The following is a 106071-nucleotide window of genomic DNA, read 5'->3' as shown; positions in this document are numbered from 1 at the left end:
CGGCGGAACACCGCCGCCGGGGCCGGGCGCGTCGCGTTCAGGACCGGCCGGAGCCCCCGGCCGGGCGGCGGGGGCCCAGCTTCGCGGCGCGGGCCGCGACGCCCCACTGCGTGACCCGCCACAGGGCCTCGACCACGATGTCGCGGCTCATCTTGCTGTCGCCGAACTCGCGCTCGACGAAGGTGATGGGCACCTCGACCACGTGGAAGCCCTCGCCGACGGCCCGGCGCGCCAGGTCCACCTGGAAGCAGTACCCGGCCGAGGCGACCCGCTCCAGGCCCAGCCCCTCCAGCGTCTCCCGGCGGAAGGCGCGGTAGCCGCCGGTGACGTCGCGGATCGGCACGTCCAGCATCAGCCGGGAGTACGTCGAACCGCCGCGCGAGAGCAGCACCCGGTGCCGGGGCCAGTTGACCACCCGGCCGCCGGGCACCCAGCGCGAACCGAGCACCAGGTCGGCCCCCTTGAGGGCGGTGAGCAGCCGGGGCAGTTCCTCGGGCTGGTGGGAGCCGTCGGCGTCCATCTCGACCAGGACGCCGTAGTCGCGCTCCAGGCCCCAGGCGAAGCCCGCCAGGTAGGCGGCGCCCAGCCCTTCCTTGCCCTTGCGGTGCAGGACGTGGACCTGCTCGTCGACCGCGGCCAGCTCGTCGGCGAGCTTGCCGGTGCCGTCGGGGCTGTTGTCGTCCGCCACCAGGACGTGCGCCCGGGGAACCGCCGCGCGTACGCGGGCGACGATCGGGCCGATGTTCTCCGCCTCGTTGTAGGTCGGAATGATCACCAGCACCGTGCCGAGCGGGCCGTAGCGCCGCTCACCGCCGTCACTCACAGATTCCCCTTTTCGCTGCTCCCCGTCCCGTCACTGCGCACCGATTTTAGAACAGCGGGGACGGTGCGACGGAGAATCGGGGCCCGGGGTCCTTCGGGCCGGCCGGGCGCCCGCTGGCTGCGGGCCGCCGTGACCGTTGTCTACTGGACTCCGGGCCCCGATCGGGGCCACCCGCCCCGAGCTCCGGCGGAGCAGGGAGGGACCCCGGTCCGGCGAAACCTTCCCTCGCCCCCGAGGCGCGGGCGCGCTGAGCGGACGGATCCCTCCGGCACGGGCGTCCCGTGGTGGACCGGGCCGAACCTATCCGGGTCCGGGGGCCGCTGCCGAACCGAGGCCGGACGGATCACCCCTGTGGGCGTACGAATGCCTCCCGGCCACCGACGACGGTGGCCAGGCAGACGGGCAGCGCGGCCCCGGGGGTCAGGACCGGCAGGCCGGGCGTGCCCGAGCGCGGGTCGGTGGACCAGCGCGCGACCCGGTCGTCGGGGGCCTGCACCACCAGCTCGTCGGTCCGCCACAGGGCGTAGTCCGCCGGGGCGCCCGGCACCAGCACCCCCGCGTCGTCGCGGCCCAGGGCCCGCCAGCCGCCCCGGGTGTGCGCGGTGAAGGCGGCCCGTACGGAGATCCGGTGCTCCGGGGTCCGGTGGAAGGCGGCCGCGCGCACGGTGCCCCAGGGATCGAGCGGGGTGACCGGGGCGTCGGAGCCGAAGGCCAGCGGGACGCCCGCCTTGAGCATCGCGGCGAAGGGGTTCAGGGTGCGGGCCCGCTCGGCGCCGAGGCGGTCGGCGTACATCCCCTGCGCGCCGCCCCAGGCGGCGTCGAAGGCGGGCTGGACGGAAGCGGTGAGGCCCAGCTCGGCGAAGGCGGCGATGGTCTGCGGGGTCATCATCTCGGCGTGCTCGACGCGGTGCCGGGCGGCGCGCACCCGGTCCAGGCCCAGCTTGTCGGCCGCGGCGCGGACGCCCTCGACGACGGCGGTGAGCGCGGCGTCCCCGATGGCGTGGAAACCGGCCTGGAGGCCCGCCTCGGTGCAGGCGGCCACGTGGGCGCCCACCTCGGCGGCGTCGAGGTAGCCGGTGCCCGTGTGGGCGGCGTCCGCGTAGGGGGCGTGCAGGCAGGCGGTGTGCGAGCCGAGGGCGCCGTCGACGAAGAGGTCGCCGGCGGCGCCGACCGCGCCGAGCTCCCGGGCCAGCGCGAGGTCGCGGTCGGCCCAGTAGCCGAAGACCCGGGGGCCGGGCCGCTCGCGCGCGAGGTTCAGCAGGTCGTGGAAGTCCTCGGCCGAGGAGATGTCGGGGCCGCCGCACTCGTGGACGGATCCGATGCCGAGCGAGGCCGCGTGGTCGAGGGCGGCCCGCTGGGCCTCGGCGCGCTGGGCGGGGGTGACGGCGGCGAGCGCGGCCGCCCGGACGGCGTGGTGGTCCCCGCGGGTCAGCGGCTCGTCGCCGGTGTGCCGCACGGACGGGACGAGGTCGAGCAGGGCGGTGGTGACCACGGCCGAGTGCACGTCGACCCGGCTGAGGTAGAGCGGGCGGCCGCCGGTCGCCTCGTCCAGCTCGGAGCGCCGCGGCGCGCGCCGCTCGGGCCAGCGGGCCGCGTCCCAGCCGTGCCCGAGGAGCACCCGGTCGGCGGGCCGCCGCTCGGCGTACGCCCGTACGAGCGCCAGCGCGTCCGCCAGCGTGTCGGCCCCGGTGAGGTCCAGGCCGGTCAGGGCGAGGCCGGTGGCCGTGACGTGCACGTGGGCGTCGGTGAAGGCGGGGGTGACCAGCGCGCCGTCCAGGTCGACGACCTCGTCGACGCCCTGGGCGAAGGCGTCGGCGGCGCCGTCGGAGCCCACCCAGGCGATGTGGCCGCGCTCGACGACCATCGCGGTGGCGAAGGGGTCGGCGGGGCTGTGCACTTCGCCCCGGCGGAGCAGGACGGTGGGCAGGTCGGATGCGGCGGCGGCGCGGTCGGTCATGGGAACAGTCTCGCCGGTCCGTGCCCGCCGCCCGACCAGGGGTCCGCCGCGGCGGACCCCTGGTCGGGTCACACCCTGGGCGGCCTGGCCTCGTACGGGGTGGACAGCACCACGGTGGTGCGGGTCGAGACGTGGGCCAGGGCGCGGACCCGGCCCAGCAGGTCCTCCAGCTCCAGCGGGGTCGCCACCCGGACCTTCAGGATGTAGTTCTCGTCGCCCGCCACACTGTGACAGGCCTCGATCTCGGGGACCCCGGCCAGTCGGTCCGCGATGTCGTCCGGGGCGCTCGGGTCGAACGGCTTCGCCGAGATGAAGGCGGTCAGGGGCAGCCCGACGGCCTCCGGGTCGACGACGGCCGCGTAGCCGCGGATCACCCCGCGCTGCTCCAACCGGCGTACCCGCTGGTGCACCGCGGACGTGGACAACCCCGTCGCCTTGCCCAGGTCGGTGTAGCTCATCCGCCCGTCCCGCACGAGCAGATCCACGATCTGGCGGTCCAGCTCCTCCATTGCACTCATAGCCGCCCAACCTATTGCCCCGGGGCGCTCCAGGCCCAGTGGTGTCCACGGACAAGTGGCACCTGCGGCGGGCATGTGACCAAGGCCACAGGGGTATGCAGGCGTACGCGGGGTGGTTGTGGTTACTCGTGCCGCGCGACGGGAAGTGCTTGCTGTGGCCGTGGCCGAACGTCTCGCCCGGCCCACCCAAGGGGGAACAACCATGCAGAACACCAAGCGCGCGGGTCGCACCGCACCGGCACCGCACGAACGGGCCGAACCTCTCGACGGCGAGTACGGCGACTTCGACCAGGACGCCGACTACGCGGACTTCGCCGAGGGCGCCCTGGCCTTCGACGTCCACCACGCCGTCTGCCCCGACTGCGGGCAGTCGATCGCGCTGGTCGCGGACGAGGAGTTCCTGCCGGAGCACGGGCTCTGCCTGAGCCCGTGGAACCCCTTCGGCATGACGGTGTGCGCGGGCACGGGCCGGCCCGCCGCCGACGCGCGGACGGGCACCGGGGCCGGCGACCGGGAGCTCGAGCCGGTCGTGGTCCTCACGCTCCCCCAGGGCCTCGACTGGCGGACGCAGCCCTTCTCGCACGTCGGCGGTCCGGGCTCGCGTCCTGTCCAGCACGTCCAGGCGGCCTGACGGGTCAGTCCCGGTTCCAGTAGGTCCCCTGCACCATGGCGGCGATGCTGGCGTGGTGCAGGATCAGGCCGTCCGGGTCCGCCGGGACCTCCACCTCGCCGAAGTGGGCCTGGCGGTAGGCGATCCGCAGCATCACGATGCCGTGCCGCAGGGCCGCGTACAGCGTGTGGAAGTCCATGTCCCGCGGGGTGTGTCCGGTCAGCTCCGCGTAGCGGCGCTCCAGGTCGTCCCGGCGCAGGAAGTCCGGCAGGCCGGGCTGTCCGAAGCCGACGGTGAGGTCCTGGAAGAAGCGGTGGAGGTAGACCGTCCACCCGAGGTCGACCTCGCGGGGGGCGTACGCCGCCATCTCCCAGTCCAGGACGGCGACCGGCCGGAAGCCGTCGTAGACCACGTTGCCGATCCGGGCGTCGCCCCAGTTCAGGACGGCGGGCCCCTCGTCGTCCGGCCAGATCTCCTCCAGCCGGTCGAAGGCCCGCTCCAGCAGCGGCGAGCGGGCCAGGCCGCCCACCACCCACTCGTAGTAGGCGCGTTGGGCGTCGACGTGCCGGCGCAGCGGGCTGCCGGTGCCCTCGGGGAGCAGGAACTCGGCCCGCTCGGCGGGGAACTGGTCGTGCAGCCGGGCGAGCAGGGAGATGCTCGCCTCCTGGAGCCCGGCCCGCTCGGCGTCGCTCGCCGCGTGCAGCCAGTTGCCCTCGTAGGTGTAGGGCATGACGTCGGGCGGCACCCGCCCCTCGGCGCGGGCCATCACGAAGAACGGCGCGCCGAGCGGTCCGGGGTCCGCCTCCAGCCACTGCACGCGCGGCACGGGCAGGTCGGTGTGCTCGGCGACCAGGCTCATCACCCGGTGCTGGCGGGGCATGTCGTAGGTGGGGAAGACCGTGTAGGCCGCCGGGTCGGCGGCCAGGCGCAGCGCGCACTCCTTGACCGGCGTGTCGGGGTGCTCGATGTCGAAGAGCAGGGTCTCGCTGGACATGCCGTTGGAGCCGGGGACGCGGATGTTGGTGACCTCCGCGCCGGGGAGGTCGGCGGCGAGCCAGGCCGCGAGGCGACGGCCGAGCTCCTCGGGTTCGCGGGTGGAGGTGCGGGGACGTGGTGCCGTGGCCATGGCCACCCCTTTCCTGCGGGGTTCGTTCGGGGGTCCGGGGGTCCTGGTGTCCGAGCGCTACGGGGCGACGGATCCGTAGTCGGTGAAGCCGCTCGGGTCGTGGCGGCCGAAGCTGCCGTGCTCGAAGATGCCGAATCCGGTCCGCCCCTCCAGGGTGAAGCGGGCGGAGTGGTCGGTGACGCCGTAGGCGGCCATGGGGTGGGCGGCCGGGTCGGAGAGGTCGTAGACGCGGCGGTCGGTCCAGCCGCGCCCCTGCCAGCTGCCGTGCTGCCAGTCGGTGGCGGGCGGGTAGCCGGCGCCGACGGCGAGCGGTGAGGAGTTCAGGATCTCCACGCCGAGTTCGAGGGGTTTGCGCGCCGGATCGGTGAGGTGGATGACGGCGCTCTCGGGGTGCCGGCTGCCGGACCGGTAGCGGATGTCGGCCTGGGGCCACCCGAGCTGTACGTCGCCCCGCCCGGCGGCGTCGGGGAAGACCTGCACGGCTTCGTTCAGGGCGCGGTGGCCGTCGGCGTCCTCCTGGACGATGACCATCAGGAAGCGGTCCTCGAAGCGGACGGGGACCCAGAGCCAGTGGAAGCCCTCGGTGCGGTGCTCCTCGGCCGCGCGGCCGCCCTCCTCGCCGGGGATCGGCCGCACGCCCCAGCTGCGGTCCCGGGTGCCGGTCCACTCGCCCTCGGCGAGGTGGATCTCCTCGCCCTTGGCCCGGATGGTGCCGGTGACCGAGCCCGCCTGCACGAAGCGGCGGCCCTCCAGCATCAGCCGGTCGCCGCGCCGCTGGACGTGGTGCGGCTCCCAGACCGCGGGGAAGGCGGTGGTCCAGGTGATGTCGTACGAGAGCCCGTCCGGGTCGTCGGGGTCCGCGGCGCAGTGCAGGGTCAGGGTGCGCAGCGGGACGTCCACGGTGATGCGCAGCGGGCCGACGGACAGGTTCATCCGGTCGTCGGTGAGGGCGTCGGAGGCGCGGACGGCGAGGAGTTCGTCACCGAGGCGCAAGGTGGCGTAGGCGTCGATGACCCCGGTGTTGGGGTAGACGCCGAGGCCGAGGATGAGGACGGCGCGTCCCGCGTGGTCGAAGACGTGGAAGATGCAGCGGTCGTAGGCGTTGCGGTCCCCGGTGGCGACGTACTTCATGGACAACGGGGCCTGGTGGACGGGGTATTCGTCAAGGGCGATGGGTCGGTCCGCGGGCATGGCAAACCTCCTGGGCGCGGGTCGGCTCGGCGGATATGACGGTACGTCAGAAACTGCGCCCGGGGCCAGAGTCGTGTCACTCGCTGACAGATCGGGGCCCGCGCGGTGCGCCGCGCCGCCCGGACCAGGGGACGCCTCGAACGGATACCCGCACGACGGCGGCGATTACCCCGTGCGCGCGCGTCGCGTTGGCCGGGCATGAACACGCTGGAGGCTTCCACGGGACGGCGGCGACGACCGGCGCCCCCCGGTTACGAAGAATCGGTTCATCGCCCGGCCGACCCACCCATCTACCGGGCGATGATGGCCCGCTGGGCGGACGACGGACGCACCCTGCCGGGCCGCCGCGACCCGGAGTGGTCCCGGATCGCCGCCGCCCCCGTCTGGCCGGGCGGCCCGCTGTACGGCGGCTAGGTGGCGCCCGACCGGCCACGATCACCGGGCTGACCGGCCGCGATCACCGGGCTGACCTGCGACGATGGACGGATGAGCGAGCGTGAGTGGCAGGCGTTGACCAGGTCCGAGGAGGCCTTCATGGTCAACTCGTACGAGACCGACATCCTGGCCGGTGTCCGGGGAGACCTCGACGAGGCCGATCAGGGCCGACCCGCGAAGGAACTGGCGGGGATCCTGCTCGGTCTCGTCGAGCGCGGTTGGATCGAGGTCCGCCGCGTCGCGCCGTGGACGCCCCCGTCCGGGGGACAGGGCTTCCAGGCCGGGGAGCCGGTGCCCCGCGATCAGCTCCGGGCGGTCCTGGAGGACCCGGCCACCTGGGAGTACCCGGAGGGCGACTGGATCGGCGCCGTGATCCTGGTGGAGACCGAAGCGGGCAAGCGGATCACCCGGCTCTCCCCCGAGGAGCTGCCCTAGGCGCGGCCGCGGCCGCGGCCCCGTGGCCTACCGGGCGCCCAGGACCATCCACTTGCCGGGCTCCGCCAGGGGCTCGAACCCGACCTTGGCGTAGACCCCGTGGGCGTCCGCGGTGGCCAGCATGATGCGGCGCAGCCCGTACGGGGCGAGGTGGTCGCGGACGGCCGTGGCCAGGGCCGTGCCGAGGCCCGCGCCGCGGGCGGCGGGGTCGACGTAGACGTCGCAGAGCCAGGCGAAGGTGGCCCGGTCGGTCAGTACCCGGGCGTAGGCCAGTTGGCGGCCCGAAGTGCGGTCGTAGGCACCGAAGTTGAGGGAGCCCGCGATGGCCAGCTCCTGCTTCTCGCGCGAGCGGCCGAGCGCCCAGTAGGCGTCCCGCGAGAGCCAGTCGTGGATCCGCTCCACGTCGAGGCGCGCCGGATCCGTGGAGATCTCCCAGTCGGGCCCGTCGCCCGCGGCCACCGCGTCGGCCCAGTCGGTCCGGTAGTACGCGAGGCGCTCGTCCTCGGCGCACGGCCGCATCCCGGCCGCGACCATGACCCGCCGCGAGGCCGCGTTGTCGAGGTCGGCGTCGCCCACCACGGCGGCGACGCCCCGGGAGCGCGCCAGGGCGAGCAGGGCGCGCAGCGCCTCCGTGGCGTGGCCGCGGCCCCGGGCGGCGGGGACCAGGCCGTAGCCGACGGTGACCTCGCCGCTCGCGCCCGGCGCTCCGTGGAAGCCGACCCCGCCCACCACGGACCCGCCGTCGCGCAGCCGGATCTCGTACGGGCCGAAGGGCCGGGGGTCCCCGGTGTCCGCGCAGGTCCGCAGGAACCGCCGCAGCACGCCCAGGTCGCCGGCCGACGGGTAGCCCGGCGCCCACGGCGCCGCGTCGGCGCCCTCTCCGGCGAGGATCCGCTCGGCTTCGGCGGGGCTGAGGGGGTGGAGCACGAGGCGCTCCGTCATCACGTCATCCATGACCGATGGCTACCAGAGCGCCCCCGCGGACCGCACCCGGGTTTCCCGCGGGCGCGGCCCCGAGCGGGCTCAGCGGGACTCGGGACCCGCGAGGTGGCGGGCGATGACCATCCGCTGGATCTGGTTGGTGCCCTCGACGATCTGGAGCACCTTGGCCTCGCGCATCAGGCGCTCGACCGGGAAGTCGGCGGTGTAGCCGTACCCGCCGAGGACCTGGACCGCGTCCGTGGTGACGGCCATGGCCGCGTCGGTGCAGAAGAGCTTCGCCATGGCCGCCTGGCGGGAGAAGGGCTTGCCCGCGTCGCGCAGCCGCGCCGCCGCCAGGTACAGCGCGCGGCCCGCCTCGATCTTGGTGGCCATGTCGGCCAGCATGAAGCGCAGGCCCTGGAAGTCGGCGATGGGGTGCCCGAACTGCTTGCGGTCCAGGGCGTACGCCAGGGCCTCGTCCAGCGCCGCCTGGGCGACGCCGATCGCGCAGGCCGCGATGCCGAGGCGGCCCGCGTCCAGCGCGGCCAGCGCGATGCCGAAGCCCTGGCCCTCCTCGCCGATGCGGCGGGCGTCGGGGACCCGTACCCCGTCGAAGTGCAGCTGGGCGGTGGGCGAGCCCTTCATGCCCATCTTCTTCTCGGGGACGGCCGCCGTCAGGCCGGGCGCGTCGCCGGGCACCAGGAAGGCGGTGATCCCCTTGGGCCCGGGCACGCCGGTGCGCGCGAGGACCGTGTAGAAGTCGGCGACCCCGCCGTGGGTGATCCACGCCTTGGTGCCGGTCAGTATCCAGTCCTCGCCGTCGCGGACGGCCTTGGTGGCCAGCGAGGCGGCGTCCGATCCGGCGGCCGGCTCGGAGAGGCAGTAGGCGCCGAGCAGCCCGCCGCCGAGCATCGCGGGCAGGTGCTCGCCCTGCTGCTCCTTGGTGCCGTACCCGGCCAGGCCGTGGCAGGCGAGCGAGTGCACGCTGACGCCGAGGCCGACGGTCAGGCGGGCCGCCGCCAGCTCTTCGAGGACCTGGAGGTAGACCTCGTACGGCTGGTCGCCGCCACCGACCTCGCCCGCGTACGGGAGGCCCAGCAGCCCGGACTCGGAGAGGAGGGTGAACACCTCACGGGGGAACCGGCCGGCGTCCTCCTCCTCGGCGGCCCGGGGACGGATCTCCCGCTGCGCGATCTCGCGCACGAGCGCGATCAGGTCGCGGGACTCCTCGGTGGGCAGCTGACGGTCCACCGGCTGCGGGGCGCGGTCGGTCATGGCGGCGCTCTCCTCCTTCATCGGGCACGGCGGCGGCGCGCGAAAAGGGGTGGAACGCGCCGCCGGGTCTCGGTGCTCTTGCAGCCGATGTTGCCCTCCCGGATCACAGAAGGGCCTGGCCAGCGGCTGTGGCGGCTTGAGTATGCCCGATCAGGCGCGTTCCGTCACGGGTGCGAGGAATCACTCGCTCGGCCCGGACCGACCCGACCGGCCCCTTCGGAGTCCTCCGCGGGCGGCGGGGCCGGGTACTGCGGGAGGAACTCCCCGATCACCATCAGCGTCGTGCGCAACTGCCGTACGAGGAGGGCCCCGAAGGTGGCACGGTCGGGGTGGTCCGGTTCGCCCTCGGTGCCGATCCATTCGAGGGTGGCGCCCTCGACGCCGGAGAGCCAGCCGACGAGGGCCAGCCGGGCCAGCGGGGGAAGGGCGCGGTGGCCGTAGGCGCCCTCGGCGATGGTGGCGACCAGCTCGGCGCGGACCGCGTCGCGGAGGGCGAGGACCTCGGCGTCGGAGCCGACGCCGCCCGTGACGATGGTCCGGTAGGCGGCGTGGTGCTGCTCCGCGTAGTGGAGGTAGCCGTCGATGGTGCGGCGGGCCCGCTCGGGCGCGGGCAGCTCGGTCTCCCCGCCGGCCCGGGCGACGAGTCCGTTGACGGAGTCCTCGACGATGGCGAGGTAGTAGCCGCGCTTGCTCGTGAAGTAGTAGTAGATCAGCCCCTTGGCGACCCCGGCGTGCTTGGCGATGTCGTCCATCGACAGTGCGTCGTACGAGGTGTCGGCGAACAACTTCCGGCCGGTCGCTATGAGTTCGGCCCGCCGAACCTGCGATCGCTCGGTCTTGCCGCGCTGTTGACTATTATTCAAATTCAGCCCTAGCCTCGAACTGCCACAGGATGCCCGCAGTATGGCAGACCTGCGTGGCCCCGCTCCTTCGCACTTCCCCTGCGCACCGGACGACGTACGGGAGGCCCCACCGCCATGAGCACGACCCCCACCAACGCAGCCGCCACGAGCACCCCGGACCGCAACCCGCCCGAGGGCCGGGTCAATTGGAAGAAGACGGCCGTCGCCGCGCTCCCCGCCTTCGTCGCGGTCGGCGCGATGGCGATGGTGATGGCCCAGGGCGCGCTCGCCGCGTCCTTCGCCGTCTCCGGCACCAGCTTCCAGGTCTCCTCCTCCAACCTCAGCAGCAAGGGCCTGTCCTCCTACGTGCAGACGGACCGCTCCGTCGACGGCAAGGGACACCCGGTCGCCCTGCTCGGCATCGGGGAGGCGACGCTCACCGACATCTGCCAGTCCGCCTCGGTCGACACCCCGGTCGGCAAGGTCGTCTTCAAACTGACCGCGGGCGGCCCGGCCGGGAACGTCACCGCGAACAACCTGATCATCGACGGCGAGGACCTGACCGGCGACGCCCGCTTCGGCACCGCCCAGATCGGCCGCGACGCCTCGACCCTGGACCAGGTGCCCGGGGTCAAGGGCGAGGCCGGGAAGTTCGGCCTCCAGGCCGGGGACATCGAGGTCGCGGGCGTGCGCTCGCACGCCTGGTCGGCGACCGGCGGCGACTTCCGGCTCAAGGGGCTCAAGCTGGACGTGGCCCTGGACGGCAAGCAGTGCTTCTAGGCCGCTCCTTCGGGATCCTCGCGGGCCCGCGTCGGACGGCGGCACGGAACACGGGGTGGCTGGAGCGACGGCTGCCCTGGCCCGGGCCCCGGGCCAGGCTGCGGGCCTGGCGCCGGACCCGGCCGTTCTGGGGCGGGCTGCTGCTGGTGCTGGGCGGGACCGAGCTGCTGCTGGTCCCGCTCTCCCCGCTGACCATCCTGGTCAGTCTGGGCCTCGGCGGGATCGCCGCGATCGGGATCGGGCTCGCGCTGATCGCGGCGGGCCTCTTCCTCTGGTTCCTGCCGCAGGCCCGTGCGTACGTCAGCATCCACGCGCTGCTGCTGTCGGTGCTGTCCTTCGTCGCGACCAACCTGGGCGGGTTCCTGCTCGGCATGCTGCTCGGGATCACGGGCAGCGCCCTGGCCTTCGGCTGGACCCCGCTGCCCGATCCGGACGGGGCCGAGGAGGGCCCGTACCGGCGGGCGCCGGAGCGCGGCGGAGGGCGCACCCTGGCCGCCGCGCTGCCGGTGGTGCTCCTCGCCGCGCTGGCGACCGGCGCTCCCCCGGCGCGGGCCGCGGCCGGAGCCGGTCCGCCGACGGCCCCGCGCACTCCCCCGACGGTCACCACCTCGCTCTTCGCCCCGCAGGGGTTCACCCTCGCCGGGGTCACCCAGGTGCCCACGGTCGACGGGCCGCTCAAGGTGCTGGTGCTGAAGATGCGGGCGGCCAAGCTCTTCGACTACCGGCTGCGGACCCGCGACGGGCGCGAGGAGTACGGGCTCGCCGCCAGGACCCTCGACCTGAGCGGCGACGTGACCCTGTACCTCACCAAGTTCAGCGGCTGCATCGAAGGGCTGCTGTGCGTCACCTTCACGCCCGACGGGCTGCCCGCGCCGCCGATCATCCCGCCCTTCGTCTTCATGACCGACGTCCGCGCCGAACAGGCGCTGGTCACCTCCGACCTGATCGTCACCGACGGGCTCCGGCTGGAGGCCACGTGATCCCCGTCCAGGCCGCGCCGCTGTGGGCCTACGGGATCGGCGCGACCTTCGCGGTCGCCGCCGGGCGCCAGCTCCAGTGGTGGGAGCGCTCGGTGCGGGGCGAGGGCGTCCGCACGCGCAGCCGCGCGGCCCAGCCCTACCTCGCGCTCACGGTGCTGTACGCGGCGCTGCTGCTCGCGCCGAGCGGGGCGTACCTGCTGTGGCAGGACCCGGCCTGGGCGACGATGCAGGTGGCGCGCGACCACCGAGGGGTGTGGGCCGGCTTCGCGCTCTTCCAGACCGGCTCGATGGTGGTCGGGGCGCTGCTCGGCTTCCTGGCGGCGCGACTGTTCGTGCTGGTGGGGGCGGGGTACTGGGGGTACCTACAGGCCGTCGCCGGGTACTTCCTGACCTTCTTCACCCTGGTCCACGGGTGGGACGGGAGGGGCTACCGGCGCCTGCTGAGCCCCGACGCGCGCAGCTACGCCGAGTGGTCCGCGGGCGGCGGGGGCGCCCGGGCGTTCGCCAACCACTGCCTGCACTTCGTCACCTCCGGGACCTTCCTGGCCCTGCTGGTGCTGGGCGCGGCGGTGCTCGGGGTGATGCTGCTGGTCGAGATCGGCTGGCTGGCGGAGGGGTGGCGGCTACCGGGGGCGGCGGCGGACCTCAAGGTGTCGCGGCCGCTGGCCGTGGTGATCGCGGGGGCCGGGGTGTACGTGCTGCCGCTCGCCGGGGCGCTGGGTGCAAGCGTCCTCGTACGGCTGCTGGGCTGGATCCTCGGGGCCGGACTCTTCGCGGCGCTGGCCGGGGCGGTGCTGCTGCCCCGGTGGTCGCCGGTGCGCCGGCTCTACGACCTGGTGGGGGTTCCGCACCGGCACTGGCGGGTGGAGCCGGACCCGGAGGGCGAGCCGGGCCGGGGGGACGCGGTCAGAGCCAGCCGATCTGGGTGACGAGCATCGCGACGACGACCACCAGGGTCCAGCCGAGCACGTGCTCCAGCCAGGCGGAATCGTCCTTGGGGCCACCGGTGCGGACGAGGTCGCGGGCACGGGCGGTCAGAGCGGCGGTGTGTGCGGTCATGCCGTCCAATGTGACAGCGTTCGGCGCCCCCGCGGTAGAGACGATGGTCACTGGTGGCGCTCGTCACGCGGCCGGGCCCCGGCCGCCCGTGCGGTCGGGACCCGGGTCCGCGGGGCCTTCGAGCGACGTCAGCCGGAGCGCGTCGGGCGCTCCCGTCCGGCCATGCTCGCCATCGCGAGGGCCAGCACCAGGGCGATGCCGCCCGCGATGCAGTTGCTCACGACGGTCCGGGTGGTGTTGACCGAGCCGGAGACCACCCAGGGGGCGACGATCGTCCAGGCGGCGATGACGACGGCCGTCCAGGCCATCGCGTGGGTGCGTTCGTAGGCGGAGCCGAGGCCGCCCATGCACAGGCAGTAGGCCAGGCCCGCGATCAGGTTCGTGATCGCCAGCGCGGACAGTCCGCTGAACCCCGCGATCCAGGGCGAGGCGGCGATGTACAGGCCCGTGACCAGGGCCAGTGCTTCCACGGCCTGCGCGCGCGGGGTGGTGGTGACCCGCTCGAAGCGGGTGCGCATCTCGGCGAGGTCGGGGTGGAGTTCGATGTTCGGGTGGGTGGTCATGGCGGGCCGCCTCCTACGGGAGCCTTTATGTACCCTTTAACCCAGTATGTGCCCTCTTGTGGGCATCGGAAACGCACCGCGTTTCAGAGCACCCCGACCGTCCGCAGCGCGCGCAGTTGGACCGCGTTCGGGGCGCACGGCGCGTAGAGGTAGCAGATCCCGCCGCTGCCGGAGACGACCTTGCCGGAGGCGTGGTAGCGCTTGGTCCGCAGCCAGACGTTCTCCCACTCGCGGCGCGCGTAGACCCGGCGGACGGCCGCGTTCGAGGGCGAGTTGGGGTCGTTGGCGACGACGTCCCCGGCGGCGGTGAAGCCGACCACCGTCATCAGGTGGCCCGCCGTGCCGTAGCCCGCGCCGGTGATCTCCCCCGCCCGGAAGGACTGGGAGGTGATGACCGGGACGCCCGCCGCGACCAGCGTCTCCACGTCGGTGAGCGAGCCGAGCCGGGTCACCACGCCCGCGAGCCCCGGATAGGTGGCGGCGTACGCGGCGTTGAACGGCCAGTTGCCGCAGCCCTTGTAGGCGGCGTCGTAGGTGGCTCGGGCCGCGTGGCAGACCTGCGGGTCGGGGTACTCCTTCTTGACCCAGGCCAGGGCCGCGGCACTGGGCCTGCGACCCCAGTACTCGATGATCATCTGCGAGGAGGTGGGGCTGCACCAGGCCTCGCCGCCGTTGTCGTACTCGGGGTACTGGCCCGCGTGGACCTCCTGCGAGTAGCGCGGGACGGCCAGCTCGGCGGCCGCGCCGGGCACCGAGGCGGGGACCGTGAAGCGGTCGGGGACGTCGGAGGCCATCGCCCCCGCCAGCCAGACCACCGGACCGGTCGCGGCGCCGGGGCGGCGGTACAGGGTCAGCCGCAGCTCCCACGCGCCGATCCGCAGACGGCCCGCGCTCACTGAGGGGTCCAGGGCGAGCGTGTCGGTCCAGACGGTGGAGGTGCCGTCGCTCTGCCCGTCCACCGAGGTGCGCCGGACGTCGCCGTCGCCCGAGGCCCAGCGGCCCATCACGTACCAGGGGGCGACGACCCCGTTGGTGTAGGTGGCGCGCAGTTCGACCTGGATCCAGGTCCCGGCGGGGGTACGGGCGTTCCAGGAGGCGATGGCCTCGGTGGCGGGCACGGCGGGACGGTGCACCGGGGAGGTCCAGGTCGCGTACTCCCAGGTGCTCTTCTTCCCGGTGTGCGGATCGGCGTACTCGGTGCGCCCGACGGGGACGGCGATCCCCAGCCCGGGGCGCGCACCGGCGCTCGCGACGGTCCCCCGGTGGGTCCCGGCCTGCCAGTGGCCGTAGGAGTACCAGAACCGGTTGTCCACCTCCTTGCCCGTGCTCGGGGCTCCGCCGCCGCCCTTGGGCGCGGGCGCGGCCGCGGACGGGGTGGCGGGGACGGTGGCGGCCGTGGCGGCGGCGAGGGCCGCCGCGAGGACGGCCCGGCGCGGGGTGGATGCGGTCATGGGCGGAACCCCCAGTGGTGCGGTCCGGCAGGCGTGCCGTGCGGGTCGGGCGGTACGGGTCGGATCGGGCGGGTCGGCGCGGGGGCCGGGCGCGCGTGCGCGCCCGGCGGTCCCCGCCCGGCCAGCCTCCCAGCTCGCGGGCGGCCCGGGCCAGGGCGACGGGGCCGTGTCGCGCGCCGCCGTAGGCTGTCGGAGTGGAACAGCAGATCCCGCCCCTCCCTCCCGACCCGCACGCGTCCCTCGCCCCGCTGGCCGGGGCGCTCGTCACCCTGGCGCCCTCACTTGGCCCCGTACGGGTGATCGGCATCGACGGGCACGCCGGATCCGGCAAGAGCACCTTCGCCGGGCGCCTGGCCGAAGCCCTCGGCGGCGCCCCCGTCCTGCACCTCGACGACGTGGCCACGCACGAGGAGCTGTTCGCCTGGACGGAGCGGCTGCGCGCCCAGGTGCTCGATCCGCTGGCGGCCGGGCGGGCGGCGCACTGGGCGCCCTACGACTGGGTGGCGCGCCGGTTCGGGCCCGAGCGGGTCCTGGCACCGGCTCCGGTGCTGCTGGTCGAGGGCGTCGGCGCGGGCCGCCGGGCGCTGCGGCCGTTCCTGGCGCGCCTGATGTGGATGGAAATGCCCCGGGAGCAGTCCTGGGGGCGCGGGCGGAACCGGGACGGGCGCGAACTGTCGCTCTTCTGGGACGGATGGGAGCGCGCGGAGCGCGCGCACTTCGCGGACGACCCTTCGCGCCCCTTCGCGCACACGTTGGTGCGACAGAGCGGTACGGGATACGAGTGGTCTTCCGGGGCGGATGCGAACGCCCTGCGAGCCGATTTCGTCACCGGGAGTGACGAACCGGCCGGGTCCTGACCCGAGCCCCGCCGAGCCCGCGATCACCGCGCCGGGGCGCCGTCCAGGACCGCTTGACCGGGTGCCCGCCGCGGCATTACGTTCTGAATGAGCGGTTTTCAGGACCGCCAAGGACGCGAAGCCCCCGGTTGTTCCCCCGTGACCGGGGGCTTCGTTCTGCCCTCCGACGGCTCCCGGACGGACCTTTCGACCGCCGATCCCCTCGCAAACCTTCACTCTCCGTGCGCACTTGCGTCCGGGACGCCCCACCGACACGTGTCCACCGCGCCCTACGTATGGCCCGGGAGCGCAGGTACGATGCCACCCTGATTTCATCGGCGCAGGGACAACTCGCGTACACCGCACGGGGGTTGCCGCGCACCACGGGGGCAGGCTTGTGGGGGATGTGATGGACTTCGGCATGCCGGGCAGCGCCTACGCCCCGGCCGAACTCGCCTGGCTGCGCGGAGTGGACGCCTGCACGATGGGCGCCTATCCGCAGGCCGAGGAGGAGTTCCGGTCGGCCGTGCTGCTCGACCCCTCGATGGCCGACGCCTGGCTCGGCCTGCACGCGCTACGGGTCGACACCACCAACGCCCTGCTGCGCATGCACGCGCACCGGGACCGCTTCGGGGAGCAGCGCGCACGGCACCGGCGCACGCTCAACTCCTGGTACTGGCTCGGCTGGTGGGTGCAGCCCGTGCTGGAGAGCAAGCGCGACCTGCTGCTCGCCCACGCCTCGCACTGGCTGGACGGCCGCCACGTGCCCGAGCTGGACCGGGCCCTGGCCGCGCTGCCGCCGGTGGACACCGATCCGCAGGTGCGCTTCCTGCACGCCTGCCGGTCCTATCTGGTCAAGGACTGGGACCAGTTGGTGCGGCACACCGAGCCGCTCGTGGACGATCCGCTGCTCGGCATCGAGGCGGGCCTCTTCGGCGGGATGGCCCGGGTCCGACTGGAGATGTACGGGCAGGCGGAGCCGATGCTGTCGGCCGCGCTGATGCGCTGCCGCAGCGAGCAGCCGCAGCGCAAGGAGCTGCGGTACTGGCTGGCCCGGGCGCACGAGGGCACGGGGCGCAGCGCGGCGGCGCTGCCGCTGTACCGGGCGGTGCACCGGGTGGACCCGGCCTTCATGGACACCGCGGCCCGGCTGACGGCGATCTCCGAGAACGACGGCCTCGACGCACTGGGCGGGGCGGAGGGCTACGGACTGGGCGCGGCGGGCGGGGACTTCGCGGCCGTGGCGCTGGGCGGCGGGCTCGGGCAGGACGTCTCGGCGGACGGGCAGGCCGAGGCGGACCAGTTGCTTCCGACCGAGCCGCCGGAGACCCGCTTCGGCCCCGGATCCGGCGCGCCGGGCGCTCCGGTGGGGCCGGGGCCCGATGCCACCGGGCGCGCGGACGGCGTACGGCACCGGGCGGGCGTGCCGCCGCAGTCCGGTCCGACGGAGCTGCCGGCCGGGCCCGCCGATCCGGCGCTGCTCGCCGAGGCGCTCGCGGAGTTGGAGCGGATGGTGGGGCTGGAGCCGGTCAAGCGGCAGGTGAAGGCGCTCTCGGCGCAGCTGCACATGGCCCGGCTGCGGGCCGGTCAGGGCTTGCCGGTGCAGCCGCCGAAACGGCACTTCGTCTTCTCCGGCCCTTCCGGTACCGGCAAGACGACCGTGGCCCGGATCCTGGGCCGGGTGTTCTACGCGCTCGGGCTGCTCGGCGGTGACCACCTGGTGGAGGCCCAGCGGGCTGACCTGGTGGGCGAGTTCCTCGGGCAGACGGCGGTGAAGGCCAACGAGCTGATCGATTCGGCGATCGGCGGGGTCCTCTTCGTGGACGAGGCGTACAGCCTGTCCAACTCGGGCTACAGCAAGGGCGACGCGTACGGCGACGAGGCGCTCCAGGTGCTGCTCAAGCGGGCCGAGGACAACCGGGACCACCTGGTGGTGATCCTGGCGGGCTATCCGGCGGGCATGGACCGGCTGCTCGCGACCAATCCGGGGCTGTCCTCGCGGTTCACCACCCGGGTGGACTTCCCGAGCTACCGTCCGCTGGAGCTGACCGCGATCGGCGGGGTGCTGGCGGACGCGAACGGGGACCGCTGGGACGAGGAGGCGGTCGAGGAGCTGCGCAGCATCAGCGGGCACGTGGTGGACCAGGGCTGGATCGACGAGCTGGGCAACGGCCGCTTCCTGCGCACGCTGTACGAGAAGAGCTGCGCCTACCGGGACCTCAGGCTCGCCGGTTACGCCCTGACCCCGTCCAGGGAGGACCTGTGCACCCTGCGCCTGGCGGACCTGATGCAGGCGTACGGCGAGGTCCTGTCGGGCCGCGGCCCGCAGGACCGCGGCCGCCCGGACCCGCCGCCCCCGATGTAGCGGGGCGGCGGGCCGGGGCCGGCTAGCGGGTCAGCACCTGTTCGGGGCGCCGGGCCGGCGGGGCGGCCGTGCGGTGCGCGGGATCGCGCACCTCGCCGACCAGCTTCTCCAGTACGTCCTCCAGCGCGACCAGACCGAGCACGCGCCCGGCGGGGTCCGCGACCTGCGCCAGGTGGGTGGCGTCCCGCCGCATGACGCTGAGCGCGTCGTCCAGCGGGAGGGTGGAGCACAGGGTGGTCATCCGCCGCCAGACGCGCTGGGGGACGGCGCCTTCCCGGTGTTCCAGGTCGAGCACGTCCTTGACGTGGACGTAGCCCATGAAGGTGCCGGTGTCGGAGCGGACCGGGAAGCGCGAGTAGCCGGTGCGCACGGTCAGCTGCTCGATCTCGCGCGGGGTCACCGAGGGGGTGACCGTGACCAGCCGGTCGCGGGCGAGGAGCACGTCGGTGACCGGGAGGCTGCCCAGCTCCAGGGCGTCCTCCAGGCGCTCCTGCTCGGCCGGTGCGAGGAGCCCGGCCTGCCGGGAGTCCTCGACGAGCCGCCCGAGCTGGGCCCGGGTGTAGACGGCCTCGACCTCGTCCTTGGGCTCCACCTTGAACAGGCGCAGCACCAGGGTCGCGCAGGCGCCCAGCGCCGTGGTGACCGGCCCGCAGACCCGGGCGAAGGCCACCAGTCCGGGGCTGAACCACAGGGCGGTCCGCTCCGGGGCGGCCATGGCGAGGTTCTTGGGGACCATCTCGCCGATGACCAGGTGCAGGAAGACCACCGCGGCCAGCGCGAAGGCGTACCCGAGGGGGTGGACCAGGCCGTGCGGCACCCGCACGGCCTCGAAGAGCGGCTCCAGGAGGCGGGCCACGGTGGGTTCGGCGACGGCTCCCAGGGTGAGGGAGCAGACGGTGATGCCGAACTGGGCCGCGGCCATCATCCGGGGCAGGTTCTCCAGCCCGTGCAGCACCTGGCGGGCCCGCTTGGAGGAGGCCGCCAGGGGCTCGATCTGGCTGCGGCGGACGGAGACGAGCGCGAACTCGGCGCCGACGAAGAAGCCGTTGGCCAGGACGAGGAGCAGGGCGAAGAGCAGTTGGAGGGCGTTCACCGCAGGACCGCCATCTCGCGCCGGCCGCCGGCGGCGGAGTCGTCGTCACCGGCGGGAGCGCCGGGGCCGGGGTCTGCGCCGGTCGCGCTGTCGACCGTACGGACCAGGCGGACCCGTTCGGCGCGGTAGCGGCCGACCTGGCGGACGGAGAGCTTCCAGCCGGGGAGCTCGGCCCGGTCCCCGGGGGCGGGGATGCGGCCGAGCAGGTCGGCGACGAGGCCGGCGACGGTCTCGTAGGGCCCTTCGGGGACTTCGAGGCCTATGCGGCGCAGGGTGTGCACCCGGCAGCTGCCGTCGGCCTCCCAGGAGGGGCGGCCGTCCTCGGCCGCCACGGCGGCCAGCTCGGGGCCGTCGTCCTCGGCGAGGTCGTGCTCGTCGCGGACCTCGCCGACGAGTTCCTCCACGATGTCCTCCAGGGTGACGACCCCGGCGGTGCCGCCGTATTCGTCGACGACCACGGCCATCGGCTGTTCGCTGCGCAGCCGTTCCAGCAGCGGCTGCACCGGCAGGGAGCCGGGCACCAGCAGCGGGGCGACGCAGATCCGGCCCACGGTGGTGCGGGCGCGCTCGGACTCGGGCACGGCGAGGGCGTCCTTGAGGTGGACCACCCCGGTGACCTCGTCGATGCGCTCGCGGTAGACCGGGAAGCGGGACAGGCCCGTGGCCCGGGTCAGGTTGAGCACGTCGGCCGCGGTGGCGGTGTGCTGGAGGGCACTGACCTTCACGCGGGGGGTCATGACGTGCTGGGCGGTCAGTTCGCCGAGCGAGAGGGTCCGCACGAAGAGGTCGGCGGTGTCCTGTTCCAGGGCTCCGGCCTGGGCCGAATGGCGGACCAGGGAGACCAGTTCGCCCGGGGTGCGGGCGGAGGCCATCTCGTCGGTCGGCTCCACGCCCAGGGCCCGCACCAGTCGGTTGGCGACGGCGTTGAGGCCGGCGATGACCGGTCGGAAGGCCCGGGAGAAGACGTCCTGGGGGCCGGCCACGATGCGGGCCACCTGGAGCGGCCGGGAGACCGCCCAGTTCTTCGGGACCAGCTCGCCGACGACCATCTGGACGGCGGAGGCGAGCAGCATGCCGGTCACGACGGCGATTGCGGTGACGGCCCCGGCGGGCAGTCCGGTCGCGGTGAGCGGCCCGGTGAGCAGCCCGGCGAGGGCGGGCTCGGCGAGCATGCCGACCACGAGGGAGGTGAGGGTGATGCCGAGCTGGGTTCCGGAGAGTTGGAACGACAGCTCCCGCAGGGCCTTGACGACCGTACGGGCGCGTTTGTCACCTTCGGCGGCGGCGCGTTCGGCCTCGGGTCTCTCCACCGTGACGAGGCCGAATTCGGCCGCCACGAAGAAACCGTTGGCGAGGATCAGGGCGAAGGCCGCCACGAGCAGGAGTAGCGGGATGGTCATGCCGCCGCCTCCGGGGGGAGGGCGGCGCGGGTACTACCGGACGATCCGTCCATTGCTGGAGGGAGTCACTCCTCAAGTCGCAGGTACCCACGGGCCGCGTTGTCCCGGGGCCGGTGGGAGGGCGCGTGCGTGCGCCCCGCCACCAGGGTAGTCATTGAGAACGAGGCCGCAATGGCACTCAGCGCTCGCGCGGGCCGCTTCCGTGGTTCTCGGCCAGCGCGCGCAGCGCCCTCGCGTCGCCGATCGCCTGCTCCTTGGCCACGCCGGGCTGGATCCCGAGGGCGGGCAGGCTGGTGCCGTCGTTGAGGTCGAGGAACACCCACGGGTCGCCCGGCCGGAGGTTGACGCGCAGGATCTGCGCCCATTCCAGCCGTCGGGTGGTCGTGAGGTTGACGACGGTGACGCCGCCCTCGTCCGCGACCACCTTGGGGCGGCTGAGCAGCAGCAGGACGGAGGCGAACAGGGCGGCCGTGAAGACGAAGCTGAGCCGCTCGCCGCCGCCGAGGTCCTTCAGGAGCAGCCCGATCGCCGAGATGGTGACGAACATGACGAGCCCGACGCCCAGCAGCACCACCCGGGTGCGGGTCGGCCGGAAGGTGACCGGCAGGGTGGGCAGTACGGGCTGGGCGGCGGACTCGCTCATGGGGTGCTCGGTTCTACGAAAGGACGTACGGAGGGGCTCATCGGGTGACGGCGCCCGCCCCGCGGGGGGAGCGGGCGCACGGGATCAGAGCCGGCAGGCGTGGATCGAGGTGGTGAGGATCGCGCGCGCGCCCAGCTCGTACAGGTCGTCCATGATCCGCTGGGCCTCCTTGGCCGGAACCATGGCGCGGACGGCGACCCAGCCCTCGTTGTGCAGCGGGGAGACCGTCGGCGACTCCAGGCCCGGGGTGAGGGCCACCGCGCGCTCCAGGTGCTCGGCGCGGCAGTCGTAGTCCATCATCACGTAGCTGCGGGCCACCAGGACGCCCTGGAGGCGGCGCAGGAACTGCTGGGCCCGCGGGTCCTGCGGGTCGCTGGAGTTGCCGCGGATGACGACCGCTTCCGAGGTGAGGATCGGCTCGCCGATGACCTCCAGGCCCGCGTTGCGCAGGCTGGTGCCGGTCTCGACGACGTCCGCGATGATCTGGGCGACGCCGAGCTGGATGGCGGTCTCGACCGCGCCGTCGAGGTGCACGACGGAGGCGTCGATGCCCTGTTCGGCGAGGTGCTTGGCGACGATGCCCTCGTAGGAGGTGGCGATCGTCATCCCGGTGAAGTCCTGCGGGCCCTTCGCCGTGCCGGGGATGGTGGCGTAGCGGAAGGTGGACCGGCCGAAGTTCAGCGGCAGGATCTCCTCGGCACTGGCTCCGGAGTCGAGCAGCAGGTCACGGCCGGTGATGCCGATGTCGAGCTTGCCGGACGACACGTAGATCGCGATGTCCTTGGGGCGGAGGTAGAAGAACTCCACCTCGTTCTCGGGGTCGACGACCACGAGCTCCTTGGACTCCTTGCGCATCCGGTAGCCGGCCTCATGGAGCATCGCCGACGCCGGTCCGGAGAGAGAACCCTTGTTGGGGACGGCGATGCGCAGCATGGGGCTTCCTTTGGTGCGTAGGTGCGAAAGGGGTGTGCGTGCGGTGCGTGCTCGGGGTCCGTCGGCCCGGCGGCTCAGAGGTGCGCGTAGACGTCGTCGAGGGAGATCCCGCGCGCGACCATCATCACCTGGACGTGGTACAGCAGCTGGGAGATCTCCTCGGCGGCGGCTTCCTTGCCCTCGTACTCGGCGGCCATCCAGACTTCGGCGGCCTCCTCGACGACCTTCTTGCCGATGGCATGGACTCCCTTGCCGACCAGTTCGGCGGTCCGGGAGGTGCTGGGGTCGCCGTTGGCGGCCTTGAGCTGGAGCTCGGTGAAGAGCTGCTCGAAGGTCTTGGGGGTTTCGTTCGCCATGATGGTCCTCAGAATAAAGGGTCCGCCCCTGTCGACTAGCGCCAGGGTTCGCTGACGGTGCGCAGGGTCATGGCGGTGGCGACGGCGGCGGTGACCGCTTCGTGCCCCTTGTCCTCATTCGACCCTTCGAGTCCGGCGCGGTCCAGCGCCTGCTCGTCGTTGTCGCAGGTCAGTACGCCGAAGCCGACGGGGACTCCGGTGTCGAGCGATACCTGCACCAGGCCCTGGGTGACGCCCTGGCACACGTAGTCGAAGTGCGGGGTGCCGCCGCGGATGACCACTCCGAGGGCGACGATGGCATCGTAGCCGCGACCGGCCAGTACCTTCGCCACCACCGGCAGCTCGAAGCTGCCCGGGACGCGCAGCAGGGTGGGCTCGTCGATGCCCAGCTCGTGCAGGGCGCGCAGGGCGCCGTCGACGAGGCCGTCCATGACCTTCTCGTGCCACTGGGCCGCGATCACGGCCACCCGCAGGTCTCCGCAGTTCTTCACACTCAGTTCGGGTGCGCCCTTGCCGCTCACAGCTCTCCTCGGTGCGTCGTGCTCTTCGTTTGCGTGGATGTCTTGTGTCAGGTTGTCGCGGGTGTTACTGGTTGCCGCAGGCCGAGACGGCCGCCGCGCCGTCCAGCCAGGGCAGGTCGTGCCCCATCCGGTCCCGCTTGGTGCGCAGGTACCGCAGGTTGTGCTCGCCGGTCTCGGTCGGCATGGCCTCCCGGCTGGCGACCTCGATGCCGTGCCGGACCAGGGCCGCCGCCTTCTGCGGGTTGTTGGTCATCAGGCGGGTGCTGCGGACCCCGAGGTCGGCGAGGATCTGCGCGCCGGCCCCGTAGTCGCGGGCGTCGGCGGGCAGGCCCAGCTCCAGGTTGGCGTCGAGGGTGTCGCGGCCGCGCTCCTGGAGCTCGTAGGCGCGCAGCTTGGCCAGCAGGCCGATGCCGCGGCCCTCGTGTCCGCGCAGGTAGACGACGACCCCGCGGCCCTCGGCCGCGATGCGCTGCATGGAGGCCTGCAGCTGGGGGCCGCAGTCGCAGCGCTGGGACTGGAAGATGTCGCCGGTCAGGCACTCGGAGTGCATCCGGGCCAGGACGTCGCGGCCGTCGCCGATGTCGCCGTGGACCAGGGCGATGTGCTCGACCCCGTCGGCGATGGAGCGGTAGCCGTAGGCGGTGAAGGAACCGAAGGCGGTCGGCAGGCTGACCTCGGCCCCGCGGCGCACGGTCGGCTCGGCGGAGCGCCGGTAGGCGACCAGGTCCTCGATGGAGATGATCGTCAGGCCGTGCTTGCGGGCGAAGGGGATCAGCTCGGGCAGCCGGAGCATGACCCCGTCCTCACCGGCGATCTCGACGATCGCGCCGGCCGGGCGCAGGCCCGCGAGTCGGGCGAGGTCGACGGCGGCCTCGGTGTGGCCGTTGCGGACCAGGACGCCGCCGGGCTTGGCGCGCAGCGGGAAGACGTGGCCCGGCCGGACGAAGTCGCCCGCGGTGCTGGTGCCGTTGGCCAGCAGCCGCAGCGTGGTGGCGCGGTCGGCGGCGGAGATGCCGGTGGTGACGCCGTGCACGGCACTGGCGTCGACGGAGACCGTGAAGGCGGTCTGCATCGACTCGGTGTTGTGCGTGACCATCTGCGGCAGTTCGAGGCGGTCCAGCTCGGGACCCTCCATCGGGGCGCAGATCAGGCCGCGGCACTCGCTCATCATGAAGGCGATGATCTCGGGGGTGGCCATCTCGGCGGCGATGACGAGGTCGCCCTCGTTCTCGCGGTTCTCGTCGTCCACCACGACGACCGGGCGACCCGCCGCGATGTCGCGGATGGCCTGTTCGACGGGGTCGAGCCGGAAGGACTCGATGTCGTTCTCGGTGGGCACGGGCGTGAGGTTCATGCCGTTGCTCCTTCCAGGGCCGGGGCGTCGGTGGTGGTGCGCGAGCGCTGGTACCAGTCGTGCGCGCCCCACAGGACGAGGGCGAAGTAGACGACGTAGACGAGGCCCGAGAAGACCAGACCGCTCTGGAATGCGAGCGGAACGCCGACGAGGTCGACGAGCAACCAGGCGAACCAGAACTCGACCAGACCGCGGGCCTGGGCGACCATCGCCACGATCGTGCCGACGAAGATGTAGGCGTCGGCCCACGGGCTCCAGGAGAGCGAGGGGACCAGGGTGAAGAGCCCGCCGACCGCGAGGGTGCCGAGGACGGCGCCCGCCAGGAGCAGCCCGCGCTCGGTCCAGGTGGCCGTGCGCACGGCGATGGAGCCGTCCTGGGCCTGCTGCTTGCCGCGCTGCCAGGCGCGCCAGCCCCACAGGGCCACGGCGATGACCAGGAGCTGCTTGCCGACGCCGCCCGCGAGGTGGGCGGTGGCGTAGGCGCCGACCAGGATGAGGCCGGACAGCAGCTGGGCGGGCCAGGTCCATATGGAGCGGCGCCAGCCGAGGGCGAGGGCCGCCAGGCCCATCAGGTTGCCGATCATGTCGGACCAGATGACCTTCTGGTCGAAGACCACGAAGGCCTCGGTGTTGAGCCAGGACAGCGCGCTCATCGGTCCGTCTCCTTCGGGTCGGCGGCGGGTGCCACGGTGGTCAGCGGGTCGACGCCGGCGGCCAGGAGGCGCTCGACGTACTTCGCGAGGACGTCGACCTCCAGGTTGACCGGGTCGCCGGGCTCCTTGATGCCGAGCGTGGTCAGGTTCAGCGTGGTGGGGATGAGGCTGATGGTGAAGTGGTCGGCCGCGGCGTCGACCACGGTGAGGCTGACGCCGTCGACCGTGATGGAGCCCTTCTCGACGACGTACCGGGCGAGCCGCTCGGGCAGCGAGACCTTGACGATCTCCCAGTGCTCGGAGGGGGTGCGGGAGACGATCCGGCCGGTGCCGTCCACGTGGCCCTGGACCAGGTGTCCGCCGAGGCGTCCACCGAGGGCCATCGGGCGCTCCAGGTTGACCCGTGAGCCCTTGGTCAGGGCGCCCAGGCTGGAGCGGTTGAGGGTCTCCTGCATGACGTCCGCGGTGAACTCGCCGTCCCCCGTCTCCACGACCGTCAGACAGACGCCGTTGACGGCGATCGAGTCGCCGTGCTTGGCACCTTCGGTGACGACGGGACCGCGCAGGCGGAAGCGGGAGGCCTCCGCGAGCTGCTCGACGGCGGTGACCTCGCCCAGTTCTTCGACGATTCCGGTGAACACTCAGTGCTCCTTGAGGACGGTGGGGGCGGCGGGGACGGCGGCGGCGACCGCGGGAACGGCCGTGACGCGCAGATCGGGACCGAGGCGGAGCACCTCGGTGATCTCCAGGCGCAGGGCCTGGGTGAGGGTGGTGATCCCGGCGTCGGCGAGGGCGTTGGGGCCCGCGCCGAGGAGGACCGGGGCGAGGTAGCCGACGATCTTGTCGACGGCTCCCGCGGCGACGAAGGCGCCGGCCAGGGTCGGCCCGCCCTCGACGAGGACGGAGCGGACCCCGCGGGCGAACAGCTCGGCGAGGAGCGCGTCCACGCTGAGGCCGTGCCCGTCGCGGGGCAGCCGGGCCACCTCGACGCCCGTCAGGTGGCGGGTGTCGGCGTCCTCGGCGACGGCCACCAGGGTCGGGGCGGCGTCGTCGAGGATCCGGGCGCCGGGCCGGACGGTGGCCAGGGTGTCGAGGACCACGCGCAGGGGCTGGCGGGCGCCCTCGACGCCGCGGACCGCGAGGTGCGGGTCGTCGGCGCGCAGGGTGCCGGAGCCGACGACGACCGCGTCGGCCTCGGCGCGCAGCCGGTGGACGTCGGCGCGGGACTCGGGGCCGCTGATCCAGCGGCTGGTGCCGTCGGCGGCGGCGACCCGGCCGTCCAGGGTGGCGGCGTACTTCCACAGGACGTAGGGGCGGCCCAGGCGTACGGAGGTCAGCCAGGGCTCGTTGCCGGCCTCGGCCTCGGCCCGCAGCAGCCCTTCCCGGACCTCGATCCCGGCGTCGCGCAGGGTGGCCGCGCCACCGCTGGCCTGCGGGTTCGGGTCGGGGACGGCGTAGAGCACGCGGGTGATCCCGGCCTCGACGAGGGCCCGGGCGCAGGGGCCCGTACGGCCGGTGTGGTTACAGGGTTCGAGGGTGACGTAGGCGGTGGCGCCGCGGGCGGCGTCCCCCGCGGCGCGCAGGGCGTGCACCTCGGCGTGCGGGCCGCCGGCCCGCTCGTGCCAGCCCTCGCCGACGATCCGGCCCGAGGCGTCGGCGATGACGCAGCCGACGGCCGGGTTGGGACTGGTGGAGCCGAGGCCGCGGGCGGCCAGCTCGATGGCCCGCCGCATGGCGCGTGCGTCGTTCGCGTCGGCGTGTGTCGCCACCGGGTCCTCCTGCCTCATCGGGCACGGACTCCGGGGCCTGTCGGGATACGACAGATGAAGCGGGTAGCACACGCGGGGACGCCGAGGTCGACGACACGGTCCGTCCGAGACGTATCCCCTGGGGGTTACGCCGACGAACCGCCGACGGCGGCGTACCGGTGACTGGCCCGCCGCGCACTGCCTCCCATCCGGACTTTAACCGTCGGTCCAGGAATTTCACCTGGTCAACCGGCCGCTGGATGCGGACGGGTCGCGGACTATAACCGCCGGTTCGGAATTACACCGACCCCGGAGTGCGCTGCTACTGGTACTAGGGCCAGTGTGCCACGGGTGATCGCAGGCCATGCACGCAAGTACTTGTGGCCTGGCTCACACGTTCGGCGCAACTTTCCGAGGGTTCGGCTTTGGTCCAGACCTATTGACGGGTTGGTCTAGTCCTCTTAACGTTCCCTTCATCTTCCCCGGGAGCCAGCCCGCCGATGTGCGCACGTCACGGGCCAACCAGCGCCACCTTTACGCACGTTGTGTCCTGTCACCTCCCCTCCCCAGGAGGCACAATGCTGTCCCCCACGCGCACCAGATCCATGCTGCTGGCATCCGGTGCCGCCATCGCGGGCCTGCTCATCGGCGGCCTCTCGGCGGGCGTCTCGCACGCCGCCGACAACGAGAGCTGTCGACCGGACGGGCTCTACAAGACTCCGGGCGTCGACGTCCCCTACTGCTCGGTCTACGACGCCGAGGGCCGCGAGAAGATGGGCGCCGATCACCAGCGACGGGTGATCGGCTACTTCACCGGCTGGCGCACCGGCAAGGACGGCACCCCCGCCTACCTGGCCAACAACATCCCGTGGGACAAGGTCACCCACCTCAACTACGCCTTCGGACACGTCGGTTCCGACAACAAGCTCTCGGTCGGCGCGGACGGCCCGAACAACGCCGCCACCGGGATGACCTGGCCGGGCGTGGCGGGCGCGGAGATGGACCCCTCGCTCCCCTACAAGGGCCACTTCAACCAGCTGACCAAGTTCAAGAAGCAGTACCCGAACGTCAAGACGCTGATCTCGGTCGGCGGCTGGGCGGAGACGGGCGGCTACTTCGGCGACGACGGCAACCGGGTGAACTCCGGCGGCTTCTACTCCATGGCCACCAACGCCGACGGCTCGGTCAACCAGGCCGGCATCGACACCTTCGCGAACTCCTCCGTGGACTTCATCCGCAAGTACGGGTTCAACGGCGTCGACATCGACTACGAGTACCCGACCACCATGAAGGACGCGGGCAACCCGCTCGACTGGCAGCTCTCCAACGCCCGCCGCGCGGGCCTGGTCAAGGGCTACGCCGCGCTCATGAAGTCGCTGCGCGAGAAGCTCGACCGCGCGGGCGCCGCCGACGGCAAGCACTACCTGCTCTCCGTCGCCGCCCCCTCCTCCGGCTACCTGCTGCGGGGCATGGAGACGTTCCAGATGCAGAAGTACCTGGACTACGTCAACATCATGTCCTACGACCTGCACGGCGCCTGGAACGAGTACGTCGGCCCCAACGCCTCGCTCTTCGACGACGGCAAGGACGCCGAGCTGGCCTCCGCGGGCGTCTACTCGACCTCCCAGTACGGCGGCATCGGGTACCTGAACTCCGACTGGGCCTACCACTACTTCCGCGGCTCCATGCCGGCCGGCCGGATCAACATGGGCCTGCCCTACTACACCCGCGGCTTCAAGAACGTCCAGGGCGGCACGGACGGCCTGTGGGGCAAGGCCCCGGCCACCAACTGCCCGGCGGGCGCGGGGCTGACCAAGTGCGGTGACGGCGCGGTCGGCATCGACAACCTGTGGCACGACCTGGACTCCAACGGGGTCGAGGCCCCGGCCGGCTCCAACCCGATGTGGCACGCCAAGAACCTGGAGAAGGGCGTCGTCGGCGACTACGTCACCAAGTACGGCTTCCCGGCGAACACCACGCTGACCGGCACCTACGTCCGCAAGTACGACTCGACCCTGGTCGCGCCGTGGCTGTGGAACGCGCAGAAGAAGGTGTTCCTCTCCACCGAGGACGAGCAGTCGGTGAACGCCAAGGCCGACTACGTGGTCAACAAGGGCATCGGCGGCACGATGGTCTGGGAGCTGGCGGGCGACTACTCCTACAACGCCGCCAAGGGCCAGTACGAGATGGGCAACACGCTCACCACGGCGATGTACGACAAGTTCAAGGCGGCCGCCCCGTACGGCGCCAAGCGCGCCACCATCACGATGCCGACCGAGGCGATCAAGGTGGACACCGAGTTCGGCCAGTTCCCGCTCGGCGACTCGAACTACCCGATCAGCCCCAAGCTGAAGATCACCAACAACACCACGGCCGCCCTGCCCGGCGGCACGGAGTTCCAGTTCGACTACTCCTCCTCCGCCCCGAGCAACGCCAAGGACCAGTCCGGCTGGGGCACCACGGTGATCCGCAGCGACCACTCGGGCACCAACGTGGGCGGCCTCAAGGGCGACTACAACCGGGTCTCCCTGAAGCTGCCGTCCTGGCAGACGCTGGCCCCGGGGGCCTCGGTGGAGCTGGACTTCGTCTACTACCTGCCGACCTCCACCCCGTCCAACTGGACCGTGACCTTCGGCGGCAAGACCTACGGCCTCGCCGGTGACCTGGCGCGCGGCACCACCGTGGTCGAGCCGGGGGGCCCGACCACGCCGCCGACGACTCCCCCGACGACGCCGCCCACCACGCCGCCGACCACTCCCCCGACCACCCCTCCGACGACGCCCCCGACCACGCCGCCCCCGGGCGGGACCTGCACCAACCCGGCGTACGTCGCCGGTCAGGTGACCACGGGCGGGACGGTCGTCTCGTACAAGGGCCACAATTGGAAGGCCCAGTGGTGGACGCAGAACGAAGAGCCCGGCACCACCGGTGACTGGGGCGTCTGGAAGGACCAGGGGGCCTGCTGACCCCGCGGTCCGAATGACCCGATGAGCACGTGAGGACCCGGTGGCCCGGCGGCCACCGGGTCCTCGCGCGTGCGCACCCCACCCGCCCGCGCTCCGGCTCGTAGGCTGATGCGATGATCACGCAGGTCGCCACCCCCGCAGGGGGGTTCGAGGAACACCGGCCCCGGATGTTCGCCGTCGCCTACCGCATGCTGGGCTCCGCCCACGAGGCCGAGGACCTCGTCCAGGACGCCTACCTCCGGTGGAGCTCCGCCGACCGGGACGCCATCGAGCACCCCGGTGCCTGGCTCGTGAAGGTGGTCACGCACCTCTGCCTCAACCGGCTCACCTCCGCGCGCGCCCGGCGCGAGGAGTACGTCGGCCCCTGGTTGCCCGAGCCGGTGCTCACCGGGGACGGGACGCTCGGCCCGCTGGAGTCGGCGGAGCAGCGCGAGGGCGTGTCGATGGCCCTGCTGATCCTGCTGGAGCAGCTCACCGCGGTGGAGCGCGCGGTCTACGTCCTGCGCGAGGCGTTCGCGTACGGCCACCGGGAGATCGCCGGGCTGCTCGACCTCTCGGAGGCCAACTGCCGCCAGATCTACCGGCGCGCGGCGCAGCGCGTGGCGGCGCGGCGCCCGCGCCCGCGGCCGGATCCGCAGCGGTGGCAGGGGCTGGTGGAGACCTTCATGGCGGCGGCGCGGGACGGGGACCTGGCCCGGCTGGAGGGCCTGCTGGCCGCGGACGTGGCGTACGTGTCCGACGGCGGCGGGGTGGTCAACGCGGCGCGCCGGCCGGTACTGGGCCGGAGCCAGGTGGCCCGGTTCCTGCTCGGCGCGCTGGAGAAGTACGTGGCGGGCGCCCCGGTCTCCTTCGCGGAGGTCAACGGGGAGCCGGCGCTGCTCTTCGGCGAGCGGGCGGTTCTGCTGGTGGAGTTCGAGGACGGCCTGGTCAGGGGCCTGCGGACGGTGGTCAACCCGGAGAAGCTCGGATTCCTCCGCCGTCAGCTGTCACATTCCTGAGGGCTGTCCGGTCCTAGCCGGTGAACGCACTCCATTCGGCAGGCAAGGACGGACACCATGAGCACGATTCTCGTCACCGGGGGCACCGGGAGCCTGGGCTCGCTCGTAGCCGGGCGGCTGCGCGCGGCGGGCCACGAGGTCCGCGTCCTGAGCCGCCGCTCGCCCGAGCATCCGGTCGACCTGCTGACGGGCGCCGGGCTCGACGCGGCCGTGGAGGGCGCCGACACCGTGGTCCACTGCGCCAGCGACCCGCGGGGCGGCGACGAGCGGGCCGCGGCCCACCTGATCGCGGCGGCCCGGCGGGCCGGGGTGGGACACCTGGCCTACATCTCGATCGTGGGCGTGGACGTGGTCCCGCTGCGGTACTACAGGGCGAAGCTCGCGGTCGAGGAGATGCTGACGCGCTCGGTCCCGGGGGTCACGATCCTGCGCACCACCCAGTTCCACGACCTGGTGGCCCGGGCACTGGGCACGATGGCGAAGCTGCCCGTGATGCCGCTCCCGGCCGGGGTCAGCGGCCAGCCGATCGCGGTCGAGGAGGTCGCGGACCGGCTGGTGGAGCTGGCCGTGGCCGGGCCCGCCGGGCGGGTCCCCGACATGGGCGGCCCCCAGGTGCTCACCTTCGAGGAAGCGGCCCGCGCCTACCTCGCCGCCACCGGCGGGCGCCGCCGCCTCCTGCTGCCGGTCCCGCTCGCGGGAAGGGCGTACGCGGGGTTCAAGCGCGGCGGCCACCTGGCCCCGGAGCACGCGGTGGGCAAGGGGACCTTCGCCGAGTTCCTGGCGGCGCGCGCGGCCGGGTGACCGGGGCGGCGGCCGGCGTCCGGGCCGCCCGGGCCCGCCGTCACGGGGCGCCGAACAGGGCGTCCTGGGCGCTGTCCCGGGCGGCCAGCCGGGCGCCCTGGAGCACCGCCGGATCGCCGAGGGTGGTGGCGCGGACCTCCGTGGCCACCGGGGTCAGCCGGGCCAGCCGGTCCGCGACCCTGGCCGCCAGGGCGGCTCCGCCCGCCCGGCCCAGCTCGCCCCCCAGGACCACGCAGCCGGGGTCCAGCACCGCCGTCACCGCGGCCGCGCCCAGGGCGAGCCGCTCGGCGAAGGCGTCGAGGAAGCCCTCCCCCGCGGCCCCGGCGGCCGCTTCCTCCACCGGCCCCGCGTAGCCGTGCGCGGCGGCGAGCGCGGTCACCGCCCCGCGTCCGACCAGCCCGTGGAATCCGCCGCCGCAGTCCGTCGCGGCGGGCAGCCCCACCGTGCCCGGCACCGGCAGGAAGCCGATCTCGCCCGCGCCGCCGGAGGCCCCGCGGCGCAGCCGCCCGTCCAGCACCACGGCCGCGCCCACCCCGGCGCCCAGCCACAGCAGCACGAAGGACTCCACGTCGCGGGCCGCGCCCAGGCGCTGCTCGGCCAGCGCGGCGAGGTTGGTCTCGTTCTCCACGACGACCACGGCGGACAGCCGCCGCTGGAGGGCGGCCACCAGGTCCCGGTGCCAGGAGGGCAGGCCGCGCAGGGTGCGCAGCTCGCCGCTGGCCGGGACCACCAGTCCGGGCGCGCCGACCACCACGGTGTGCAGCGGCGCCGCGCCCGCCTCCCGGGCGAGTTCCTCCAGCCGGGTCACCGCCTCCTCGACGGCGTCGGCGGGCAGCCGCGCCTGGGCCACCGGCCGACCGAGCAGGTCGGTGATCACCGCGGTCGCGCCGTCGGTGCGCACGTCCAGTGCGGCGAGGTGGGCGAGGCGGGCGACGATCCCGTAGAGCCGGGCGTTGGGTCCGCGCCGCTGTTCGCCCGATTCGCCGACGACCTCGATCAGCCCGGCGCCGGTGAGGCGCTCGACGAGGTCGGCGACGGAGGGGCGGGAGAGCCCGGTCAGCTTCTTGAGCTGGGTCGCGGTGAGCGGCCCCTCCTCCTGCAGGAGCCGGAGCGCCAGCCGGTCGTTCATCGCCCGGGCCGTGCTCGGAGAGGCGGGTGAGGGAGCGGCGGCCGGGGGAGCTGCGGATGCGGGTGCGGAAGTCACCCGGCCATCCTAGGAGGAACCGGGGACTTATTTATCAGGCAGGGTTCCTGATAGTTTGGCGCCCATGACCGGGGAAACAGAGCTGACACCGCGCCGCCTGCGCCGCGCACGCATCGCCATAGCCACCGTCTTCTGCGCCCACGGCGCGGTCACCGGCAGCTTCGCCACCCGGATCCCCTGGATCCAGGAACACGCCCAGCTCAGCGCGGGCACCCTCGGCATGGCGCTCGCCTTCCCCGCGGTCGGCGCGGCGATCGCGATGCCGCTGGCCGGGCGGATCAACCACCGCTTCGGCGCGCGCAACGCGCTGCGCGGGCTGATCGCGATGTGGACGCTCTCCCTCGTCCTGCCGAGCCTCGCCCCCGACCTGCTCTCCCTCTGCCTGCTGCTCCTCGTCTACGGCGCGAGCGCGGGCATGTCGGACGTGGCGATGAACGCGCTCGGCGTCGAGACCGAGAACCGGCTGGGCCGCTCGATCATGTCCTCGCTGCACGGCATGTGGAGCGTGGGCGCCCTCATCGGCTCGGCCGCCGGTACGGTCGCCGCGCACGCGGGGGCCGACGCCCGGGTGCACCACCTGTTCGCGGCGCTCGCCCTGACCGCCGTCGCCCTGGTCGCGGTGCGCGGCGTGCTCGACATCCGGGGCGGCCAGGAGGAGGAGGCGCCGCCGCGCTTCGCGCTGCCGCCGAAGTCGGCGCTGGTCATCGGGGCGATCGGCTTCTGCGCGGTCTTCGCGGAGGGCGCGAGCATGGACTGGTCGGCGGTCTACTTCCGGGACGTGCTGCACACCGATGCCGGTCTCGCCGCCGCCTCCACCACGATGTTCGCGCTCACCATGGCGGCGGCCCGGCTCGCGGGCGACAAGGTGGTGGACCGCTTCGGCCCGGTGCGCACCGTACGGGCGGGCGGCCTGCTGGCCACGGCGGGCGGCCTGCTCGTGGTCCTCGTCCGGCATCCCGCGGGTGCGCTCGCGGGCTTCGGCCTGATCGGGCTCGGCATCGCGGTGGTGGTCCCGCTGGCCTTCGCGGCCGCCGCCCGCAGCGGCCCGGCCCCGGCCCAGGCCCTCGCCGGGGTGGCGACGATCACCTACACGTCGGGGCTGGTCGCCCCCTCCGCGATCGGCGCGGTCGCCGACGCGACCTCGCTGGTGGTGTCCTTCGGGTTGGTCACGCTGCTGGCGCTGGCGCTGGTCGCGGGGGCGACCGTACTGCGCCCGAAGATCGGCGGCGGACCGGCGGCGGCGGCGCCCGGCGCGGACCCCGCGCAGGACCGGGCGACGGCCCCCCAGTAGGCAATCGGGACGAACCTGCCGCTATCCAGCCGTAATATGACCTCGGCCGTCCTTCGGCCCGGTCATCGATCCCCCACCACGCGGCACAGTCGGCATACTCGGCACGTTCGACCCACCGGTCGGCACCCACCCGGTCGGCGCCTGCGGCTGCCGCATCGCGAAACGGAGTTTCACCATGGGCCTCGGCGTGCGCTGGACCCTGCACGGCGACGGCCGGACACCCGCGCCCGGCGCGGTCGTCCGGCCGGACGAGCGGCTCACGTGGCCGCGCACCGCGGGGCTCGGCGCCCAGCACGTGGTCGCCATGTTCGGCGCGAGTTTCGTCGCGCCGGTGCTCATGGGCCTGGATCCGAACCTGGCGATCATGATGTCCGGCATCGCGACGGTGATCTTCCTGCTCGCGACCCGCGGCCGGATCCCGTCCTACCTGGGCTGCTCCCTCTCCTTCGTCGGCGTCGCCGCCGCGATCCGGGCGGGCGGCGGGTCCAGCGCGACCGTCACCGGCGCCGTGCTCGTCGTCGGCGCGGCCCTCTTCCTCGCCGGACTGGCGGTGCGGCACTTCGGCGCGCGGATCATCCACGCGGCGATGCCGCCGGTGGTCACGGGCGCGGTCGTGATGCTGATCGGCTTCAACCTCGCGCCGGTCACCGCCTCGACCTACTGGCCCCAGGACCAGTGGACGGCCCTGCTGGTGATGGCCTTCACCGGGCTCGCCGTGGTGTGCCTGCGCGGGTTCTGGTCCCGGATCGCGATCTTCCTCGGGCTGCTCTTCGGCTACGGGATCTCGGCCCTCTTCGACCTGGTCTTCGGCAAGATCCACTCGACGGTGGGCGGCGGCCCGGCCGTGGACCACTGGCGCCTGGACCTGTCGGGCGTGGCCAAGGCCGACTGGATCGGGCTGCCCTCCTTCCACGCCCCGCAGTTCGAATGGTCCGCGATCCTGATCGCGCTGCCCGTGGTCATCGCGCTGATCGCGGAGAACGCCGGGCACATCAAGGCCGTCGGCGAGATGACCGGCGACCGGCTCGACGACCAGCTCGGCACCGCGATCGCCGCCGACGGCGCCGCGTCGATGCTCTCCACCGCGGTCGGCGGTCCGCCCAACACCACGTACTCCGAGAACATCGGCGTCATGGCCGCCACCCGGGTCTACTCCACCGCCGCCTACTGGGCGGCCGCCGGCTTCGCGCTGCTCTTCGGTCTGTGCCCCAAGTTCGGCGCGGTCGTCGCGGCCATCCCCGGCGGGGTGCTCGGCGGGATCACGGTCATCCTCTACGGCATGATCGGCCTGCTCGGCGCCCAGATCTGGATCAACGGCCGGGTGGACCTGCGCAATCCGCTGAACCTGGTGCCGGCCGCGGCGGGCATCATCATCGGCGTCGGCGGGGTCAGCCTGAAGATCAGCGACAACTTCCAGCTCGGCGGCATCGCGCTCGGCACCCTCGTGGTCATCACCGGCTACCACGTGCTGCGCTACTTCGCCCCGGCGCACATGAAGGAGCACGAGCCGCTCCTCGACTCGGGCACCTCGACCTACGACGCCACGGGCGCCACGGACGGCCCGGACGACGCGGGCACCTCCACCGGGCGGTCCTGACCCTCCCGGTACGGGCAGGTTCGCCCGAACCGGCGAAGTACCGGGCCAAGTCTCCCGGGATCCGGCGCCAGCTGCGAACCTGCCTGCATGGAAGCGGTGCTCGCGCGGATGCGCGCCCTGGACGAGCGACTGCCCGAACACGACGGCGTGGCCGTCTTCAACCGGGTGTACCTGACGGTGACCGAGACCCTGCACCGCCGCATCGAGCACGGGGGCTTCCCCGGCCCGCGCCGGGCGGCGGTGCTGGGCGTGCGGTTCGCCGAGCGGTACCTGATGGCCGTCGACGCGGCCGCCGAGGGGGACCGTACGCCCGCCTGCTGGCGGCCGCTCTTCCAGTACCGGCGCCACCCGGGCGTGCGGCCCCTGCAACACGCCCTCGCCGGGATCAACGCGCACATCGGGCACGACCTGGCCCTCGCGGTGGTCACCACCTGCCGCACCCTGGACTGCGAACCGGCCGCGCTGGAAGCCGACTTCGACCGGGTCGGCGACACGCTGGTCGCCCTGGAGGAACGCATCCGGGAGGACCTGATGCCGGGGCCCGACCTGCTCCAGATCGCCGATCCGCTCACGCACCTGGTCGGCTCGTGGAGCCTGCAGCGCGCCCGGGACGGCGCCTGGGCCTCGGCCCGGCTGCTGTGGACGCTGCGCCGCTCCCCCGACCTGGCCGAGGAGTTCGAGGAGTCCCTGGACGCGGGCGTCGGCCTGGTCGGCCGCTGCCTGCTGACGCCGGTCCGGCAGAAGACCGGCTCCGCCTGGGCGGTGGGGTAGCGCCCGCGGACCCCGACCCCGGCATGGGAACGGGCCGCCGCCGCGCTCGTGGCGCGGGGGCGGCCCGTGGTTCGGGAGGGGCGCCGGGACGGTCAGTCCTCGGGCAGCTCCACCGGGGCGATGGCGTCGTAGAGGTCGCCGGGGCCCGGGTTGGTGGCGTCGGTCGCGCCGCCGAGGTGGTGCATGACGCCCCACACCGCGTTCAGCGCGGTCTGCACGGCGCCCTCGGCCCAGCCCGCCGTCCAGGAGATGTCGTCGCCCGCGAGGAAGATGCCGCGCTTGTCCTCGGGGAGGCGGTCCTGCATGAAGTGGGTGAACAGGCGCCGCTGGTAGCGGTAGTGGCCCGGCAGGTTCGCCTTGAAGGCGCCCATGAAGTAGGGCTCGTTCTCCCAGGAGACGGTGACCGGGTTGCCGATGATGTGGCGGCGGATGTCGACCTTGGGGTAGATCTCGCCGAGGGACTTCAGCATGACCTCCATCCGCTCGTTCGCGGACAGCGGCAGCCACTTCAGGCTGTCGTCGCACCAGGTGTAGGAGAGGCAGATGACGGCCGGCTTGTCCGGGCCGTTGTCCAGCAGGTAGGTGCCGCGCGTCATCCGGTCGGTCAGCGTCATCGACATGACGTCGCGGCCGGTCGGCTTCCCCTCGTCGTCGACGGCCTTGTCCAGCCAGAACGGCCGGTCCACCGGGACGAAGAGCTTGGACGACTCCATGTAGTGGGTGCGCTCGATCGCCGTCCAGTGGTCGATCGGGAAGAGCGTGTCGTCGCACTCGATCTTGGACAGCAGCATCCAGGACTGCGCCGTGAAGATCGCGGCGCGGTAGGTGCGGATGTCGCCGGAGGCGTCGGTGACCGTGATGTGGTTGCCGGCCGTGCGGTGCAGGCGGGTGACCGCCGGCCGCGGGGCGCCCTCGTGCAGGGTGGCCAGCGAGGTGCCCTGGGCCCAGTGGAGGATCTTCTCGGGGGCACGGTCCCACATGCGCAGCGGCAGCTGCTGCGAGCCGCCGACGATGCCCCGGTGGTGGTCGTCCGCCTCGGTGTAGACGACGCGGAGGATCTCCAGGATGGAGTTCGGGAAGTCGGTGTCCCAGCCGCCGGTGCCGAAGCCGACCTGGCCGAAGATCTCGCGCTTGCGGAAGGACTGGAAGGCCTCGGACTTGCAGAGGAACCCGTAGAAGGTCTCGTCGTCGAGCTTCGCGACGAGCTTCGCCCAGATCTCGCGGATGCGCGGGACGTCCCGCTCGCGCATCGCGGTGTTCATGTCGGAGAAGTCCGCGCCCTCGTCGAGGCACGCGTTCCACGCGGCGGCCACGTCGCGGTAGACCTGCGGCAGGTCGGCGATGGTCTCGGCGTAGTGCGTCTCGCCCTTGAGGTCGACGACCGTGGAGGGGGTGGCCTCGGCGAGCGGGTTCGGGAAGGACTCCGTCACCAGGCCGACGAGGTCGATGTAGTGCTGGAGCGCGGTGGAGGACGGCGGGAAGCGCATCGCGCCCATCTCCGCGGTCAGCCCCTCCGTGCCGGCGCCCTCGAAGCCCACGGTGCGCAGCCGACCGCCGATCTGGTCGGCCTCGTAGACGACGGGCTTGAGGCCCATCTTCATCAGCTCGTACGCGGAGATGATCCCGGACAGCCCGCCGCCGATCACGGCGACCTCGGTGCCGTGCTCGGTCGCCGGTATCTGACCCAGGCCCGCCGGGTGGGCGAGGAAGTCGTCGTAGGCGTACGGGAAGTCCGGACCGAACATGGTGATCGGCGGCTGTCCGTCGCTGTGCGGAACGGCGGTGGTGGGGACCGTGGACGTCATGGGGGCACGTCTCCTTGCGGCAGGGCTGGGAAAGGGGTCAGATCAGGGAGGCGTAGAGCCCGGGGCGGCGGTCGCGCAGGTAGGGGTTGTTGGCGCGCGACGCCTGGAGCAGCTCGGGGTCGACCTCGCCGAACACCAGCTCCTCGCCGCGACCGGCGCGGGTGCGGGTGGTGCCGTCGGGGCCGGCCAGTGAGCTGAGCCCGACGAACTCGAACTCGCCCTCGGGGCCCGTGCGGTTGACGTACGCGATGTACATCTGGTTCTCGAAGGCCCGGACCGGTACCAGCTGCTCGGCGACGAACTGGAACGGGTGCATCTGCGCCGTCGGCACGAGGAGCAGGTCGGTGCCGGCCAGCGCGTGGGAGCGGACGTTCTCGGGGAACTCGACGTCGTAGCAGATCATGATGCCGACGCGGAGGCCGTTCAGGTCCGCCTGGACGACGGGGGCGTCGCCGGGGGTGAAGGCGTCCTGCTCGAAGCAGCCGAAGAGGTGGGTCTTGCGGTAGTTCGCCAGGCGCGCGCCGTCGGGGCCGACCAGCTGGGCGGAGTTGAAGACGGCCGCGCCGTCCCGCTCGGGGTAGGCGTACAGCACGGCCACCCCGTGGCGGCGGGCGATCTCGCCGACGGCGACGGCGGACGGGCCGTCGCTGGTCTCGGCGAGCTCGGCGATCTCCTGGACCTCCAGGGCGTAGCCGGTCAGGAACATCTCCGAGGTGACCAGGAGACCCGCCCCGCTGCCGGCCGCGTGCGCGGCGGCCTCGTCGAGGGCCTTCAGGTTCGCGGCGACGTCGCCGGGCCGTCCGGAACTCTGGAGGAGAGCGGTGCGCAGGGCAGGCATGGACGACCTCTGGGGCAGGAGGGGTGGGTTCCTATAGACGGTACGGATGCTGCCGACGGTCGACAAGGCGTGTCTGTTGCGTCCAGCCGAGCGATTCGTTGCGTCTTTCAGGGCCGTAACGGCGATTCGTTGCGTCACCCTTCGGGTCTACGCAGCTTTCCCCGGCGCCCGCACCGGGCCCGCCCGGCCGTGCTCCCGGCCCTGCCCCGGGCCCGCGCGGGAAGCGTTACGCCGGGGCGCCCGAGGTGAAGCGGCGCAGCAGCGGGGAGAGGACCAGGACGGACTTCGTCCGCTCCACGAACGGCTCGCCGGCGATCCGCTCCAGCACCCGCTCGAAGTGGCGCATGTCCGAGGCGAAGACCTGGACCAGCGCGTCCGCGTCGCCCGTCACGGTCGACGCGGACACCACCTCGGGATACCGCTCCAGGCCCCGCCGGATGTCGTCCGGCGAGGTGTTGTGGCGGCAGTAGATCTCGATGAAGCCCTCGGTCTCCCAGCCCATCGCGGCCGGGTCGACGCGGACGGTGAAGCCGGTGATGGCCCCTTCGGCGCGCAACCGGTCCACGCGGCGCTTGACCGCCGGGGCGGAGAGGCCGACCTCGGAGCCGATGTCCGCGTAGGAGCGGCGGGCGTCCTCGGCGAGGGCGTGCACGATGCGTTCGTCGAGATCGTTCAGTCGCACTGCGGGTGGATCACTTCTCTGCGGTAGCCAGTCGGGAGCGGCGGATGCCGTAGAGGAAGTACACCACGAGGCCGACGGCCATCCAGACACCGAAGGCGACCCACGTGGCGGACGGCAGGCTGTACATCATGTAGCCGCAGGCCAGGAAGCCGAGGATGGGCGTGATCGGGAAGAGCGCGACCTTGAAGGTGCGGGGCAGGTCGGGCTTGGTGCGGCGCAGGATCACGACGGCGACGTTGACCAGGGCGAAGGCGAAGAGCGTGCCGATGCTGGTGGCGTTCGCCAGCTCACCCAGGGGGATGAACGCGGCGAGGGCGCCGCAGAAGAGGGAGACGATCAGCACGTTGGCGCGGGGGGCGCCGGTCTTGGCGTCGACCTTGGCGAAGACCTTGGGGACGAGGCCGTCGCGGGACATCGCGAAGAGGATGCGGGTCTGGCCGTACAGGACGGCGAAGACGACGGAGGCGATGGCGACGACGGCGCCCGCGGCGAGGACGACGCCCCAGAAGCTGTGGCCGGTGACGTCGGTCATGATCTTCGCGAGAGCGGCCTCGGTGTTGCCGAAGTCCTGCCACGGCATGGCGCCGACGGCGACGAAGGCGACCAGGATGTAGAGGACGGTCACGATGCCCAGCGAGAGCATGATCGCGCGCGGCAGGTCCCGCTTGGGGTTCTTGGCCTCCTCGCCCGCGGTGGAGGCGGCGTCGAAGCCGATGTAGGAGAAGAAGAGCGTGGAGGCGGCGGCGCTGATGCCGGTGACGCCGAGCGGTGCGAGCGGGGCGTAGTTGCCGGACTTGATGCCCATGACGCCGATGCCGATGAAGAGGAACAGCGTGACGATCTTGACCACGACCATGATCGTGTTGATCCGGGCGCTCTCCTTGGCACCGCGCATCAGGAAGACCATGGCGAGCAGGACGACGACCAGCGACGGCAGGTTGATCCAGCCCCCCTCGCCCATCGGGGCGGCGGAGAACTTCTCGGGGATGGTGACGCCTATCGTCCCGTCGAGCAGTTCGTTGAGGTACTGCCCCCAGCCGACGGCGACGGCCGAGACGGACACCGCGTACTCCAGGACCAGGCACCAGCCGCAGATCCAGGCGATGAACTCGCCCATGGTCGCGTAGGAGTACGAGTACGAGGAGCCGGAGACCGGGACCGATCCGGCCAGCTCCGCGTAGGAGAGGGCGGAGAAGAGCGCGGTCAGGCCCGCGATGACGAAGGAGATCGTGACGGCGGGTCCGGCCTTGGGGGCGGCCTCGCCGAGGACGACGAAGATGCCCGTGCCCAGGGTGGCGCCGATGCTGATCATGGTCAGCTGCCACATGGTGAGCGAGCGGCGCAGCGTGCCGCCCTCGCCCTGACCGCCCTCGGCGACCAGCTGGTCGACCGGCTTGCGGCGCAGCAACGGGTGGACGGGCCTGCGGGGCGGGGACGTGAGCGGTGGCGCCTGGCCGTGATCGAGCACGAGGGGGACTCCTTTGTCACTGCGGGTGGGGTGTTCAGGCGTTCGACCGCAGCGGTCCGGAGCAGGAACAGGCAGGGCGGAAGCTCGCCTGGGCATGGGGGGACCGCCGAGCAGGCGGTCCGCGCCACTCCACGTACAGCGAGTGAGCCTACGAGCTGAGTGATACCGCCCGTAATGCACCATCCTTGCACATTGCCGCACGATCATTGCGCGGATCTGGCCGGAATGGTCCTTTGTTGCGCGCAGATGATCGATCAGTGCGCGGGCCCCTTTCGACCCCTTTCATTGACACCTCGTCAGATTTCGCGCAGCGTGCCGACATGGACCTGGACCCGCACGACCGGAACTGGCTGGACCCCGCCCCCTTCCTGCGCGGAGTGGCCTGGCTGGAAAAGGGCCGGGCCGTGCGCGCGGATCCCGCCGACACGGCGCGGCTGCCGTGGGACACCGGCGAACGGGCCACCCTGCCGATCGGAGTGCGCCTGGAGTTCACCGCCGGGCCCGCGGCGCGCGCGGTGGAGATCCGCTACCGGGCCACCGTGCCCGGACCCACCGACGCGCTGCGCGACCTCGCGCACGGCTTCGCCCTGTGGGACCGGACCGGGCGGCTGGCCGAGGTCTTCACCGAACCGGCCGCGGAGGCCGTCGTGCGCATAGGGCTGCCGCCCGGCGGCGGCCCCTTCACCCTCCACCCGCCCGAGGCCCAGGCCCCGCTGGTGCTGGGCCTGCGCGGGGTCGGCGGGCCGCTCGCCCCGGCGCCCCGGACGCCGCGCTGGGTGGTGCACGGGGACTCCATCACCGAGGGCTGGTGGTCCACCCGCCCCGCCCACGGCTGGACCGCCGTGGCCGGCCGGGCGCTGGGCTGGGACGCGGTCAACCTCGGCTACGCGGGGGCCGCCCGCGGCGAGCTCGCCACCGCCGAGCAGCTCGCCGCCCTGCCCGCCGACGCCCTGACCCTGGCCTTCGGCACGAACTGCTGGTCGCGGGTGCCCTTCTCCGTCCCCCTCATGTACGAGACCACGCGCGCCTTCGTCGAGCTGATCCGCCAGGGGCACCCGCGGACCCCGCTGCTGGTCCTCTCCCCCGTGCTGCGCCCCGACGCCGAACGCACCCCGAACCGGCTCGGCGCCACCCTGGGCGCGCTGCGCGACGCGATGGAGCGCGCCGTGCGGGAGCGGGTCGCGGCCGGGGACGCGCGGCTCGTGCTGCTCCCGGGGCGCGATCTGCTGGGCCCCGGCCACCTGGCCGACGGGCTGCACCCCGACGACGAGGGACACCGGGTGCTGGGGCTGGCCGTGGCCGCGGCCCTGCGCCGGGCCGGGTTCGCCGACGCCGCCGGCCGACCCGGCGCCGGGGTCCCGCGGGGCCGGGGCGGTGACGCACACCCCGTTCCACCCCTCGGGGGCCCTCTCTAGACTGCCCCCATGCTGCGCGTACTGGCCGTCGACGACGAGAAGCCGCTCCTGGAGGAGCTGCTCTACCTGCTGCGCTCCGACCCGCGCGTGGGCGCGGCGGTCGGGGCGTCCGACGCCACCGAGGCCCTGCGCCGCATCACCCTCGCCGTGGAGTCGGGCCCGGACGGGGCCGACGGGCTCGACGTGGTCTTCCTGGACATCCACATGGCGGGGCTGACCGGGCTGGACATCGCCCGGCTGCTCGCCGGGTTCAGCTCGCCGCCGCTGATCGTCTTCGTCACCGCGCACGAGGGCTTCGCCGTCCAGGCCTTCGACCTCAAGGCGGTGGACTACGTCCTCAAGCCGGTCCGGCCGGAGCGGCTGGCCGAGGCCGTGCGCCGGGTCTGCGCGCTGCTGGGGCACGACCGGGAACCGGCCGCGGCGCTCCCCGCCCCGAGCGGCCCCCGGCGCCCCGCACCGCCCGGCGCCGCGGCCGCCCCGGCGGCGGTCGCGGCGCCGGCCACCGGTGCGGAGCGGGCCGCCGAGCAGATCGCGGTCGAGCTGGGCGGGGTGACCCGGTTCGTGGCGATAGCGGACATCGCGTACGTCGAGGCCCAGGGGGACTACGCCCGGCTGCACACCGGCGAGGGCAGCCATCTGGTGCGGATCCCGCTGTCCACGCTGGAGGAGCGCTGGGCCGCGCGGGGCTTCGTACGGATACACCGGCGCCACCTGGTGGCGCTCGACCGGATCGACGAACTGCGTCTGGACGCGGGCACCACCAGCGTCCGGGTCGGCGCCGCGGAGCTCCAGGTGAGCCGTCGTCACGCCCGGGAGCTGCGCGACCTCCTGATGCGCAAGGCCACCGGCTGACCCCCGCGGGCCCCCGCCCGCGCGACCGCCCGGCGCTGCGCGGGCGCCGTTCGTCGCGCGGCACGGCGCGTACGGCGATCCGGCGGGGCCGTCGGCCGCAGGAGGCGCCCCGCCGGCCCCGCGGCCGGTCCGCCCGCCCCTATCGTGGATCTTCCGGGCGGGAGGAGCGAGATGTCCGAGATCCAGGCGCTGCTCGACGCCCTGCAGGGACTGCCGCGCACCCGGCCGACCGGTCCGGCCGAGGCCGAGGCCCTGCTGGCCCGGCTGCGCAGCGCCGCCGCGCGCTGGGCCGACGTCCTCTACGAAGCCGACGAGAGCTGCCGCCAGCACCTGCCGCCGCGCGCGGAAGCGGCCCTGACCCTGGCCTTCCGGCGGGCCGAGGAGTCCTACGTGGAGCTGGAGATCGCCCGCCGCGACTGCGCCGAGCACCGCGACTGCGAGCACCCGCACGCGCACGACCGGATGCGCTGACCCGGTCCGCGCCGCGCCCCGCCGCGGCGGTGGATCCGGCCTGTCGCCCGCGGCGGGGACGCGCCTAGAATCCGGTGACCGCAAACCGCCCCCCTTCCCCTCCGAGGCCGCACGGTGAACCAGACGTACGCGCTGAGCGCGGTCGCCGTCGTCGTCCTGGCCACGGTGCTGCTCGGCGGGCTCGGGCTGCGGATATCGCGCACCACCTCCGACTTCTACGTCGCCTCGCGCACCGTCGGCCCCCGGCTCAACGCGGCGGCCATCAGCGGGGAGTACCTCTCCGCCGCGTCCTTCCTCGGGATCGCCGGGCTGGTGCTGCTCCAGGGGCCGGAGATGCTCTGGTACCCGGTCGGGTACACGGCCGGGTACCTGGTGCTGCTGGTGCTCGTGGCCGCGCCGCTGCGCCGCTCGGGGGCGTACACGCTGCCCGACTTCGCCGAGGCGCGGCTGGAGTCGCGGGCGGTGCGCCGGATCGCGGTGGTCTTCGTCCTCGGCGTCGGCTGGCTGTACCTGCTGCCCCAGCTCCAGGGCGCGGGCCTGACCCTGCAGATCCTGACCGGCGCCCCGCGCTGGGCGGGCGGGCTCGTGGTGGCCGTCGTGGTCACGGTGGCCGTGGGCGCGGGCGGGATGCGCAGCATCACCTTCGTGCAGGCCTTCCAGTACTGGCTCAAGCTCACCGCGCTGCTGGTCCCGGCCTTCTTCCTGATCGCCGCCTGGGTCGGGGACGGCGCCCCGCGCGCGACCTTCGACGCCCCGGCGGTGCTCCGGGAGCACGCCTCGGTCACCCTGGGCCAGGAGGTGCGCATGACCCTGGACGCGCCGCTCGTCCTGAGCGTCACCGGCCGGATCGACGGCCGGACGTACACCGGGGACACCACCGCGCTGGGCGTCGGCGAGCACACCGTGGCGGCCCGCACCCGGCTGGACTTCGCGTCGGGCAGCACGCTGCCCGCGGCCCGCGCGGGCGACCGGCCGGCCGCCGCGTCCTGGTCCCAGCCGCTCTCGGGCAAGCGGGAGGAGTACCGGCTCTACGCGACGTACGGCCTCATCCTCGCCACCTTCCTCGGCACCATGGGGCTGCCGCACGTCGCGGTGCGCTTCTACACCAGCCCCGACGGGCGGGCCGCGCGGCGCACCACCCTGGTCGTGCTCGGGCTGGTCGGCACCTTCTACCTGCTGCCGCCGGTCTACGGGGCGCTGGGCCGGATCTACGCTCCCGAGCTCGCCTTCACCGGTGACACCGACGCGGCGGTCCTGGTGCTGCCCGCGCGGCTGGTCGGCGGGTTGCTCGGCGAGCTGCTGGGCGCGCTGCTCGCCGCGGGCGCCTTCGCCGCGTTCCTGTCCACCGCGTCCGGGCTGACGATGGCGGTGGCGGGGGTGCTGCACCAGGACGTGCTGCCGGCGCGGGGGCGCGGGGGCCCTGCGGCGCCGGGCGGCTTCCGCGGGGCCGCGGCCTTCCGGCTGTCGGTGCTGGTGGCGATGGCGGTGCCGCTGATCGGCGGGGTGCTGGCCTCGCACGTGCCGGTGGCGGACGCCGTGGGGCTCGCCTTCGCGGTGTCGGCCTCCTCCTTCTGCCCGCTGCTGGTGCTGGGGATCTGGTGGCCCCGGCTGACCCCGCCCGGTGCGGTGACCGGGCTGGTGGTCGGGGGCGGGGCCGCGCTCGGCGCGGTACTGGCGACCCGGGCGGGGCTGGCTCCCGCGGGCTGGCCGACCACCCTGCTGGCCTGGCCGGCCGCCTGGTCGGTGCCGCTCGGCTTCCTGACGATGGTGCTGGTGTCGTTGGCCACCCCGGGCCGGATACCGAAGGGGACGGCGGCCACCCTGGCCCGGCTGCACCTGCCCGAACAGCTGGTGCGCCGGGCCGAGGGCCGGCGCCCCGGCCCCGGGGACGCCCGGTGACGGGCGCGGCGCTCCTGGCGCCGACGGCGGCGGCCTGCGCGGTCCTGGCCGTGGGGTACGCGCTGGGCCGACTGCACGCGCGCCGGGCCGATCGCGGCGCTTCGGGTCTGGGCACTCCGGTGGAGCGGGCCACCTTCCACACCCTGCACACCGCCTCGCTGGCCGCTCCCCCGCTGCGCGCCGGGCTCACCGAGGACACCGCCCGCAAGGCGGCCCGGCGGCTGCGCTCGCTGCTCGGCACCGAGGCCCTGTGCCTGACCGACCGGGAGAAGGTGCTGGCCTGGGACGGTCCGGGGGCCGGTCACCACGGGCGGCGGGCGATGGAGCGGGCGGCGCAGCTGTGGGAGTCGGGGCGCGGCAGCAGCGGGTACACGGACTGCCGCGAGCCGGGCTGCGTCCTGAAGTGGGAGGTCGTCGCCCCCCTCACCGGGGAGGACGGGGTGCTGGGGGCGCTGGTGGCGTACGGGGCGCAGGAGTCGGCGGTGCTGGTGCGGGCCGCCACCGAGGTGGCCCGTTGGGTCTCCGTACAGCTGGAGCTCTCCGAACTGGACCGTTCGCGCACCCGGTTGATGGAGGCCGAGATCCGGGCGCTGCGCGCGCAGATCTCGCCGCACTTCATCTTCAACTCGCTGGCGGCGATCGCCTCCTTCGTCCGCACCGATCCGGAGCGGGCGCGCGAACTGCTCTTGGAGTTCGCCGACTTCACGCGCTACTCCTTCAGGCGCCACGGGGACTTCACCACGCTGGCGGACGAGTTGCGCTCCATCGAACAGTATCTGGCGCTGGCCGGGGCCCGGTTCGGGGACCGGTTGAAGGTGACCCTGCGGGTGGCACCCGAAGTCCTGCCGGTGGCGCTGCCGTTCCTGTGCCTGCAACCACTGGTCGAGAACGCGGTCAAGCACGGGCTGGAGGACTCCTCCGGGGAGTGCCGGATCACCATCACGGCCCGGGACGCGGGCCCGGAGGCGGTGCTGACCATCGAGGACAACGGGGTGGGGATGGACCCGGCGCTGCTGCGTCGGATCCTGGCCGGGGAGGCGACCGGCTGCGGGACGGGCATCGGGCTGCCGAACGTCGACCAGCGGATGCGGCAGGTGTTCGGGGACGACTACGGGCTGGTCTTCGAGACGGCCGTCGGCGAGGGCATGAAGATCACCGTGCGGATCCCCAAGTACCGGGCCGGGGTGCACAGCTCGGAGCGCTGAGACCCGGGCGGGAACGACCGCGACCCCCGGCCCGTCCTGGAACGGACGGGCCGGGGGCCGCGAGGCGGTGCGGGGGGGGGGGACTAGCTCCAGCTGGCGTGCAGCGGCTTGCCCTCGGCGTAACCGGCGGCGGACTGGATGCCCACGACGGCCTTCTCCTCGAACTCGGCGAGCGAGCCGGCACCGGCGTAGGTGCAGGAGGAGCGGACGCCCGCGATGATCGAGTCGATCAGGTCCTCGACGCCCGGGCGGGCCGGGTCGAGGAACATGCGGGAGGTGGAGATGCCCTCTTCGAAGAGCGCCTTGCGGGCGCGGTCGTAGGCGGACTCCTCGGAGGTGCGGTTGCGCACGGCGCGCGCGGAGGCCATGCCGAAGGACTCCTTGTACAGCCGGCCGTCGGCCGCCTGCTGGAGGTCGCCCGGGGACTCGTACGTACCGGCGAACCAGGAGCCGATCATCACGTTGGACGCACCGGCGGCCAGTGCCATGGCCACGTCGCGCGGGTGACGGACGCCGCCGTCGGCCCAGACGTGCTTGCCGTGCTTCTTCGCCTCGGCGGCGCACTCCATGACCGCGGAGAACTGCGGACGGCCCACGCCGGTCATCATGCGGGTGGTGCACATGGCGCCGGGGCCCACACCGACCTTGATGATGTCCGCGCCGGCCTCGATGAGGTCCTTGACGCCCTCGGCGGCGACGATGTTGCCCGCGACGATCGGGACCTGCGGGTCGAGCGCGCGCACGGTCTTGATCGCGTTGATCATCGACTCCTGGTGGCCGTGGGCCGTGTCGATGACGATGGTGTCGACGCCCGCGTCCAGCAGCTGCTTGGCCTTGACGGCGAAGTCGCCGTTGATGCCGACGGCGGCCGCGATGCGCAGCTTCCCGTCGGCGTCGGTGGCGGGGGTGTAGAGGGTGGCGCGCAGCGCGCCCTTGCGGGTCAGGATGCCGACGAGGCGGCCGTCCTTGTCCACGGCGGGGGCCAGCTTGCGGTGACCGGCGTCGAGCTGGTTGAAGGCCTCGCGGGGGTCGATGTCGGCGTCGATGAGCAGCAGCTCCTTCGACATGACCTCGGAGAGCTGGGTGAAGCGGTCCACACCGGACAGGTCGTGCTCGGTGACGACGCCGATCGGGCGGTTGTCGGCGTCGACGACGACGCCGGCGCCGTGCGCCCGCTTGGGGAGCAGGGACAGCGCGTCGGCGACGGTCTGCGTGGGGGCCAGCGTGATCGGGGTGTCGAGCACGTGGTGGCGGGTCTTCACCCACGAGATGACGTCGGTGACGACCTCGATCGGGATGTCCTGCGGGATGACGACGATGCCGCCGCGGCGGGCGACGGTCTCGGCCATCCGGCGGCCCGCGATCGCGGTCATGTTGGCGACCACGAGGGGAATGGTGGTGCCGGTCCCGTCGGGCGAGGAGAGGTCGACGGCCTGACGGGAGCCCACCGAGGAACGGCTGGGCACCATGAACACATCGTCGTACGTCAGGTCGTACGGCGGCTTCAGGTCATTGAGGAAACGCACGTGCTGAACATCCCAGTCGATCGGAGGGGCCGCCTGCCCTGACAGGGCAGCCGAGGAAACGCACGTACTTCATTCTCCCATGTCCTGGCGTTGGTGCAGCCCGGGGCGATCGTCCAGGACGTGGTGGGCCGATTGGTTCTTTCCTACGGGACCTTAGTCCCGGCAGGGGGGTACGGAAAGGACCCACGCGCGGAGCGCGGGGCCACGCGGTGGCCACCGGTCAGCGGATGAACTCGCGGCGGGTCGCCTGGCCGGGTATCAGGGGCCGGGGCGGCAGTACGGCGGGGGCGCCGCGGTGCTGACCGGGGGGCCTGGCCGGTCCGGGGTACGGATCGGAGGCGGCCCGGCCGCGCGCGCCCAGCAGGGTCGCGGCGTGGGCGACGCTGGCGAGGGTGGCGTGGTGGTGCCAGCCCCGGAAGGAACGGCCCTCGAAGTCCCGGATGCCGACGGGCTCGCAGATCCCGGCGAAGTCGAGGGAGACCCGGTCGGTGAGCTTGGCCAGCAGGAAGAGCTGGGCGAGCGGCCGGTCGCCGATGTTGGTGATCCAGAATTCCGAGGGCAGCAGGGCGGCCTCGGTCCAGGCCCCGACCAGCAGCAGCGGGGTGGGCGCCGGTGCGGCCCGGTCCTCCAGGGGCGTGCCGAGGACGGCCGCCGCGGTCAGCAGGGTGACCGCGCCCTCGCCGCGGCCGTGCCGGGTCCACTCGACGACCCGGCGCTGCGAGCGCAGCGAGTCGATCAGCTCGCGGGCGGGCGCGGTGTGCGGTCCGGGCTTGTGGCGGCCGGCGCCCCCGAAGGAGACCGGCAGCGATCCGTCGACCTTCAGAACGAAGGGGATGTCCTGGAGGGAGAAGGATTCGATGGTGTGCGCGATGTCGGTGTTGGCCACCTCCATCACCACCGGCCTGCGCTGCAACTGCCAACTGGCGGCCATCCGTTGGACGGCGAGCACGGCGTCCTGCGCGGGGGTGAGCGAGCGGGCCGTGTCCGGGATGCCGGCACGGCGGCGGTGCAGGAGTTCGCTGGTCCAGGGCCCGGGGAGGGTGAGGGTCCACTCGACGGGGAAGCTGGCCTCGCTGGAGGCGAGCCAGATGCCGCCCGCCTGCTGGCAGTTGGCGGTGCGACCGAGCTGGGGGACGAACTGGCGGCCCACTCCGACCGAGCGGTCGCCGGCCTTCTCGATGACCATGGGCTGCACCACCCAGGCCAGCGGGCGCTGGGCGGTGCGTTCGAGGTGCTGGGCGAGGGAGCGGCGTACCGGCGTCCAGTCCCAGGGTGACTTGCTGATGAACTGCTGGAGGCTCTGCTCCACGGAACTCGCGCCGGTTCCGGCGATATTCCGTATGGTCTTCTTTCCGCTGGTCCGCACGAGGCCGTTCAGATATACGCGGGCCCAGTTTCGCTGGTCCCGCCGGGGTAAGGACTCGAAGAACAGCGAGATCAGAACGTCGATCAATTCGGAGACATCCTTGGCGGATTCCTCCGGCAGGACTACGCGAGCCATCCGGGCCTCCCCCGCGACCAGCTAGATCCAATACCCTACTTGACCGGCACAACCGCCCGTAGGGCGCTGCGGCTACTTCATGAGGTCGCTGGTGCTTTCGAGCCGCTCTTCTTCTATCACGAGGGGGATGGGGATCTGGTTCGCCGCGTAGTAGAGCGCGATCAGGAAGTGGGCGACGAGAGTGAGGGGTGCGGAGAAGAAGGACAGGACCACGGTGCAGGGGTAGGCGATGGCTCCCAGCCCGAAGCGCATCCGGGTGGCGCGGGCGCCCTCCCGGTCCACGTGTTCGTGGAAGAGGTGGCCCACGCGCGTGACGTACCACCAGAAGCCGAGATAGGCGAGGGCGTAGACGACCGTCCACGCGCTGTAGAGGATGGCGGCCGCGTTGGCCGAATCCCCGTCGTCCAGGTGCTCCGCGAGCACGGAGGTGGTCCACGGGATCACCGAAACCACCATCAGCACCAGGAGATTGAGGAACAGGAGCGGCCTGTCCACCTTCTTGAGGTGAATGAAGATGGTGTGGTGGTTGACCCACATGACGCCGATGATGAGGAAACTCACCACGTATGCCGCGTAATGCGGCCACTGTTCCCACAAACCGTGCCAGAGGGCGGATCCGGTTTCCTCCGGAACCTTGATCTCCAGCACGAGAATCGTGATGACAATGGCGAACACGCCGTCACTGAACGCCTCGACGCGCCCGGTTTCCGATTCCATGACCTCCCCTTTGCCCCACTGCTCCGCGTGCCGGGGAGGGCGCTGCCCCCGCCCTCCCCGCACACGCTACCCAGATATCGGGAGTCAGCCGCCGAAGCCGGCGGTCTGGCGCCAGATCCGGCCATCGCGGACGACGAGCGTCCCGAACGCGTGCTCCGGTTCGCCGTTGAGGTTCATGATCGCCCGGTAGAAGATCGTGTCCTCCGTCTCCACGTACTCCTGGAGCTCGACCAGCGTGGGCTTCACCGAGAGGTAGCCGGTGAAGGTCTCCCGTACCGCGTCGATCCCCACCGAGGCTCCTTCGAATCGAAGGAGCACGGCGTCGTCGGTGTAGTTCCTCATCACCGCCTCGATGTCCAGCGCGGCCAGCGCGTCCATCTGCCGGACGAAGACCGGGTGCAGTGTGGCGATGTCGTAGGTGGCCATGTCGACTCCCTTTCAACTGGGGTGGGTGGTGCGCGGCGCGCGGTCAGGGTTCGTCGGAAGCGGACGGCGGGGGCGGGGCCGGGGCCAGCGGGAGGCGGACCACCATCCGCGTCTCACCCGGCCGGGACCGCGCCGTGATGGAGCCGCGGTGGCGCTGGGTGACGATGCGGTAGCTCAGGTGCAGCCCGAGCCCGGTGCCCTTGCCGACGTCCTTGGTGGTGTAGAAGGGCTCGAAGATCCGCGGCAGGGAGCTCTCGGGAATGCCGCGGCCCGTGTCGCGGACCTCCACCACCATGCACCCGCCCTCGGCGCGGGCACGCAGCGTGAGCACTCCGGAGCCCTCCATGGCCTCGGCCGCGTTGTCGACCAGATTCGTCCACACCTGGTTCAACTCGCTGGGATAGCCCGTCAGTTCGGGCAGATCGGGGTCGTAGGCGCGCACGATGCTGATCCCGGGGAGCTTGGACCTGAGCACGACCAGCGTGTTCTCCAGTCCGTCGGTCACCGCGAAGCGCTGCTCGGGCGCGCGGTCGAGATTGGCGTAATCACGGGTGGCCGATACCAGGTGGGAGATCCGTGGTCCGGCGGCGCGCAGCTCGGCCGCCAGCGCGCGGACCTCCAGCAGGGCCGCCAGGTGGTCGAGGGCCGCGGGCAGCGCCGGTTCGCCGATCCCCTCCAACCGTTCCAGCAGCCAGCCCAGCTCCAGCCCGAGGTCGGAGAGTCCGGCGCCGAGCGAGCCCGGCCGCTCCACCCCCGCCTCCTCGGCCCAGTCGCCGATCGCCTCCTCCGCGTCCGCCTGGGCCAGCGGGTCGGTGGTGGCCGGTGGCGGGAGCTTGTCCAGCTCGTCCGCGATCCGGTCCAGGACGGCCCGCTCGGCGCCGGTGGCGGCCGCTCCCCAGGACTGCGCGGTCCGGGTGAGCCCGTCCAGGGCGGGGGCCAGCTCCTGGGCGGCGCGGGCCACGGCCGCCGCCGGGTTGTTCAACTCGTGGGCCAGGCCCGCCGCGAGCGTGCCCAGTGCCTCCACGGTGGCCCGCTTGCGGGCCTGGATCTCGGAGGACTTGATCCGCCAGGCCAACACGGGCAGCAGGACCGCGGCCACCCCGTGGCAGCGGGTCAGCATGTCGAAGAAGACCGGCCGGGGGTAGGTGACGACGGTGGTGGCGGGGCCGCTGGCCGCCGCGGTGGCCACGTACGCCCCCTCGGTGAGCAGCGGCAGTTCGCCGGTGAACCGGTGGGCGGCGGCGGGCTTGCCGTCGTGTTCCTCGGCCGCGCCGCCCTCCTCCTCGGTGAAGTGCCGGGTGAGCACCTCCTCCCGGCCGTCGACGACCTTCGTGACGACCAGGCCGCCGGAGAGCAGCACGTGGAAGCCGGTGGCGTCCTCGCCGTCGCGGAAGAGCACCTCGCCGTCGGCGAGCGCGCGGGGCTCGGACACCGAGACCAGCCAGTCGAGTTGGTCCTGGGTGAGCGCGGCGAAGATCTCCAGTGCGCCCAGCGCCGTGCGCAGCTCGGACGGGTTCACGGCGTGCCCCCCTCGGCCCGGGTGCGGGCGGCCAGTCGCAGGGTCACCCACAGGGCCACCGCGCAGACGGCGGCGACGGCGGCCATGAAGCCGACCGAGGTGCGGTGCAGCCCGTGGATGTTGGTGAGGAACCCGGCGAGGACGGCCGGGACGCTCATGGCGAGGTAGGCGAACACGTAGACCGCGGCGGTCAGTTCACCCCGGTGCGCCGGCTCCGCGAGGGCGCTCAGGGCCCGGAAGGAGCCGAGGAAGGCGGCGCCCCAGCCGGCCCCGAGGACCGCGGTGCCGATCAGGAACACGGCGGCCGAGCGCACTCCCAGCGCGAGCAGGACCAGTGCCAGTCCGGCGAGCAGCGCGCACAGGCCGAGCACGGCGGTGCGCAGGGCCTCGGTCCGGCCGAGGAAGAGCTGGGCGGTGGTGGCGGCGCCCGCGAGGAGGGCCACGGTGGCGCCGCCGACGAGGTAGTTGGTGCTCTGGAGGAGCGAGAGCGCCAGGTGCGGTCCGAGCGAGAGGTAGAAGCCGCCGACCGACCAGACGGCGACGATGGTCAGGACGAGGACGGCGAAGCGGCGGCGGACCGGGGCGGGTACGCCGATCCGGTGCGGGCTCAGGGAGAAGCCGCGGCCCGGCCGGGCGGCGCCGGGGGCGCTCTCCCGCATCCGCACCACCCCGATCAGGGTGAGCGCGAAGGCGCCGATGAGCAGCAGGTAGCTGAGCGCGGTGGGCGCGGGCCCGTACTGCACGAGGAGTCCGGCCCCGAGCCCGCCCAGCCCGATCCCGACCGTCGGTCCGGCGCTGTTGACCTGGGCCCCGAGGGCGGGCCGGGAGCGCGGGGCCAGTTCGAGGAGTCCGGCGCCCATGGCCCCGGTGGCCAGTCCGACGGCGAGTCCCTGCACGGCGCGGGCGGCGAGCAGCCAGCCCGGTCCCCGCGCCCCCGCGAAGAGGGCCATGGAGACGATCGCGAGGACGAGTCCCGCGCCGAGCACGGGACGGCGCCCGAGCGTGTCGGAGAGGGAGCCGAAGAGCAGCAGGCCGCCGAGCACGGTGACGGCGTACAGGGCGAAGACCACCGTGATCATCGCGGCGGAGAGGTCCCACTTGTGCTGGTAGAGCACGTAGAGGGCGGAGGGCACGGAGGAGGAGAGCATCAGGAGCACGAGGACCGCGCCGATCACCCAGAAGCCGGAGCCTCTGGAGGGCGCGGCCGCCCCACCGGCAGGGTGCACCGTCACTCCCGTCGTCGTCTTGGGCAGGTGGGCCACTGCTCTCACTCCCCCGTGGTGCGTCGCTGCGCGGCCGCGCTCAGCCGAGTGCGGTCCATGCGGCCAGGGCCCTGGTCAGGGCCCGGGCCGTCAGTACTCCCGCGAGGTGGCCGAGGTACTCGGCCGAGGTGCCGCGCCCGGGGACGAACAGCTCCCGCGGCTGGGCCCGGAAGGCCGCCAGCACCTCCTGCGTCGGGTACGCCTCGCGGCCCCGCAGGAGCTCCTCGACCCCGTGCAGCCGCACCGCCCGGGCGGTGGCCCCGGTGACCGCGATCCGCGGCCCGTGGCGGGTGATCCGTACGGCGACCGCGCAGACCGGGTAGCGGGTGGCCCGGTCGGCGGTCTTCTCGAAGGCACCGGCCGCTCCCGCGGCGGGCACCAGCAGCGCGGTGATCAGCGTGTCGGGTGGCGGTCCGGTGGCCGTGAACTCCTCGGCGGTGCGGGTGGACCGGCCGCCGGGCGCGGCGAGCTCGACCAGCGCGTCGGCGGCGAGGGCGGCCACCGGGAGGTCGGTGGCCCGGCCGGGCGCGGCGAGGTTGCCGCCGACCGTGCCGAGGTTGCGGACCTGCGGGTCCCCGTTGGCGCGGGCGGCGGCGGCCAGCTCGGGGGCCTCGCTCAGCACGAGCGGGTCGGCGGCCAGTTCGGCGAGGGTGGTGAGGGCGCCGATCCGCAGCCCCGCGGGGGTGCGGACGGCGCCGCGCAGCCCTTCGAGCCGGGTGACGTCGACGAGCAGGCGGACCGGCCCGCCGCCGGGGACGGCCTCCCCGGTGCGCAGTCCCGGGAGCAGGCTCTGGCCACCGGCCAGGACGCGCGCTCCCGGGGTGCCCGCGAGGAGGGCCAGGGCCTCCTCGACGCCGTCGGGCCGGACGTAGTCGAACGCGGTGGGGATCACTGCTCCGCTCCTTCTCCGCGCAGGCGGCGCCAGACCTTCTCCGGGGTGAGGGGCATGTCGATGTGCCGGACGCCGAGGTCCGCGAGGGCGTCGACGACCGCGTTGACCACGGCGGCGGCGGGCGGCACGGTGGCGATCTCCCCGGCCCCCTTGGCTCCCAGCGGGTTGTGGGGGCTTGGGGTGCAGGTCTTGTCGAGGGCGAAGAAGGGGACGTCGGCGGCGCGGGGCAGGGCGTAGTCGCGCAGGTCCGCGGTGACCAGGACGCCCTGGTCGTCGTATTCGGCGGCTTCCATCAGGGCCTGGCCGAGGCCGTGCACGATGCTGCCCTCGATCTGGCCGAGGACCACCTTCGGGTTGCCGATGTTGCCTGCGTCGTCGACGGCGGTGTAGGCCACCACCTCGACCTCGCCGGTGAGTTCGTCCACCTCGACGACGGCGACGTGGCTGCCGAAGGGGTAGTTGAAGTCCGGCGGGTCGAAGTGGGTGGTCTCGTCGAGGGCGGGTTCGATGTCGGCGGGCAGTCCCCAGCCGTACCACAGGCCCATGGCGAGCTCGGCGAAGGTCTTCGCGTTCTCCTCGTTGCCCGTTTCGAAGACCTTGCCGTTCGCGTAGGCGGCCCGCTCCTCCGGGATGCCCAGGAAGACGGCTCCGGCGCGGACCAGCTTCCGCTTGATCTTGCGGGCGGTGAGGGCGACGGCGGGGGCGGCCATGCTGTAGGAGCGGCTGCCGTACGTGCCCTGGCCGTAGGGGGCCTTGAGGGTGTCGCCCTCGTAGACGTTGACGGTGTCCACGTCGATGCCCAACTCGTCCGCGGCGACCTGGGCGAAGACCGTGCCGTGGCTCTGGCCGGTGGAGGCGGAGCCGACGGTGACGCTGACCTCGCCGGTCGGGTGGACCCGGATGTTGGCGCTCTCCCAGGTCCCGCCGAGCATGCCCTCCTGGGACATCCGGGTGGAGGGGCCGACCCCGCAGATCGCGACGTAGGTGGCGAGGCCGACGCCGAGGCGCTTGCCGCGGGTGCGGGCCTCGGCCCTGCGGGCGGGCACGTCGGCGTATCCGGAGAGCTCCAGGGCCCGATCGAAGTTCTCCCGGTAGTTCCCCGAGTCGTAGGTCCAGCCGAGGCCGTTGTCGTAGGGGAAGCGGTCGGCGGGGACGAGGTTGCGGCGCCGGACGGCGGCCGGGTCCATGCCGATCTCCCCCGCGTACCGGTCCACGAGGCGTTCCATCAGGAAGGCGGCCTCGGCCCGGCCGCTGCCGCGCTGGGCGCCCAGCGGGACGGTGTTGGTGAAGGCGGCGTACACCTCGCAGAACGCGGCGTCGATGGCGTACATGCCGGTGATCGAGCGCCCCATCAGCGCGGTGGCCACCCCGGGTCCGATGGTGGAGGGGTAGGCGCCGAGGTTGGCGTAGCTGGTGCAGCGCACGGCCGTGATCCGGCCGTCGCGGGTCCCGGCCAGGGTGACGTGCTGGCGGTGGTCGCGGCCCTGGACCGTGGAGTTCATCAGGCCGGTGCGGGTGTCGACCCACTTCACGGGGCGGCCGAGGGCCTTGGCGAGGACGAGGACGAGGGCCATGTCGGGGTAGAGGTACCCCTTGGTGCCGAAGCTGCCGCCGACGGTCGGGGCGATCACCCGGAGCTTGTTGAAGGGGATGCCGAGGACCAGCGCGGAGAGCAGGAAGCGGTGGTTGTGCGGGCCCTGGGTGGAGGAGTAGAGGGTGTACTCGCCGGTGGCCCGGTCGTAGGCGCCGATCGCGCCGCGCGGCTCGATGGGGCTGTTGATGGTGCGCTGGTTGACCAGGTCCAGCTCCACGGTGACCTCGGCGTCGGCGATGGCCGCGTCCGTACGCTCCTGGTCCCCGCAGGTCCAGTACGCGTTGAGGTTGCCGGGGACGGCTTCGTGGAGCTGCGGCGCGTCGTCGGCGAGGGCGGCGTCGGCCCGGGTGACCACGGGCAGCGGCTCGTACTCCACGCTGATGGCGGCGAGCGCGGCCACGGCCTGGCGCTCGGTCTCGGCGACGACCACGGCGATCGGGTCGCCGACGTGGCGCACGGCGTCGCCGGTGAGCACCGGGCGGGCGCCCGGAAGTCCGTACGGGTGGGGCGGGAAGTGGCTCTCGACCCCGCCGGGTATCCAGATGCAGGGCAGCGGCATCAGCTCCGTGAAGTCGGCCGCCGTGGCCACCTTCAGGACGCCGGGCATCTGCCGCGCGGCCTTGGTGTCGATCCCGAGGATCTTCGCGTGCGCCACCTCGCTGCCGAGGATCGCCATGTGGGCGGTCCCGGGCAGGTCGATGTCGGCGACGTACACGGCCTCGCCGCGCAGCAGGCGCGGGTCCTCGCGGCTGTCGATCGGCTGCCCGAGCAGCCCCGGTGCGTGGAGTCCGGTCTCCCCCGTCACGGTGGTCATGGTCTTCACCCCTCCTGTCTCGACGTCGCGCAGGCGCGCTGCACGCCCCGGACGACGCTGTGGTAGCCGGTGCAGCGGCAGAGGTTCCCGGTGAGCCATTCGCGGATCTCGGGCTCGGTGGGGGCGGGGCCGCCCGCGGTGGTGTCGACGAGTTCGCCGAGCGCCATGACCATGCCGGGGGTGCAGAAGCCGCACTGGGTGCCGTGCTCCTGGCGCAGGGCTTCCTGGAGTCCGTTCAGCTCGCCGTCGGGCCCGGCGACGCCCTCGATGGTGGAGACCTCGCGGCCGGTCGCGGCGACGGTGAGGACGAGACAGCTCTTGGCGGACTTCCCGTCGAGCCGGACCACGCAGGAGCCGCACTGGCCGGTGTCGCAGCCGACCTTGGTTCCGGTGAGGCCGAGCCCGTCGCGGAGCCGTTCGACGAGCAGTTCGTTCGGCTCGGCGGCGAACCGCTCTTCGACCCCGTTCACTTTCAGTGTGATATCCATGCGAGGGCCTGCGCTTCCGTGAACGGATGATTGAAGAGGGGCCCGTCGGGCTGCTGGAGAATTCCTCCGGAATGCGGCGGACCGGTGTCGACGGGGGCGAATCCGAGATCGGCGACGATTCCCGCGACGATTTCCTTGGCCTTCGCGTCGTCGCCCGCCGTGTAATGCGCCGGACGCTCCGCGTCCGTCGCGCGCGGGGCGCTTCCGGCGACGGCCAGGGTCTCGAAGTGCATGGACTTCAGGGATTCGACGATGCGGGGCACCATGGGTGCCCCTTCAGTCCATGCCGATCCAGACCGACTTGGTCTGGGTGTAGCTCTCCAGGGATTCGGGGCCGCACTCGCGGCCGAAGCCGGAGGCCTTGTAGCCGCCGTACGGCACCGAGGGGTCGTACTGGTTGTAGCAATTGACCCAGACCGTCCCGGCCTTGATCTGCGAGGCGACCCGGTGGGCCCGGCGCAGGTCCTTCGTGTGCACCCCGGCGGCGAGGCCGTACGCGCTGTCGTTGGCGATGCGCACGGCGTCCTCCTCCGTGTCGAAGGGGATGATCGACAGGACCGGCCCGAAGATCTCCTCCTGGGCGATCCGCATGCCGTTGTCCACCCCGGTGAAGACGGTCGGCAGGAAGTACAGGCCCTCCGCCGAGGCCCCTTCCGGGGTCCAGCCGGTGCCGCCGACCCGCAGGACGGCGCCCTCCTTCTGGCCGATCTCGACGTAGGAACCGACCTTGTCGAACTGCCCCTGGTGGGCCAGCGGCCCGAACAGGGTGGCCGGGTCGCGCGGGTCCCCGGGCCTGAGCGCCGCGGCCCGGCGCACCAGGCGCTCGACCATCTCGTCGTGGACGGGCCGCTGGAGCAGCAGCCGCGAACCGGCGGTGCAGATCTCGCCCTTGTTGTAGTAGATGCCGAAGAAGGCGAGCTCCTCGGCGGCGTCGAGGTCGGCGTCGGCGAAGACGATGTTGGCGGACTTGCCGCCGAGTTCCATCGTGACCTTCTTCAGGGTGTCGGCCGCCCTGCGGATGATGGACTGGCCGACGACGGTGGAGCCGGTGAAGGCGATCTTGTCGATGCCCGGATGCCCGGTCAGCGTCTCGCCCAGCTCCACCCCGGGCCCGGTGATCACGTTGAGCACCCCGTCCGGGATCTCGGCCTCCTGGAACAGCTCGGCGATCTTCAGCGCGGTGAGCGGGGTGGCGGGAGAGGGCTTGTGCACGACCACGTTGCCCGCCGCGAGGGCCGGTGCGATCTTCGTCATCGACAGCAGCAACGGGAAGTTGAAGGGGGTGATGGCGCAGACCACCCCGACCGGCTCCCGCAGCGTGTAGGCGAGCTGGCCGCCCGCCGGGGCCCGCGAGGAGCCCTCCACCCGGGTCACGGCCCCGGCGTAGTAGTGCATGAGCTGGGCGGCCATGGGCGCGTCCACGGTGCTGGAGAAGGCGAACGGCTTGCCCATGTCCACGGTCTCCAGCAGCGCGATCTCCTCCAGGTCCCGCTCGATCAGCTCGCCGACCCGGTTCAGCCTGAGCGCGCGCTCCTGTGCGGAGAGTCTGCTCCAGGGGCCCTCCTCGTACGCCGTGCGGGCGGCGGCCACGGCCGCGTCCGCGTCGGCGGCGGCGGCCTGGGCCACCGGCACGATCTCCTGGCCGTCCACGGGGCTGACGTCCGGTTCGGTCCGGCCGTCCCGGGCCTCGACCCAGGTGCCGCCGATGAACAGCTTCCCGGGGTTGGCGAGGGGTTGGCCCTTGAGCAGACGCTTCGTCATGGCTGCCTTCCGGTATCGGGTGCGGGCGGGTGCGCTACCCCTGGTCGAGCTGACGCAGGAACGTCTCGGCAAGGGCCTTGGAGGAGTAGGGGTTCTGTCCCGTCGTGAGCCTGCGGTCCACGACCACGTGCGAGTCCCAGATCGCCTCGGCCTTCTCGTAGCGGGCGCCGAGCCGGGTGAGTTCGACCTCGAGGATCAGCGGGAGCCGGCCCGCCATGTTGGTGACCATCTCCTCGCCGTGCGAGAAGGCCGTCATCCGGTAGCCCTCGAAGGGCCACCGGCCCTCGCCGTCGCGCAGCGCGAGCAGCGCGGTGTGGCCGTGGCAGACCGTCGCGAGCGGCTTGTCCTGGGCGATGGCCCACCGCAGGACCTGCGCGAGCTCGTCGGACTTGGGGAGGTCCCCGATGGCGCCGTGACCACCGCTGACGTAGATCCCGTCGTAGTCGGCGACGTCCTTCTCGCCCAGGGTCTCCAGGGCGATCGGCCGCTTCAGCTGCGGGGTCTCCTCGATGGCCCGCAGGTAGGCGGCGGCGTTGGCCGCGTCGTCGTCCTCGGAGCCCTGCGGCCGGACCCACCGCAGGAAGGCGGCGTCGACGCTGGTCTGGTCGACGGTGGGGGCCCGCCCGCCGATCGTCGCCACGTCCACGCTGTGGCCCGCGGCCCTGAAGAGCCGATAGGGAACCACGAATTCCTCGGCCCAGAATCCCGAGGGGTGCTGTTCACCGTCCAGGAGGTGGAGCGTGGCCTTGGCCGTCATGACGACGAGAATCTTCATGACTGTTCTCCTTGTTTCCGATTCGCTGCCGATTCAACACGCCCCCCGCAAGGGGCGTAAGGGGGATGCCCTCAGGCACGCGATACTTCGTCACGTGCGTCGAGCACCGCGATGATGGTGTGGAATTCACCGACCATGGGGTGGTCGGGATGGGCTTCGGCGAATATGCGTTCGCCGTACAGCGCGGCCAATTCCGGTGCGTACGGCAGGATTCCGGCCAGGGGCGCGCCGTAGACCTGCTCCGCGCAGCGCCGGAAGCGGACCGGGTCCACGCCCTGCGGGGCCATGCTCATCACCAGGGCCCGCCGGCAGGAGAGCCGACCGGCCAGGGCGATGCTCTCCTCGACCCCCGAGAGGTCGATCCGGTCGGCGCGCGCGAGGATCAGCAGGACGTCGGCGCTCGCCATGGCGGTGACCGACTCGTTGCCGAGTCCGGCGTGGGTGTCGAGCAGCAGCACGTCCAGGGCCAGTGAGGAGCCCAGCCGGTCGAAGCCCTCCGGGAGCAGCCCGACGTCGTAGCCCGTGGTCATGATCTCCCGCAGGGCCGCGCTGCCGGTCCTTGCGGGTACGACGTACAGCCCGGGCACGCCGGTCCGCCGGGCCGCGGCCTCGATCTCGCACCGGCCGAGCAGGTAGTCGGTCAGCGACGGGCCGGGGCCGAGCCGGAAGAGCAGGTCGAGGACGGGCGACTGGATGTCGGTGTCGACCACCCCGACCCGGCGTCCGGCGCCCGCGAGCAGGAGGGCCAGGTTGGCCAGCACGGTGGACTTCCCGGTGCCGCCGCGGTGCGAGTGCACCACGACGGTCAGGGTCATCAGGCCACCGCCCGCTCGGCCGGTCCGGCGTCCCCGCCACCGGTTCCGTGCGGCCCCCGCGCCGCAGGTGGCCGGTGCAGGGCCAGCATGGTGACGTCGTCGTGCTGCTCCGCGCTGCCGGTGTGTTCCCGTACCGCGGTGTCCATCCGGTCGAGCAGGTCCCGGCCGCGCAGCGGCGTGCGGGAGAGCAGGTCGAGCATGCGCGCGTCGCCGAGGAAGGTGCCGTCCGGGCACCGGGCCTCGGGCACCCCGTCGGTGAAGATGAAGAGGGTGTCCCCGGGGTCGAGTTGGGCGTACCCGAGGGTGTAGACGCAGTCGGGGAGCACCCCGACCGCGGGTCCGGTGACCTCCAGGGGCCTGGGCGTGGAGCCGTTCGCGCTGAGCAACAGGGGCGGGTTGTGGCCGCCGTTGATGTAGACGAGGCTGCCGGTGTGCGGGTCCAGGACGCCGAAGAAGAGGGTGGCGAAGTAGCCCTGCCGCAGGTGGTTGCGGGTGAGGTAGCCGTTGGTCGCGGTGACCGCGTTGAGCAGCGGGGTGGCGCCGACGACCGGGATGCGCCGGCTGCTTCCGGCGCGCCCGGCGGCGACCAGGTTCTGCAGGCCGCTGTTCTCGGCGGTGTGCCGCAGCAGCGAGCGGATCAGGGCCATGAAGAGGGCCGAGCCGACGCCCTTGTCGCAGACGTCGGCGACGACCACGGCGAGGCGGCGGCGGTGGGAGATCTCGAAGACGTCGTAGAAGTCGCCCGCGACCTGCCGGGCGGGCCGGAAGCGGACGTCGATCTCCCAACCGTCGGGCACGGGCAGGGACTCGGGCAGGAAACCGGCCTGGATCTCCCGGCCGATCTCCAACTCCTTCTCGTAGCTCATGAGTTCGGCGCGGGCATCGGCTTCGCGCAGGGTGCGCCCGAGCTCGGCGCGCTCGGAGCAGGTGTGCAGCCGGGCCGCCACCAGGGCGGGCAGGAAGGGCGGGACGAGGTAGTCGTGGCCGATGCGCACGTGTTCCTCCAGGGAGGCGAACCCGCCCACGGTCCAGACGACCACGATCGGGGCTCCGGCCCAGCGGCGCAGCCTGCGCACGACCGTGCGCACGGACTCGCCCGCCACCTCGGCGGGGGCGAGCAGCACGTCGGCGACGGGCAGCGTCCCCAGCGGTCCGGTGAGCAGCTCCGACAGGGTGCGGGCGACCACGGCCGCGTCCATCGCCGCCAGGGCGGCGAGCAGTTCCGGGGGCGGCGGCGGGTGCGCCTCCAGGACGATCACGGTCGTGGACGGCATGGGCCGGTCCCCTCTGCCTGCATGGGTGTCATCGCCGCGGCCGCGGGCCCGCGAGGACGGTCAGCGTGCTGATGTTGCGGCCCTCCCTGCGTACGTAGCCGAACTCGTCCACGCTGGTGAGCGCGAGGTGGATGCCCAGGCCCCCGATCCGCCGCCGCTCGGGCGGCAGCTCGGTGGGGGGCGGCAGGCGGCCGGCGACCGGGTCGAAGGCCGGCGCGCCGTCCTCCAGGGCGATGCTCGCCCGCCCGGCCCCGGCGCGGCCCAGGACGGTGATCCGTCCTTCCTCGCCCCGGTACCCGTGCGTCACGATGTTCGTCGCCAGTTCGTCCACCGCGAGCCGCAGCCGGTAGGCGGCCCCCCGGTCGAGCCCGGCCGCCACCGCCACCGCCCGGACGAACCGGGCGATGGCGGCCAGCGAAGCGAGGGTGGCCGGGACGTGCAGCTCGGCGGTGGCCGGTTCGGTCAGGCGGGTCCCGCGGTGCGGGCTAGCGCCCATGGGTGCCCTCACTCATCGGAGAGGACGATGCTGCGGTCCAGACCGGCCGTCCGGATGGTCCGGGAGACCGGCTCGATCGCGCCGACGACCCGGATGGTGACGTGGCCGGCGACCTTCTGCTGGGCGAAGACCAGGGAGCGCAGCCCGGCGCTGGCCATGTAGCCGACTCCGGCCATCCGGATCTCGACGGTGCTCGTGCCGTGCCCGGCGGCCTTCTCGATGGTCTGGTGGAAGTCGGGCGCGGTGTCGGCGTCCAGTTCGCCCGCCAGCTCGATCACGGTGGTGTCGCCCTCGATGCTCAAGGACACGGAAAGCGGCATGTCAGGTCTCCTTCGGCCGTGCGGTCAGGACGTCTCGGGATCCGGTGCGCGGCCGACGAGGACGACGACCGAGCGCGGACCGATCAGGTACTTGCCGGCGTTCTCCAGGACGGCCTCGCCGCCCGGGGAGCGGATGTCGTGCGGGGCGGGGGCGCCGGTGTCGGCGAAGAGGTGCCAGCTGCGGTGCCCGGGCAGGGCGGGCAGCTCCAGGTCGTGCGCCTCCCAGTGCGCGTTCATGGCGACGTACACGACGTCGTCGTCGGCGGGTCCGCACCGGGCGACCGCCAGCAGGCGGCTCTCGGGCGACCAGTCGGGCTGCCAGGCCCGCTCCCCGTGCCAGCTGATGTCCGGCAGGCCGACGTGGTCGCGGACGAGGCCGGTGGGGTGTTCGGTGGAGCGCAGTTCGCGGTGGTGCATGCGCAGGGCGATCATCCGGCGGGCGAAGCGCAGCAGTTCGGCGTTGTCCTCGACCTGGTTCCAGTCGAACCAGGAGAGTTCGTTGTCCTGGCAGTAGGTGTTGTTGTTGCCCTGCTGGGTGCGGCCGACCTCGTCGCCCGCCAGCAGCATGGGGATGCCCTGGCTGGTGAAGAGGATGGCGAGGGCGTTCTTCATCTGGCGCAGCCGCAGCCGGTTGACCTCGACGTCGTCGGTGGGTCCCTCGGCACCGCAGTTCCAGCTCTGGTTGTCGTTGGCCCCGTCGTTGTTGTACTCGCCGTTGGCCCCGTTGTGCTTCTCGTTGTAGGAGACCAGGTCGGCCAGGGTGAAGCCGTCGTGCGCGGTGAGGAAGTTGACGGAGGCGGCGGTGCCGCGGCCGGTGTACAGGTCGGGCGAACCGGCGATCCGGGTGGCGAGTTCCCCGGTGAGGCCGGGGTCGCCCTTGAGGAAGCCGCGGACGGTGTCGCGGTACTTGCCGTTCCACTCCGCCCAGCGGCCGTAGGCCGGGAAGTTGCCGACCTCGTAGAGGCCGCCCGCGTCCCAGGCCTCGGCGATCAGCTTGGTGTGCCGCAGCACCGGGTCGTACGCGAGCATCTCCAGCAGCGGCGGGTTGGGCAGCGGGGTGCCGTCCAGGTCCCGGCCGAGGATGGCGGCGAGGTCGAAGCGGAAGCCGTCGACGTGGTAGTCGGCGACCCAGTGGCGCAGGCAGTCGAGCACGTAGTTGCGCACGACCGGGTGGTTGCAGTTGACCGTGTTGCCCGTGCCGCTGAAGTTGAAGTAGTAGCCCTCGGGCGTGAGCATGTAGTAGGTGGCGTTGTCGAGGCCCTTGAAGGAGATGGTCGGGCCGAACTCGTTGCCCTCGGCGGTGTGGTTGAAGACGACGTCGAGGATGACCTCGATGCCCGCCGCGTGCAGGTCCTTGATCAGGGTGCGGAACTCGTCGCCCTGCATGCCGTAGCGTCCGGTCGCCGCGTACCCGGCCTTCGGGGCGAAGAAGGAGACGGTGTTGTAGCCCCAGTAGTCGAGGAGGTGCTCGCCGGTCTCCGGGTTGGAGCGCGGGTTGTCGCTCTCGTCGAACTCGAACACGGGCAGCAGCTCTATGCAGTTGACCCCGAGTTCCCTGAGGTACGGGATCTTCTCGCGCAGGCCCGCGAAGGTGCCGGGGGCCGTCACGCCCGAGGAGGGGTGCCGGGTGAATCCGCGCACGTGGGTCTCGTAGACGACGAGGTCGGTGGCGGGGATCCGCAGCGGGGTGTCGTCGCCCCAGTCGAAGTCCTGGAGGCAGACGCGCGAGCGGTACTGGTAGCCCCGGTCCCGGTCCGGTTCCACGCCCCACACGTCGCGGCCGCTGATCAGCCGGGCGTAGGGGTCGGAGAGGATCTGCCGGGCGTCGAAGCGGTGTCCGGTGACGGGGTCGAAGGGGCCGTCGGCCCGGTAGCCGTATTCGATGTTCTCGTGGTCGAGGCCGAACACGGTCATGGAGAAGACGCTGCCGGTGCGGAACTCCTGGGGGAAGTCCAGCTCGGCCATCGGCTCGGGCGCTCCGCGCTTGAAGAGGACCAGGGCCATCGAGGTGGCCTGGTCGGAGAAGACGGAGAAGTTGACCCCGCCGGGGACCACGTTGGCCCCGAAGGGGAAGGGCTTGCCCGCGCGGACGCCGTACCCGCCCACCTCGTGGGTGGGGTAGGCGTCGACGCGCAGGACCTGTTCGGAGCCGCTCCCGCTCATCGCACGGCCGGTTTCGCGGCGGCCGCGGCGGCTTCGCCGGTCTCGAAGAAGTCGAGGAAGCCGGTGGCCGACATGACGAACCGGACTTCCTCGCTCACCCCGTACAGGGTGACGGCGACCCCGGCGTGCTGGGCCTCGCGGTAGACGACGAGCAGGGTCCGCAGGCCCGCGCTGGAGACGTAGCCGACGGCGGTGAGGTCGATGCGCAGCGGACGGCCCTCGCGGACCAGCGGCAGCAGCGACTGGAGCAGGGACCCGGAGGTCTCGCTGTTGATCTCGCCGGTGGCGACGAGCACGGTGCCCGTCTTGTTCCGGCGTTCCTTCACGCTGAGTGTCATGGTCTTCCCCTCGTGTTGGGGCGCCCCCCGTTGAGCGCTATTGCTGTACCGGCCGCAGCCGGACCTTGACCTTCACCCGCCCCTGGACGTCGGGCAGCCGCACGGTCAGGCCGTCCGCGTCGAAGTCCGTCCACGGCTTCTCGTCGATCTCGACGGACGCGACCTGGACCGAGCCGGCGGGGAGCAGGTCGGGCGAGACGCGCAGCACGCGGTCGGGCAGGCCCGCCGGATCGGGCTGGAAGTGGAAGTCCATCTCCCGGCCGTTGATCAGCAGGTTGTTGTAGACGGCGGAGAGGTAGCAGAGCTCCGCCGAGTGGTACATGGACATCGAGTGGCTGCCCTTGAGCCGCTCGGTGCCGAGCAGGTACGGCGTGCCGCTGGCCAGCACGTTGAAGTAGACCGCTCCCTCGTCGTGGTCGAGGAAGAAGGTGTTGTAGAAGGCCTCGGCCTGGCGGCCCTCGCGCAGGAAGTCCTCGTCGCCGAGGGTGCCGTGCAGGATGAGGTAGGCCAGGACGGCCTGTTCCTGCTGCCACCACGCCTTCCGGTCGTGCCAGGCGAAACGATACGTCTGGGCGTCGCCGACCTTCCGGCGCTCCACGACGTCGTACCAGCCGCCGCGCTGGAGGTCGCTCCCGACCTCCGGCATGATCTCGCCGATCCGGCGGGCCAGCTCCGCGTAGGCGGGCTTCGCCTTCAGGGAGTTCATCCGCATCAGGTTCCAGGCGATCTTGAGGTTGTGGCCGACGACCGCGCGGTCCTGCTGCCAGCTGTGCGTGGTGTCGTGGGACCAGTCGCGGTGGAAGCGTTCCTGGACGAAGGGGCTGTTCTCGTAGTCCGGGAAGCGGTCCGCGATGGTGTCGAAGGTGTACTCCAGGAAGTCGGCGTACTTCTGCTCGCCGGTCGCCAGGTACAGGTTGATCAGGTAGGCGGGCGCGTGGTCCCCGACGGAGTTCCAGTTCTTGCGCTCGCGGTTCTCGCCCAGCGACTCGTGGTCGGCGCTGAAGAGGATCGGGTCGATGTGCGAGTAGTAGCCGCCGAGTTCGCCGTCGTGGAAGAACTTGTCGAACAGCCGGATGGTGGCGTCCGCGTCGCTCTTGATCCGGACGTCGCCGGTGATCCGGTAGGTCTGGATCGGCCCGGCGAGCGCGTAGATCTGCTCGTACATCGGGATCGCGTCGTAGTCGTCGGAGAACTCCGAGGTGAAGAGCTTGCGCTCGCTGTCCCCGTCGACGCTGATGCCGTGGTACCAGAAGACCACGTCCTCCTCGCCGTCCACGACCCGCATGTGCTTGCGCAGGTACTCGGTGCCGCGCTCGGCGACCTCCAGGTACTCGTCCTTGCCGGTCAGGAGGTAGGCCGAGGCCATGCCGTAGACCAGGCGGGAGATGGTGTCCGTCTCCTGGACGTGGCTGGCCGTCTTGTCGCCGCCGAGCCGGATCTCCGTGCGGTACTGCGCGAAGTCGACCGGGCCGTCGCCGAACTGGGCGCGCCGGTAGAAGGAGGCCAGCGATTCGATCTGCTTGACCCACCAGCTCGGCTCCTCGAAGCGGAAGTCCTCGGCGCCGCGGCCGAGGAACACCAGCCGCTTCGCCTCGAACCGGCCGCCGCCCTCCGGGTAGTGCACGCCGTAGAGGTAGAGGAAGCGGCCCGGCGAGAGCATCTCGTCGATGTGCCCGGAGGCGTCCACGTACGGCTCGTCGAGATTGCGGACCAACTCGGCGCCGGGGTCACCGGCGAGCGAGGCCTCGAAGGCGCGGCCGTCGGCGGTCCGCAGGCGCAGGGTGCGGGCGGTGGAGTCGAAGCGGTCGACGTAGCCCGCGATGGTGTCGGAGAAGGAGAAGCTCACGGCGTCCGCCATGTCATGCACCGTCCTTGTCGGGAGAGCGGTCGGTCACTGCACGGTCTTCGTCCTCGTATCCCTGGCTGACCTCGACGATCACGCCGTCGGGGTCGCGCAGCCACACCGTGCGCCAGCCGTGGATGAAGTCGTCGAAGTCCAGCGGCCCCAGGGTCACTTCGGCCGCGTCCCCCAGCTCCGCCAGGAAGGCGTCGACGCTGTCGGTCTGGAAGGCCAGGTGGCGCATCCGCCCCGGGGCCCGGGGGCCGTCCTCGTGCGCCGGGCGGGCCGGTCCGTCGGCGGAGCCGAAGAGCTCCAGGTACGCGTCCCCCTTGCGCAGGAACACGATCCGGGCGTCCCCCAGCTCCACCACGCGGGCCCGGGCGAAGCCGAAGTACCGGGTGTAGAACTCCTCGGTGGTCTTCTGGTCGGCGCAGTTCAGGCCCACGTGCGAGAAGCGCAGGCTCGCGTCCATCAGGGGGCACCTCCCGACGGTGGCCGGGGCACGGTCCCCCGCCCCCGCGTCGCGGCGATCTGCTCGATGATCCGGCGGGCGAAGAGGTGGTGGTGGGCGCCGGTGCGGCCGGTGACCAGGTCGCCGTCGACGACCACGTCCTCGTCGACGTACTGCGCGCCCATGTTGCGGACGTCGCCGATCAGGTTGTTGTGGCAGACCACCTTGCGGCCGCGGACCTTCTCTGGGATCGAGGAGGCCAGCCACATGCCGTGGCAGATGATCCCCTTGAGGACCGCGGGCTCCTCGAAGGCCCGGCGCAACAGCTCGGTCGCGGGGGCCAGCCGGTCGACGTCCTCGGTGTAGCGCAGCCGGTCGGCCACCATGCCCGAGGGCACGATCAGGGCGGCGTAGCGGCGCAGCCCCTCGTCGTCGAGCCCTTCGAGGCTCCGGTCGGCGGTGAAGGGCGCCCGGTACTCGTGGCCGGTGAAGGTGATCGAGTCGTTGCCCCACAGCCGGGTCAGGAAGTCGACCTCGGCGCCCTCCTCGGCGAAGCGGCGGCCGTAGTAGAAGATCTCCGGCTCGTAGAAGTCGCTCTCGATCAGGACCGCGATCCGGGTCCCGGACAGCGCTCCCTCGCGCAGCACGGCGTCAGACACGGGAGGCTCCCTTCAGGAAGTCCGCCGCGCGCTCGGCGATCATCGCGATGGCGGTGTGGCAGTTGCCCGAGGGCACGGCGGGCATGACGCTCGCGTCGACGACGCGCAGGCCCCGTACGCCGTGCACCCGCAGCTCGGGGTCGACCACGGAGAGGTCGTCGACGCCCATCCGGCAGGAGCCGGCCTGGTGGTGGTAGCTCTCCGCCTTCTGCCGCACGAAGCGGCGCAGGTCCTCGTCGGTGACGGCGCCCGGACCCGGCTGGAGTTCCTGCTTGTACCAGGGCGAGAAGGCGGAGGTCGCGAAGATCTCGCGGGCCACGCGGACGCCCTGCACCATCCGCTCCAGGTCCCAACGGTCGCCCAGGTAGTTCGGGTTGATCAGCGGGTGGGCCGACGGATCGGCGCTGGCCAGCCGGATCCAACCGCGCGAGACGGGCCGGACCACCCCGGGCAGGATCGACACGGTGTGCGGATGGTCCTGGCCGACGATCACGTCGAACGGGACGTGGACGAAGGCGATCTGGAGGTCCGGCGCGGGCAGGCCCGGCCGGGAGGACAGGAAGAGCGCGCTCTCGGAGAGGTTCTGCGCGGGCGCGGGCAGTTCCTGGGTGACCTCGGCCATCAGCCCCGTCAGGACGTGGTTGTGGAAGTTCTCGCCGACCCCCGGCAGCGCCGCGGTGACGGCGATGCCGTGCGGGCGCAGCCGGTCCGGATGCCCGATCCCGGAGAGCAGCAGCAGCTTCGGGGACTCGATCGCCCCGGCCGCCACGATCACCTCGCGCCGCGCCCGGACGGTGTGCGTGCCGGGCGCGGCGGCGCTCAGGTGGACGTCGCGCACCTCGCGGCCCGGGAAGTCCCGCGCCGGGGCGCTCTGGACGTACTCGGCTCCGGTGCAGGTGTCCCCGTCGAAGAGCAGCCGGGTGGTCTGGGCGCCGGTGCGCAGGGTGAGGTTGGAGCGGGTGAGTGCGGGCTCCAGGTAGGCGGCGAGCACGCCCTGGCGGCGGCCGTCGGCGACGTCGATGTGGTGCCAGCCGGTGCCGAAGAGACCGCGCCGGGGCCCGTCGGTGTTGAAGTCCTCGATCTCCGGATGGCCGAGCTCCACGGCCGCGTCGATGAAGGCGCGGGAGACGGGGTTGGGGTCGTGCCGCCCCGCGTGGGTGACGCGCTGCGGGCCGCTGGTGCCGGTGGTGGCGGCGGTGCGGTCCTCCTGCGCCTCCAGCAGCGAGAAGTAGGGCAGGACGTCCTCGTGGGCCCAGCCCGCGGCGCCCTGGTAGGCCCAGTTGTCGAAGTCCGAGGCGTGGCCCCGGACGTGCATCATGATGTAGAGGTTGCTGCTGCCGCCGGGCGCCTTGCCGCGCGGTTCGTAGGTGCGGCGGCCGTCCAGCCCGGGCTGCGGGACGCTGGTGTAGCCCCAGTCGACGGGCCCGCCCAGCAGCTTGTACCAGGACGACGGGTCGTCCACCTCGGGCGGGATCCGCGCTCCGCCCGCCTCCAGGACGAGGACGCTGACGTCCGGGTCCTCGGTGAGCCGGTTGGCCAGGACGCCGCCCGCGGTGCCCGCTCCCACGACGACGTAGTCGTACGCTTCCTCGTTGCCGGTCCCGGCGCGGGATCCGGCGCGCGCTCTGCTGTCCACGAGTGGCCCTCCTCAGCCCTGGCCCAGCACCTGGAAGGGGACGGTGTCGTGGTGGTTCGCCATGTAGGCGATCCTTCCGTCCACGATCCGGAAGAAGTTCATGACCTCGGCCTCGATGGCCTCGCCCGCGGCGCTGACGGCGCTGAGGTGGGAGACGGCCGCGGCCTTCTCCCCGTCCGCGTCGAGGACGAAGTGCACGGGCTCGTTGCGGAAGCTGCGGTACATCGCGCCCATGCCCTTCATCATCGAGCGCAGCGTGTCCAGGCCCTCGACGTGTCCGGCGAGCTGTTCGTCCATCACCTGGTCGTCGGCGAAGAGGTCGCACCAGCGGTCCCAGTCACCGGCGTTGGCGTACTCGTAGTACTTCGTCAGGATCTGACGTGCGTCCATCGCGCTCATCCCCCTATCGGTCCCTACGGGTTCCGTCCGGCGCGAAGGGCGCCCAGAACTGGCTGAACGCGGTCGCCGAGTCGCCGAAGAGGCCGTCGCGGCCCTCCACGATCCGGCCGCCGCGCCAGCGCATGAAGTGGAGGACCGGGTAGTCCATCCGCTCGTACGGGGACGCGCCGGCGGGGTCGGCGCCCGCCCGCCGGGCGACGTTGCGGCACAGGTCGGCGCTGCAGTCCTCGCCGACGAGCACGGCCTCGATGTCCATCCGGAAGGTGCCGTCGGTGAGCTTGTGGGTCTGGCCCATCAGCTCCAGGAAGGCGTCCAGGCTCTCGTACCAACCGGCCAGCGGGTGGTTGCCCGGGACCAGCCAGCGCAGGTCCTCGGCGTAGTACTCCAGGATCCGGGCGCGGTCTCCCGAGCCGAGCGCCCGGTAGGCCGACTCGACCCGCTCCCGTGTCACTTCGGTCATCGCTCGTGTCCTTCCTCGGGCCCGGTACCGGGCCTCAGAGCGCGCCCGAACCGGGCATCGGGGCCAGCTCGTCGACGGTGTAGGTCTTGATGCGCGGGCCGCCGGGAGCGGCGACGAGCGTCCAGGTCTGGTCGGCATCGAAGCCGAGCCACTGGCTGCGGGCGCCCGGCGGGTCCCAGATCTTGGCCTGCCAGTTGACGAGGACGCGCACCACCGCGCGTTCGCCCTCGATGACGGGCTCCACCTTGGTGACGGTGTGCACCTCGTCGAAGAAGCGGTGGGTGACGGCCGCGTACCAGCGGCCGAAGCCCTCGTGGCCCAGGAAGGTGTCCTCCGGGACCTTGAACTCCAGGTCCGCGGTGATGAGGGCGAGCACCCGGTCCAGCGGAAGGTGCTGGTCCAGGGCCAGGTACCACCGGTCGGTGAACGCGCGGATCGCGTCCTCGGTCAGCCGCTCGACGGACATGCCTGTCTCCTCCTTGTCGGTGCGGGCGGGAACGTACGTGCCCGGACGGCGGGCACGGACGGCGTGCGTGCTCAGATCTGGACGTCGACGAGGAAGGGACCCGGGTGCGCCAGCATCCGCTCGACGGCCGCGGCCGCCTCGTCCGGCTTCTCCACCCGCGTCCCGCCCGCTCCCAGCGCCCGGGCCAGGGCGGCGAAGTCGATCTCGGGGCGGGAGAGGTCGAAGGAGTCGGGGAAACCGTGCTCGGGGATGGCCCGCTCGCGCCAGTACCGGGCGATGTTGTCGTCCAGCAGCCGGTACTTGCGGTTGTTGCACACGACGAACTTCGCCTCGATGCCGTGCCGGGCCGCGGTCCACAGCGCCTGGTAGGTGTACATCGACCCGCCGTCGCCCGCGAAGCCGACCACGGTCCGCTCGGGCCGGGCGAGCTTGGCGCCGACCGCCCCCGGGAAGCCGACCCCGAGGGAGCCGCCCCGGGTGAGGTGGTAGTCCCCCGGCCGTTCGGCGGGCAGGTAGTGGGTGACCAGCGGGGAGGTGGTCAGCGCCTCGTCGAAGACGATCAGGTCGCCCCCGGTCCGCTCGGCCAGGGCGCGCAGGAAGACGGCCATCGGCGTACCGTCCCCGGGCCCGGCGTCGCGGGCCGCCCGGGTCCGCTCCCGGACGCGGACGTCCAGCCGGGCGGCCGCGGCCGCCCGCCGCTGCGGGGTGAGCAGGCGCTCCAGGGCGCCGACCAGCGCGCGCAGCGCCCGTTTCGGGTCGGCCGCGAGGCCGAGGTCCACGGGGTGGTTCTTGGCGATCTCGTAGGCGTCGAGGTCGATGTGGACGACCTTGGCGCCCGCCCGGAAGGGGCTCTCCAGCTCCGGGAAGACCTCCGGGAAGACGTAGGTGCCGACGATCAGCACCCCGTCCGCCCCGGCGATCAGCTCCTTGCTGTGCGGGCCGAACATGTGCCCGCTCTGCCCGCGCCGCAGCGGGTGCGAGGCCGCGATGTTGACCTCCGAGGAGTCGACCTCGTACACGTCGGCGCCCAACAGCTCGGCGACGGCGACGAGTTCGGCCTGGGCCCCGGAGAGGGCGACGCCGTCGCCGATGAGCACGACGGGCCGTTCGGCCGCCGCGAGGAGCTCGGCCGCCCGGCCCACCGACGCGGGCGAGGGCGCCACGTCGGTGAGCGGGACGGTGGCGGGCAGGACGGGCTCGGTGTTCGGCTCGTCCAGCACATCCATCGGCAGCGCCACGAAGACCGGGCCGCGCGGCGGGGTCATGGCGATCTTCACGGCCCGCCGGACCGTGCGCAGCACCGAGCGCGGATCGGTCACCCGGGTGGCGTACTTGGTGACCGGCCGGGCCATGGCGACCAGGTCGGCGGCCATCTGCGCGTCCATCGCGTCGTAGCGGACCCCGGCGTCACCGGCGACCACGACGAGCGGGGTGTGACCGCGCAGGGACTGGTAGAGCATGCCGATCCCGTTGCCCAGACCCACGCCGGAGTGCAGCTGGAGCAACGCCGGACCGCCGGTGGCGCGGGCGTATCCGTCGGCGATGCCCGCGGCCACCGTCTCCTGGAGGGCGAGGACGTAGCGGAAGTCCGCCGCCGCGTCGGCCGCGTCGAGGAATCCCTGTTCCACGGTCCCGGGATTTCCGAACATCACCGTCAGGCCGTCGGCCTTGAACTGCTCGATCAGCCTTTCCCGTCCGGGAGTGGCTTCCATGAATTCCCCCTCGATTCACACGGGTTGCCGAAGGAACCGCCCGACTACCATCCGTACCGGGTGAGGCCGTCCTCCAGGACTTCCACGATCTTCTGCCCCGTGAGATAGGAATCGGGGGTGGAACGGCCGGTCACGAAGGGATGGTCGACGATCACCGAGAGCGGTTTGCCGAAGTTCCCGTGGTACGCCCCGCGCGGGCCCGTGGCATCGCGCAGGATGTATTCCAGCGGGTACGGCGGCGGGCCCATGTTGAAATCGGTACCGAGGAAACCGGTGCCGTCCTTGTAGTCGTATTCCTTGCAGTGCCCGGTGACGTGCTTGCCCCAGATGATGCTGCGGCGGTCGCCCCAGTCCCGGGCGAAGGCCAGGCAGGCCACGCCGTAGCACTCGGCGGCCACGACCTTGCCGGCCTTGTGGAAGGCCAGGATCAGGGCGTGGACGCGCTCGTTGTTGGCGAGGTCGGCGATGGGTCCGCTGCCGCCCACGACGAGCACGGCGTCGTAGCCGTCGATGTCGGCCTGGAGTCTGTCCAGGTCGCGGTGGTACTGCTCGAGCTTGCGGAGGTAGCCCTCGTCGCTCGTGTACGGGCGCTCCGGCGCCCACGCCTCGATGTCGAGCGGGGAGTCCAGCCGGCTCGACTGCTCGAACTCGCGCCCCAGCCGGGCGTTCTCCTCGGTGGTGACCGAGCGCCCCAGCGGGGGGTCGACGTAGTGCGCGTCGAGGCTCGGCGGAAGTGCGTGCGCGCGCTTTCCGGTCGGGGTGGCGAATACGACGTCGTAGCCCCGCTCGTCGAACTTCGAAACGGGCCCTATCAGTTCTTCGGCCCAGTAACCGTGTTCGGAGACAATGACCAGAATCTTTCTGCTCACGGATTCCTCCAGGCGCCGCCTGTTGTCGTTGGCGTTCCCCACACTGCTTCCGCCGCGAGCCCGCGTCAAAGCGCCCGTGTGCGACTACCTGAGGTAGCGGCCCAGGTCATGCGGGCACCTCACGAAGTCGTCCGGTGAGTTCATGAAGTACCCGCCGGACTTCATGACATCGGCCGAATCCATGAACCACTTCCCGAGGCCCGCCCTATCGTCGTTCGAGGCCGGATCAAGGTCGAGAAGGAGGACGGGGCCGATGGACGGTAGTTGCGCACACATCGATCAGATACGTCCGGTGAAGCCCTCCGCGGAGGGCTGCGAGGAGTGCCTCGCCCTGGGCGAGGGCTGGGTGCACCTGCGGATGTGCCTCGGCTGCGGCCACGTGGGGTGCTGCGACTCCTCGAAGCACCGGCACGCCACCCGCCACTTCCGGGCCTCCGGCCACCCGATCGCCGCCTCGCACGAGCCCGGCGAGTACTGGGCCTGGTGCTACGCCGACCGGCTCGTGCTGGACCCGGCGTGAGCGCGGCCCCCGGGACCCCCGCGCCCGCCTCCGGAGCCGAGCCCACCGCCTCCGCGCCCGCCCCCGGAGCCGAGCCCACCGCCCCCGGAGCCGCGTCCACCGGCTCCGGTCCCACCTCCACCGCCGCCGCGGCCGCGGCGAGCGCCGCCCGGGCGGAGAGCCGCAAGCCCGTCATCCTCGCCGTGGACGACGACCCCCAGGTGCTGCGGGCGGTCCGCCGGGACCTGCGCAGCGCCTACGGGGACCGCTACCGGGTGCTGGGCGCCTCCTCCGCCGCGGACGCCCTGAAGATCCTCGACTCCCTGGACGAACGCGGCCACGACCCGGCGCTCTTCCTGGTGGACCAGCGGATGCCGGACGTCACGGGCGTCGAGTTCCTCCTCGAAGCGGTCTCCCGCTTCCCCGACGCGCGCCGCGTGCTGCTGACCGCCTACGCCGAGACGGACGCGGCGATCACCGCGATCAACCGGGTCCGCCTGGACTACTACCTCCTCAAGCCGTGGGACCCGCCGCACGAGCGGCTCTTCCCGGTCCTGGACGACCTGCTGTCGGACTGGCTGGCCACCTACCGCCCCGCCTACGACGGGATCATCGTCGCCGGTCATCTGGTGGCCCCGGGCACCCACGCGGTGCGGGACTTCTTCACCCGCAACGGCCAGCCGTTCCGCTTCCTCAACGTCGAGCGCGACCCCGAGGCGCTGACCCTGCTCGCCGCCCAGCCGGGGGCCGCCCTGCCCCTCGTCCGCTTCCCGGACGGCGCGGTCCTCTCGGCGCCGACGGACACCGAACTGGCCGTCCGCCTGGGCCTGGCCACCACCGCCTCGCGTCCGCACTACGAGTGCGTGATCGTGGGCGCGGGCCCGGCGGGCCTGGCCGCCGGGGTGTACTCCGCCTCCGAGGGCCTGACCACGCTGATGCTGGACTCCCGGGCGCCGGGCGGCCAGGCGGGCACCTCCAGCCTGATCGAGAACTACCTCGGCTTCCCCTCGGGCCTCTCCGGCGGGGACCTGACCCGCCGGGCCACCATCCAGGCCGCCCGGTTCGGCGCCGAGATCCTGCACCCGGTCGAGGTGGTCTCGCTGACCCGGGACGATCCGGCGAAGATCCTGACCCTCGCGGACGGTACGGAGATCAGCGCGGAGACGGTCCTGCTGGCGACCGGGGTCGCCTACAACCGGCTCCAGGCGCCGGGCGCGGACCGCTTCGAGGGCGCGGGCCTCTACTACGGCGCGGCCACGACGGAGAGTTCGGCCTGCATCTCGCAGCACGTCTTCATCGTGGGCGGGGCGAACTCGGCCGGTCAGGCGGCGGTCCACTTCGCCAAGTACGCGGCCCGGGTGACGGTGCTGGTCCGGGCCGCCTCGCTCGACGAGAGCATGTCCCGGTACCTGATCGAGGAGATCGAGCGGACCCCCAACATCGAGGTCCGGGTCCGCACCACGGTGGTCTCGCTCGACGGGGACGAGCACCTGGAGCGGATCGCCCTGCACGACGCGGACACCGGGACGGACACCGAGGTGCCGGCCCGCTTCATGTTCACCTTCATCGGCGCCCGCCCGCACACCGACTGGCTGGCCGGGGTGGTCGAGCGGGACGAGCACGGCTTCGTCCTGACCGGCTCGGACCTGATCTCCAACGGGGGCGAACTGCCCGCCGAGTGGAGCCTGCAACGGGCGCCGTACCCGCTGGAGACCAGCGTTCCCGGGGTCTTCGCGGCGGGCGACGTCCGGGCCCGCTCGGTCAAGCGGGTCGCCTCGGGGGTGGGCGAGGGCGCGATGGCGGTGTCCCTGATCCACCGCTACCGCTCGATGGGCTGAGAGCGAAATCCGGGGGGCGCGCGGTCCGGGCCCTTGCGATCACCCGCCCACCGGATGCAACGTTGATTACATGATTACAGCCGAACAGCGCGAGCAGCTCCGGACCTGGTTCGCCGAGCGCCTGCCCATCGACGTCTACGAAGAGCTGGTCGAGGTGGTGGTCGACCGCGAGGAGATCACCGTCGTCGGCCGCGCCCCGGCCACGGAATCGGTGCGGGAGTTCCGCGAGCGCACCCGCGAGCAGCGCATCGAGGTGGCCCGCGAGGCCGAGGAGCTCTACCGGCGCAAGGTGGCCTGGGGCGTGGAGGCGGAGGGCGAGCGGACCCTCTTCACCCACCTCGCCGTGCCCGTGATGACCCGCCTGCGCCAGTCCGAGCGCGCCGTGCTCGACACCCTGGTCGCGGGCGGGGTGGCCCGCAGCCGGGCCGACGCGCTCTCCTGGTGCGTCCGGCTCGTCGGGAAGAACACCGACGCCTGGCTCACCGATCTCCGGGGCTCCCTGGAAAAGGTCCAGCAGGTCCGCGCGCAGGGCCCCGACCAGGAGGATGCGGCCGAGCCCGACTCGGCCGACTCCAGGAAGTCCGGGGACGAATGACCGAATCCGCGGCCGGGCACCGATGATCGCGGAAGGGTAGCCGCGAACACCCGAACCCAGGGAGAGGCACGCACACCATGACCACGACCGTCGAATACATCCGCTACCGGATCGCATCGGCCGACCAGCCTGCCTTCGAGGACGCGTACCGGCGGGCGGCCGAGGCCCTGGCCGCCTCGCCCGAGTGCATCGACTACGAACTGGCGCACTGCGAGGAGGAGCCCGAGCGCTACGTCCTGCGGATCCGCTGGACCTCGATCGACGCCCACCTGAACGGCTTCCGCAAGGGCGAGCACTTCCCGGCGTTCTTCACCGCGATCCGCCCCTACGTGACCGCCATCGAGGAGATGCAGCACTACCTCGTCACCGATGTCGTGGGCACGGGAAAGGCTTCCTGAAGGTCATGAGCACGCCGACGATCTACGAGTGGATGGGCGGGGCCGAGGCCATGAACCGCCTCACCGACGTCTTCTACTCGTACGCCCTGCGGGACGAGGTCCTCGCGCCGGTCTTCGCGGGCATGGACGCCGAACACCCCCGGCACGTCGCGGCCTGGCTGTCCGAGGTCTTCGGCGGTCCGGCCGAGTACTCCGCCCACCACGGCGGCCACCGGCACATGGCCACCAAGCACCTCGGCCGCGCGATCACCGAGGAGCAGCGCCGCCGCTGGGTGGACCTGCTCCTCGACACGGCCGACGAGGTCGGCCTGCCGACGGACCCCGAGTTCCGGGCGGTGTTCGTCTACTACATCGAGTGGGGCACCCGGATGGCGCTGATCTACTCGGGGCCCAACCCGCCCCCGGTGGACGCGGCCGCGATCCCGATCTGGTCCTGGGGCCAGACCCCGCCCTGGGTACCGAAGGCGGCGCGGGACGACTGAGCCGCGGCCGCCGGTCGGGCCGGGCCGGACCCGCCCGACCGGCGTCAGCCGCGGCACGGCGGCGGCCCCGGCTTCGGCCGGGGCTTCTCGCCCGGCTCCGCCAGCAGCACGCTCAGCACGCCCTCGGTGGAGCCCCGCCAGAAGTCCACGGCCTGCTCTAGGACGTCCTGGAAGGTCTCCCAGTCCCCCGGCCGGGCCGCCGCGTAGTCGCGCCAGGAGGTGACGGCCAGCAACCGCCCCGACGCGGCCGGCAGCCAGGACAGGTCGATCAGGCAGTCGGCCAGCGCGTCCCAGTTCCCGCCGAAGTGCTCCGGCAGCCGCAGCGCCCGCTCGCACCGCCCCATCAGGTCGGCCTTGCTGCGCACGCCGTCCAGGTCGAGCCGCACGACCATCCAACCGGCCTGTTCGGCTGCCGCCAGGGCGGGGGCGAGCGCCTGCGGGTCCAGGGTCATCGGAGAACCGCCTTGAAGGTGTCGTAGTGGTCGTCCGTGTAGAAGAACTCGCTGCCCTGACCGGTGATGATCCGGCGCGCACCGCGGTCCCGCGAGCCCGGCGTCTTCACCGTGAACTCGTGGTAGTAGCCGCGCTTCTGCTGCGGCAGCCGCTTCTCGAAGTTCCCGAAGACGGTGTCGTCCTGGCGGTACGGGTACGGTCCGCCCTTGTCGATGAGGGCGAGCGTGTCCCGCGCCTGCGGGGGCAGCTCGGCCGCCCGGACGGTCTTCATCCCCTTCGCCCACCCCGGGGCGGCGCTCGCCCGCGGGCTCGGGGAGCCGCTGGAGGCGGAGCCGGTCGACGCGGCGGCGCCCGGGGGCGCGGGGTCCTTCTTCCCGGCGCAGCCCGCCGCACCCACCAGGGCCACGCAGAGGAACACAGCCCCGAGCAGACGCAGCAGCTGGCGGGGCACGGTCCGGAAGATCATGCGCTGATGGTGTCAAATATCCGTTTCGCCCGCGAATCGCGCGCGGCAGGTGGCCGACGCGGGCGTCCGGCGCGGGCCCCCGGAGCAGGCCCGTGACGACCGCCGGGCGGGTCCCCCTACGCCAGGTCGTCCGGGTCGGCGCGCTCCAGCGCGGGGCGCAGCCCCGGCTGGGACTCGGTCAGCAGGAAGTCCGCCACCGCCGTGTCCGTCACCAGGCTGGTGACCAGCCCCGAGCGCAGCACCGCCCCGATCGCCGAGGCCTTGCGCAGGCCGCCCGCGATCGCCACGACCTCCGGGATCCGGCGCAGCCGGTCCGCCTCTACCGTGATGCAGCGCTCGCCGAGGTCGCGGCCGACCCGGCGGCCCTCGGAATCGAAGAGGTGCGCGGACATCTCGGCGGCGACGCCGAGCGAGGCGTAGTGCGCCCGCTCCTCGTCGGTCAGCATGTCGTGCACGGTCGAGATCCCCGGCTCCCAGGAGCCGATGGACACGGCCGCGACGGTCACCTTGTCGAAGTACTCGAAGGCCCGTGCGATCCCGGTCTGCCCCCGCAGCGCGGCGGCCGTCGCCGGATCGGGCAGCAGCATCGGCGCGTAGATCGGGTGCGCGTCCCCGCCCGAGACCTGGGCGGCGCGGCGCACGGCCTCCACGGACCCGCGCTCGGCCGTCCCGGCGTCGTACACGCCGGTGAGCTGCACCACGGTGCACGGCGGCAGCCGGTGCAGGGAGGCGGCCATGTGGATGGTGGACCGGCCCCACGCCAGGCCCAGCACGTCGCCCTCGTTGACCAGCTCGCCGAGCAGGTCCGCCGCCACCGCGCCCAGGTTCTCCGGGTCGGGGGCGTCCTCGGTCGCATCGGCCGGGGATTCCACGACGACCGCGTGCCGCAGGCCGTACCGGGCGCGCAGCGCGTCGGAGCGCTCCGCGTCCAGTTCCGCCGGCACCCGGATCTCGATGCGCACGAGGTCGCGTTCGAGGGCGGTCTCCAGTACCCGGGCCACCTTGAAGCGGCTCACGCCGAACTCCTCGGCGATCTGGATCTTGGACTTGCCCTCCAGATAGAAGCGACGGGCCATCGCCGCCGCCTGTACCAGCTCCGCGGGTCCCATCCGCAGGGCTGACCGTCCCGCCGACATTGCAGACACCGCGTTCTCCTCACTGCTGTTCACATTCTCGACTCGCCGTTCATCCTGTCAGATCCGAAGGCCGTTGATCAGCCTGGACAGCCAGCGTTCACCGAGCTGTTCACCAAGCCTCGGCTCAGTGGCCGCAAGCCCAGGGGGCCGCGGAGATCGCCAGGTCCGCCTGCTCGCGCAGGGTGCGGACCGCGGCGGCCGGGTCGACCGCTCCGTAGACCGCGCTGCCCGCCACGAAGACGTCGGCGCCGGCCTCGGCGCAGCGCTCGATGGTCGAGGCCGAGACACCGCCGTCCACCTGCAGCCACAGCTCCAGGCCGTGCTTGGCGATCAGCTCCCGGGTGCGGCGGATCTTGGGCAGCATGATGTCGAGGAACGGCTGTCCGCCGAAGCCCGGCTCGACCGTCATGATCAGCAGCATGTCCAGCTCGGGGAGCAGGTCCTCGTACGGCTCGATCGGCGTCGCGGGCTTGAGCGCCATGGAGGCGCGCGCGCCCTTCGCGCGGATCTCCCGGGCCAGCCGGACGGGCGCCGCGGCCGCCTCGGCGTGGAAGGTGACCGATCCCGCACCCGCCTCGACGTACTGCGGGGCCCAGCGGTCCGGGTCCTCGATCATGAGGTGCAGGTCCAGCGGGATGTCCGTGGCGCGGCTGAGGGACTCCACGATCGGGACGCCGAGGGTGAGGTTCGGGACGAAGTGGTTGTCCATGACGTCGACGTGCAGCCAGTCGGCGCCCTCGACGGCCTTCGCCTCTTCGGCGAGGCGGGAGAAGTCCGCGGACAGGATGCTGGGATTGATCTGAACGGCCATGCCCCCAAGCCTGCCATGCCCGCCGCCGCTTCCCGACCTTCCGGGGGTGGGTAAATTGATCACATGTACGAACGCGTGGGCGCCGAGGAGCAGGCACGTCGGGAGGCGCTCGCCCTGCGGGTGCGGGGCGAGCTGGCCGCGGCCGCCCTCCCCGTGCTCCCGCCCGGACTGGACCCCGTACTGGCCGGCGGCGCGGAGGTGGAGGCCGACCACGGAGCCGACCCGTCCGGCGGCGTCTACATCGGCTGGTCCGCCGGCCCGCGCATGCAGCTCAGCACGAGCCGTGCCTTCCGCCTGCGCCTGCTGGACGATCCCCTGCTGCGCCACTCCGGCGAGATCGCGGCCGCGATGATGCGCGCGATGGCCGCCATCCTCACCTCGGCCGGCTGGACCGTCGAGGAGGCGCGCGGCGAGTACCGCTCCCACCAGCTGCGGGTGATCTCCGGACCCGCCTCGGTCGCACCCCTGTGGGGCCTGCGGGACGACGAGGTGGCCATGCCCGGCTGGTAGCCGGCCGGCGCGCGCCACTTCCGGCCACCGTGGCGATTTGGCCGTTTCCCGACTGCCCCGCGGGCGACCGCGGGCGCTTAATGGTGCTCCGCGCTGCGCGGTCCGGAGCGAGCACCACGGGGGGAATCGGATGGACTCCACAGGAAACGTCGGGGCGCCACCGCCCCCTTCGTCCCCGCCACCCACCCCGCCCCCGTTCGTACCGCCCCGGGCCGGGTCGTCGTCCGACCGCGGGCACGGCAGGCTCGTGCTGTCGGTCAGCGGCCGCATGCTGTGGGTGGGCTCGGCGGCCGTCCCGCTGCGCAACATCACCCTCGTCGACGCCTTCAAGTACCGGCCCTCGCGATGGGCTTCCTTCGTCGACTCGCTCAAGTGGGTGGTCGGCCTCGCCGTGCTCTTCTTCGTGCTCGTCTACGTGGGCGGGGGCGAGCCGATCAACGACCGGAACAGCGACACCCTGGTCCCCCTGGCCGGTCTCGTGCTGCTCGTCCTCGTCCTGGCGGCCCTGTTCAAAATGGCCAAGCCCGTGCTGGCCGTCGAGACCGCCGGCGGCACGATCATCATGGTGACCCTGCCGACCGTGGACGAGCTGAGGCACGTGGCCGGACAGATCGTGTACGCGATCGACCACCCGGAAGCCGAGTTCAGTACGGTCGTCAACCACTTCGCGCCCGTCGTCAACATGAACGGCGGCAGGGGGAACACGGGGATCCGCACATGAGCGAGTCGTCGAACTACTACGGGCCCGTGGTCAACATGAACGACGGCCACGACAACATCGGCATCAACCACAACTACGCCGGCGCCCAGGACACCGAGCTGCGCGCCGCCGTCGAGGAGCTCACCCGCCTCCTCGGCGACCTGCGCCGGCACCTCACCCCGGAGCAGGACCGCACGGTCGGCCAGGCCCTGCCCGAGCTCGTCGCCGACCGCGGCGCCCTGCGCGAGCGCGGCCTCACCCTCGCCCGCCTCGCCCAGATCGCGGCCGCCGTGGGCGCGGTGGGCCAGCCCGCCGCGGAGGCGGTGGGACGGCTGCTGGCGCTGCTGGGCTGAGCAGCGGGGCCCGCGCCGTGCGGCGCGGGCCCCGCTCGGTCAGGCGGTGCGCCGCAGCAGCGCCAGGTACATCGCGTCCGTGCCGTGCAGGTGCGGCCACAGCTGGACGTCCGGGCCCTCGCCGAGGGCCGGGACGCCCTCCATGTAGGGCCGCGCGTCGATCAGTTCGGCCGAGACCGGCTCGTGGCCCGCGCCGCGGCCCTTGAGCACGTCCTCCACCACGACCCGCGTCTCCGCCAGGTGCGGCGAGCAGGTCGCGTAACCGACCACGCCGCCCACCCGCACCGCGGACAGCGCCTCGCGCAGCAGCGCGCGCTGGAGCGGGGCGAAGCCCTCCAGGTCCTCCGGGCGGCGCCGCCAGCGGGCCTCCGGGCGGCGGCGCAGGGCGCCGAGGCCCGTGCACGGCACGTCCATCAGGACCCGGTCGAAGGAGCCCGGCAGCCACGGCGGACGGGTGCCGTCGGCCGTGATCACCTGGTACGGGCCGGGATTGCCGGCCAGCGACTTCTCCACCAGCCGGGCCCGGTGCGGCTGCTTCTCGGAGGCCAGCAGGAAGGCGCCGCGCCGCGCGGCGAGCGCGGCGAGCAGCGCGGCCTTGCCGCCCGGTCCGGCGCAGCCGTCCAGCCAGCGGGCGTCACGGCCCTCGACGGGCACGTTCGCCAGCGCCATCGCCACCAGCTGGCTGCCCTCGTCCTGGACGCCCGCGCGCCCCTCGCGGACCGCCTCCAGCGCACCCGGCTCGCCGCCCTCGGCCATCCGGACGGCGTACGGCGACCAGCGGCCCGGCAGCGCCGAGTCCTCGCCCACCGCCTCCAGCAGCTCCTGCGGCGTGGACCGGCCGGGCCGGGCGACGAGGGTGACCTCGGGGCGCTCGTTGTCGGCCTCGAGGAGGTCCTCGATACCGGCCCGCCCGCCGCCCAGGGAGTCCCACAGCGCGGAGACGACCCAGCGCGGGTGCGAGTGGACGATCGCGAGGTGGTCCTCGGCGTCCACGTCGTACGGCGGGGCGACCTGCTCCAGCCAACCGTCCAGGTCCTTCGCGGCGATCTTGCGCAGGACGGCGTTGACGAACTTGGCCCGGCCGTCGCCCAGCACCACGCGGGCCAGCTCCACGCTCGCCGAGACGGCGGCGTGCGAGGGGATCCGGGTACCGAGCAGCTGGTGCGCGCCGAGCGCGAGCACGTCCAGCACCGGCGGGTCGACCTCGCGCAGCGGCCGGTCGGTGCAGGCGCCGATGATGGCGTCGTACGTGCCCTGGCGGCGCAGCGTCCCGTAGACCAGCTCGGTCGCGAGGGCGGCGTCCCGCGCGTCGAAGCTCTCGTCCTTGCGGGCCTTGCGCAGCAGCGGGGGCAGGACGAGGTTCGCGTACGCGGCCCGCTCGTCCACCGCCCGCAGCGCCTCGAAGGCGAGGATCCGGACGGGGTCCTTCTTGGGCCGGCGGTACGGGTTGGCCTGCTTGCCGCCGCCGGCGGCGGGACGGCGGGACTGGTCGCTCACGTGAAAGGTGCTCCGGAAGTACGAGAAGAAAGGGAGGTGAGGGTGGGACGGAGGCCGCAGGGCCTCCCGATCAGCCTACGTCGACCCCGCCCAAGCGCTCGCCGGGAGCGATCCGGACCCCGCGCGCCCAGTCGGCCGCCTTCATCGGCTTCTTGCCCTGCGGCTGCACCCAGAGCAGTTCCACGGCGTGCGAACCAGTACCGACGTAGAGGTTGTTCTTGGCCGGCGCGAGCTCGCCGGGCGTCAGGTCCGTGCGGTCGGTGACCAGGGCCATCGAGATCAGCTTGAGCCGCTCCCCGCGGAAGACGGTCCACGCGCCCGGCGCGGGCGTGCAGCCGCGCACCACCCGGTCGGCGCGCAGCGCCGGGGCGCTCCAGTCCACCCGGGCGTCCTCGACCGAGATCTTCGGCGCGAGCGAGATCCCGTCGAGGTGCTGGTCGACGGCGCGCAGGGTGCCGTCCTCGATGCCATCCATGGTGGCGGCCAGCAGACCGGCACCGGCGAAGGCCAGCCGGGTCAGCAGGTCGCCGCTGGTGTCGGTGGGGCGGATCTCCTCGGTGAGGATGCCGTAGACCGGGCCGGAGTCCAGCCCTTCCTCGATCTGGAAGGTGGACGCGCCGGTGACCTCGTCCCCGGCCATGATCGAGTGCTGGACGGGCGCCGCGCCGCGCCAGGCCGGCAGCAGCGAGAAGTGCAGGTTGACCCACCCGTGCCGGGGGATCTCGATGGCGCTCTTGGGGATCAGGGCGCCGTAGGCGACGACCGGACAGCAGTCCGGGTCGATCTCCCGGAGCCGGGCCTGGAACTCCTCGTCGCGCGGCCTGGCCGGCTTGAGCACCTCGATCCCGGCCTCCGCGGCGCGCTCGGCCACCGGGCTCGCGACCAGCCGCCGACCGCGGCCCGCGGGCGCGTCGGGTCGGGTGACGACGGCGGCGACCTCATGGCGCCCGGAGGCGAGCAGGGCGTCCAGGGCGGGTACGGCGACCTCGGGGGTGCCTGCGAAGACGAGCTTCACCGGTGTCTACCTCGCTATCTCGGCTGTCAGCAGCGCACCAGTCTATGGGGCGCCCGACCAACCCCCCACCGGTGGCCACCCGTCCCCCGGCGCCACCCACACGGGGGGCGTACGCACACGCGCGCGCCTCTCGCATATGCCGACACGCCCCCACAGCGTGACCAACGCGCCACATGACGCGTTGGTCAAGAGAGATTGACCCGAAGCGGGCCGCGTGTGAACGGTGTGTGCGGCCCGATCCGCTCCTCAGCACCGGTACGAGAGGCTTCTTCATGGCCGACCACGCCAGCCACGACGCCCAAGCGCGGGCCAGCCTGCACCTCCTGGTGCGGGACATCGAGCGGGTCCGCCGGCAGGTGGACGCGCTGCGTACGCTCACCGCCCAGCTGGGCAACGTGTACCGCCCGCGCCGCTCCGGCCCCTCCACGGGCTTCGTCGTCTACGGGCGCGCGCCCGCCCCCACCGTCCGCCTGGCCCAGGAACTGCGGGACAGCGTCGAGACGCTGGTCACCGCCGCGGTGGACTTCGACCGCTCGCTCGGCTTCTCGTGGGACGCGGTCGGCTCCGCCCTCGGGGTCACCAAGCAGGCCGTGCACCGGCGGTACGGGGCCCGGCGCGCGCAGGCCTCCGAGGCGGCCGAGCCGCTGGCCGAGGGATCGACCACGCGGACCCTGGGCATCCCGCCGATGTCCCCGCTGCCGACGATCCCGGCCGCCCGATCGGTACCGCCCCAGCCCCAGCGCGAGGATTCCCCGGCGGCCTCCCTGCGCCCCCCGGCCTTCCCCGGCCCCCGCAACGGCTGACACCCCCCACCAAGCCCTCAACCGCCGGCCCTTGCCCCGCCCACCCCCCAGGCGGCCATCTCCACCCCCGCCCGCGCCCAGGCGCCACATCCAGCCCGCCAGCGCTGGCGGCGCCTGACACCGAGGGCCGCCGAAACCAGCCCCGCCGGCGCTTGAGGCGCCCCACACCCAAGGCCGCCACATCCAGCCCGGCGGCGCTGGCGGCGCCTGACACCGAGGCCGCCACACCCAGCCCCGCCGGCGCTTGAGGCACCCCACACCCGAGGCCGCCACATCCAGCGGCGCCTGACACCGCGGGCCGCCGAATCCAGCCCCGCCGGCGTTTGAGGCGCCCCCGGAGGGCCCACCGAGCCGCAGGCGCACACCCCGCGGCGGGCACCCGGGCGGCCCCGGCACAGCCACACCGCACACCCGGAGGGGCACCCACCAGGCCGGGCCGGGCGAGGGGGCACAGGACCACCCCCCTCACCCCCGGCCGGCCGCCAGGCCCCGTCACCCGATGTCCGGCGGATCGATCCGCACCCGAATCGCATCCGCCACCGACACCCCCCGCGCCGTCCGAGCCGCCTGCGCCCCCTTGAGCGCCGCGGCCAGGGCGGCCCCACTACCCGGCGGCACCCGCACCAGCGCCCGCTCACCGGGCGACGGCTCCCCCCGCCGCCCGTGCACCGGCACCGGCCCCAGCACCTCCGCATCGGCCGGCAACCCCGCGTCCGCCAAGAACGCGTCCAGCACCTCCCGCCGCCCCGCCACCGCGGCCATCCGGGAGACCGGCGGAAAGCCCAGCTGCGCCCGCTCGGCCAGCTCCCGCACCGCGTGCCCCACCGGGTCCCACCGCACGAGCGCCTGCACCGGCCGCAGCGTCGGCTCGGCGACCACGACCACCTGCCCGTCCCCCCGGACCAGCGAGGCGGCCGCGATCCAGCGCCGCAGCGCCTCCTCCCCGGCCCGCAGGTCGGGCCGCGACAGCATGGCCCAGCCGTCCAGCAGCAGCCCCGCCGCGTACCCGGCCCCCTCGGCCACCGGCTCCGCACCCGGCGTGCACACGATCAGCGCGGGCCGGTCGGGCACCGAGTCCAGCACGTGGTCCCGCCCGGAGGTCCGCACCGGGACCGCGGGGAACGCCCGGCCCAGCTCCTCCGCGGTCCGCCGGGCGCCGACCACCTGGGCCCGCAGCCGGACGGCCCCGCACTCCTCGCAGTGCCAGGAGGACTCCCCGCGCCCGCACCACCCGCAGTGCAGCTCCCGCTCGTCGGGCGCCTCCAGCGGCCCCGCGCACGCCCGGCAGCGGGCGGGGGTCCGGCACCGCTCGCACGCGAGCCGGGGCACGTACCCGCGCCGCGGGACCTGGACGAGCACCGGTCCGCTCCTGAGTCCCTCCCGCACGGTCTCCCACGCCAGGCTCGGCAGTCGGGCGGCCCGCGCCGCCTCGTCCCGGGCCAGCAGTTCGTCGCCCACGGTCCGGATCCGGGGCGCGCACTCCCGTACCCGCTCCCGGTCGGCGGCCAGCGGCCGGGCCCAGCCGGACTCGACCAGCTGGGCGGCCTCCACGGTGCAGCTGGTGCTGCCGACGAGGAAGCCGCAGCCGTCGGTGACCGCGCGGAGTTCGAGCACCTCCCGCACGTGCGGGAAGGGGGCGTGGTCGTCGGCGTGGCTGGAGTCGCCGTCGTCCCAGACCGCCACCAGGCCGAGGTCCCGGACGGGCGCGAACATCGCGGCCCGGGTGCCGATCACGGCCTTCACCGAGCCCCGGTGGACGGCGAGCCACTGCCGGTAGCGCTTCTCGGGGCCGGATTCGGCGGTCAGCAGGGCGTGGCGCCCCGCCCCCAGCAGTGCGGTCAGGGCCGCGTCCACCCGCGCCGCGGTGCGCCCGTCGGGCAGGACGGCCAGCGCGCCGCGGCCGGAGGCGAGGGTGGCGGCCATGGCCCGGGCCAGTTCGTCGGCCCAGCCGGGTCCGGGCAGCGCGGTCCACACCGCGCGCGGGTCGGCGCCGCCCGCCAGGGCCCGCAGGAAGCCGGGGCCCGCCGGGTAGCGCTCCCAGCCGCCGGGCTCGGGCGCGGGCGGCGCGGGCAGCGGCTCGGGCGAGGGCTTGGCCTCGGCGCGCGCGTTGCGGGGCGGGAGGGCGAGCTGGAGGACGTCGGCCAGGCTGCCCGCGTACCGGTCGGCGACGGCCCGCGCGAGGGCGAGCATGCGCGGGCCGAGGACCGCCTCGGGCGAGACCACCTGGGCGAGGGCCGCGAGCGGGCCGTTGTAGTCGGTGTCGGCGCGCCGCTCGACGACGAAGCCGTCGATCAGGCCGCCGCCCTCGCGGCGGCCGCCGTGCACCTGGTGGGAACCGGCGCCGAAGCGGACCCGGACCCGCACCCCGGGCTGCGCGGCCGCCGAGAGGTCCTCGGGGACGGCGTAGTCCCAGAGCTGGTCGAGGTGGAGCACGCCCTTGTTCACGAGGATCCGCGCGACGGGCAGGTCATGCGCCAGCGAGGCACCGCGCCAGGTGCGCGGCTTGGCCTTGGGCGCCTTGGCCTTCGCCTCGGCGACCATCTCCCGCATCAGCGCGAGCTGCTCCGGCGCTCCACCGGTGTCCGGTTCGTTCTGGCTGCTCACACCGGAATTCTCACCCATGCCACCGACAGCGCGGGCCACGACGGCGCGCGGACCGGGAACGGGACGCGGCCGCGACGGCGTACGGCCCCGGACCGTGGGGTCCGGGGCCGTACGCGGTGGAGCGGGTGGGGACTTACAGACCGGCGGCGGCGCGCAGGGCGTCGACGCGGTCGGTGCGCTCCCAGGTGAAGTCCGGCAGCTCACGGCCGAAGTGGCCGTAGGCGGCGGTCTGCGCGTAGATCGGGCGCAGCAGGTCGAGGTCGCGGATGATCGCGGCCGGGCGCAGGTCGAAGACCTGGGCGATGGCGTCCTCGATCTTCTGCACCTCGACCTTGGCGGTGCCGAAGGTCTCGACGAAGAGGCCGACGGGCTCGGCCTTGCCGATCGCGTAGGCGACCTGGACCTCGCAGCGCGAGGCCAGACCGGCGGCGACGACGTTCTTCGCGACCCAGCGCATCGCGTAGGCGGCGCTGCGGTCGACCTTGGACGGGTCCTTGCCGGAGAAGGCGCCGCCACCGTGACGGGCCATGCCGCCGTAGGTGTCGATGATGATCTTGCGGCCGGTGAGGCCGGCGTCGCCCATCGGGCCGCCGATCTCGAAGCGCCCGGTCGGGTTGACCAGCAGGCGGTAGCCCTCGGTGTCCAGCTTGATGCCGTCCTCGACGAGCTGCTTGAGGACGTACTCGACGACGAACTCGCGGATGTCGGGCGCGAGCAGCGAGTCGAGGTCGATGTCCGAGGCGTGCTGCGAGGACACGACGACGGTGTCGAGGCGGACGGCCTTGTCGCCGTCGTACTCGATGGTGACCTGGGTCTTGCCGTCGGGACGCAGGTACGGGATGGTCCCGTTCTTGCGGACCTCGGACAGGCGCCGCGAGAGCTTGTGCGCGATGTGGATCGGCAGCGGCATCAGCTCGGGGGTCTCGTCGCAGGCGTAGCCGAACATCAGGCCCTGGTCGCCCGCGCCCTGCTTGTCCAGCTCGTCCTCGTCGCCCTCGACCCGGCTCTCGTACGCGGTGTCGACGCCCTGCGCGATGTCCGGGGACTGCGCGCCGATGGACACCGAGACGCCGCAGGAGGCGCCGTCGAAGCCCTTCTTCGAGGAGTCGTAGCCGATCTCGAGGATCTTCTCGCGGACGAGCTGGGCGATCGGCGCGTAGGCCTTCGTCGTCACCTCGCCCGCGATGTGCACGAGGCCGGTGGTGATCAGGGTCTCCACCGCGACGCGCGAGGTGGGGTCTTCCCTGAGCAGGGCGTCGAGGATGGTGTCGCTGATCTGGTCAGCGATCTTGTCGGGGTGGCCCTCGGTAACGGATTCCGAGGTGAAGAGGCGGCGGGACACATCGCTCCCTGGGGTTGCAGCGGCTGCTGGCTGAATCAATTGGCGGAACACTACCGGGAGCTGCGCCTGGCCGTGTTCCTGGTGCAGTTTATCGGTCGCCACCGTTTGCCGGACCACCCGTCTCGCCCTGTGGGAGGCGCGTGACCTGCGGCACTCCATCTTGGCCCATCGGGTGGCCGGAGAAAAGGTCCGTTTTTCAGGCGCGTCGGAGGACGGCCGGGGGCGCGAGCCGGGGCGTCACCTGGTCCCAGATGGCATCGGCCAGGAATTCCTTCGGACCATGGGCCACAGCAAGCTCAGACCCATCAGAGCCAAGGATCACAGCCTCGTTCTCCTCGGAACCGAAGGTCTTCGCCTCGCCGACCTCGTTGACGACGAGGAGGTCGCAGCCCTTGCGGAGCAGCTTCGCGCGCCCGTTCGCGAGGACGTCGTCGGTCTCCGCGGCGAACCCGACGACGACCTGACCTGGCACGGAACGCGCGGAAGATAGTTCCGCGAGTACGTCAGGATTGCGCACAAGGGCGACCGGCGCGGGCTCCTGACCGTCCTGCTTCTTGATCTTCCCCTCGGCGTAGGAGGCGGGCCGGAAATCGGCCACCGCGGCGGCCATCACCACGGCGTCGGCGTCGGCGGCCGCCTCGAGGACGGCCTCCCGCAGCTGCAGCGCGGTCCCCACCCGTACGACGTCCACCCCGGCCGGATCGGCCAGCGCGGCGTTGGCGGCGACGAGGGTCACCCGGGCCCCGCGCGCGACGGCCGTCCGGGCGAGGGCGTAGCCCTGCTTGCCGGAGGAGCGGTTGCCGAGGAAACGGACCGGGTCCAGCGGTTCGCGCGTGCCGCCCGCACTGATCACCACGTGTCGGCCGGCCAGATCGGGCCCGTCGGCGCGGCCCCGGCCGCGCAGGACGTGCCGACACACCTCGAAGATCTCCTCGGGGTCGGGCAGCCGCCCCTTGCCGGTGTCCTTGCCGGTGAGCCGACCGACGGCGGGCTCGATCACCACGGCGCCCCGGCGGCGCAGCGTGGCCACGTTCTCCTGGGTGGCGGGGTGCTCCCACATCTCGGTGTGCATGGCGGGCGCGAAGACCACCGGACAGCGGGCGGTGAGCAAGGTGTTGGTGAGGAGGTCGTCGGCGAGGCCGTGGGCGGCCTTGGCCAGCATGTCGGCGGTGGCGGGGGCGACCACGACGAGGTCGGCGCCCTGGCCGATCCGTACGTGGGGCACCTCGTGCACGCTCTCCCAGACCCGGGTGGAGGCGGGGTTCCCGGAGAGGGCGGCCCAGGTGGCTTCGCCCACGAAGTTCAGCGAGGCCTCGGTCGGCACCACGCGGACGTCGTGCCCCGACTCGGTCAGTCGGCGCAGCAACTCGCACGTCTTGTAGGCGGCGATCCCGCCGCTGACCCCGAGAACCACCTTCGGCTTGTCCACTGCGCGCTCCTTCAACTGACGCTGCCTGACGCACGTCGCATCCCACACATGACACACCACAGGCCCGGCAGTCGGTCTACCGGGCCTGTGGTGGCAAAAATGATGTCGCGTGCCGCTTAGGTGGCCGGGGCCTCGATGGCCTCGGAGGTCAGCAGACCCGCGTTGATCTCGCGCAGCGCGATCGAAAGGGGCTTCTCGTGGACGTGGGTGTCCACCAGGGGGCCGACGTACTCCAGCAGGCCCTCACCGAGCTGCGAGTAGTACGCGTTGATCTGACGGGCACGCTTGGCCGCGTAGATCACGAGGCTGTACTTCGAGTCGGTGGCCTCGAGCAGCTCGTCGATCGGCGGGTTGATGATGCCCTCGGGCGCAGACATGGAAGAGGACACGCTCTACCTTCCGAAGATGGGTAATGATCGAACTACGATCAAACAACTGCCACCAAGGCTAGCAGCTCGCGCGCCACGTCCTCGACGGAGGTATTGACAAGCGTGGTGTCGAACTCGGACTCCGCCGCGAGTTCGATCTTCGCCGCGGCCAGTCGGCGCTCGATGACCTCGGCCGATTCGGTGCCGCGGCCGGTGAGGCGGCGGACCAGCTCCTCCCAGCTGGGCGGAGCGAGGAAGACCAGCTGGGCCTCGGCCATCGACTCGCGGACGAGTCGGGCGCCCTGCAGGTCGATCTCCAACAGGACCGGCTCGCCGTTGTCCAGGCGCTCCAGCACCGCGCCGCGCGGTGTGCCGTAGCGGTTGCCCGCGAACTCGGCCCACTCCAGCAGCTCGCCGTTGGCGATCAGCTTGTCGAACTCGTCGTCGGTGACGAAGAAGTAGTGGACTCCGTGACGCTCACCGGGCCGCGGCTTGCGGGTGGTGGCCGAGACCGAGAGCCATACCTCGGGGTGGACCTTGCGCATATGCGCGACGACCGTGCTCTTGCCGACCCCTGAGGGGCCGGAGAGCACGGTCAGCCGCGGACGTACCTCTGCTGCCATAGAGCGATTATCCAGGCTCTCAGGACTGCCTGAGAACACCGGGAGAACTTCGGGCGACGCGTCAGGCGCCGCTACCGCCGAACTCGCGCTCCAGGGAAGCGATCTGGTTGGAACCGAGACCTCGGACACGCCGGGACTCGGAAATGCCGAGGCGCTCCATGAGCTGCTTGGCGCGGACCTTGCCCACGCCCGGCAGAGACTCCAGGAGAGCGGACACCTTCATCTTGCCGATGACATCGTTCTCCTGTCCCTGCTTGATGACTTCGTGCAGGGATGCACCGGAGTGCTTGAGTCGATTCTTCACCTCGGCCCGCTCCCGGCGAGCCGCGGCGGCCTTTTCGAGCGCGGCTGCGCGCTGTTCAGGGGTAAGGGGCGGAAGAGCCACGCCTACGTCACCTCGGATGTCGAACTGTCGGATACGGACCGGTGGGGAACACAAGGCACCTCACCAGGCGAGCCCCACGAACAACGGTCCAGCAGGTCCGCCGTTCGTTCACTCTGGTCGGAGACTAGCGGCCAAGGCCGCTCTAGTCAGCGAGAACGGACGAAAAGTCCTGGTCAGCCTCCACTGAACCGTACATCACGGACAAAGCACCCCGGTTTTGTCCGGTGGAGGCCGTACGAATTAGTCATGTGGTCCGATGAGCCAGCCCCACGGCGGACCTGAACGACCCGATCCCGCGGGCCGCGAGGGCCGTGCGCAGCTCCCCGATGATCCGCAGCGGTGCGGAGGGGTCGTTGAACAGGGCGGTGCCGACCGCGACCCCCGAAGCACCCGCCAGGACGAACTCCAGGGCGTCGCGGCCGTCGGTGATCCCGCCCATGCCGAGGATCGGCACCTCGCGCACCCGACCGGCCCGCATGGCCGCGTACACCTGGAAGACGCAGCGGACCGCCACGGGCCGGATCGCCGGGCCGGACAGGCCGCCGGTGGCCGCGGCCAGGGCGGGGCGCATCGTGTCGACGTCGACGGCCATGCCGAGCACGGTGTTGATCATCGAGAGCCCGTCCGCACCGGCGTCGACGCACGCGGCGGCGACGTCCGTGATCCGCGTCACGTCGGGGGTGAGCTTGGCGTACACCGACAGCGCCGGGTCGGCCGCGGCCCGGACCGCCGCGACCACCTCGTGGGAGGCCCGCGGGTCGCAGCCGAAGACCAGGCCGCGGCTCGCGACGTTGGGGCAGGAGATGTTCACCTCGATCCCGACCACCCCGGGCCGCCCGGTCAGGCGCGCGGCGACCTCGGCGAACTCCTGCGCGTGCTCCCCCGCGATCGATACGACCACCCGCGCGCCGCGCTCGGCGAGCCAGGGCAGTTCGTCCTCGACGAAGCGGTCGATGCCGCAGCCCTGGAGGCCGATGGAATTCAGCATCCCGCTGGGGGTCTCGGCCATGCGGGGCGTGGGGCGGCCGGAGCGGACCTGGGGCATCACGGTCTTGGTGGTGAGCGTGCCCAGCTCGCCGAGGGGGACGAAGCGGTGCAGCTCACGGCCGTACCCGGCGCATCCCGAGGCGGTGGTGACCGGGTTGGGCAGGGTGCGGTGGGCACCCAGCGGTGCCGACATGTCGACATCCTCGGGCCTCATCGGGCGCTCACCCCGAGCGGCCGCGCGGTCATGGCCGCGGCGCCTTCGAGGTCGGGCGGGAGCGTGCCCGCCCGGTCCCAGCGGACCGTGGTCCCGTCGAAGACCGGGCCGTCGGTGCAGGAGCGCAGGAAGCGGGTGACGCCGTCGGCGCCGGTGACCGGCAGGACGCAGGACATGCAGATGCCGATCCCGCAGGCCATGGCCTCCTCGACGGCGGTGTGGCTGCGGGCCCCGGCGGCGACGGCGACCTCGGTGACGGCGCGCAGCATGCCCATGGGGCCGCAGGAGTGCACCTCGGTGGCGCCGATCCCGGCGATCGCCTCCGCCAGCGGGTCGGTGACCCGGCCGCGACGACCGGCCGAGCCGTCGTCGGTGACGACGTACACGTGCTCGCCGAGGTTACGGGCCCGCTCCACGCCGAACAGTCGGTCCGCGGTGGCCGCGCCGAGCACGAAGGAGACCCGGCCGCCGCGGCCGATGATCGTCTCGGCCAGGGAGAACAGCGGGGCGCTGCCGTAGCCTCCGGCGACCAGGACGGCGCTGACCGGGCCCGCGGGGAGCGGGAAGGGCGTGCCGAGGGGGGCGATGAGGTCCACCGTGTCCCCGGGGCGGTGCCGGGCGAGGGCGCGGGTGCCCTTGCCGCGCTCGGCGAAGACGAACTCGACGGTGCCGGTGGCCGGGTCGGCGCGGTGCACGGAGAAGGCCCGTCGCAGCAGCATGGCGCCGTCGCGGCCGCCGATGGCGAGGGCGCCGAAGTGGCCGGGGCGTACGTCGGCCGCGGCGGCGGCGGGGGCGTGGAGGGTCAGCCGGTGGTAGGCGCCGACGGGCTCGATCCGCCGGACGGTGGCGACGGTCTGGACAGGTGGCACGCGGCGGCGCTCCGTTCGCAAGGGGGACGACTCACTCCCCCCGCCCCTCCATGATCGCCGCCCACCCCCTCCAACCCCCCGGCCCAAAGCCCCGACCCCACCCTCCAATGGACCCGTCTCCCCACCGGGGCGCCCCAATCACCGACGAGGCCGAAGCGGCCGCCCCGACCGCGGCTGATCCACCCTCCGGGGGCGCCTCAAACGCGGCGAGGCTGAAATGGCCGGGCCCGACCAAGCCCTCCGGCACGGCTGAGACGGCCGGGCCAATTCCAGCCCCGCCGGCGATTGAGGCGCCGCCGGAGGCACCCCGGCCACCACCGGACCGGCACCCACCCCAAGCCGACCGCAGCCCGTACGCCCTCCTGGGGCGCCTCAAACGCCGGCGAGGCTGGGGTGGCCGGGCCACATCAGGCACCGCCGGCGGGGCTGGAAGGGCTCGTCAGGCGGTCGCGGCCGTGCGGATCTCTTCGGCGAAGGTGAGGGCGGAGGCCCGCAGGGCCGCCGCGTCGGGACCGTGCCGCAGCACCCCGCGCGAAACGTTCGGCACGACGTTGCGCACCGCCGCCCCGAAGACCCCCGGCAGATCGGCCGCGGTGGCCCCCTGCGCCCCGATCCCCGGCGCCAGCAGCGGCCCGTTGATGTCCAGGTCGAAGGAGGACAGGTCGCCGAGCGTGGCCCCCACCACCGCACCGAAGGAGCCCATCGGCTCCGCGCCCGCATTCTCCGCGGCCAGGTGCGCCAGCATCGTCGCCCCGATCGTCCGACCGTCCTCGCGCACCGCCCGCTGGACCTCCGCCCCCTCCGGGTTGGAGGTCAGGGCCAGCACGAAGAGCCCCGCACCGGACGCCCGCGCCAGCTCCACGGCCGGCCGCAGCGAGCCGTAGCCGAGGTACGGGGAGACGGTCAGCGCGTCGGAGAAGAGCGGCGAGGCCGGGTCGAGGAAGGTCTGCGCGTACGCGGCCATCGTCGAGCCGATGTCCCCGCGCTTGGCGTCCATGACCACCAGCGTGCCGGCGGCCCGCGCGTCCGCGACGGTCCGCTCCAGCACCGCGATGCCCTTGGAGCCGAAGCGCTCGAAGAAGGCGGCCTGCGGCTTGAAGACGGCCACCTGGTCGGCCAGCGCCTCGACGACGGTCCGCGAGAACCGCTCCAGGCCCGCGATGTCGTCGTTCAGGCCCCAGGAGGCCAGCAGCTCCGCGTGCGGGTCGATGCCGACGCACAGCGGGCCGCGGGAGTCCATCGCCTCGCGCAGGCGGGTGCCGAAGGGGGTCACGGTCACGGTCACTTGGCGGCCTTTCGGGTTTCGGCTCGGTTCTCGGCTCGGGTCTCGGCGCCGACGGCCTCGGCGAGGGTCGCGTACGGGCTGTTGGCCAGCCGCGCGGCGAGGCCCTTGTGGATGGCGCGGGCGTAGAACGGGCCCTCGTAGATGAAGGCGCTGTAGCCCTGGACCAGGGTGGCGCCGGCCAGGATCCGCTGCCAGGCGTCCTCGGCGTTCTCGATGCCCCCGACGCCCACCAGGACGATCCGGTCGCCCACGCGGGCGTACAGGCGGCGCAGGACCTCCAGGGAGCGCGCCTTCACCGGGGCGCCGGACAGCCCGCCGGTCTCCTTGACCAGCTCGGGCGCCGACTTCAGGCCGAGGCCCTCGCGGGCGATCGTGGTGTTCGTCGCGATGATGCCGTCCAGGCCCAGCTCCAGGGCCAGGTCGGCGACCGCGTCGACGTCCTCGTCGGCGAGGTCGGGGGCGATCTTGACGAGCAGCGGGACCCGGCGGTCGGTCACCGTGCGGTCGGCGGCCTCGCGCACGGCGCTCAGCAGCGGCCGCAGCGACTCCGTCGCCTGCAGGTTGCGCAGGCCCGGGGTGTTCGGCGAGGAGACGTTGACGACGAGGTAGTCGGCGTGCCGGGCGAGCCGCTCGGTGGAGGCGACGTAGTCCGCGACGGCCTCCTCCTCGGGCACGACCTTCGTCTTGCCGATGTTGACGCCGACGACGGTCCTGAAGACCGGGCGGCGGGTCGCGAGGCGTTCGGCGACGGCGGCCGAGCCCTCGTTGTTGAAGCCCATGCGGTTGATCAGCGCGCGGTCGGCGACCAGCCGGAACAGCCGCTTCTTGGGGTTGCCGGGCTGCGGTTCGGCGGTGACCGTGCCGATCTCGATGTGGTCGAAGCCGAGCATCGACATGCCGTCGATGGCCACGGCGTTCTTGTCGAAACCGGCGGCGAGGCCGAAGGGGCCGTGCATCCGCAGGCCGAGGGCCTCGGTGCGCAGCTCCGTGAAGCGGGGGGCGAGGGCGGCCGCGGCGAAGGTGCGCAGGACCGGGGTGCGGGCGGCGAGGCGGATCCACCGGAAGGCCATGTAGTGGGCCTGCTCGGGGTCCATCCGCTTGAAGACCAGGTTGAAGAAGAGTTTGTACACGGGGTGAGGATCCTTCTGCGCTCATGAAGAGGGGGACACCCGGCGCGCGTGCGGCGCGTCCGGTGTCCCCCTCCCCTGTCCGGGCGTGTAGGTGCTGCTAGTCGCGGGCCGCGGTCAGGTGCTCCGCGTGCTCCTGGAGCGAGCGGACGCCCACCTCGCCGTGGCCCAGCGCCTCGATGCCCTGGACGGCGGCGGCGAGCGCCTGGACCGTGGTCAGGCACGGGACGCTGCGCGCCACGGCGGCCGTGCGGATCTCGTAGCCGTCGAGGCGGCCGCCGGTGCCGTACGGGGTGTTGACGATCAGGTCGACGTCGCCGTCGTGGATGAGCTGGACGATCGTCTTCTCGCCGTTCGGGCCCTCGCCCTCGCTGAGCTTGCGCACCACGGTGGCGTTGATGCCGTTGCGGCGCAGCACCTCGGCGGTGCCGGAGGTGGCCAGCAGCTCGAAGCCGTGGGCGACCAGCTCGCGGGCCGGGAAGATCATCGAGCGCTTGTCGCGGTTGGCGACGGAGATGAAGGCGCGGCCCTTGGTGGGCAGCGGGCCGTAGGCACCGGCCTGCGACTTGGCGTACGCCGTGCCGAAGACGGAGTCGATGCCCATGACCTCACCGGTCGAGCGCATCTCCGGGCCCAGGACCGTGTCGACGCCGCGACCGTGGATGTCGCGGAAGCGCGACCACGGCATGACGGCTTCCTTCACCGAGATCGGCGCGTCGAGCGGCAGGGTGCCGCCGTCGCCGGTCTTCGGCAGCAGGCCCTCGGCGCGCAGCTCGGCGATGGTGGTGCCGAGGGAGATGCGCGCGGCGGCCTTGGCCAGCGGCACCGCGGTCGCCTTCGAAGTGAAGGGGACGGTGCGCGAGGCGCGCGGGTTGGCCTCCAGGACGTAGAGGATGTCACCCGCCATCGCGAACTGGATGTTGATCAGACCGCGTACGCCGACGCCCTTGGCGATGGCCTCGGTGGAGGCGCGCAGCCGCTTGATGTCGTAGCCGCCGAGGGTGATCGGGGGCAGGGCGCAGGCGGAGTCGCCGGAGTGGATCCCGGCTTCCTCGATGTGCTCCATGACGCCGCCGAGGTAGAGCTCGGTGCCGTCGTAGAGGGCGTCGACGTCGATCTCGATGGCGTCGTCCAGGAAGCGGTCGACCAGGACCGGCCGGGTGGGGCTGATCTCGGTGGACTCGGCGATGTACGACTCCAGGCGGGTCTCGTCGTAGACGATCTCCATGCCGCGGCCGCCGAGCACGTACGAGGGGCGTACGAGGACGGGGTAGCCGATCTCGTCGGCGATGGCCTTGGCGCCCTTGAAGGTGGTCGCGGTGCCGTGCTTGGGGGCGGGCAGCCCGGCCTCGGCCAGGACCTGGCCGAAGGCGCCGCGGTCCTCGGCGGCGTGGATCGCCTCGGGCGAGGTGCCGACGACGGGGACGCCGTTGTCCTTGAGCGCCTGGGCGAGGCCGAGGGGGGTCTGGCCGCCGAGCTGGACGATGACGCCGGCGATCGGGCCCGCGAGGGACTCGGCGTGCACGATCTCCAGCACGTCCTCGAGCGTCAGCGGCTCGAAGTACAGGCGGTCGGAGGTGTCGTAGTCCGTCGAGACGGTCTCGGGGTTGCAGTTGACCATCACGGTCTCGTAGCCGGCGTCGCTGAGCGCGAAGGAGGCGTGGACGCAGGAGTAGTCGAACTCGATGCCCTGGCCGATGCGGTTCGGGCCGGAGCCCAGGATGATCACCGCGGGCTTCTCGCGGGGGGCGACCTCGGACTCCTCGTCGTAGGACGAGTAGAAGTACGGGGTCTTCGCGGCGAACTCGGCGGCGCAGGTGTCGACCGTCTTGTAGACCGGGCGCACGCCGAGCGCGTGCCGGACCTCGCGGACGACGTCCTCGCGCAGGCCGCGGATCTCGGCGATCTGGGCGTCGGAGAAGCCGTGCCGCTTGGCCTCGGCGAGCAGCTCGGGGTGGAGCTTCTCGGCGGCGGCCAGCTCGTCGGCGATCTCCTTGATGAGGAACATCTGGTCGACGAACCAGGGGTCGATCTTCGTGAACTCGAAGACCTCCTCCTGGGTGGCGCCGGCGCGGATGGCCTGCATGACGGTGTTGATGCGGCCGTCGGTCGGGCGGACCGCGGTGCGCAGCAGCTCGTCCTTGTCGCCGGGCTCGCCCACGAAGGTGAACTGCGAGCCCTTCTTCTCCAGGGAGCGCAGGGCCTTCTGGAGGGCCTCGGTGAAGTTGCGGCCGATCGCCATGGCCTCGCCCACCGACTTCATGGTGGTGGTGAGGGTGGAGTCGGCGTGCGGGAACTTCTCGAAGGCGAAGCGCGGGGCCTTGACGACGACGTAGTCGAGGGACGGCTCGAAGGAGGCCGGGGTCTTCTCGGTGATGTCGTTGGGGACCTCGTCGAGCGTGTAGCCGATGGCCAGCTTGGCCGCGATCTTGGCGATCGGGAAGCCGGTGGCCTTCGACGCGAGCGCCGAGGAGCGCGAGACGCGCGGGTTCATCTCGATGACGATGACCCGGCCGTCGGTGGGGTCGATCGCGAACTGGATGTTGCAGCCACCGGTGTCGACGCCGACCTCGCGGATGATCGCGATGCCGATGTCGCGCAGCCGCTGGTACTCGCGGTCGGTCAGCGTCATCGCCGGGGCGACGGTGATCGAGTCACCGGTGTGGACGCCCATCGGGTCGAAGTTCTCGATGGAGCAGACGACGACGACGTTGTCCTTGGTGTCGCGCATCAGCTCCAGCTCGTACTCCTTCCAGCCGAGGATGGACTCCTCCAGGAGCACCTCGGTGGTCGGGGAGAGCATCAGGCCCTGGCCGGCGATGCGGCGCAGCTCGTCCTCGTCGTGGGCGAAGCCGGAGCCGGCGCCGCCCATGGTGAAGGAGGGGCGCACGACGACGGGGTAGCCGCCGAGGGTGTCGACGCCCGCGATGACGTCGTCCATCGTGTGGCAGATGACCGAGCGGGCGGACTCGCCGTAGCCGATCTTGGCCTTGACGGCTTCGACGACGCCCTTGAAGAGGTCGCGGTCCTCGCCCTTGTTGATGGCCTCGACGTTGGCGCCGATCAGCTCGACGCCGTACTTCTCCAGCACTCCCTGCTCGTGCATGGAGATGGCGGTGTTGAGCGCGGTCTGGCCGCCGAGGGTCGGCAGGAGCGCGTCGGGGCGCTCCTTGGCGATGATCTTCTCGACGAACTCGGGGGTGATCGGCTCGACGTAGGTGGCGTCGGCGATCTCCGGGTCGGTCATGATCGTCGCCGGGTTGGAGTTCACCAGGATGACGCGCAGACCCTCGGCCTTGAGGATGCGGCAGGCCTGGGTGCCGGAGTAGTCGAACTCGGCTGCCTGGCCGATGACGATCGGGCCGGAGCCGATGACCAGGACGGACTGGATATCGGTGCGCTTAGGCACGCTCGGCCTCCATCAGGGATACGAAACGGTCGAAGAGGTAGGCGGCGTCGTGCGGGCCGGCTGCCGCCTCGGGGTGGTACTGGACGCTGAAGGCCGGCTGGTCGAGCAGTTGGAGGCCCTCGACGACCTGGTCGTTCAGGCAGACGTGGGAGACCTCGGCGCGGCCGTAGGCCGTGTCCGAGACCTTGTCGAGGGGCGCGTCGACGGCGAAGCCGTGGTTGTGCGCGGTGATCTCGACCTTGCCGGTGGTGCGGTCCTGGACGGGCTGGTTGATGCCGCGGTGGCCGTACTTCAGCTTGTAGGTGCCGAAGCCGAGCGCGCGGCCCAGGATCTGGTTGCCGAAGCAGATGCCGAAGAGCGGGGTCCTGCGCGCGAGGACGCCCTGCATGACGGCGACGGGGCCGTCGGCGGTGGCCGGGTCGCCCGGGCCGTTGGAGAAGAAGACGCCGTCGGGGTTGACGGCGTAGACGTCCTCGACCGTGGCGGTGGCGGGCAGCACGTGCACCTCGATGCCGCGCTCGGCCATCCGGTGCGGGGTCATGCCCTTGATGCCGAGGTCCACGGCGGCGACGGTGAACTTCTTCTCGCCGATCGCGGGGACGACGTAGGTCTCCTTGGTGGCGACCTCGGCGGAGAGGTTCGCGCCCTTCATCTGCGGGGCTTCGAGGACGCGGGCCAGCAGGGCCGCGTCGTCGGCGCCGGCGAGGGCCTCGCCCGAGAAGATGCCGACGCGCATGGCGCCGCGCTCGCGCAGGTGGCGGGTGAGCGCGCGGGTGTCGATGCCGCAGATGCCGACGACGCCCTGCTTGACCAGCTCCTCGTCCAGCGAGCGCTGCGAGCGCCAGTTGGAGGGGACGCGGGCGGGGTCGCGCACGACGTATCCGGCGACCCAGATGCGGGCGGACTCGGGGTCCTCGTCGTTGACGCCGGTGTTGCCCACGTGCGGGGCGGTCATCACGACGACCTGGCGGTGGTACGACGGGTCGGTCAGCGTCTCCTGGTAGCCGGTCATGCCGGTGGAGAACACGGCTTCGCCGAAGGTCTCCCCCACGGCCCCGTAGGCGCGCCCGCGGAAGATGCGGCCGTCCTCCAGGACGAGTACGGCGGGAGCTTTGGCTGCTCCCCTGGTGGAGGTCGTCATCGTTCGGCGCCTTCCGTCGGGATGGATGAGTTCTGGTTCACAAGTGTGGTGATGGCTTCGACCCAGGCGGCGTGTTCGGCCGCCCGGTCGGAGCGGAATCCGGAGTCGATCAGCTTGTCGCCGTGCGCCCAGGTGACGACGAGCAGACCGCCCTCGGTCAGTACCTTGCCCGCGATTCCCTTGTCGAGGCGGGCGCCGCGCAGTCGCGCGGCCGGTACGAAGAAGTCGGTGGCACCCGGACGGACCACGTCGAGGCCCGTGTCGGTGAGCGTGAGCTCGACCCGGCTGCGGACCCCGAGGCCGTGGGCGACGATCCGGTCGAGCCACTGCCCGGCGGTCGTGGAGCCGTGGTACCGGCCGGTCAGGGCCAGCCGGTGCGCGGGGAGGCCGCTCGGTGCCGTGGGCAGCGCCGGCAGATCGTTCTGCAGAGCGCCGCGCCACTTCCAGCCCTGCCGCATCAGCCAGTACACGAACGCGATGAAGACGAGCAGACCGAGGACCCACGCGAGGCGCGCGTCCCAGTCCGTCACCTCCGCCGACTGTCGTTCGGCGGCCTCGGCGGCCAGTTGGATCACTGCAGGTGTCACGCCAGTTTCCCGTCCACGACCGTTGCCCGGCCCCGCAGGAAGGTGTGAGTGACGCGTCCCGGAAGCTCACGGCCCTGGTAAGGCGTGTTGCGGCTGCGGGAAGCGAAGTGTGCGGGGTCCACGACACCACGGTACGAGGTATCGACCAAGGTCAGGTTGGCGGGTTCACCTGCCGAGACGGGACGGCCGTGGTTCTGGAGGCTGCCGATCCGCGCCGGGGCGAAGGACATCCGCTCGGCGACGCCCGCCCAGTCGAGCAGTCCGGTCTCGACCATCGTCTGCTGGACGACGGAGAGCGCGGTCTCCAGGCCCACCATGCCCATGGCGGCGGCGGCCCACTCGCAGTCCTTGTCCTCGTGCGGGTGCGGGGCGTGGTCGGTGGCGACGATGTCGATCGTGCCGTCGGCGAGCGCCTCGCGCAGGGCCAGCACGTCGCGCTCGGTGCGCAGCGGCGGGTTGACCTTGTAGACGGGGTTGTACGAGCGGACCAGCTCGTCGGTGAGGAGCAGGTGGTGCGGGGTGACCTCGGCGGTCACGTCGATGCCGCGGGACTTGGCCCAGCGGACGATCTCGACGGAGCCGGCGGTCGAGAGGTGGCAGATGTGCACCCGGGAACCGACGTGCTCGGCGAGGAGCACGTCACGGGCGATGATCGACTCCTCGGCGACGGCGGGCCAGCCGCCGAGGCCCAGCTCGGCGGAGACGATGCCCTCGTTCATCTGGGCGCCCTCGGTGAGGCGGGGCTCCTGGGCGTGCTGGGCGACGACGCCGCCGAAGGCCTTCACGTACTCCAGCGCGCGCCGCATGATCACCGCGTCGTCGACGCACTTGCCGTCGTCGGAGAAGACGGTGACGCGGGCGGCGGACTCGTGCATGGCGCCCAGCTCGGAGAGCTGCTTGCCCTCCAGGCCCACGGTGACGGCGCCGATGGGCTGCACGTCGCAGTAGCCGGATTCCTTGCCCAGGCGCCAGACCTGCTCGACGACGCCGGCGGTGTCGGCGACCGGGAAGGTGTTGGCCATCGCGAAGACGGCGGTGTAGCCGCCGGAGGCGGCGGCGCGGGTGCCGGTCAGGACGGTCTCGGAGTCCTCGCGGCCGGGCTCGCGCAGGTGGGTGTGCAGGTCGACGAGGCCGGGGAGCAGGACCTGGCCACCGGCGTCGATCACGGTCGCGTCGCCGGCCTCGATGGAGTCGGCGACCTCGGCGATCGTCTCGCCGTCGATCAGGACGTCCTGCACGTCGCCGCCGAGCACCTTCGCGCCACGAATAAGGATCTTGCTCATCTTTACTTGCTCTCCGATTCGAGGGGGCGGGGGTGGCTGACGGCGGACTCGTTGCCGCCCAGCAGCAGGTACAGGACCGCCATGCGGATGGACACGCCGTTGGCGACCTGCTCGACGACCGTGCAGCGGTCGGAGTCGGCGACCTCGGCGGTGATCTCCATGCCCCGGACCATCGGGCCGGGGTGCATCACGATGCCGTGCGCGGGCATCTTCGCCATGCGCTCGCCGTCCAGGCCGTAGCGCCGCGAGTACTCGCGCTCGGTCGGGAAGAAGGCGGCGTTCATCCGCTCTCGCTGCACACGCAGCATCATGACCGCGTCGGACTTCGGCAGCACCTCGTCGAGGTCGTACGAGACCTCGCAGGGCCAGGTTTCGACGCCGATCGGGACCAGGGTGGGCGGGGCCACCAGGGTGACGTGGGCGCCCAGGGTGTGCAGCAGGTCGACGTTGGAGCGGGCGACCCGGCTGTGCAGGACGTCGCCGACCAGGGTGATCCGCTTGCCGGAGAGGTCCTGGCCGAGCGCGTCGGGGCCGACCAGGCGGCGGCGCATGGTGAAGGCGTCCAGCAGGGCCTGGGTCGGGTGCTGGTGGGTGCCGTCGCCCGCGTTGATGACGGGTACGTCGATCCAGCCCGAGGTGGCGAGCCGGTACGGGGCCCCGGAGGCGCTGTGCCGGATGACCACGGCGTCGATGCCCATGGCGGCCAGGGTCTGGGCGGTGTCCTTGAGGGACTCGCCCTTGGAGACGCTGGACCCCTTGGCCACGAAGTTGATCACATCGGCGGAGAGGCGCTTCTCGGCGGCCTCGAAGGAGATCCGGGTGCGGGTCGAGTCCTCGAAGAAGAGGTTGCAGATGGTCAGGCCGCGCAGGGTGGGCAGCTTCTTTATCGGCCGGTCGGCGACCCGGGCCATCTCCTCGGCGGTGTCGAGGATGAGGACGGCGTCGTCGCGCGAGAGATCGGCGGCCGAGATGAGGTGACGCTTCATCTGGGTGCTCCGTGAGTCCGTGGGTCTGGGCTGGGGAGGGCGGGAAGGCAGGCGGTCGTGCGGGCGGGCGCCGGTCGGGCGGACGTCCGCGCGGGCAGGCGTCGGCGCGGGCACCCGTGAACGGGGGCCCTCACGCGTTCGGGCTACTGCCCGCCTGCCGGGGCGGTCCGCTGGCCGAGCAGCACGGCGTCGCGGCCGTCCTCCTCCTGGAGCTGGACCATGACGGTCTCCCGCAGCGAAGTGGGGAGGTTCTTGCCGACGTAGTCGGCGCGGATCGGCAGCTCGCGGTGGCCCCGGTCGACGAGGACGGCGAGCTGGACGGCGCGCGGGCGGCCGATGTCGCCGAGGGCGTCGAGGGCCGCGCGGATGGTGCGTCCGGAGAAGAGCACGTCGTCGACGAGGACCACGAGCCTGCCGTCGATGCCGTCACCGGGGATCTCGGTGCGGCCGATCGCCCGGGCGGGCTTCATCCGCAGGTCGTCGCGGTACATGGTGATGTCGAGGGAGCCGACCGGGACCTTGGTGCCGGTGATCTCTTCGAGCTTGGCGGCGAGCCGGCGGGCGAGGAAGACGCCGCGGGTCGGAATGCCGAGGAGCACCACGTCGTCGGCGCCCTTGGCGCGTTCGACGATCTCGTGGGCGATACGGGTCAGCACCCGCGCGATGTCCTGCGCCTCGAGAACGGGGCGGGCACCGTCGGCGGTGTGCCGGTCATGCTGAGCGTCCATGAAAAGGACCTCCTTCTCCGCCTCACGGGACGGACCTTAAAGGACGTCTGGCCGGCTGCCGCAGGCAACCGGGTCGTACGTCTTCCACGGTACCAGGGCCGTCCGGGGCCGCCCGACCCGGGTCGCGGGGGTCCCCTCGAAGGAGGCGGGGGAGACCATTCGGCTTGACGCATCCAAGTAACGCTGCGTAACCTCACAGTGAGTTACCAGCCGCGCGGCGCAGCCGCACGTTGTCCATATCATCACAGCGTCACAGCGTCCGGGAGCGTTATGTCCAGCGAATACGCCAAGCAGCTCGGGGCCAAGCTCCGTGCCATCCGCACCCAGCAGGGCCTTTCCCTCCACGGTGTCGAGGAGAAGTCCCAGGGCCGATGGAAGGCCGTGGTGGTCGGGTCGTACGAGCGCGGGGACCGCGCCGTGACCGTCCAGCGCCTCGCCGAGCTGGCGGACTTCTACGGGGTGCCGGTGCAGGAGCTCCTGCCGGGCACCACTCCGGGCGGAGCGGCCGAGCCGCCGCCGAAGCTCCGTCTGGACCTGGAGCGCCTCGCCCACGTGCCCGCCGAGAAGGCCGGCCCGCTCCAGCGCTACGCGGCCACGATCCAGAGCCAGCGCGGCGACTACAACGGCAAGGTGCTCTCGATCCGCCAGGACGACCTGCGCACCCTCGCGGTCATCTACGACCAGTCCCCCTCGGTCCTGACCGAGCAGCTCATCAGCTGGGGCGTGCTGGACGCGGACGCCCGCCGCGCGGTGACCCACGAGGAGATCTGAGCGTTCTGACCCCTGGGCCCAGGCCCAGCAGAAACGTTACCGGCGGGGGCCGGGAAGCCATGTGCTTCCCGGC

103 protein-coding genes, 1 pseudogene and 1 riboswitch are annotated in these 106071 nt (G+C 72.6%); of the genes and pseudogenes, 28 read left to right on the top strand and 76 right to left on the bottom strand.

What is annotated here, in order from left to right; genetic code table 11:
* Positions 1-37 precede the first annotated feature (37 nt).
* The 3 genes from ACFWAR_RS16745 to ACFWAR_RS16735 all read right to left on the bottom strand — a co-directional run bounded on the left by ACFWAR_RS16745 (position 38) and on the right by ACFWAR_RS16735 (position 3289).
* A complete protein-coding gene (locus ACFWAR_RS16745; protein ID WP_385777675.1) occupies positions 38-823 on the bottom strand; it encodes a polyprenol monophosphomannose synthase in 786 nt (261 codons plus the stop codon).
* 343 nt (positions 824-1166) lie between these two features.
* Positions 1167-2780 carry an amidohydrolase gene (locus ACFWAR_RS16740; protein WP_385777672.1) on the bottom strand — a complete coding sequence of 538 codons (1614 nt, stop codon included), beginning with the start codon at positions 2778-2780 and terminating at the stop codon, positions 1167-1169.
* Between the two features lie 68 nt (positions 2781-2848).
* Positions 2849-3289, bottom strand: coding sequence for an Lrp/AsnC family transcriptional regulator (locus tag ACFWAR_RS16735; protein ID WP_330334927.1), 441 nt, complete (start codon positions 3287-3289; stop codon positions 2849-2851).
* A 211-nt stretch (positions 3290-3500) separates the two neighbouring features.
* Between ACFWAR_RS16735 and ACFWAR_RS16730 the strand changes: the two genes are divergently transcribed.
* Positions 3501-3929, top strand: a complete 429-nt coding sequence (locus ACFWAR_RS16730; RefSeq protein WP_385777670.1) for a hypothetical protein — start codon at positions 3501-3503, stop codon at positions 3927-3929.
* A 4-nt stretch (positions 3930-3933) separates the two neighbouring features.
* On the opposite strand, the gene ACFWAR_RS16725 is transcribed toward ACFWAR_RS16730, so the two are convergent.
* Positions 3934-5034 (bottom strand): phosphotransferase family protein, encoded by a 1101-nt coding sequence (locus ACFWAR_RS16725; protein ID WP_385777668.1) that lies wholly within the window; start codon positions 5032-5034, stop codon positions 3934-3936.
* 57 nt (positions 5035-5091) lie between these two features.
* On the bottom strand, positions 5092-6225 hold the full coding sequence (locus ACFWAR_RS16720; protein ID WP_385777665.1) for a hypothetical protein: 1134 nt from the start codon (positions 6223-6225) through the stop codon (positions 5092-5094).
* A gap of 486 nt (positions 6226-6711) precedes the next feature.
* Between ACFWAR_RS16720 and ACFWAR_RS16715 the strand changes: the two genes are divergently transcribed.
* Positions 6712-7095 (top strand): hypothetical protein, encoded by a 384-nt coding sequence (locus tag ACFWAR_RS16715; protein ID WP_385777663.1) that lies wholly within the window; start codon positions 6712-6714, stop codon positions 7093-7095.
* A gap of 27 nt (positions 7096-7122) precedes the next feature.
* Here ACFWAR_RS16715 and ACFWAR_RS16710 read toward each other — a convergent pair whose 3' ends face one another.
* The 4 genes and pseudogenes from ACFWAR_RS16710 to ACFWAR_RS16695 form a co-directional block, all read right to left on the bottom strand.
* Positions 7123-7554, bottom strand: a complete 432-nt coding sequence (locus ACFWAR_RS16710) for a GNAT family N-acetyltransferase (protein WP_385777690.1) — start codon at positions 7552-7554, stop codon at positions 7123-7125.
* A gap of 66 nt (positions 7555-7620) precedes the next feature.
* A pseudogene (locus ACFWAR_RS16705) lies at positions 7621-8037 on the bottom strand (GNAT family N-acetyltransferase); the annotation flags it as partial.
* A gap of 81 nt (positions 8038-8118) precedes the next feature.
* Entirely contained in the window at positions 8119-9291 is a 1173-nt protein-coding gene (locus ACFWAR_RS16700) for an acyl-CoA dehydrogenase family protein (RefSeq protein ID WP_385777660.1), read from the bottom strand.
* Between the two features lie 164 nt (positions 9292-9455).
* Positions 9456-10154 carry a TetR/AcrR family transcriptional regulator gene (locus ACFWAR_RS16695; protein ID WP_385777657.1) on the bottom strand — a complete coding sequence of 233 codons (699 nt, stop codon included), beginning with the start codon at positions 10152-10154 and terminating at the stop codon, positions 9456-9458.
* Positions 10155-10268: 114 nt separating this feature from the next.
* On the opposite strand from ACFWAR_RS16695, the gene ACFWAR_RS16690 reads away from it, so the two are divergent.
* Genes ACFWAR_RS16690 through ACFWAR_RS16680 form a run of 3 tightly spaced genes read left to right on the top strand, consistent with a single transcriptional unit; the run spans position 10269 to position 12822 of the window.
* Positions 10269-10913 (top strand): DUF6230 family protein, encoded by a 645-nt coding sequence (locus tag ACFWAR_RS16690; RefSeq protein ID WP_385777654.1) that lies wholly within the window; start codon positions 10269-10271, stop codon positions 10911-10913.
* The gene (locus ACFWAR_RS16685) at positions 10904-11893 is read left to right on the top strand and encodes a DUF6114 domain-containing protein (protein ID WP_385777651.1); all 990 of its coding nucleotides are present in this window, start codon (positions 10904-10906) and stop codon (positions 11891-11893) included. Before ACFWAR_RS16690 ends, ACFWAR_RS16685 begins: the two co-directional genes overlap by 10 nt.
* Positions 11890-12822, top strand: coding sequence for a hypothetical protein (locus tag ACFWAR_RS16680; RefSeq protein ID WP_385777649.1), 933 nt, complete (start codon positions 11890-11892; stop codon positions 12820-12822). Before ACFWAR_RS16685 ends, ACFWAR_RS16680 begins: the two co-directional genes overlap by 4 nt.
* Here the strand turns inward: ACFWAR_RS16680 and ACFWAR_RS16675 are convergent.
* From ACFWAR_RS16675 to ACFWAR_RS16665, 3 genes are all read right to left on the bottom strand, one after another.
* Positions 12800-12952 carry an SCO1431 family membrane protein gene (locus ACFWAR_RS16675; RefSeq protein WP_385777647.1) on the bottom strand — a complete coding sequence of 51 codons (153 nt, stop codon included), beginning with the start codon at positions 12950-12952 and terminating at the stop codon, positions 12800-12802. The genes ACFWAR_RS16680 and ACFWAR_RS16675 overlap by 23 nt on opposite strands.
* Before the next feature lie 128 nt (positions 12953-13080).
* Positions 13081-13515 (bottom strand): SPW repeat protein, encoded by a 435-nt coding sequence (locus tag ACFWAR_RS16670; protein WP_385777644.1) that lies wholly within the window; start codon positions 13513-13515, stop codon positions 13081-13083.
* 83 nt (positions 13516-13598) lie between these two features.
* Positions 13599-14966, bottom strand: a complete 1368-nt coding sequence (locus tag ACFWAR_RS16665) for a peptidase C39 family protein (protein WP_385777641.1) — start codon at positions 14964-14966, stop codon at positions 13599-13601.
* A 194-nt stretch (positions 14967-15160) separates the two neighbouring features.
* Between ACFWAR_RS16665 and ACFWAR_RS16660 the strand changes: the two genes are divergently transcribed.
* Both ACFWAR_RS16660 and ACFWAR_RS16655 read left to right on the top strand, forming a co-directional pair.
* A complete protein-coding gene (locus ACFWAR_RS16660; RefSeq protein WP_385777638.1) occupies positions 15161-15823 on the top strand; it encodes a uridine kinase in 663 nt (220 codons plus the stop codon).
* A gap of 388 nt (positions 15824-16211) precedes the next feature.
* Positions 16212-18167 carry an AAA family ATPase gene (locus ACFWAR_RS16655; protein WP_385777636.1) on the top strand — a complete coding sequence of 652 codons (1956 nt, stop codon included), beginning with the start codon at positions 16212-16214 and terminating at the stop codon, positions 18165-18167.
* Positions 18168-18189: 22 nt separating this feature from the next.
* Here the strand turns inward: ACFWAR_RS16655 and ACFWAR_RS16650 are convergent, their stop codons facing one another.
* From ACFWAR_RS16650 to ribD, 10 genes are all read right to left on the bottom strand, one after another.
* On the bottom strand, positions 18190-19260 hold the full coding sequence (locus ACFWAR_RS16650; RefSeq protein WP_385777633.1) for a hemolysin family protein: 1071 nt from the start codon (positions 19258-19260) through the stop codon (positions 18190-18192).
* The gene (locus tag ACFWAR_RS16645; protein WP_385777630.1) at positions 19257-20660 is read right to left on the bottom strand and encodes a hemolysin family protein; all 1404 of its coding nucleotides are present in this window, start codon (positions 20658-20660) and stop codon (positions 19257-19259) included. The genes ACFWAR_RS16650 and ACFWAR_RS16645 overlap by 4 nt, the downstream gene beginning before the upstream one ends.
* A gap of 178 nt (positions 20661-20838) precedes the next feature.
* Entirely contained in the window at positions 20839-21303 is a 465-nt protein-coding gene (locus ACFWAR_RS16640) for a PH domain-containing protein (RefSeq protein WP_385777628.1), read from the bottom strand.
* Between the two features lie 84 nt (positions 21304-21387).
* Positions 21388-22236, bottom strand: coding sequence for an ATP phosphoribosyltransferase (gene hisG, locus ACFWAR_RS16635; RefSeq protein ID WP_385777625.1), 849 nt, complete (start codon positions 22234-22236; stop codon positions 21388-21390).
* 74 nt (positions 22237-22310) lie between these two features.
* The gene (locus ACFWAR_RS16630; protein WP_385777622.1) at positions 22311-22592 is read right to left on the bottom strand and encodes a phosphoribosyl-ATP diphosphatase; all 282 of its coding nucleotides are present in this window, start codon (positions 22590-22592) and stop codon (positions 22311-22313) included.
* Between the two features lie 35 nt (positions 22593-22627).
* Entirely contained in the window at positions 22628-23113 is a 486-nt protein-coding gene (gene ribH, locus ACFWAR_RS16625) for a 6,7-dimethyl-8-ribityllumazine synthase (protein WP_385777620.1), read from the bottom strand.
* Between the two features lie 64 nt (positions 23114-23177).
* Positions 23178-24467: a bifunctional 3,4-dihydroxy-2-butanone-4-phosphate synthase/GTP cyclohydrolase II gene (locus ACFWAR_RS16620; RefSeq protein ID WP_385777617.1), complete on the bottom strand. Its 1290-nt coding sequence runs from the start codon at positions 24465-24467 to the stop codon at positions 23178-23180.
* On the bottom strand, positions 24464-25120 hold the full coding sequence (locus ACFWAR_RS16615; RefSeq protein WP_385777614.1) for a nicotinamide riboside transporter PnuC: 657 nt from the start codon (positions 25118-25120) through the stop codon (positions 24464-24466). Before ACFWAR_RS16615 ends, ACFWAR_RS16620 begins: the two co-directional genes overlap by 4 nt.
* Positions 25117-25761: a riboflavin synthase gene (locus ACFWAR_RS16610; protein WP_354381556.1), complete on the bottom strand. Its 645-nt coding sequence runs from the start codon at positions 25759-25761 to the stop codon at positions 25117-25119. The genes ACFWAR_RS16615 and ACFWAR_RS16610 overlap by 4 nt, the downstream gene beginning before the upstream one ends.
* A complete protein-coding gene (gene ribD / locus ACFWAR_RS16605; protein WP_385777612.1) occupies positions 25762-26907 on the bottom strand; it encodes a bifunctional diaminohydroxyphosphoribosylaminopyrimidine deaminase/5-amino-6-(5-phosphoribosylamino)uracil reductase RibD in 1146 nt (381 codons plus the stop codon). It abuts the gene before it with no gap.
* Positions 26908-27059: 152 nt separating this feature from the next.
* Positions 27060-27190, bottom strand: a riboswitch (FMN riboswitch).
* A 256-nt stretch (positions 27191-27446) separates the two neighbouring features.
* Here ribD and ACFWAR_RS16600 point away from each other — a divergent pair.
* The 3 genes from ACFWAR_RS16600 (at position 27447) to ACFWAR_RS16590 (ending at position 31633) form a co-directional block, all read left to right on the top strand.
* On the top strand, positions 27447-29834 hold the full coding sequence (locus tag ACFWAR_RS16600; RefSeq protein ID WP_385777610.1) for a chitinase C-terminal domain-containing protein: 2388 nt from the start codon (positions 27447-27449) through the stop codon (positions 29832-29834).
* A gap of 113 nt (positions 29835-29947) precedes the next feature.
* A complete protein-coding gene (locus ACFWAR_RS16595) occupies positions 29948-30832 on the top strand; it encodes an RNA polymerase sigma-70 factor (RefSeq protein ID WP_385777608.1) in 885 nt (294 codons plus the stop codon).
* A gap of 57 nt (positions 30833-30889) precedes the next feature.
* The gene (locus tag ACFWAR_RS16590; protein ID WP_385777606.1) at positions 30890-31633 is read left to right on the top strand and encodes an SDR family oxidoreductase; all 744 of its coding nucleotides are present in this window, start codon (positions 30890-30892) and stop codon (positions 31631-31633) included.
* A 40-nt stretch (positions 31634-31673) separates the two neighbouring features.
* Here ACFWAR_RS16590 and ACFWAR_RS16585 read toward each other — a convergent pair whose 3' ends face one another.
* Entirely contained in the window at positions 31674-32762 is a 1089-nt protein-coding gene (locus ACFWAR_RS16585; RefSeq protein ID WP_385777603.1) for an ROK family transcriptional regulator, read from the bottom strand.
* 139 nt (positions 32763-32901) lie between these two features.
* Between ACFWAR_RS16585 and ACFWAR_RS16580 the strand changes: the two genes are divergently transcribed.
* The 3 genes from ACFWAR_RS16580 (at position 32902) to ACFWAR_RS16570 (ending at position 36496) form a co-directional block, all read left to right on the top strand.
* Entirely contained in the window at positions 32902-34128 is a 1227-nt protein-coding gene (locus ACFWAR_RS16580; RefSeq protein WP_385777601.1) for an MFS transporter, read from the top strand.
* Positions 34129-34303: 175 nt separating this feature from the next.
* A complete protein-coding gene (locus ACFWAR_RS16575; protein WP_385777598.1) occupies positions 34304-35725 on the top strand; it encodes a uracil-xanthine permease family protein in 1422 nt (473 codons plus the stop codon).
* 87 nt (positions 35726-35812) lie between these two features.
* A complete protein-coding gene (locus tag ACFWAR_RS16570) occupies positions 35813-36496 on the top strand; it encodes a DUF5995 family protein (RefSeq protein WP_385777596.1) in 684 nt (227 codons plus the stop codon).
* Positions 36497-36588: 92 nt separating this feature from the next.
* Here ACFWAR_RS16570 and ACFWAR_RS16565 read toward each other — a convergent pair whose 3' ends face one another.
* The 4 genes from ACFWAR_RS16565 to ACFWAR_RS16550 all read right to left on the bottom strand — a co-directional run bounded on the left by ACFWAR_RS16565 (position 36589) and on the right by ACFWAR_RS16550 (position 41289).
* Positions 36589-38301: a flavin monoamine oxidase family protein gene (locus tag ACFWAR_RS16565; RefSeq protein ID WP_385777594.1), complete on the bottom strand. Its 1713-nt coding sequence runs from the start codon at positions 38299-38301 to the stop codon at positions 36589-36591.
* A 37-nt stretch (positions 38302-38338) separates the two neighbouring features.
* The gene (locus ACFWAR_RS16560) at positions 38339-39139 is read right to left on the bottom strand and encodes a carbon-nitrogen hydrolase family protein (RefSeq protein WP_385777592.1); all 801 of its coding nucleotides are present in this window, start codon (positions 39137-39139) and stop codon (positions 38339-38341) included.
* Positions 39140-39365: 226 nt separating this feature from the next.
* Positions 39366-39821, bottom strand: coding sequence for an Lrp/AsnC family transcriptional regulator (locus ACFWAR_RS16555; RefSeq protein WP_007262967.1), 456 nt, complete (start codon positions 39819-39821; stop codon positions 39366-39368).
* Between the two features lie 10 nt (positions 39822-39831).
* Positions 39832-41289, bottom strand: a complete 1458-nt coding sequence (locus tag ACFWAR_RS16550) for an amino acid transporter (protein WP_385777590.1) — start codon at positions 41287-41289, stop codon at positions 39832-39834.
* Between the two features lie 320 nt (positions 41290-41609).
* Between ACFWAR_RS16550 and ACFWAR_RS16545 the strand changes: the two genes are divergently transcribed.
* The 5 genes from ACFWAR_RS16545 to ACFWAR_RS16525 all read left to right on the top strand — a co-directional run bounded on the left by ACFWAR_RS16545 (position 41610) and on the right by ACFWAR_RS16525 (position 47131).
* Positions 41610-42704, top strand: a complete 1095-nt coding sequence (locus ACFWAR_RS16545; RefSeq protein WP_385777588.1) for a GDSL-type esterase/lipase family protein — start codon at positions 41610-41612, stop codon at positions 42702-42704.
* Positions 42705-42713: 9 nt separating this feature from the next.
* Complete coding sequence (locus ACFWAR_RS16540) at positions 42714-43556, top strand: LytR/AlgR family response regulator transcription factor (RefSeq protein ID WP_385777586.1); 843 nt, start codon at positions 42714-42716, stop codon at positions 43554-43556.
* Positions 43557-43727: 171 nt separating this feature from the next.
* On the top strand, positions 43728-44027 hold the full coding sequence (locus tag ACFWAR_RS16535) for a hypothetical protein (protein ID WP_354381543.1): 300 nt from the start codon (positions 43728-43730) through the stop codon (positions 44025-44027).
* A 114-nt stretch (positions 44028-44141) separates the two neighbouring features.
* The gene (locus ACFWAR_RS16530) at positions 44142-45926 is read left to right on the top strand and encodes a cation acetate symporter (protein ID WP_385777584.1); all 1785 of its coding nucleotides are present in this window, start codon (positions 44142-44144) and stop codon (positions 45924-45926) included.
* Positions 45923-47131: a sensor histidine kinase gene (locus ACFWAR_RS16525; RefSeq protein ID WP_385777582.1), complete on the top strand. Its 1209-nt coding sequence runs from the start codon at positions 45923-45925 to the stop codon at positions 47129-47131. The genes ACFWAR_RS16530 and ACFWAR_RS16525 overlap by 4 nt, the downstream gene beginning before the upstream one ends.
* A gap of 83 nt (positions 47132-47214) precedes the next feature.
* On the opposite strand, the gene ACFWAR_RS16520 is transcribed toward ACFWAR_RS16525, so the two are convergent.
* The 27 genes from ACFWAR_RS16520 to ACFWAR_RS16390 form a co-directional block, all read right to left on the bottom strand.
* On the bottom strand, positions 47215-48678 hold the full coding sequence (locus ACFWAR_RS16520) for a GuaB1 family IMP dehydrogenase-related protein (protein ID WP_385777687.1): 1464 nt from the start codon (positions 48676-48678) through the stop codon (positions 47215-47217).
* A 199-nt stretch (positions 48679-48877) separates the two neighbouring features.
* The gene (locus tag ACFWAR_RS16515) at positions 48878-50158 is read right to left on the bottom strand and encodes an IS701 family transposase (RefSeq protein ID WP_385777580.1); all 1281 of its coding nucleotides are present in this window, start codon (positions 50156-50158) and stop codon (positions 48878-48880) included.
* A 72-nt stretch (positions 50159-50230) separates the two neighbouring features.
* Entirely contained in the window at positions 50231-50875 is a 645-nt protein-coding gene (locus ACFWAR_RS16510) for a TMEM175 family protein (RefSeq protein WP_385777578.1), read from the bottom strand.
* 84 nt (positions 50876-50959) lie between these two features.
* Positions 50960-51301, bottom strand: a complete 342-nt coding sequence (locus ACFWAR_RS16505; RefSeq protein WP_385777576.1) for a nuclear transport factor 2 family protein — start codon at positions 51299-51301, stop codon at positions 50960-50962.
* A gap of 43 nt (positions 51302-51344) precedes the next feature.
* Entirely contained in the window at positions 51345-52820 is a 1476-nt protein-coding gene (locus ACFWAR_RS16500) for an ATP-binding protein (protein ID WP_385777574.1), read from the bottom strand.
* Entirely contained in the window at positions 52817-54091 is a 1275-nt protein-coding gene (locus ACFWAR_RS16495; protein WP_385777572.1) for an MFS transporter, read from the bottom strand. Before ACFWAR_RS16495 ends, ACFWAR_RS16500 begins: the two co-directional genes overlap by 4 nt.
* A 31-nt stretch (positions 54092-54122) precedes the next feature.
* Positions 54123-54974, bottom strand: coding sequence for an FAD binding domain-containing protein (locus tag ACFWAR_RS16490; protein ID WP_385777570.1), 852 nt, complete (start codon positions 54972-54974; stop codon positions 54123-54125).
* Positions 54971-57382, bottom strand: a complete 2412-nt coding sequence (locus ACFWAR_RS16485) for a xanthine dehydrogenase family protein molybdopterin-binding subunit (RefSeq protein WP_385777568.1) — start codon at positions 57380-57382, stop codon at positions 54971-54973. Before ACFWAR_RS16485 ends, ACFWAR_RS16490 begins: the two co-directional genes overlap by 4 nt.
* 5 nt (positions 57383-57387) lie before the next feature.
* Positions 57388-57858 (bottom strand): (2Fe-2S)-binding protein, encoded by a 471-nt coding sequence (locus ACFWAR_RS16480; RefSeq protein ID WP_385777684.1) that lies wholly within the window; start codon positions 57856-57858, stop codon positions 57388-57390.
* Positions 57855-58136 (bottom strand): hypothetical protein, encoded by a 282-nt coding sequence (locus ACFWAR_RS16475; RefSeq protein WP_385777567.1) that lies wholly within the window; start codon positions 58134-58136, stop codon positions 57855-57857. Before ACFWAR_RS16475 ends, ACFWAR_RS16480 begins: the two co-directional genes overlap by 4 nt.
* Positions 58137-58146: 10 nt before the next feature.
* Complete coding sequence (locus ACFWAR_RS16470; RefSeq protein ID WP_385777565.1) at positions 58147-59631, bottom strand: aldehyde dehydrogenase family protein; 1485 nt, start codon at positions 59629-59631, stop codon at positions 58147-58149.
* 34 nt (positions 59632-59665) lie between these two features.
* Positions 59666-60406 (bottom strand): type 1 glutamine amidotransferase domain-containing protein, encoded by a 741-nt coding sequence (locus tag ACFWAR_RS16465; RefSeq protein ID WP_385777563.1) that lies wholly within the window; start codon positions 60404-60406, stop codon positions 59666-59668.
* A 71-nt stretch (positions 60407-60477) separates the two neighbouring features.
* Positions 60478-61221, bottom strand: coding sequence for a MinD/ParA family protein (locus ACFWAR_RS16460; RefSeq protein WP_385777561.1), 744 nt, complete (start codon positions 61219-61221; stop codon positions 60478-60480).
* Positions 61221-62495, bottom strand: coding sequence for a PP2C family protein-serine/threonine phosphatase (locus ACFWAR_RS16455; protein WP_385777559.1), 1275 nt, complete (start codon positions 62493-62495; stop codon positions 61221-61223). Before ACFWAR_RS16455 ends, ACFWAR_RS16460 begins: the two co-directional genes overlap by 1 nt.
* 28 nt (positions 62496-62523) lie before the next feature.
* Positions 62524-62991 (bottom strand): ATP-binding protein, encoded by a 468-nt coding sequence (locus ACFWAR_RS16450; protein WP_385777557.1) that lies wholly within the window; start codon positions 62989-62991, stop codon positions 62524-62526.
* 8 nt (positions 62992-62999) lie between these two features.
* Positions 63000-63311: an STAS domain-containing protein gene (locus ACFWAR_RS16445; RefSeq protein WP_385777555.1), complete on the bottom strand. Its 312-nt coding sequence runs from the start codon at positions 63309-63311 to the stop codon at positions 63000-63002.
* 24 nt (positions 63312-63335) lie between these two features.
* Entirely contained in the window at positions 63336-65474 is a 2139-nt protein-coding gene (gene glgX / locus ACFWAR_RS16440; protein ID WP_385777553.1) for a glycogen debranching protein GlgX, read from the bottom strand.
* Positions 65471-65812 (bottom strand): STAS domain-containing protein, encoded by a 342-nt coding sequence (locus tag ACFWAR_RS16435; protein WP_385777551.1) that lies wholly within the window; start codon positions 65810-65812, stop codon positions 65471-65473. The genes glgX and ACFWAR_RS16435 overlap by 4 nt, the downstream gene beginning before the upstream one ends.
* Before the next feature lie 37 nt (positions 65813-65849).
* Positions 65850-67670 carry an AGE family epimerase/isomerase gene (locus ACFWAR_RS16430; RefSeq protein ID WP_385777549.1) on the bottom strand — a complete coding sequence of 607 codons (1821 nt, stop codon included), beginning with the start codon at positions 67668-67670 and terminating at the stop codon, positions 65850-65852.
* A gap of 1 nt (position 67671) precedes the next feature.
* A complete protein-coding gene (locus ACFWAR_RS16425; RefSeq protein ID WP_385777547.1) occupies positions 67672-68124 on the bottom strand; it encodes a VOC family protein in 453 nt (150 codons plus the stop codon).
* Positions 68124-68762, bottom strand: coding sequence for a DJ-1/PfpI family protein (locus tag ACFWAR_RS16420; RefSeq protein ID WP_385777546.1), 639 nt, complete (start codon positions 68760-68762; stop codon positions 68124-68126). Before ACFWAR_RS16420 ends, ACFWAR_RS16425 begins: the two co-directional genes overlap by 1 nt.
* The gene (locus ACFWAR_RS16415) at positions 68755-70398 is read right to left on the bottom strand and encodes a GMC family oxidoreductase (RefSeq protein ID WP_385777544.1); all 1644 of its coding nucleotides are present in this window, start codon (positions 70396-70398) and stop codon (positions 68755-68757) included. Before ACFWAR_RS16415 ends, ACFWAR_RS16420 begins: the two co-directional genes overlap by 8 nt.
* A 12-nt stretch (positions 70399-70410) precedes the next feature.
* Complete coding sequence (locus tag ACFWAR_RS16410) at positions 70411-70788, bottom strand: nuclear transport factor 2 family protein (protein ID WP_385777542.1); 378 nt, start codon at positions 70786-70788, stop codon at positions 70411-70413.
* A gap of 13 nt (positions 70789-70801) precedes the next feature.
* Complete coding sequence (locus ACFWAR_RS16405; protein WP_385777540.1) at positions 70802-71257, bottom strand: nuclear transport factor 2 family protein; 456 nt, start codon at positions 71255-71257, stop codon at positions 70802-70804.
* Positions 71258-71291: 34 nt separating this feature from the next.
* Positions 71292-71723: a nuclear transport factor 2 family protein gene (locus ACFWAR_RS16400; RefSeq protein WP_385777538.1), complete on the bottom strand. Its 432-nt coding sequence runs from the start codon at positions 71721-71723 to the stop codon at positions 71292-71294.
* A 71-nt stretch (positions 71724-71794) separates the two neighbouring features.
* Positions 71795-73435, bottom strand: a complete 1641-nt coding sequence (locus ACFWAR_RS16395) for a thiamine pyrophosphate-binding protein (RefSeq protein ID WP_385777536.1) — start codon at positions 73433-73435, stop codon at positions 71795-71797.
* A gap of 44 nt (positions 73436-73479) precedes the next feature.
* On the bottom strand, positions 73480-74304 hold the full coding sequence (locus tag ACFWAR_RS16390; RefSeq protein WP_385777535.1) for a type 1 glutamine amidotransferase domain-containing protein: 825 nt from the start codon (positions 74302-74304) through the stop codon (positions 73480-73482).
* A 253-nt stretch (positions 74305-74557) separates the two neighbouring features.
* Between ACFWAR_RS16390 and ACFWAR_RS16385 the strand changes: the two genes are divergently transcribed.
* From ACFWAR_RS16385 to ACFWAR_RS16365, 5 genes are all read left to right on the top strand, one after another.
* Positions 74558-74824, top strand: coding sequence for a UBP-type zinc finger domain-containing protein (locus ACFWAR_RS16385; protein WP_385777533.1), 267 nt, complete (start codon positions 74558-74560; stop codon positions 74822-74824).
* Between the two features lie 173 nt (positions 74825-74997).
* Positions 74998-76641: an FAD-dependent oxidoreductase gene (locus ACFWAR_RS16380; RefSeq protein WP_385777681.1), complete on the top strand. Its 1644-nt coding sequence runs from the start codon at positions 74998-75000 to the stop codon at positions 76639-76641.
* Between the two features lie 70 nt (positions 76642-76711).
* Positions 76712-77236 carry a hypothetical protein gene (locus tag ACFWAR_RS16375; RefSeq protein WP_385777531.1) on the top strand — a complete coding sequence of 175 codons (525 nt, stop codon included), beginning with the start codon at positions 76712-76714 and terminating at the stop codon, positions 77234-77236.
* A 77-nt stretch (positions 77237-77313) separates the two neighbouring features.
* Complete coding sequence (locus ACFWAR_RS16370; RefSeq protein WP_385777529.1) at positions 77314-77634, top strand: putative quinol monooxygenase; 321 nt, start codon at positions 77314-77316, stop codon at positions 77632-77634.
* A 5-nt stretch (positions 77635-77639) separates the two neighbouring features.
* The gene (locus tag ACFWAR_RS16365; RefSeq protein ID WP_385777527.1) at positions 77640-78116 is read left to right on the top strand and encodes a group II truncated hemoglobin; all 477 of its coding nucleotides are present in this window, start codon (positions 77640-77642) and stop codon (positions 78114-78116) included.
* 44 nt (positions 78117-78160) lie between these two features.
* On the opposite strand, the gene ACFWAR_RS16360 is transcribed toward ACFWAR_RS16365, so the two are convergent.
* From ACFWAR_RS16360 to rpe, 4 genes are all read right to left on the bottom strand, one after another.
* Positions 78161-78568 carry a barstar family protein gene (locus ACFWAR_RS16360; protein ID WP_385777525.1) on the bottom strand — a complete coding sequence of 136 codons (408 nt, stop codon included), beginning with the start codon at positions 78566-78568 and terminating at the stop codon, positions 78161-78163.
* Complete coding sequence (locus ACFWAR_RS16355) at positions 78565-79035, bottom strand: ribonuclease domain-containing protein (protein WP_385777523.1); 471 nt, start codon at positions 79033-79035, stop codon at positions 78565-78567. The genes ACFWAR_RS16360 and ACFWAR_RS16355 overlap by 4 nt, the downstream gene beginning before the upstream one ends.
* Before the next feature lie 116 nt (positions 79036-79151).
* Positions 79152-80204: a sugar-binding transcriptional regulator gene (locus ACFWAR_RS16350; protein ID WP_385777521.1), complete on the bottom strand. Its 1053-nt coding sequence runs from the start codon at positions 80202-80204 to the stop codon at positions 79152-79154.
* Between the two features lie 91 nt (positions 80205-80295).
* On the bottom strand, positions 80296-80982 hold the full coding sequence (gene rpe / locus ACFWAR_RS16345; protein ID WP_385777519.1) for a ribulose-phosphate 3-epimerase: 687 nt from the start codon (positions 80980-80982) through the stop codon (positions 80296-80298).
* Between the two features lie 63 nt (positions 80983-81045).
* Here rpe and ACFWAR_RS16340 point away from each other — a divergent pair, with 63 nt between their 5' ends.
* From ACFWAR_RS16340 to ACFWAR_RS16330, 3 genes are all read left to right on the top strand, one after another.
* Positions 81046-81492, top strand: a complete 447-nt coding sequence (locus tag ACFWAR_RS16340) for a hypothetical protein (RefSeq protein WP_385777517.1) — start codon at positions 81046-81048, stop codon at positions 81490-81492.
* A 247-nt stretch (positions 81493-81739) separates the two neighbouring features.
* The gene (locus tag ACFWAR_RS16335; protein WP_385777515.1) at positions 81740-82213 is read left to right on the top strand and encodes a DUF6232 family protein; all 474 of its coding nucleotides are present in this window, start codon (positions 81740-81742) and stop codon (positions 82211-82213) included.
* Positions 82210-82545, top strand: coding sequence for a hypothetical protein (locus ACFWAR_RS16330; protein ID WP_385777513.1), 336 nt, complete (start codon positions 82210-82212; stop codon positions 82543-82545). Before ACFWAR_RS16335 ends, ACFWAR_RS16330 begins: the two co-directional genes overlap by 4 nt.
* Before the next feature lie 39 nt (positions 82546-82584).
* Here the strand turns inward: ACFWAR_RS16330 and ACFWAR_RS16325 are convergent, their stop codons facing one another.
* Positions 82585-84042, bottom strand: a complete 1458-nt coding sequence (locus tag ACFWAR_RS16325; protein WP_385777511.1) for an RsmB/NOP family class I SAM-dependent RNA methyltransferase — start codon at positions 84040-84042, stop codon at positions 82585-82587.
* A 70-nt stretch (positions 84043-84112) separates the two neighbouring features.
* Positions 84113-85057: a methionyl-tRNA formyltransferase gene (gene fmt / locus ACFWAR_RS16320; protein WP_385777509.1), complete on the bottom strand. Its 945-nt coding sequence runs from the start codon at positions 85055-85057 to the stop codon at positions 84113-84115.
* A 272-nt stretch (positions 85058-85329) separates the two neighbouring features.
* Between fmt and ACFWAR_RS16315 the strand changes: the two genes are divergently transcribed.
* Entirely contained in the window at positions 85330-85860 is a 531-nt protein-coding gene (locus tag ACFWAR_RS16315; RefSeq protein WP_385777506.1) for a hypothetical protein, read from the top strand.
* A gap of 492 nt (positions 85861-86352) precedes the next feature.
* Here the strand turns inward: ACFWAR_RS16315 and ACFWAR_RS16310 are convergent, their stop codons facing one another.
* The 16 genes from ACFWAR_RS16310 to pyrR form a co-directional block, all read right to left on the bottom strand.
* Positions 86353-88482, bottom strand: coding sequence for a primosomal protein N' (locus ACFWAR_RS16310; protein WP_385777504.1), 2130 nt, complete (start codon positions 88480-88482; stop codon positions 86353-86355).
* A gap of 115 nt (positions 88483-88597) precedes the next feature.
* Positions 88598-89806 (bottom strand): methionine adenosyltransferase, encoded by a 1209-nt coding sequence (metK, locus tag ACFWAR_RS16305; RefSeq protein ID WP_354381498.1) that lies wholly within the window; start codon positions 89804-89806, stop codon positions 88598-88600.
* A 196-nt stretch (positions 89807-90002) separates the two neighbouring features.
* A complete protein-coding gene (coaBC, locus tag ACFWAR_RS16300) occupies positions 90003-91235 on the bottom strand; it encodes a bifunctional phosphopantothenoylcysteine decarboxylase/phosphopantothenate--cysteine ligase CoaBC (protein ID WP_385777501.1) in 1233 nt (410 codons plus the stop codon).
* A gap of 116 nt (positions 91236-91351) precedes the next feature.
* A complete protein-coding gene (gene rpoZ, locus ACFWAR_RS16295; RefSeq protein WP_283451425.1) occupies positions 91352-91624 on the bottom strand; it encodes a DNA-directed RNA polymerase subunit omega in 273 nt (90 codons plus the stop codon).
* Positions 91625-91662: 38 nt separating this feature from the next.
* Positions 91663-92226: a guanylate kinase gene (gene gmk / locus ACFWAR_RS16290; RefSeq protein WP_385777498.1), complete on the bottom strand. Its 564-nt coding sequence runs from the start codon at positions 92224-92226 to the stop codon at positions 91663-91665.
* A 61-nt stretch (positions 92227-92287) separates the two neighbouring features.
* The gene (locus tag ACFWAR_RS16285; protein ID WP_330329439.1) at positions 92288-92611 is read right to left on the bottom strand and encodes an integration host factor; all 324 of its coding nucleotides are present in this window, start codon (positions 92609-92611) and stop codon (positions 92288-92290) included.
* A gap of 244 nt (positions 92612-92855) precedes the next feature.
* A complete protein-coding gene (locus ACFWAR_RS16280; RefSeq protein WP_385777495.1) occupies positions 92856-93791 on the bottom strand; it encodes a dihydroorotate dehydrogenase in 936 nt (311 codons plus the stop codon).
* A gap of 17 nt (positions 93792-93808) precedes the next feature.
* Entirely contained in the window at positions 93809-94681 is an 873-nt protein-coding gene (locus ACFWAR_RS16275; RefSeq protein ID WP_385777493.1) for a dihydroorotate dehydrogenase electron transfer subunit, read from the bottom strand.
* A 439-nt stretch (positions 94682-95120) separates the two neighbouring features.
* Entirely contained in the window at positions 95121-95954 is an 834-nt protein-coding gene (pyrF, locus tag ACFWAR_RS16270) for an orotidine-5'-phosphate decarboxylase (protein WP_385777678.1), read from the bottom strand.
* 8 nt (positions 95955-95962) lie between these two features.
* Positions 95963-97096: a quinone-dependent dihydroorotate dehydrogenase gene (locus tag ACFWAR_RS16265; RefSeq protein ID WP_385777491.1), complete on the bottom strand. Its 1134-nt coding sequence runs from the start codon at positions 97094-97096 to the stop codon at positions 95963-95965.
* Positions 97097-97193: 97 nt separating this feature from the next.
* Positions 97194-100502, bottom strand: a complete 3309-nt coding sequence (gene carB, locus ACFWAR_RS16260; protein ID WP_385777488.1) for a carbamoyl-phosphate synthase large subunit — start codon at positions 100500-100502, stop codon at positions 97194-97196.
* Entirely contained in the window at positions 100495-101643 is a 1149-nt protein-coding gene (gene carA / locus ACFWAR_RS16255) for a glutamine-hydrolyzing carbamoyl-phosphate synthase small subunit (RefSeq protein ID WP_385777486.1), read from the bottom strand. Before carA ends, carB begins: the two co-directional genes overlap by 8 nt.
* Complete coding sequence (locus tag ACFWAR_RS16250; RefSeq protein ID WP_385777482.1) at positions 101640-102230, bottom strand: hypothetical protein; 591 nt, start codon at positions 102228-102230, stop codon at positions 101640-101642. The genes carA and ACFWAR_RS16250 overlap by 4 nt, the downstream gene beginning before the upstream one ends.
* Positions 102227-103513, bottom strand: coding sequence for a dihydroorotase (locus ACFWAR_RS16245; protein ID WP_385777480.1), 1287 nt, complete (start codon positions 103511-103513; stop codon positions 102227-102229). Before ACFWAR_RS16245 ends, ACFWAR_RS16250 begins: the two co-directional genes overlap by 4 nt.
* Before the next feature lie 2 nt (positions 103514-103515).
* Complete coding sequence (locus ACFWAR_RS16240; RefSeq protein WP_385777477.1) at positions 103516-104499, bottom strand: aspartate carbamoyltransferase catalytic subunit; 984 nt, start codon at positions 104497-104499, stop codon at positions 103516-103518.
* 143 nt (positions 104500-104642) lie between these two features.
* The gene (gene pyrR / locus ACFWAR_RS16235) at positions 104643-105227 is read right to left on the bottom strand and encodes a bifunctional pyr operon transcriptional regulator/uracil phosphoribosyltransferase PyrR (protein WP_385777475.1); all 585 of its coding nucleotides are present in this window, start codon (positions 105225-105227) and stop codon (positions 104643-104645) included.
* A 270-nt stretch (positions 105228-105497) separates the two neighbouring features.
* Between pyrR and bldD the strand changes: the two genes are divergently transcribed.
* On the top strand, positions 105498-105998 hold the full coding sequence (gene bldD, locus ACFWAR_RS16230) for a transcriptional regulator BldD (protein WP_283451446.1): 501 nt from the start codon (positions 105498-105500) through the stop codon (positions 105996-105998).
* Positions 105999-106071 lie beyond the last annotated feature (73 nt).

This window comes from Streptomyces sp. NPDC059917, assembly GCF_042730635.1.
In the GTDB taxonomy this organism is placed as follows: Bacteria; Actinomycetota; Actinomycetes; order Streptomycetales; family Streptomycetaceae; genus Streptomyces.
This window is presented reverse-complemented; position numbering and strand designations above follow the sequence as displayed.

Bases quoted from the DNA above. Each gene is read 5' to 3' on its own strand.
- ACFWAR_RS16385 (WP_385777533.1), top strand. From the start codon at position 74,558: ATGGACGGTAGTTGCGCACACATCGATCAGATACGTCCGGTGAAGCCC.
- ACFWAR_RS16310 (WP_385777504.1), bottom strand. From the start codon at position 88,482: ATGGGTGAGAATTCCGGTGTGAGCAGCCAGAACGAACCGGACACCGGT.
- ACFWAR_RS16445 (WP_385777555.1), bottom strand. From the start codon at position 63,311: ATGCCGCTTTCCGTGTCCTTGAGCATCGAGGGCGACACCACCGTGATC.
- ACFWAR_RS16585 (WP_385777603.1), bottom strand. From the start codon at position 32,762: ATGAACGACCGGCTGGCGCTCCGGCTCCTGCAGGAGGAGGGGCCGCTC.
- gmk (WP_385777498.1), bottom strand. From the start codon at position 92,226: ATGGCAGCAGAGGTACGTCCGCGGCTGACCGTGCTCTCCGGCCCCTCA.
- ACFWAR_RS16720 (WP_385777665.1), bottom strand. From the start codon at position 6,225: ATGCCCGCGGACCGACCCATCGCCCTTGACGAATACCCCGTCCACCAG.
- ACFWAR_RS16240 (WP_385777477.1), bottom strand. From the start codon at position 104,499: ATGAAGCGTCACCTCATCTCGGCCGCCGATCTCTCGCGCGACGACGCC.
- ACFWAR_RS16365 (WP_385777527.1), top strand. From the start codon at position 77,640: ATGAGCACGCCGACGATCTACGAGTGGATGGGCGGGGCCGAGGCCATG.
- ACFWAR_RS16535 (WP_354381543.1), top strand. From the start codon at position 43,728: ATGTCCGAGATCCAGGCGCTGCTCGACGCCCTGCAGGGACTGCCGCGC.
- rpe (WP_385777519.1), bottom strand. From the start codon at position 80,982: ATGGCCGTTCAGATCAATCCCAGCATCCTGTCCGCGGACTTCTCCCGC.
- ACFWAR_RS16670 (WP_385777644.1), bottom strand. From the start codon at position 13,515: ATGACCACCCACCCGAACATCGAACTCCACCCCGACCTCGCCGAGATG.
- ACFWAR_RS16475 (WP_385777567.1), bottom strand. From the start codon at position 58,136: ATGGTGCCCCGCATCGTCGAATCCCTGAAGTCCATGCACTTCGAGACC.
- ACFWAR_RS16665 (WP_385777641.1), bottom strand. From the start codon at position 14,966: ATGACCGCATCCACCCCGCGCCGGGCCGTCCTCGCGGCGGCCCTCGCC.
- ACFWAR_RS16410 (WP_385777542.1), bottom strand. From the start codon at position 70,788: ATGGACGCACGTCAGATCCTGACGAAGTACTACGAGTACGCCAACGCC.
- ACFWAR_RS16600 (WP_385777610.1), top strand. From the start codon at position 27,447: ATGCTGTCCCCCACGCGCACCAGATCCATGCTGCTGGCATCCGGTGCC.
- ACFWAR_RS16575 (WP_385777598.1), top strand. From the start codon at position 34,304: ATGGGCCTCGGCGTGCGCTGGACCCTGCACGGCGACGGCCGGACACCC.
- ACFWAR_RS16735 (WP_330334927.1), bottom strand. From the start codon at position 3,289: ATGGAGGAGCTGGACCGCCAGATCGTGGATCTGCTCGTGCGGGACGGG.
- hisG (WP_385777625.1), bottom strand. From the start codon at position 22,236: ATGCTGCGCATCGCCGTCCCCAACAAGGGTTCTCTCTCCGGACCGGCG.
- ACFWAR_RS16485 (WP_385777568.1), bottom strand. From the start codon at position 57,382: ATGACCACCGTGACGGGGGAGACCGGACTCCACGCACCGGGGCTGCTC.
- ribD (WP_385777612.1), bottom strand. From the start codon at position 26,907: ATGAGGCAGGAGGACCCGGTGGCGACACACGCCGACGCGAACGACGCA.
- ACFWAR_RS16560 (WP_385777592.1), bottom strand. From the start codon at position 39,139: ATGCCTGCCCTGCGCACCGCTCTCCTCCAGAGTTCCGGACGGCCCGGC.
- ACFWAR_RS16580 (WP_385777601.1), top strand. From the start codon at position 32,902: ATGACCGGGGAAACAGAGCTGACACCGCGCCGCCTGCGCCGCGCACGC.
- ACFWAR_RS16510 (WP_385777578.1), bottom strand. From the start codon at position 50,875: ATGGAATCGGAAACCGGGCGCGTCGAGGCGTTCAGTGACGGCGTGTTC.
- ACFWAR_RS16740 (WP_385777672.1), bottom strand. From the start codon at position 2,780: ATGACCGACCGCGCCGCCGCCGCATCCGACCTGCCCACCGTCCTGCTC.
- ACFWAR_RS16730 (WP_385777670.1), top strand. From the start codon at position 3,501: ATGCAGAACACCAAGCGCGCGGGTCGCACCGCACCGGCACCGCACGAA.
- ACFWAR_RS16715 (WP_385777663.1), top strand. From the start codon at position 6,712: ATGAGCGAGCGTGAGTGGCAGGCGTTGACCAGGTCCGAGGAGGCCTTC.
- ACFWAR_RS16565 (WP_385777594.1), bottom strand. From the start codon at position 38,301: ATGACGTCCACGGTCCCCACCACCGCCGTTCCGCACAGCGACGGACAG.
- ACFWAR_RS16400 (WP_385777538.1), bottom strand. From the start codon at position 71,723: ATGTCCGTCGAGCGGCTGACCGAGGACGCGATCCGCGCGTTCACCGAC.
- ACFWAR_RS16570 (WP_385777596.1), top strand. From the start codon at position 35,813: ATGGAAGCGGTGCTCGCGCGGATGCGCGCCCTGGACGAGCGACTGCCC.
- ACFWAR_RS16280 (WP_385777495.1), bottom strand. From the start codon at position 93,791: ATGTCGGCACCGCTGGGTGCCCACCGCACCCTGCCCAACCCGGTCACC.
- ACFWAR_RS16455 (WP_385777559.1), bottom strand. From the start codon at position 62,495: ATGCCGTCCACGACCGTGATCGTCCTGGAGGCGCACCCGCCGCCGCCC.
- ACFWAR_RS16505 (WP_385777576.1), bottom strand. From the start codon at position 51,301: ATGGCCACCTACGACATCGCCACACTGCACCCGGTCTTCGTCCGGCAG.
- glgX (WP_385777553.1), bottom strand. From the start codon at position 65,474: ATGAGCGGGAGCGGCTCCGAACAGGTCCTGCGCGTCGACGCCTACCCC.
- ACFWAR_RS16245 (WP_385777480.1), bottom strand. From the start codon at position 103,513: ATGAGCAAGATCCTTATTCGTGGCGCGAAGGTGCTCGGCGGCGACGTG.
- ACFWAR_RS16645 (WP_385777630.1), bottom strand. From the start codon at position 20,660: ATGACCATCCCGCTACTCCTGCTCGTGGCGGCCTTCGCCCTGATCCTC.
- bldD (WP_283451446.1), top strand. From the start codon at position 105,498: ATGTCCAGCGAATACGCCAAGCAGCTCGGGGCCAAGCTCCGTGCCATC.
- ACFWAR_RS16395 (WP_385777536.1), bottom strand. From the start codon at position 73,435: ATGGAAGCCACTCCCGGACGGGAAAGGCTGATCGAGCAGTTCAAGGCC.
- ACFWAR_RS16700 (WP_385777660.1), bottom strand. From the start codon at position 9,291: ATGACCGACCGCGCCCCGCAGCCGGTGGACCGTCAGCTGCCCACCGAG.
- ACFWAR_RS16360 (WP_385777525.1), bottom strand. From the start codon at position 78,568: ATGACCCTGGACCCGCAGGCGCTCGCCCCCGCCCTGGCGGCAGCCGAA.
- ACFWAR_RS16315 (WP_385777506.1), top strand. From the start codon at position 85,330: ATGGCCGACCACGCCAGCCACGACGCCCAAGCGCGGGCCAGCCTGCAC.
- ACFWAR_RS16655 (WP_385777636.1), top strand. From the start codon at position 16,212: ATGGACTTCGGCATGCCGGGCAGCGCCTACGCCCCGGCCGAACTCGCC.
- ACFWAR_RS16405 (WP_385777540.1), bottom strand. From the start codon at position 71,257: ATGACCGAAGTGACACGGGAGCGGGTCGAGTCGGCCTACCGGGCGCTC.
- ACFWAR_RS16690 (WP_385777654.1), top strand. From the start codon at position 10,269: ATGAGCACGACCCCCACCAACGCAGCCGCCACGAGCACCCCGGACCGC.
- ACFWAR_RS16430 (WP_385777549.1), bottom strand. From the start codon at position 67,670: ATGGCGGACGCCGTGAGCTTCTCCTTCTCCGACACCATCGCGGGCTAC.
- ACFWAR_RS16615 (WP_385777614.1), bottom strand. From the start codon at position 25,120: ATGAGCGCGCTGTCCTGGCTCAACACCGAGGCCTTCGTGGTCTTCGAC.
- ACFWAR_RS16370 (WP_385777529.1), top strand. From the start codon at position 77,314: ATGACCACGACCGTCGAATACATCCGCTACCGGATCGCATCGGCCGAC.
- ACFWAR_RS16465 (WP_385777563.1), bottom strand. From the start codon at position 60,406: ATGAAGATTCTCGTCGTCATGACGGCCAAGGCCACGCTCCACCTCCTG.
- ACFWAR_RS16515 (WP_385777580.1), bottom strand. From the start codon at position 50,158: ATGGCTCGCGTAGTCCTGCCGGAGGAATCCGCCAAGGATGTCTCCGAA.
- ACFWAR_RS16435 (WP_385777551.1), bottom strand. From the start codon at position 65,812: ATGACACTCAGCGTGAAGGAACGCCGGAACAAGACGGGCACCGTGCTC.
- ACFWAR_RS16460 (WP_385777561.1), bottom strand. From the start codon at position 61,221: ATGACCCTGACCGTCGTGGTGCACTCGCACCGCGGCGGCACCGGGAAG.
- ACFWAR_RS16470 (WP_385777565.1), bottom strand. From the start codon at position 59,631: ATGACGAAGCGTCTGCTCAAGGGCCAACCCCTCGCCAACCCCGGGAAG.
- ACFWAR_RS16630 (WP_385777622.1), bottom strand. From the start codon at position 22,592: ATGGCGAACGAAACCCCCAAGACCTTCGAGCAGCTCTTCACCGAGCTC.
- ACFWAR_RS16450 (WP_385777557.1), bottom strand. From the start codon at position 62,991: ATGGGCGCTAGCCCGCACCGCGGGACCCGCCTGACCGAACCGGCCACC.
- ACFWAR_RS16675 (WP_385777647.1), bottom strand. From the start codon at position 12,952: ATGACCGCACACACCGCCGCTCTGACCGCCCGTGCCCGCGACCTCGTC.
- ACFWAR_RS16375 (WP_385777531.1), top strand. From the start codon at position 76,712: ATGATTACAGCCGAACAGCGCGAGCAGCTCCGGACCTGGTTCGCCGAG.
- ACFWAR_RS16340 (WP_385777517.1), top strand. From the start codon at position 81,046: ATGTACGAACGCGTGGGCGCCGAGGAGCAGGCACGTCGGGAGGCGCTC.
- ACFWAR_RS16540 (WP_385777586.1), top strand. From the start codon at position 42,714: ATGCTGCGCGTACTGGCCGTCGACGACGAGAAGCCGCTCCTGGAGGAG.
- ACFWAR_RS16725 (WP_385777668.1), bottom strand. From the start codon at position 5,034: ATGGCCACGGCACCACGTCCCCGCACCTCCACCCGCGAACCCGAGGAG.
- ACFWAR_RS16330 (WP_385777513.1), top strand. From the start codon at position 82,210: ATGAGCGAGTCGTCGAACTACTACGGGCCCGTGGTCAACATGAACGAC.
- ACFWAR_RS16640 (WP_385777628.1), bottom strand. From the start codon at position 21,303: ATGAGCGAGTCCGCCGCCCAGCCCGTACTGCCCACCCTGCCGGTCACC.
- ACFWAR_RS16545 (WP_385777588.1), top strand. From the start codon at position 41,610: ATGGACCTGGACCCGCACGACCGGAACTGGCTGGACCCCGCCCCCTTC.
- ACFWAR_RS16620 (WP_385777617.1), bottom strand. From the start codon at position 24,467: ATGAACCTCACGCCCGTGCCCACCGAGAACGACATCGAGTCCTTCCGG.
- ACFWAR_RS16355 (WP_385777523.1), bottom strand. From the start codon at position 79,035: ATGATCTTCCGGACCGTGCCCCGCCAGCTGCTGCGTCTGCTCGGGGCT.
- pyrR (WP_385777475.1), bottom strand. From the start codon at position 105,227: ATGGACGCTCAGCATGACCGGCACACCGCCGACGGTGCCCGCCCCGTT.
- ACFWAR_RS16595 (WP_385777608.1), top strand. From the start codon at position 29,948: ATGATCACGCAGGTCGCCACCCCCGCAGGGGGGTTCGAGGAACACCGG.
- carA (WP_385777486.1), bottom strand. From the start codon at position 101,643: ATGACGACCTCCACCAGGGGAGCAGCCAAAGCTCCCGCCGTACTCGTC.
- ACFWAR_RS16590 (WP_385777606.1), top strand. From the start codon at position 30,890: ATGAGCACGATTCTCGTCACCGGGGGCACCGGGAGCCTGGGCTCGCTC.
- ACFWAR_RS16425 (WP_385777547.1), bottom strand. From the start codon at position 68,124: ATGGACGCGAGCCTGCGCTTCTCGCACGTGGGCCTGAACTGCGCCGAC.